This window comes from Tunturiibacter empetritectus, from assembly GCF_013410875.1.
GTDB lineage: Bacteria > Acidobacteriota > Terriglobia > Terriglobales > Acidobacteriaceae > Edaphobacter > Edaphobacter empetritectus.
Genome location: NZ_JACCCU010000001.1, coordinates 2418565 through 2533907, shown reverse-complemented (window position 1 = coordinate 2533907; position 115343 = coordinate 2418565). Strand labels below are relative to the sequence as shown.

At 57.6% G+C, this 115343-nt stretch carries 88 protein-coding genes (2 of these 88 only partly in view); 39 read left to right on the top strand and 49 right to left on the bottom strand.

Going from position 1 to position 115343, the window contains the following annotated elements:
• From HDF08_RS10700 to HDF08_RS10685, 4 genes are all read left to right on the top strand, one after another.
• Window positions 1-702, top strand: the 3' end of a protein-coding gene (locus HDF08_RS10700) for an OmpA family protein (RefSeq protein WP_179638421.1). Its footprint begins 930 nt before the window's first position; 702 of the gene's 1632 nt are visible here — the last part of the coding sequence; its start codon lies beyond the left edge, outside the window; the stop codon is at window positions 700-702.
• Window positions 703-815: 113 nt separating this feature from the next.
• Window positions 816-2825 carry a WD40/YVTN/BNR-like repeat-containing protein gene (locus tag HDF08_RS10695; protein ID WP_179638420.1) on the top strand — a complete coding sequence of 670 codons (2010 nt, stop codon included), beginning with the start codon at window positions 816-818 and terminating at the stop codon, window positions 2823-2825.
• A gap of 38 nt (window positions 2826-2863) precedes the next feature.
• Window positions 2864-4015, top strand: coding sequence for an aminofutalosine synthase MqnE (gene mqnE / locus HDF08_RS10690; RefSeq protein WP_179638419.1), 1152 nt, complete (start codon window positions 2864-2866; stop codon window positions 4013-4015).
• Window positions 4016-4444: 429 nt separating this feature from the next.
• Window positions 4445-5083, top strand: coding sequence for a PEP-CTERM sorting domain-containing protein (locus HDF08_RS10685; protein WP_257030959.1), 639 nt, complete (start codon window positions 4445-4447; stop codon window positions 5081-5083).
• A gap of 335 nt (window positions 5084-5418) precedes the next feature.
• Here HDF08_RS10685 and HDF08_RS10680 read toward each other — a convergent pair whose 3' ends face one another.
• Together HDF08_RS10680 and HDF08_RS10675 are read right to left on the bottom strand one after the other, a co-directional pair.
• The gene (locus HDF08_RS10680) at window positions 5419-6630 is read right to left on the bottom strand and encodes an MFS transporter (RefSeq protein WP_179638418.1); all 1212 of its coding nucleotides are present in this window, start codon (window positions 6628-6630) and stop codon (window positions 5419-5421) included.
• Window positions 6631-6637: 7 nt separating this feature from the next.
• A complete protein-coding gene (locus tag HDF08_RS10675; RefSeq protein WP_306459677.1) occupies window positions 6638-7717 on the bottom strand; it encodes a LacI family DNA-binding transcriptional regulator in 1080 nt (359 codons plus the stop codon).
• A gap of 233 nt (window positions 7718-7950) precedes the next feature.
• On the opposite strand from HDF08_RS10675, the gene HDF08_RS10670 reads away from it, so the two are divergent.
• Window positions 7951-8418 (top strand): GNAT family N-acetyltransferase, encoded by a 468-nt coding sequence (locus HDF08_RS10670; RefSeq protein WP_179638417.1) that lies wholly within the window; start codon window positions 7951-7953, stop codon window positions 8416-8418.
• 17 nt (window positions 8419-8435) lie between these two features.
• Here the strand turns inward: HDF08_RS10670 and murA are convergent, their stop codons facing one another.
• Window positions 8436-9716, bottom strand: a complete 1281-nt coding sequence (gene murA, locus HDF08_RS10665; RefSeq protein ID WP_179638416.1) for a UDP-N-acetylglucosamine 1-carboxyvinyltransferase — start codon at window positions 9714-9716, stop codon at window positions 8436-8438.
• A 453-nt stretch (window positions 9717-10169) separates the two neighbouring features.
• On the opposite strand from murA, the gene HDF08_RS10660 reads away from it, so the two are divergent.
• From HDF08_RS10660 to HDF08_RS10650, 3 genes are read left to right on the top strand one after another with little or no spacing between them, the layout of a single operon-like run.
• Window positions 10170-10916 carry a hypothetical protein gene (locus tag HDF08_RS10660; protein WP_179638415.1) on the top strand — a complete coding sequence of 249 codons (747 nt, stop codon included), beginning with the start codon at window positions 10170-10172 and terminating at the stop codon, window positions 10914-10916.
• 2 nt (window positions 10917-10918) lie between these two features.
• Window positions 10919-11503, top strand: a complete 585-nt coding sequence (locus HDF08_RS10655) for a class D sortase (protein ID WP_179638414.1) — start codon at window positions 10919-10921, stop codon at window positions 11501-11503.
• A gap of 18 nt (window positions 11504-11521) precedes the next feature.
• On the top strand, window positions 11522-13249 hold the full coding sequence (locus tag HDF08_RS10650; protein WP_179638413.1) for a hypothetical protein: 1728 nt from the start codon (window positions 11522-11524) through the stop codon (window positions 13247-13249).
• Between the two features lie 3 nt (window positions 13250-13252).
• Here the strand turns inward: HDF08_RS10650 and murQ are convergent, their stop codons facing one another.
• Entirely contained in the window at window positions 13253-14221 is a 969-nt protein-coding gene (murQ, locus tag HDF08_RS10645; RefSeq protein ID WP_179582760.1) for an N-acetylmuramic acid 6-phosphate etherase, read from the bottom strand.
• A 416-nt stretch (window positions 14222-14637) separates the two neighbouring features.
• On the opposite strand from murQ, the gene lepB reads away from it, so the two are divergent.
• Window positions 14638-15168: a signal peptidase I gene (gene lepB, locus HDF08_RS10640; protein ID WP_179638935.1), complete on the top strand. Its 531-nt coding sequence runs from the start codon at window positions 14638-14640 to the stop codon at window positions 15166-15168.
• A gap of 47 nt (window positions 15169-15215) precedes the next feature.
• On the opposite strand, the gene tpiA is transcribed toward lepB, so the two are convergent.
• From tpiA to HDF08_RS10605, 7 genes are all read right to left on the bottom strand, one after another.
• A complete protein-coding gene (gene tpiA, locus HDF08_RS10635; protein WP_179638412.1) occupies window positions 15216-15977 on the bottom strand; it encodes a triose-phosphate isomerase in 762 nt (253 codons plus the stop codon).
• 64 nt (window positions 15978-16041) lie between these two features.
• A complete protein-coding gene (locus HDF08_RS10630; RefSeq protein ID WP_179638411.1) occupies window positions 16042-17262 on the bottom strand; it encodes a phosphoglycerate kinase in 1221 nt (406 codons plus the stop codon).
• Between the two features lies 1 nt (window position 17263).
• A complete protein-coding gene (locus HDF08_RS10625) occupies window positions 17264-17758 on the bottom strand; it encodes a hypothetical protein (protein ID WP_179638410.1) in 495 nt (164 codons plus the stop codon).
• 26 nt (window positions 17759-17784) lie between these two features.
• Complete coding sequence (locus tag HDF08_RS10620; RefSeq protein ID WP_179638409.1) at window positions 17785-18159, bottom strand: RidA family protein; 375 nt, start codon at window positions 18157-18159, stop codon at window positions 17785-17787.
• Window positions 18160-18442: 283 nt separating this feature from the next.
• The gene (locus HDF08_RS10615; RefSeq protein WP_179638408.1) at window positions 18443-19084 is read right to left on the bottom strand and encodes a pyridoxamine 5'-phosphate oxidase family protein; all 642 of its coding nucleotides are present in this window, start codon (window positions 19082-19084) and stop codon (window positions 18443-18445) included.
• A gap of 140 nt (window positions 19085-19224) precedes the next feature.
• Window positions 19225-20235 carry a type I glyceraldehyde-3-phosphate dehydrogenase gene (gene gap, locus HDF08_RS10610; protein ID WP_179638407.1) on the bottom strand — a complete coding sequence of 337 codons (1011 nt, stop codon included), beginning with the start codon at window positions 20233-20235 and terminating at the stop codon, window positions 19225-19227.
• A 194-nt stretch (window positions 20236-20429) separates the two neighbouring features.
• Window positions 20430-20663 (bottom strand): hypothetical protein, encoded by a 234-nt coding sequence (locus HDF08_RS10605; protein WP_179638406.1) that lies wholly within the window; start codon window positions 20661-20663, stop codon window positions 20430-20432.
• Window positions 20664-20869: 206 nt separating this feature from the next.
• Between HDF08_RS10605 and HDF08_RS10600 the strand changes: the two genes are divergently transcribed.
• The 8 genes from HDF08_RS10600 (at window position 20870) to HDF08_RS10565 (ending at window position 26959) form a co-directional block, all read left to right on the top strand.
• The gene (locus HDF08_RS10600; RefSeq protein WP_179638405.1) at window positions 20870-21664 is read left to right on the top strand and encodes an ATP-binding protein; all 795 of its coding nucleotides are present in this window, start codon (window positions 20870-20872) and stop codon (window positions 21662-21664) included.
• Between the two features lie 33 nt (window positions 21665-21697).
• Window positions 21698-22447 (top strand): ATP-binding cassette domain-containing protein, encoded by a 750-nt coding sequence (locus HDF08_RS10595; protein ID WP_179638404.1) that lies wholly within the window; start codon window positions 21698-21700, stop codon window positions 22445-22447.
• Window positions 22444-23076: an ABC transporter permease gene (locus HDF08_RS10590; protein WP_179638403.1), complete on the top strand. Its 633-nt coding sequence runs from the start codon at window positions 22444-22446 to the stop codon at window positions 23074-23076. Before HDF08_RS10595 ends, HDF08_RS10590 begins: the two co-directional genes overlap by 4 nt.
• Before the next feature lies 1 nt (window position 23077).
• A complete protein-coding gene (locus tag HDF08_RS10585; protein ID WP_179638402.1) occupies window positions 23078-23623 on the top strand; it encodes a GNAT family N-acetyltransferase in 546 nt (181 codons plus the stop codon).
• Window positions 23623-24537, top strand: a complete 915-nt coding sequence (locus HDF08_RS10580) for a glycine betaine ABC transporter substrate-binding protein (RefSeq protein WP_179638401.1) — start codon at window positions 23623-23625, stop codon at window positions 24535-24537. The genes HDF08_RS10585 and HDF08_RS10580 overlap by 1 nt, the downstream gene beginning before the upstream one ends.
• A gap of 99 nt (window positions 24538-24636) precedes the next feature.
• Window positions 24637-25113, top strand: a complete 477-nt coding sequence (locus tag HDF08_RS10575; RefSeq protein ID WP_179638400.1) for a DUF1203 domain-containing protein — start codon at window positions 24637-24639, stop codon at window positions 25111-25113.
• Window positions 25113-25607 carry a DinB family protein gene (locus HDF08_RS10570; RefSeq protein WP_179638399.1) on the top strand — a complete coding sequence of 165 codons (495 nt, stop codon included), beginning with the start codon at window positions 25113-25115 and terminating at the stop codon, window positions 25605-25607. Before HDF08_RS10575 ends, HDF08_RS10570 begins: the two co-directional genes overlap by 1 nt.
• A 116-nt stretch (window positions 25608-25723) precedes the next feature.
• Complete coding sequence (locus tag HDF08_RS10565) at window positions 25724-26959, top strand: DUF3179 domain-containing (seleno)protein (protein ID WP_179638398.1); 1236 nt, start codon at window positions 25724-25726, stop codon at window positions 26957-26959.
• A gap of 1 nt (window position 26960) precedes the next feature.
• Here HDF08_RS10565 and ribA read toward each other — a convergent pair whose 3' ends face one another.
• Complete coding sequence (gene ribA, locus HDF08_RS10560; protein ID WP_179638397.1) at window positions 26961-27599, bottom strand: GTP cyclohydrolase II; 639 nt, start codon at window positions 27597-27599, stop codon at window positions 26961-26963.
• A 91-nt stretch (window positions 27600-27690) separates the two neighbouring features.
• Here ribA and HDF08_RS10555 point away from each other — a divergent pair, with 91 nt between their 5' ends.
• A complete protein-coding gene (locus tag HDF08_RS10555) occupies window positions 27691-29094 on the top strand; it encodes a histidine kinase (RefSeq protein ID WP_179638396.1) in 1404 nt (467 codons plus the stop codon).
• On the opposite strand, the gene bshA is transcribed toward HDF08_RS10555, so the two are convergent.
• The 7 genes from bshA to HDF08_RS10520 form a co-directional block, all read right to left on the bottom strand.
• Window positions 29052-30203, bottom strand: coding sequence for an N-acetyl-alpha-D-glucosaminyl L-malate synthase BshA (gene bshA, locus HDF08_RS10550; RefSeq protein ID WP_179638395.1), 1152 nt, complete (start codon window positions 30201-30203; stop codon window positions 29052-29054). The genes HDF08_RS10555 and bshA overlap by 43 nt on opposite strands.
• Before the next feature lie 113 nt (window positions 30204-30316).
• The gene (locus HDF08_RS10545; RefSeq protein WP_179638394.1) at window positions 30317-31186 is read right to left on the bottom strand and encodes a ChbG/HpnK family deacetylase; all 870 of its coding nucleotides are present in this window, start codon (window positions 31184-31186) and stop codon (window positions 30317-30319) included.
• Between the two features lie 70 nt (window positions 31187-31256).
• Window positions 31257-33359 carry a beta-glucosidase family protein gene (locus HDF08_RS10540; RefSeq protein WP_257030958.1) on the bottom strand — a complete coding sequence of 701 codons (2103 nt, stop codon included), beginning with the start codon at window positions 33357-33359 and terminating at the stop codon, window positions 31257-31259.
• Between the two features lie 298 nt (window positions 33360-33657).
• A complete protein-coding gene (locus HDF08_RS10535; RefSeq protein WP_179638393.1) occupies window positions 33658-34080 on the bottom strand; it encodes a VOC family protein in 423 nt (140 codons plus the stop codon).
• Between the two features lie 53 nt (window positions 34081-34133).
• On the bottom strand, window positions 34134-34478 hold the full coding sequence (locus tag HDF08_RS10530; RefSeq protein ID WP_179638392.1) for a hypothetical protein: 345 nt from the start codon (window positions 34476-34478) through the stop codon (window positions 34134-34136).
• 116 nt (window positions 34479-34594) lie between these two features.
• Window positions 34595-36061, bottom strand: a complete 1467-nt coding sequence (locus HDF08_RS10525) for a sensor histidine kinase (RefSeq protein WP_179638391.1) — start codon at window positions 36059-36061, stop codon at window positions 34595-34597.
• 23 nt (window positions 36062-36084) lie between these two features.
• Window positions 36085-37731, bottom strand: coding sequence for an NAD(P)/FAD-dependent oxidoreductase (locus tag HDF08_RS10520; protein WP_179638390.1), 1647 nt, complete (start codon window positions 37729-37731; stop codon window positions 36085-36087).
• A gap of 239 nt (window positions 37732-37970) precedes the next feature.
• Here HDF08_RS10520 and HDF08_RS10515 point away from each other — a divergent pair, with 239 nt between their 5' ends.
• Entirely contained in the window at window positions 37971-38627 is a 657-nt protein-coding gene (locus HDF08_RS10515; protein ID WP_179638389.1) for a response regulator transcription factor, read from the top strand.
• A gap of 58 nt (window positions 38628-38685) precedes the next feature.
• Here HDF08_RS10515 and HDF08_RS10510 read toward each other — a convergent pair whose 3' ends face one another.
• The 3 genes from HDF08_RS10510 to HDF08_RS10500 all read right to left on the bottom strand — a co-directional run bounded on the left by HDF08_RS10510 (window position 38686) and on the right by HDF08_RS10500 (window position 44678).
• The gene (locus tag HDF08_RS10510) at window positions 38686-39114 is read right to left on the bottom strand and encodes a hypothetical protein (RefSeq protein WP_179638388.1); all 429 of its coding nucleotides are present in this window, start codon (window positions 39112-39114) and stop codon (window positions 38686-38688) included.
• 211 nt (window positions 39115-39325) lie between these two features.
• Window positions 39326-40966, bottom strand: coding sequence for an L-glutamate gamma-semialdehyde dehydrogenase (pruA, locus tag HDF08_RS10505; protein WP_179638387.1), 1641 nt, complete (start codon window positions 40964-40966; stop codon window positions 39326-39328).
• 136 nt (window positions 40967-41102) lie between these two features.
• Complete coding sequence (locus HDF08_RS10500) at window positions 41103-44678, bottom strand: trifunctional glycoside hydrolase family 18/polysaccharide deacetylase/glycosyltransferase family 2 protein (RefSeq protein WP_179638386.1); 3576 nt, start codon at window positions 44676-44678, stop codon at window positions 41103-41105.
• A gap of 115 nt (window positions 44679-44793) precedes the next feature.
• Here HDF08_RS10500 and HDF08_RS10495 point away from each other — a divergent pair, with 115 nt between their 5' ends.
• The 5 genes from HDF08_RS10495 (at window position 44794) to HDF08_RS10475 (ending at window position 50163) form a co-directional block, all read left to right on the top strand.
• The gene (locus HDF08_RS10495; protein WP_179638385.1) at window positions 44794-46224 is read left to right on the top strand and encodes an ArnT family glycosyltransferase; all 1431 of its coding nucleotides are present in this window, start codon (window positions 44794-44796) and stop codon (window positions 46222-46224) included.
• A 157-nt stretch (window positions 46225-46381) separates the two neighbouring features.
• Window positions 46382-47596: an ATP-grasp domain-containing protein gene (locus HDF08_RS10490; RefSeq protein WP_179638384.1), complete on the top strand. Its 1215-nt coding sequence runs from the start codon at window positions 46382-46384 to the stop codon at window positions 47594-47596.
• A 118-nt stretch (window positions 47597-47714) separates the two neighbouring features.
• The gene (locus tag HDF08_RS10485) at window positions 47715-48041 is read left to right on the top strand and encodes a PilZ domain-containing protein (RefSeq protein ID WP_353069102.1); all 327 of its coding nucleotides are present in this window, start codon (window positions 47715-47717) and stop codon (window positions 48039-48041) included.
• Between the two features lie 3 nt (window positions 48042-48044).
• Window positions 48045-48830 (top strand): response regulator transcription factor, encoded by a 786-nt coding sequence (locus HDF08_RS10480; protein WP_179638383.1) that lies wholly within the window; start codon window positions 48045-48047, stop codon window positions 48828-48830.
• 310 nt (window positions 48831-49140) lie between these two features.
• A complete protein-coding gene (locus HDF08_RS10475; protein WP_179638382.1) occupies window positions 49141-50163 on the top strand; it encodes a hypothetical protein in 1023 nt (340 codons plus the stop codon).
• A gap of 173 nt (window positions 50164-50336) precedes the next feature.
• On the opposite strand, the gene HDF08_RS10470 is transcribed toward HDF08_RS10475, so the two are convergent.
• Window positions 50337-50738, bottom strand: a complete 402-nt coding sequence (locus HDF08_RS10470; RefSeq protein WP_179638381.1) for a putative quinol monooxygenase — start codon at window positions 50736-50738, stop codon at window positions 50337-50339.
• Window positions 50739-50784: 46 nt separating this feature from the next.
• On the bottom strand, window positions 50785-52611 hold the full coding sequence (locus HDF08_RS10465; protein ID WP_179638380.1) for a tetratricopeptide repeat protein: 1827 nt from the start codon (window positions 52609-52611) through the stop codon (window positions 50785-50787).
• 148 nt (window positions 52612-52759) lie between these two features.
• Here HDF08_RS10465 and HDF08_RS10460 point away from each other — a divergent pair, with 148 nt between their 5' ends.
• Window positions 52760-53365 carry a hypothetical protein gene (locus HDF08_RS10460; RefSeq protein WP_179638379.1) on the top strand — a complete coding sequence of 202 codons (606 nt, stop codon included), beginning with the start codon at window positions 52760-52762 and terminating at the stop codon, window positions 53363-53365.
• A 446-nt stretch (window positions 53366-53811) separates the two neighbouring features.
• Window positions 53812-54579 (top strand): phenylalanine 4-monooxygenase, encoded by a 768-nt coding sequence (locus HDF08_RS10455; protein ID WP_179638378.1) that lies wholly within the window; start codon window positions 53812-53814, stop codon window positions 54577-54579.
• Between the two features lie 132 nt (window positions 54580-54711).
• Here the strand turns inward: HDF08_RS10455 and HDF08_RS10450 are convergent, their stop codons facing one another.
• On the bottom strand, window positions 54712-55245 hold the full coding sequence (locus tag HDF08_RS10450; RefSeq protein ID WP_179638377.1) for a hypothetical protein: 534 nt from the start codon (window positions 55243-55245) through the stop codon (window positions 54712-54714).
• Window positions 55246-55743: 498 nt separating this feature from the next.
• Here HDF08_RS10450 and HDF08_RS10445 point away from each other — a divergent pair, with 498 nt between their 5' ends.
• Window positions 55744-56598, top strand: a complete 855-nt coding sequence (locus HDF08_RS10445) for a PEP-CTERM sorting domain-containing protein (RefSeq protein ID WP_179638376.1) — start codon at window positions 55744-55746, stop codon at window positions 56596-56598.
• A 21-nt stretch (window positions 56599-56619) separates the two neighbouring features.
• On the opposite strand, the gene cobA is transcribed toward HDF08_RS10445, so the two are convergent.
• The 7 genes from cobA to HDF08_RS10410 form a co-directional block, all read right to left on the bottom strand.
• Window positions 56620-57348 carry a uroporphyrinogen-III C-methyltransferase gene (cobA, locus tag HDF08_RS10440; protein ID WP_179638375.1) on the bottom strand — a complete coding sequence of 243 codons (729 nt, stop codon included), beginning with the start codon at window positions 57346-57348 and terminating at the stop codon, window positions 56620-56622.
• Window positions 57345-57986: a precorrin-2 dehydrogenase/sirohydrochlorin ferrochelatase family protein gene (locus tag HDF08_RS10435; protein WP_179638374.1), complete on the bottom strand. Its 642-nt coding sequence runs from the start codon at window positions 57984-57986 to the stop codon at window positions 57345-57347. Before HDF08_RS10435 ends, cobA begins: the two co-directional genes overlap by 4 nt.
• 9 nt (window positions 57987-57995) lie before the next feature.
• Window positions 57996-59720 (bottom strand): nitrite/sulfite reductase, encoded by a 1725-nt coding sequence (locus tag HDF08_RS10430; protein WP_179638373.1) that lies wholly within the window; start codon window positions 59718-59720, stop codon window positions 57996-57998.
• Window positions 59721-59970: 250 nt separating this feature from the next.
• A complete protein-coding gene (phoU, locus tag HDF08_RS10425) occupies window positions 59971-60645 on the bottom strand; it encodes a phosphate signaling complex protein PhoU (RefSeq protein WP_179638372.1) in 675 nt (224 codons plus the stop codon).
• Window positions 60646-60762: 117 nt separating this feature from the next.
• Window positions 60763-64872 (bottom strand): sodium:solute symporter family transporter, encoded by a 4110-nt coding sequence (locus HDF08_RS10420; protein WP_179638932.1) that lies wholly within the window; start codon window positions 64870-64872, stop codon window positions 60763-60765.
• 233 nt (window positions 64873-65105) lie between these two features.
• Window positions 65106-66449 carry an Hsp70 family protein gene (locus HDF08_RS10415; RefSeq protein WP_179638371.1) on the bottom strand — a complete coding sequence of 448 codons (1344 nt, stop codon included), beginning with the start codon at window positions 66447-66449 and terminating at the stop codon, window positions 65106-65108.
• A 58-nt stretch (window positions 66450-66507) separates the two neighbouring features.
• Window positions 66508-68667 (bottom strand): beta-N-acetylhexosaminidase, encoded by a 2160-nt coding sequence (locus HDF08_RS10410; protein WP_179638370.1) that lies wholly within the window; start codon window positions 68665-68667, stop codon window positions 66508-66510.
• Window positions 68668-69059: 392 nt separating this feature from the next.
• On the opposite strand from HDF08_RS10410, the gene HDF08_RS10405 reads away from it, so the two are divergent.
• A complete protein-coding gene (locus HDF08_RS10405; protein WP_257030957.1) occupies window positions 69060-70781 on the top strand; it encodes a hypothetical protein in 1722 nt (573 codons plus the stop codon).
• A gap of 320 nt (window positions 70782-71101) precedes the next feature.
• Here HDF08_RS10405 and msrB read toward each other — a convergent pair whose 3' ends face one another.
• Window positions 71102-71665 (bottom strand): peptide-methionine (R)-S-oxide reductase MsrB, encoded by a 564-nt coding sequence (gene msrB / locus HDF08_RS10400; protein WP_257030956.1) that lies wholly within the window; start codon window positions 71663-71665, stop codon window positions 71102-71104.
• A gap of 195 nt (window positions 71666-71860) precedes the next feature.
• Here msrB and uxaC point away from each other — a divergent pair, with 195 nt between their 5' ends.
• The 4 genes from uxaC to HDF08_RS10380 all read left to right on the top strand — a co-directional run bounded on the left by uxaC (window position 71861) and on the right by HDF08_RS10380 (window position 76228).
• Window positions 71861-73264 (top strand): glucuronate isomerase, encoded by a 1404-nt coding sequence (gene uxaC / locus HDF08_RS10395; protein ID WP_179638367.1) that lies wholly within the window; start codon window positions 71861-71863, stop codon window positions 73262-73264.
• 349 nt (window positions 73265-73613) lie between these two features.
• Window positions 73614-74888, top strand: a complete 1275-nt coding sequence (locus HDF08_RS10390; protein ID WP_179638366.1) for a nickel-dependent putative hexonate epimerase — start codon at window positions 73614-73616, stop codon at window positions 74886-74888.
• A gap of 20 nt (window positions 74889-74908) precedes the next feature.
• Window positions 74909-75415 (top strand): gluconokinase, encoded by a 507-nt coding sequence (locus HDF08_RS10385; RefSeq protein ID WP_179638365.1) that lies wholly within the window; start codon window positions 74909-74911, stop codon window positions 75413-75415.
• A 36-nt stretch (window positions 75416-75451) separates the two neighbouring features.
• On the top strand, window positions 75452-76228 hold the full coding sequence (locus HDF08_RS10380; RefSeq protein ID WP_179638364.1) for an SDR family NAD(P)-dependent oxidoreductase: 777 nt from the start codon (window positions 75452-75454) through the stop codon (window positions 76226-76228).
• 470 nt (window positions 76229-76698) lie between these two features.
• Here the strand turns inward: HDF08_RS10380 and HDF08_RS10375 are convergent, their stop codons facing one another.
• The 5 genes from HDF08_RS10375 to larE form a co-directional block, all read right to left on the bottom strand.
• Window positions 76699-76950, bottom strand: coding sequence for a hypothetical protein (locus tag HDF08_RS10375; protein ID WP_179638363.1), 252 nt, complete (start codon window positions 76948-76950; stop codon window positions 76699-76701).
• 58 nt (window positions 76951-77008) lie between these two features.
• Entirely contained in the window at window positions 77009-77770 is a 762-nt protein-coding gene (larB, locus tag HDF08_RS10370) for a nickel pincer cofactor biosynthesis protein LarB (RefSeq protein ID WP_179638362.1), read from the bottom strand.
• A 367-nt stretch (window positions 77771-78137) separates the two neighbouring features.
• Window positions 78138-79154, bottom strand: a complete 1017-nt coding sequence (locus HDF08_RS10365; RefSeq protein WP_179638361.1) for an aldo/keto reductase — start codon at window positions 79152-79154, stop codon at window positions 78138-78140.
• An 86-nt stretch (window positions 79155-79240) separates the two neighbouring features.
• Window positions 79241-80590 carry a nickel pincer cofactor biosynthesis protein LarC gene (gene larC / locus HDF08_RS10360; RefSeq protein WP_257030955.1) on the bottom strand — a complete coding sequence of 450 codons (1350 nt, stop codon included), beginning with the start codon at window positions 80588-80590 and terminating at the stop codon, window positions 79241-79243.
• A gap of 38 nt (window positions 80591-80628) precedes the next feature.
• On the bottom strand, window positions 80629-81462 hold the full coding sequence (larE, locus tag HDF08_RS10355) for an ATP-dependent sacrificial sulfur transferase LarE (protein WP_179638360.1): 834 nt from the start codon (window positions 81460-81462) through the stop codon (window positions 80629-80631).
• A gap of 279 nt (window positions 81463-81741) precedes the next feature.
• On the opposite strand from larE, the gene glgX reads away from it, so the two are divergent.
• Window positions 81742-83877, top strand: a complete 2136-nt coding sequence (gene glgX / locus HDF08_RS10350) for a glycogen debranching protein GlgX (RefSeq protein WP_179638359.1) — start codon at window positions 81742-81744, stop codon at window positions 83875-83877.
• Between the two features lie 60 nt (window positions 83878-83937).
• Here the strand turns inward: glgX and HDF08_RS10345 are convergent, their stop codons facing one another.
• The 4 genes from HDF08_RS10345 to HDF08_RS10330 all read right to left on the bottom strand — a co-directional run bounded on the left by HDF08_RS10345 (window position 83938) and on the right by HDF08_RS10330 (window position 90303).
• Window positions 83938-87873 carry an alpha-amylase family glycosyl hydrolase gene (locus HDF08_RS10345; protein WP_179638358.1) on the bottom strand — a complete coding sequence of 1312 codons (3936 nt, stop codon included), beginning with the start codon at window positions 87871-87873 and terminating at the stop codon, window positions 83938-83940.
• A gap of 301 nt (window positions 87874-88174) precedes the next feature.
• The gene (locus tag HDF08_RS10340) at window positions 88175-89056 is read right to left on the bottom strand and encodes an HvfC/BufC N-terminal domain-containing protein (RefSeq protein ID WP_179638357.1); all 882 of its coding nucleotides are present in this window, start codon (window positions 89054-89056) and stop codon (window positions 88175-88177) included.
• Complete coding sequence (gene bufB, locus HDF08_RS10335) at window positions 89053-89928, bottom strand: MNIO family bufferin maturase (RefSeq protein WP_179638356.1); 876 nt, start codon at window positions 89926-89928, stop codon at window positions 89053-89055. The genes HDF08_RS10340 and bufB overlap by 4 nt, the downstream gene beginning before the upstream one ends.
• A gap of 90 nt (window positions 89929-90018) precedes the next feature.
• The gene (locus tag HDF08_RS10330; protein WP_179638355.1) at window positions 90019-90303 is read right to left on the bottom strand and encodes a hypothetical protein; all 285 of its coding nucleotides are present in this window, start codon (window positions 90301-90303) and stop codon (window positions 90019-90021) included.
• 800 nt (window positions 90304-91103) lie between these two features.
• Here HDF08_RS10330 and HDF08_RS10325 point away from each other — a divergent pair.
• Genes HDF08_RS10325 through HDF08_RS10315 form a run of 3 tightly spaced genes read left to right on the top strand, consistent with a single transcriptional unit; the run spans window position 91104 to window position 92463 of the window.
• Complete coding sequence (locus HDF08_RS10325) at window positions 91104-91577, top strand: DoxX family protein (RefSeq protein ID WP_179638354.1); 474 nt, start codon at window positions 91104-91106, stop codon at window positions 91575-91577.
• A complete protein-coding gene (locus tag HDF08_RS10320) occupies window positions 91559-92194 on the top strand; it encodes a sigma-70 family RNA polymerase sigma factor (protein ID WP_257030954.1) in 636 nt (211 codons plus the stop codon). The genes HDF08_RS10325 and HDF08_RS10320 overlap by 19 nt, the downstream gene beginning before the upstream one ends.
• A complete protein-coding gene (locus HDF08_RS10315) occupies window positions 92185-92463 on the top strand; it encodes an anti-sigma factor family protein (protein ID WP_179638353.1) in 279 nt (92 codons plus the stop codon). The genes HDF08_RS10320 and HDF08_RS10315 overlap by 10 nt, the downstream gene beginning before the upstream one ends.
• A 25-nt stretch (window positions 92464-92488) precedes the next feature.
• Here HDF08_RS10315 and HDF08_RS10310 read toward each other — a convergent pair whose 3' ends face one another.
• Together HDF08_RS10310 and HDF08_RS10305 are read right to left on the bottom strand one after the other, a co-directional pair.
• Window positions 92489-92947, bottom strand: a complete 459-nt coding sequence (locus HDF08_RS10310) for a hypothetical protein (protein ID WP_257030953.1) — start codon at window positions 92945-92947, stop codon at window positions 92489-92491.
• Window positions 92948-93031: 84 nt separating this feature from the next.
• Window positions 93032-93799, bottom strand: coding sequence for a 4'-phosphopantetheinyl transferase family protein (locus HDF08_RS10305; RefSeq protein WP_179638352.1), 768 nt, complete (start codon window positions 93797-93799; stop codon window positions 93032-93034).
• 384 nt (window positions 93800-94183) lie between these two features.
• Between HDF08_RS10305 and HDF08_RS10300 the strand changes: the two genes are divergently transcribed.
• The 3 genes from HDF08_RS10300 to HDF08_RS10290 are packed head-to-tail and all read left to right on the top strand — an operon-like array spanning window position 94184 to window position 106859.
• Window positions 94184-96139, top strand: a complete 1956-nt coding sequence (locus HDF08_RS10300) for an amino acid adenylation domain-containing protein (protein ID WP_179638351.1) — start codon at window positions 94184-94186, stop codon at window positions 96137-96139.
• An 8-nt stretch (window positions 96140-96147) separates the two neighbouring features.
• On the top strand, window positions 96148-104247 hold the full coding sequence (locus HDF08_RS10295; protein ID WP_179638350.1) for a hybrid non-ribosomal peptide synthetase/type I polyketide synthase: 8100 nt from the start codon (window positions 96148-96150) through the stop codon (window positions 104245-104247).
• On the top strand, window positions 104244-106859 hold the full coding sequence (locus HDF08_RS10290; protein ID WP_179638349.1) for a condensation domain-containing protein: 2616 nt from the start codon (window positions 104244-104246) through the stop codon (window positions 106857-106859). The genes HDF08_RS10295 and HDF08_RS10290 overlap by 4 nt, the downstream gene beginning before the upstream one ends.
• A gap of 23 nt (window positions 106860-106882) precedes the next feature.
• On the opposite strand, the gene HDF08_RS10285 is transcribed toward HDF08_RS10290, so the two are convergent.
• The 5 genes from HDF08_RS10285 to HDF08_RS10265 all read right to left on the bottom strand — a co-directional run.
• Window positions 106883-108358 carry an alpha/beta hydrolase family protein gene (locus HDF08_RS10285; protein ID WP_179638348.1) on the bottom strand — a complete coding sequence of 492 codons (1476 nt, stop codon included), beginning with the start codon at window positions 108356-108358 and terminating at the stop codon, window positions 106883-106885.
• A 121-nt stretch (window positions 108359-108479) separates the two neighbouring features.
• Window positions 108480-109397 (bottom strand): transcriptional regulator, encoded by a 918-nt coding sequence (locus HDF08_RS10280; RefSeq protein ID WP_179638347.1) that lies wholly within the window; start codon window positions 109395-109397, stop codon window positions 108480-108482.
• A gap of 359 nt (window positions 109398-109756) precedes the next feature.
• Window positions 109757-111673, bottom strand: a complete 1917-nt coding sequence (locus HDF08_RS10275) for an ArnT family glycosyltransferase (protein WP_179638346.1) — start codon at window positions 111671-111673, stop codon at window positions 109757-109759.
• A gap of 323 nt (window positions 111674-111996) precedes the next feature.
• Complete coding sequence (locus HDF08_RS10270) at window positions 111997-115155, bottom strand: efflux RND transporter permease subunit (RefSeq protein ID WP_179638345.1); 3159 nt, start codon at window positions 115153-115155, stop codon at window positions 111997-111999.
• Window positions 115155-115343, bottom strand: the 3' portion of a protein-coding gene (locus HDF08_RS10265) for an efflux RND transporter periplasmic adaptor subunit (protein WP_179638344.1). Its footprint extends 1401 nt past the window's final position; only the last 189 of its 1590 coding nucleotides appear in the window; its start codon lies off the right edge, out of view; its stop codon occupies window positions 115155-115157. Before HDF08_RS10265 ends, HDF08_RS10270 begins: the two co-directional genes overlap by 1 nt.

Below are 115343 nucleotides of genomic sequence, written 5' to 3'. Positions count from 1 at the left end.
AAAGCGTTTGAGCCGCCAACCCTGAGCTGCTCGGCCAATCCTTCGACGGTTGCTCCTGGGGACTCCTCGACGATTACCGCGAGCGGTGTAAGCCCGCAGAATCGTCCTCTGACCTACAGCTACAGCTCTTCGGCTGGCTCGGTATCGGGAAGCAACTCGACGGCGACTCTGACCACAACCGGCGCGGCACCTGGCACGATCACGGTGACCTGCAACGTTGTGGACGACAAGGGTCAGACAGCCTCTGCGACGACTACGGTTACGGTCAACGCACCGCCGCCGCCGCCAGCGCCAACGACCAGCCAGCTTTGCTCGATCAACTTCGATCGCGACAAGAAGCGCCCGGCCCGTGTAGATAACGAAGCTAAGGCCTGCCTGGACGATATCGCTCTCAACCTGCAGCGCACCTCTGATGCGAAGCTGGCCGTAGTTGGCGATAAGGACAGCGCCGAGAAGAAGGGCGACAAGCTTGCTGCTGAGCGTGCCGTCAACACGAAGGCCTACCTGGTAACGGAGAAGGGTGTCGACGCCAGCCGTGTCTCGGTCTACACCGGTTCGGATAACGGTAAGACAGTGACGACGACGTTGATTCCTGCCGGAGCAACACTCAGCACCACCGGCCTTACCCCCGTGGACGAAAGCGCAGTAACCGCCAAGCCACGGACCGCACCAGTCACGCATCACCACAAGAAGAAGCAGTAACAATTTGCTGTAGTCATGCACATGGCTGACTGGGAATGTTCCCAGTCAGCTTTTGTGTTGATAGACCTTTCCGTAAGTTCGATAATTGTGTTTTACAAGACTGGACCCCTCCCTTGAACAGATTTCTTCGTCTTCCCCTCGCACTCGTAGCTCTCCTTCTCGTTGTATCTTGCCTTTCACTGCATGCAGCAAGCTGGCTGCCGTATGGTCCAGATGGAGGGGACGCGCGGGCATTTGCGATCGACCCTCATGACCACGCTCATATGTATCTGGGCACGGCAACGGGCTGGATGTACGAGTCGCGGAATGGCGGAGCTGACTGGAAGCGACTGGCATGGATCGGCAAACGGGATGATTTGGTGCTGGACTCGATTGTGGTCAACGGCGCTGATTCGAAGCAGATCGTTGTCGGTGCCTGGGTGCTTGGCAGTCCGGATGGCGGAATATTTCTCAGCAAAGATGGTGGCCAGAGCTGGCAAAGTCCAAGCGATATGCAAGGGCAGTCCATCCGCGCCTTGACGCCTGCTCCCTCGAACCCGAAGACTCTTGTGGCCGGTACCTTGAAGGGCGTCTATCAATCGGTAGACGGCGGAGAACACTGGAAGCTGATTAGCCCGGTAGGAAGCCAGGAGCTGCATGAGGTCGAATCGATTGCGATTGATCCAGTAGATCCTCAGATCATATACGCGGGAACCTGGCATCTGCCCTGGAAGACGGTCGACGGCGGACAGCATTGGACCAACATTAAACAGGGAGTCATCGACGACTCCGACGTGTTTTCGATCATTGTGGATCCTAAGGATCCGAAGACCGTCTATGCCAGCGCCTGCTCCGGAATCTACAAGAGCCAGACTGGTGGAGATCTCTTCAAGAAAGTTCAGGGAATTCCCTCTACTGCGCGTAGAACCAGGGTGCTGATGCAGGATCCGACGAACAGCAACATCGTCTTTGCGGGAACAACCGAGGGACTGTGGCGCACGGCGGATTCTGGCGCGACCTGGCAACGAACCACTGGCCCGGAAGTAATCATCAATGACGTCTTCGTCGACCCGACCAACGCCAACCGGGTGATGCTTGCGACGGATCGGGGCGGTGTGTTGGCCTCCAACGACGGAGGCAACTCGTTTGTTCAGTCGAACAACGGATTTTCCGCGCGGCAGATTACTTCCTATCTCGCCGATGCTTCCAGTCCCAGCTCAGTTTACGTTGGAGTGGTGAACGATAAGGCGCTAGGCGGGGTCTTTGCCAGCACCAATGGAGGCCTGACCTGGTCACAAACGAGTTCGGGACTAAATGGTCACGATGTATTCAGCCTGGCGCAGGGACCCGATAGTGCCTTGCTGGCGGGTACCCGGCATGGGATCTACAGGCTGCAAGGTGTCACCTGGAGCCGTGTAGACAATGTGACGCTCAATCCTCCACCTGCACCGCCCACCAGAACGGGAAAGAAGACTGCGCACGCAGGGGCTGCGCAGAAAGCGCCGGCGGTCGTGGTGCATAAGAGCATCCCGTTACGGTCCTTTGAACCCGCGATCAACGCATTCGCCCGTGGAGGAGACACGCTCTATGCAGCAACCTCGACTGGCCTCTTTGAGAGCACCACGTCTGGTCAGAGCTGGAGGGAAGTCCCGGGCTTCGAGCCAAGGGGCTGGAACTTTGTGGCTGCCCGAAAGTCTATCGTTCTGGCATCGAATTTGAACTCGGCGGTGCTTTCCTTCGACGGTGGTCAGCAATGGACGACGATCAAGCTCCCCGAGATGCTCGACCAAGTCTCTGCGATGGCTGTTGATGATGCCGGCGGACTTTGGGTCGGAGGGCGGCAGGGCATCTTCGTGTCCGATGACAAGGGAGCTACGTGGCAGACCGTTAAAGACCTGTTTCTGCGAGATGTGAACAGCATCTTCTATGACGATGTCTCGCAGCGCGTGCTTATCGCTGCCGGAAGCAAGAATACGATCGCGTTCGCAGTCCATCTGCCCGACCGGAAGATTCAATACTGGAACACCGGATGGAACCTCAGGCTGATACGTCCCATGGGGGACCATCTGGTTGGAACAACCTGGTTTGATGGGGTAGTCATCCAGCCGCGCATGGTTGATTCCAAGGAGATGGCAAGCCACTGAAACGTGCCGCAACGACAGATCGGGACTAGAATCAAAGTATGAGCTTTCAATCGTCCACTTTGCCTGCGCGACACTCTTTTCAAACAGACGATCCTGCCCTTTTGCCGATCGCAGCTAAGGTGCAGCAGGGCGAGCGTCTCAGCTTTGAAGATGGAGTTGCGTTGTACCGCAGCGGGGATATCTTGGCCGTGGGCTGGTTGGCAAACCTGGTGCGGGAGCGGATGCATGGTGATGTGGCCTACTTCAATGTGAACCGGCACATCAACCCAACTAACGTCTGCGTGGCCTCCTGCCGGTTGTGTGCGTTTGGACGGAAGAAGGGCGACGCGGGCACCTACACGATGGCGCTCGAGGAGGCCTGGGAGACGGCCGCCTCGGGGTACTCGGAGGCGGTGACCGAGTTTCACATCGTGGGGGGACTGCACCCCGATCTTCCCTTTGAATACTTCATGGATCTAGTGAAGGGGTTGAAGGTTCGGTTTCCGAAGGTACATATCAAGGCGTTCACTATGGTGGAGGTGGCGTTTCTGGCCAAGCGCGGAAAGATGACGATTCCCGAGACGCTGGAGCGTATGAAGGCGGCTGGGGTGGACTCGATGCCGGGTGGCGGCGCGGAGATCTTTGCTGACCGCGTGCGGCATATCATCTGTGATCACAAGATCGATGGCAGCGAGTGGCTGGACACGGCTCGGATGGCTCACCAGATCGGGCTGCGATCGAACGCGACCATGCTGTACGGGCACGTGGAGAACGAAGAAGACCGCGTGGACCATCTGCTGAAGCTGCGCGCGGTTCAGGACGAGACCGGTGGCTTTCAGACCTTCATTCCGCTGTCGTTCCATCCGGACAACACTGCGCTGGCGCATATCCCAAGGACGACGGGGATGCTTGATCTTCGTCAGATCGCTGTAGGCCGGCTGATGCTCGACAACTTTCCGCACATCAAGAGCTATTGGCAGATGGTCTCTCCGAAGATGGCGCAGATCTCGCTGCGATTCGGTGCAGACGATATCGATGGCACCGTAATTGAGGAGAAGATCTACCATGATGCCGGTGCGACGACTCCGCAAGGAATGCGACGGGCGGATCTGGTGCGGCTTATCGCTGAAGCCGGACGCGAGCCGTTCGAGCGCGACACCATGTATCGAGCTGTGACCCGGAGCGAAGACAGCTTTACGGTTGCTGTCTAGCTTCGTAGTCAGTCAAACATTTGACTCACGAAACTTCAGCCTCTTCCTGCGGGAAGAGGCTTTCTTGTTGGGTCCGCTCTAAGTTCTTCATCGAGTTCCGCACAATACGGCGAATCTTTGTAATAACTACACCTTTATTGCAAAGCATCAGCTTTGCGCTAAATATTGCAGATCCAAAGTGGAAAAGTTTTTCCTTTTTGGGCAATCTTTTAGCGCGGCGCGGTCAAGCGGTATGGGCAAACAGCCATCTATCCGTAGCAAAAAGCCAGTAGATCGTGCAATTTATGAGCTTTTTCGAAATTGGTTCGCGACTTGCAATGAGTCAGGGCGAAGTAAGTATTTCGTATATAGGGGCCGGTGTTCACGGACCAAAACGGGAACGCAAGCTCAACCAAGGGGTCGCTCTAATAACAGTTTCAGGAGTCTTAGATGAAATTTGCCTTACTTGTTCCAATCGTCTGTCTTGGTGTTGCTACGGCGGTAGTAAAAGCGGACACACTCACCCTCAACAGCGGGACGGTGAATCCTTCCGGCGGCAGCGCAGATATCTATCCCTATTCATTTCAACTTGGCTCCCCCTCCGGCACGTCGACGGTAAACCTGATGTGTCTCAACTACAACCGCGAGGTCACTCCTGGCGAGAGTTGGAGCATCACCGAAGAGAGCATCCCCACGGGAAACTCTGCCATGGATCAGGACTATCGCGCCGATGCGATTCTCTACTCCGAGATTCTCCATCCGCAAGCTGGCGTGACCGCAAGCGAGGTTCAGTACGCTGAATGGAGCATCTTCGATTCTGCTGACCTGATGGGAAATTCGCTCTTCGATTCTACGGCAGAAGTCCTTGCCAGCAATGCATTGCACGCGGCAAACGATCAGCAGTTGATCAGTTCCGGCTACTTCAATCAGTTCACCTTGTATATTCCCGCGAACGACACGTCCTCGGGGCCGCAGGAATTTATTGGAACGGCGACGACTCCAGAGCCCTCAAGCTTGATGTTGTTCGGTTCGGGATTGATTGGAATGGCGGGGGTGCTTCGCCGTAAATTAGTTCGTTCAAAAGTTTGAGCCGCGGTTTTGGTCTTCCAGTTGCTCCTATACAGGCGTCAGCTTCGCTGCTGAAAACAATTGTTCAGTCAGCCGATAAAGATCTGTTTCAGTTACATACCCACTCTTTGGGGAAGGAGGCATTATGTATCTTCTATTCTCGCCAGCAATTGCAGCAGTCGTAGTCATCGGCGTCATTCAGCTTCGTGATCATTTTGTAGCCGCTGCCAAATAATGGTCGCAGTTCTAACACTTACGGAGGTCAGGCTCAGCCTGGCCTCTCTCTTGGTCTCTTCGTGGCGGCGTCCTCCCTAGAGGATTCTGGGTCTGTCTGCTAACAGCGAGACTGGGCTAACCTACGAGGTTACTTTGAGCGGAGCGATTACTTTGGCCGTGACGATGTCGGAGAGAAGGAGAAGAAGAGCTACTCCAGCGGCTGGGACCAGCAATCCGGCGCGGAGGCCTTGAAAGTAAGTGGAACATATGCCGGTCATCCAAGGCAGCACTGCACCTCCTACGGAGGCGCTCGAGAACAGCACGCCGAGCCGCCTGTGATTGCCAGTACGGGCAAGCATGAAGGAGACCAGAAGCGGAAAGACCGGGGCGAGGGCGAACCCGCCGAGAACCGTAAGCGCGACGATGCTGAATGCCGAGGGATGCGAGATGGAACAGAGCAGAGCTTCGGTAACAAGAAGCATCGCCAGACAGAGTCGATAAAGAGTCGCCTCACTAAGGATGGTCATGAGGGCTGTCACCAGCAGGCGTCCGATTAGTTCTGCGATCCAGAAGTAGATAGCGATGGAAGATGCCTGCAGGGAGGAACTAGAGCGAATGGCGTAACTGGGTAGCCAGCCGCCTAACGAGTTTTCGACCCCTACATAAAGAAACAAAGCAGCGGAGAAGCAGATCAGCGGCAGTGGAGGCAAAGGGAACCGCCGCTCAGCCGTTGCGCTCTTTGATTCTGGAGGATCCGATGTTTCCGAAGCGTTGCCGGAGAGGAGTGTGCGTGGCAGCGCTATCGAAAACAACGAAGCTGCGACAAGAAGTGCCGCAATAACGAATAAGAAACGCCACATACCACCTGCTGAGGTCACGTATATCAGCAAGGGGCAGGCGATCGCACCGAGTCCCCATGCGACATTCAAGATGGCGAGTAGCCGCGCCCGAGCGGCTGGAACCGTGGTTCCTGCGATGATGTTGCCTGCGGTAAGACCCGCGCCAAGGCCGACCCCGATACAGAATAGTGCGATGTGCGCCGCCCCGAAGCCAAGCCAGGTAAGTGCGATGCATCCGCCTGCGGAGAGAATCGAGCCGTAGATGAGGCTCGCACGGAGACTGCGAGCGGCGATCCATGCCCCACAGAGTTGGCCGATAAAGTCAGCGGTGAAGAGGGTGCCGGCCTGGGCGTCCTGGATCTGCCAGTGCCGAATCAGCTGGGGCAGAAGAGGCCCCAACATGACTGTGACGGTACCAGCTATGAGAAAGTAGAAGTAAGCTGGGCCGAGTGTGCGAACGATCTTCGCGCGGTTCGGGCTCAGCAGGGGCACCTTCGGCTGAACGGATTGCAAAGCTCTCCTATCGGCCATTGCCTCGCCGGGACCGGGATGGGCTTGGAATGGCTGCGGTCGACTCTCTCACCACCAGCTCTGGCTCAAACCATACCTCCTGAGGATACGGTTCGTCGGGATACTGAATCCGTTTGACAAGCAGTTGCGCGGCGGCCCAGCCCATCTTGTGAAGCGGCTGGCGAACAGTAGTGAGGCGCGGATTGAAGTACTCCGCGACGATAATATCGTCGAAGCCGATGACTGAGATGTCGCGCGGACAGGAGAGGCCGGCGTCCTGAATAGCCCTAATAGCCCCGATGGCGGCAGTATCGTTGAAGCAGAACAGGGCAGTGAAGTCATGGGTGCGAGCAAGCAGCTCTCGCATGGGTGGGTAGCCAAGTTCGGGCGACCAGAGATTCTTCTCGAGATAGATGCAAAGCTCAGGCTGTAAGGTAAGCCCGAGATCATTCGCCGTACTGACGATGGACTTCCAGCGGGCTTCGGAGTCCAGGGAGTAACGCTGACCTTTCATGAAGGCAATCTTGCGATGACCGAGGTCATAGAGGTGGCGGAGAGCCTTTTTGGCGGCGAAGTCGTGGTCGAGCATGATGTTGGAGACGCCCGGCGATTTGCTGTGGGAAGACACTCCGACAACAGGCAGCGAGACGTTCACGGAAAGCTCCGTGTTGACAAGCAGGAAACCATCGACGCGGCGACTCATGAGGAGTTCCTGATACTCCTCTCGTAGATCGGCGCGGCCAAGGTGGCTGACTGTGAAGTAGAGAAATCCTTCCTGAAGGAGATATTGCTCGACGCCGAGCATAACCCCTGTGAAGTAGCCTTCGCTAAGCTCTGGAACGATCACCCCGATGGTGTTGGTAATGCGTGTACGGAGCATGCGGGCGTGCAGGTTGGGCCGGTACTCGAATTTTTTAGCAGCGTCCAGAACGCGCTCCCTGGTTGCGGGAGAGATCGACTTCGCGACGGGTGAGTTATTGAGAACGATCGAGATCGTTGCCGGGGATAGGTCGAGATACTCCGCCAGAGTCTTCAGCGTAACGGGTTTGCTGGCATCCGGCTTGCAGTCCTTCTTATGTACTTTCATCATGTTCCGGAAGTTCTTCCTTTTGAGTACGGCAACAGTTGTACACCCTTCGTTGGAAGACGGGGAACAGGAACCTTACCGGACGAGAGAGTAGTAACAAACCAATTTCAATTACAAAAAGACAACCCCTGGAGATTTTGGGATGACAAGGATTCAAGGATATCCTAGTCAATTCTTCCATAGCTCCCTGTCGGCTGCTTATCCCAGGAGGCTGCTGCTATTAGTCTGGGTGTCTGATGATCGAAGAGATTGAACTAAAGGAGTATCGGCCAGGTGATCTCGATGCGATGTATTCGCTGGATCAAGAGTGCTTTTCGCCAGTGTTTCGGTTCGATCGAGAGTCAATGCGCGCGTTCGCCGAGGAGCCGGATGCGATCGTTCGCATCGCACTCCTGGCAAGTGGGAAGATCGTCGGTTTTGTGATCGTTCACATAGAGCCTCTAGCTGGAAAACAGCGAGCGTATGTTGTGACGTTGGATGTTGCAGAAGAGTATAGAAGGCGTGGCGTGGCCCAGATGCTTTTGTCACAGGCGGAAGAATACGCTGCCGCTGCCGGGGCCAAGTGGATGGAGCTACATGTGTTCACAGGCAACCACGGCGCCATCCGGTTCTATGAGAGTTCGGGATACGGTCGAGTTGAGGTAAGGCGCAGGTTCTATGGCAGAGCCGGTCTCAACGCCTTTGTATACCGGAAGGATCTCTAGCTTTGTAACCTGAGCAATTACTTTTTCCCGAAGACATCTCCCATACGGCGGATCTGAGCGCCGACGCCGCGGAGCTTCTCTTCGAAGTGCTCGTAGCCGCGGTCGAGGTGATAGACGCGGTCGAGAATGGTTTCGCCATCGGCCACCAATGCAGCAAGTACAAGGGAGGCGGAGGCGCGAAGGTCCGAGCACATGACCGCAGCTGATTGCAGAGGCGTCTTGCCACGCACAGTCGCGGTGCGGCCGGAGATGGTGATGTTCGCGCCCATGCGAATAAGCTCCTGCACATGCATGTAGCGGTTTTCGAAGATGTTTTCGATCACGGTGCTGGTGCCTTCGGCCTGGGTGGCGAGCGCCATATATTGAGCCTGCATGTCGGTAGGGAAGCCGGGGTACTCTTCTGTAGTGATGTCGGCAGCTTTAAGTTCTCCACCGGAGCGCACGCGAACGTGGTCGGTGCCGACGTCGATCTTGACGCCGCACTGTTCCAGCTTGGTGATGAGCGCGCCGAGGTGTTTGGGTTCGCAGCAGTCGACGTTGAGGTCGCCGCCTGTGATGGCTCCCGCGATCAGGAAGGTGCCGGCCTCGATACGGTCTGGATTGATGCGATGGCGTGCGCCGTGGAGTTTGGAGACGCCCTGAATGCGGATGGTGCCGGTGCCTGCGCCTTCTATCTTTGCTCCCATGGAAATGAGCAGGGCTGCAAGATCGGTGACTTCGGGCTCGCGAGCGCAGTTCTCGAAGATGGACTCTCCTTCGGCGAGAGTCGCGGCCATCAGAAGGTCTTCGGTGCCGGTGACCGTGATCTTGTCGAAGACGATGTGCGCGCCTTTCAGCCGGTCGGCACGGGCTTCAAGGTAGCCGTGATCCTGGGTGATGGTCGCGCCCATGGCTTCGAGGCCGTTGATGTGTAGGTCGATGGGGCGGCCGCCGATAGCGCAGCCTCCGGGCATGGCAACGCGTGCGATGCCGGTGCGCGCGATGAGAGGACCAAGGACCAGGGAACTGGCGCGCATGGTCTTGACGATCTCGTACTTTGCGACGGGGTCGGACAGGATGGCGCACTTGATGCGGGTGCGATGCTGGGCGCGGCCATAGCCTAGTTCCACCTCAGCACCCATGCTGGTTAAGAGCTTGCGCTCAGTTTCGATGTCGTTGACCTGAGGAACGTTTTCGAGGATTACCTCGTCTTCGGTCAGAATGGCGGCGGCCATGCAGGGGAGAGCGGAGTTTTTTGCTCCGGAGACTTTGATGGTGCCGAGAAGGGGATTGCCGCCGCGTACTACGAACTTGTCCATTTTGACAGTTTACGAAGATTCCGCGTGGAAATGAGTAACGTCGCTGGTACGGCCACCCTTCTCAGCTATGAAGAGCGTCTTCGCTATCAAAAGCCGCTACTCAACCCGCTGGCGTCTATCCTATAAGTGTTTCATTTCAAGAATGTTAGTGCCGGTTTTCTAGATTGCTAAAAGGGCCCAAGCACCGCAAGTTAGCGATGTCCAAACTCAAAAGCGCGCGAAAGTCGCCAAACCTGGAGTACTTTTGAGCGCATGGTTATCTATGTGAAAAGTATTTCAGCTTCATTCGGCCTCGTAATCGGTCTTTCGATTACCAATCGAATCAAATTTGGATAAGCGGATTACCGGCGCTAAAAAAGTTGAGTTACTCGTATCTTTCCTCCAACCTAACGACTAACTTTTCGCGTACACCTTGCATATCACGGACGTAAGTCGATCCTGCAAGGAGAAACGATGCGACTCAAAGCTCTCATATTCTGCGCCTCTTTGTGCCTTTTCAGCCCGAAGGTATGGGCTGCCGGGCCGGCGACTCCCGCCGCTGATTTCACGATCTCCAACCCGTCGCACATTCCTGGGGTTACGCTTGAACCTGGCTCCTACACAATCCACGTTGTGAGTCGCCTGTCGGACCGGGTGATTCTGAAGGTTGATTCGGTGAAGGGTGATGTGCACTCAACCTTTCTCGGCATTCCAAACGGCAACATACAGAAACCATCGGCTAGCGGGGCTGTGAGATGGGCTAATCCCGCTGATGGCTCTCAGTACCTCAAGGGGTGGTACTTCCCCGGAGGCTCTTCGGTCATAGAGTTCGTCTATCCGAAGGCTGAGGCGGTTGCGATAGCCACCTCAAACCCCGCGAAGGTGCCTGCCGTCGATCCGGCGTCGGAGGGGAAGGTCACCGATAACACGCTGTCTCAGGACGACATGCAACTGCTGACGCTCTGGCTGCTTTCGCTCGAGCAGGTAGGGCCCAGCGGGGCTGGCGATGCTGCCAGTGCGAAGCCAGGCATCAAGGCGGAGCGATACATGCAAGTGGCCAGCGTTCAGAAGCCAGTGATCAAAGCGCTGCCCCATACCGCCAGCCCGGTGCCATTGGTATGGCTGCTGGGCTTCTGCTCCTTGCTCGCCGCAGCGCTTCTGCGACTGATCGCCTACAGCCGTGTGTCCACTTTGAATCAAGAGTCGTTGCTACGGGAATAGATATGCGAGTCCTCGCATACGCTGAGCGTCTTCTATGGGCGTGCGGTCTCCTTTGCGTTGGATACTGCCTGGTGCTGGGTGTTCAAGCAAAGGAGACCCAGAGGCTCGCGGAACGGATCGGAGAGCCTCTTCCAGCCAGAATCGCCCCGGACGTCGCGCCTGCGGCAGGGGATGTGATTGGCAGGATTGAGATTCCCGCACTCGCGTTGTCAGCACCGATTACAGCCGACTATGATAGAGACAGTTTGCATCGGGGAGTGGGCCATATTCCCGGGACCGCAGTGCCGGGTGGCCTTGGTACGGTGGGGCTGGCAGGTCATCGCGATTCGTTCTTCCGGCCGTTGCGCAGGATCGCCGCGAAGATGGAGGTGCGGCTGATCGATAAAAGCGGCACCTATCACTACGTTGTGGACTCGACTGAAATTGTGAGTCCCGACAAGGTAGGAGTGCTGAACATCGCCTCCAGGCCAGAGCTTACGCTCATTACTTGTTTTCCGTTCGACTATGTGGGCGCAGCGCCGGAACGTTTTATTGTTCATGCCCACCTTTTGTCGGCTTCCCCAGACGGGGTTTTTGCCATCCATTAGAAGTAGGGATGAGGCGCTATGAGATTTGAGATCCACGAAACAGTACAGACTCCGGATCCGGAGATGGTTTTGCGTGCGTTGGAGATGTGTTCGCGAGAGATCTCCAGCGAGGTAGTGCGATCTGGCGACCGAATTACGCTACGAGGCGTAGGACCGTCGCCACGATCAAAGAACCAGCACGACACTACGGTGTTCTGTGTGAATGCGGAGAACAACGAGACCGTGATCCAGGGGGAAGTAAACTTCCAGGCGTCTGCGCTCCTGGGAGAGACGTCGCAACAGGAGGTGGTTCGGTCCAAACTGGATGAACTGTTTGAACAGATGAAGGCGCAGATTCACCTCGATTCCATGCGCGTAGCGGCTTATACAGCAGCAAGAAAGTCGGCGTCGTCCACAACGGGCGTGGCTTCATCGACGACGGTAATCGACAGGCCCGAAGATCCGAACGCAATTGAACTGAGGGAGTTGGAGCCGTCTGAGGAGAAGGTGTGGCTGTCAGAAGAGACAGAGACGTTACAGCCCTCAGATGAGAAGGCAGCTTCGGCCGTGACTCCAGAGACTGTGATGGAGGCCATGACGGCTGCTGCTCCTGATTCGGGATGGGGCGCAGCCGCTCTCGTTGACCTTGACGAGCCGCAGGGCCTTGAACTGCCCGATCAAAGAAGCGAGTCTCCCCCTGCACCTATCGCGGAGCCATTTATCGCCCCACCAATGGAGTATCGTCCCGCAGGTATCAAAGATGGGCCAGAAAGAGCGACAAGAGCGATCGATTCGGCGCCGACCGCAACACAGACTACCGCTCAGACCAAAGCACGGACCGAGGGGCAGGCACGCCCGACAGCAGCGAACCAGGCTCCCCTCTGGGAAGCCGCGCGTAATCCCGTTAGATATCCAGAGTTCGATGCCGGATTGGGACGCGAAGATGAACTGACCTGGAACGCTCGAATACCACCGCATAGACTTCAAATGGAAGAGGAGCGAACCTCTGGGTGGAAAAAATTTGCGCGAGGGATAGCCGCCCTTGCCATACTGCTGGCGCTGGCAGGAGTGGGGTATCGTTTGTATTCCTTACATCCCGATCTCTTCGCCTATCCTGCCTCGATTGCCGCGAAGTATCTTTCGTCGCCAGAGATTCATGCTCCAGCGGTTTCGGCGCCACTACCGACAGCACCTCTACCGATCGATCCGAAAGCCTCTGAAGCCCCTTTGGCCATGACGCCGTCTCCCATGCCCTCTTTACCAAATCCCACTCCCCAGCCTGTCGCTAATAGTGTGGAAGTGAAGCGGTGGTTGCAAGGGTGGGCGGCTTCGATGCAGACAAGAGATGCAACTGCTCAAGCTTCTTTCTATGCGGACAAACTGGATCGCTATCTTGATCAGCGAAACGTCGGACGAGCCGCGGTTCTACGAGACCGCGAGGCTACCAACCGCATGCGAAAAGGCCTGTGGACCGTAAAGATGGAGGATATTGTCATCGAACGGCAGACAGAGTCGGAGGCTCAGGTTCGCCTTATGAAACACTTCATCAGCGAGCCCGAGCAGTCGGAGATTTTAGAGTCGTTCGTGCCGACTCGTCTGACACTCAAACGAATCGACGGGCGGTGGAAGATCACGTCAGAGCAGGATCAACCTACCATCTCGGTCAGTCCATGGAAGGCCCAGGGCGGAGTGTGGAGGGATCAGGACATGCCGGGACTGAAGCAAGCGCAACTCAGCACCGCATGCGTGGGTGGCTGCGCTTCCTGACAATCAGAGTTCGAGGCGAGAGTCGTCAATCGCAAGGCGAACGTTGCCATCCGACTTGGTGAGGCGCCGCACAGCCTCCATCTTGTCGACGTTAGCCTTTAGCATAACGACGGCGATCGGAATTGACTTGCCTGCGGACTTGATGGTGCGGATCGCAGTATCGCGATCGATATCGCACACCTTCATCAGCACGCGAATGCCGCGTTCTACCAGCTTCGCGTTCTTCATGTGCACATTGACCATGAGGTTGTCGTAGACGTACCCGAGCCGCGTCATAGCCCCAGTAGTGATCATGTTCAGCACCATCTTCTGGGCTGACGCAGACTTCATGCGCGTAGAGCCTGAGATAACCTCAGGGCCGACTTCAGTGATGACCGTGGTGTCTGCAACATCGGAGAGCGGGGTATTGAGGTTGCATGTGATCGCGGCGGTCTTAGCTCCCCGAGCCCGCGCATACTCAACCGCGCCGACCACGTAAGGCGTGCGGCCGCTCGCCGAGACTCCGATGACGATGTCTTTGCGGGTCGGGCGTCGTCGGGCGATGTCGCGCTGGCCAATCTCCGGTGAATCCTCGTTCACGTCGGAGGCAGATGCGAGAGCTTTGGGGCCGCCGGCCATTATGTACTGGACTTGCGAAGGAGCGGTGGAGTACGTTGGTGGGCACTCCGAGGCGTCGAGAGAGGCGATGCGGCCGCTGGAGCCGGCTCCTACGTAAATCAGTCGGCCACCATCGCGCAGGGAGCGAGCGACAGTATCGATGACGATAGCGATCTCAGGCAGCGCCTTTTTGACTGCGGTTGCGATCTTGGCGTCTTCGTGATTTATGATTCGGGCGATCTCGAGTGCGGACTTGGTGTCGAGTCCCTCTGAGGCGGCGTTGGCGGTCTCCGTGGTGAGATCGTTGTAGTCTGCTGCGCCACGGTTGACGGGTTTTGGTGTCGGGGCCTGCTCAAGCATGGTAAGGGTTGCCATAAGTTTTCCTACTGTTCTGCTGGGGCAATTCTAGTCCTAACCCTCTCAGATGCGTCAAGAAAGGTTTGCCCCATGCGAGTTATCATAAAGGGGCGGGGTTACGGCAGATGATGATTGGGGTGGCGAACTAAGTCGACCTGTGATATGCAGAAAGTTCTGATTCAAACGAAAAGTTCTCATAAAGTTATAAGGCTGAAGTTAAAGCCTCCGGGGCTTCAGTTGACCGAAGTCTCCACTGAGTACATAAGATGCATCTCGGCTCAATTGGTTTACCCAGGCTGAACGCTCAGGAGACCACACGCCGGCAAGCAGCCTGATGATTGCAACTCTTAGATTGGTGCGTCTAAATGTTAGAGGATTCGGAAGATCGCGTGGAGACCGGGAAGGTTCAGCCGGAACCAGAAAATCGACAGCAGATGGAGCCGTCAGGACAGCGGAAGGGAGTCATGCACTCCTGGCTGCGCGACCTGGTGATCTCGGTAGCGGTATCGGCGTTCATCATCATCTTTCTCTATCAGCCAGTACGAGTAGAGGGAACCAGCATGCTGCCTATGCTGGAGGATCAGGACAGGCTGTTCATCAATAAGATCGCATACCGGCTCGGCGAGATTCAACGCGGCGACGTGGTCGTCTTTCTCTATCCCCATGACCATGAGAAGAGTTACATCAAGCGGGTGATCGCCCTGCCGGGAGATACCCTGCGGATCGATCATGGGCAGGTCATTGTGAACGGAAAACGCATCTCGGAGAGCTATGTGCCAAGGCGGTTTGTCGATGACAGATCGCAACCGGAGATGACTGTGCCGGGAAATGAATACTTTGTGATGGGGGATCATAGGTCGATCTCAAGCGACAGCCGCGACTTCGGGCCAGTCGACCGGAATCTAATCTATGGCAAGGCGGCATTTGTCTACTGGCCGATGGATCAGGCAGGGGTTGTCCGTTAGGCAGGAACAATAGTCGCCGGACAGGGGACAGCACATTTGTTGCCGTATCAGGCCGCGGTGGCGTTACGGACGATCTCTGCAAAGGATTTAGCCTGCAGGCTTGCCCCACCAACCAAAGCCCCGTCGATCTCGGGCTGGGACATCAGGCTGGCGACGTTGTCTGGTTTGACTGAACCGCCGTACAAAATGCGCATGCCACTGGCGCAGGGAGAGCCCAGGTGGGCTGCCACCTCGCGGCGAATGATGGCGTGAGCTTCGTTGGCTTGCTCCGGGGTCGCAACGCTGCCGGTCCCAATCGCCCAGACAGGCTCGTAGGCGATGACGAGGTTCCCGCAAGATGCTCCCTTGATGCCGTTGAGTGCGCAGGCAATCTGCCAGCGCAGAACCGCTTCGGTCAGGCCGGACTGACGCTTGTCGAGCGTCTCGCCAACACAGACAACTGGGATCAGCTCGTGATCGAGGGCGGCCTTCAGTTTCAGATTGACCATGTCGTCAGTCTCGTGGGCGTAGATGCGCCGCTCGGAGTGGCCCAGCAGCACCCGGGTGCAGTCGATGCTTTCAAGCATTGTCGGGGATGTCTGGCCAGTGTAAGGCCCTTCGTTCAGCCAGTGCATCGTCTGGGCGCCGGCGGTGACGTTCGTCCCCTTGGTCGCCTCGATGACGTAGCCAAGCGAAGACATGGTGGGGAAGATCGCAATCTCGCTGGTCGTGTGATCCTTCACCAGAGGAAGAAACTCTCTGAGGAAGGCTAAGGACTCTTTGGGCGTCTTGTACATCTTCCAGTTGGCGGCGATCAATGGCTTTCGCATGTGCGAATCAGTATTCCATTTTCTTTGCGGACTTGGGAAGGACTCTGTCACAACACGTTGGCGACTAGCGAAATCTCTGGTTGTCTGTCAGTGCGGCTACGCCGGGCAACGTCTTGCCTTCGAGGAATTCGAGGCTCGCGCCACCGCCGGTAGAGATGTGGGTGATCCTGTTGGCAAATCCGGACTGCTGGATCGCAGCAACAGAATCTCCGCCACCGACGATGGTGGTGGCGTCGTGATTGCGCGCAACAGCAGCGGCAATCTCGTTTGTGCCGCGAGCGAAGGCAGGCATCTCGAAGACTCCCATGGGGCCGTTCCAGATGATGGTGCGCGCCTCGGCGATCTCCTCCTCAAAGAGCGCAATGGATTTCGAGCCGATGTCGAGCGCCATCATATCTTCCGGGAAGGGACCATCGCCAAAGAACACCTTGGTTTTCGCGTTCGGAGCGAACTTGTCGGCAAGTACGTGGTCAATCGGCAAAAGGAAGCGAACGCCTTTAGCCTTCGCCTTTTCAAGCGCGGCTTTGGCGACGTCGATCTTGTCGATTTCGACCAGCGATTTTCCCGTACTCTGCCCCTGCGCGTTGAGGAACGTATAGGCCATACCTCCGCCGATGATGATGGCGTCAGCCTTTTCCAATAGGTTGTCGATCACCTGGATCTTATCCGACACCTTGGCTCCGCCGATAATCGCGACAAACGGTTTGTCGGGCTCCGTAAGAGCCTTTCCGAGGTAGGTCAACTCCTTCTCCATCAGCAGCCCGGCCGCGGATTGTTTCACGTAGTGGGTGATCCCTTCCGTGGAGGCGTGGGCCCGGTGAGCACTGCCAAACGCATCATTGACGTAGATGTCGCAGAGCGAGGCGAGCTTTTGCGCGAAGACTGGATCGTTGGCCTCTTCCTCCGCGTGGAAGCGAAGGTTCTCAAGCAGCAATGGCTGGCCAGATTCGAGATTGAGCGCCATCTCGCTGGCGACGACACCAATACAGTCAGGCGAGAAAGCTACGTTTTCGTCATCGCCCAGAATGTGGTCGAGCCGGGTGCGGAGATGATCGACAAGCGGACGTAGGCTCATGGAGGCGACCGGCTTGCCTTTGGGGCGGCCCAGATGCGAACAGAGGATGACCTTGGCCTTGTGGCGCAGAGCGTACTCGATCGTCGGGAGAGTCTCGCGAATACGAGTGTCGTCGGTGATGATGCCGTCTTTGAGAGGGACGTTGAAGTCGACGCGAATGAGGACGCGCTTATCGGTGAGGTCGAGGTCGCGGATCGATAGCTTGGCCATGTCAGTTAGAGGATACCCGAGATGATGGTGAGAAGCGTCGATTGGCCAAAGATATGGGTAAGCCGACCAGAAAAACCATCGCGGCGATGCTATTAAGGAGAACCGCGGGAGCTGGATTCGGATTATTCCTCGGGTAAAGATTCGTGTGCGGAAGCACCAGGTGGTACATCACCGCATAGATGAACGCTCCATACAATAGGCCGGCCGTGATCGCGTGGTCGGCAAGAAACGGAACGGCACGCGCTACGAGGACGAAGAGCGTCGCCCAGACCAGTGCGATGAAGAGATGCGCAGCCAGACCGAGGAGGACGCTGGGGATGCCGTCAGAGTACGCGGCGCGGCCAAGGATGCCGCTCGCGATGGACTGCGGGATCTGCCTTGGAGGTATTCCGCGCAGACCATAGAAGATGATCGGATCGATCATGTCCAACAGCGCGGCTACCATCGCGCCGACCAGGATGGCCTTCGGGACGGAGCGGTTTGGATCGCTTGGCATGGGGAATTCTAAAACATCCCGAGCTGCTATTCGGAGATCAAGGCGTCGGCTTCGATCTCGATGCGCCACTTGGGGTTGAGCAGCGCGGCGACGACCACCATAGTGGCGGCGGGACGAATATGCCCGAAGAACTGGCCGTGAACGCGGCCGACGGCCTCCCAGTCTTCGGCGCGGGTGAGGTACATGCGAGTGCGGTACACCTGCTCGATAGAGCTGCCGGCGTTTTTGAGCGCTGTGGCGATCAAGGTCAGACACTGTTCAGTTTGTTCGGCGACTGCTGCATTGTCTGCACCCACCGGACCGGTTCCGGAGACGTGGACGTAATTGTCGATGCGGACGGCGCGCGAAAAGCCGATGATCGGCTCGAAGGGGGAGGTGCCGGGAATGTTTTTTCGTGTCATTTTTTATTTTGTGGTGAATGTGCGTTTTTGTGGGGGTTTTGGCGAAAAGGCGTGTTTTCGTGTGGTGTTTTTGTGGTCTAGATGTGGTGATTTGCGTGGCTGATGTGGTGTTTTAGCAGTCACTTTTTCGGGTGCTAACAATGCGCCATCTTTTTCAACTTTTTTGTCAGGAGTGTTCTTTTGAAGTTACGCTGCGCGTTTGCACCCCCAGTATTCCTGCGAACCAGCAGATTGTGTACGCTCGCAGATCGGCTCCTCATGCAGAGAAAGATCAGGCAGCGCTTCAGGCTCGTTCGATCTTCGATCGGGCGCGAAGCTCCTCGCGCAGCTTTGCGTTCTCGGCGTCCAGCTTTGCGAGTCTTTCAGAGAGAGGCGCGATGACCTCCTGAATCTGCTCAGCAGTGTAGCGAGGGGTGATGTGCTGCGGGCAGTTCCAGTCGAAGCCTTCGACGTGGATTAGGATGACTCGCTCGACGACCGAAGACTTCTCCGTGGGCCGGAAGGATTCGATCAGCGCTGGGGCTTCGGAGTCGTGCTCATGGATTTCGACGCGGCCAAGGATCTTGAGGCGTGTCTGGTTGGGGTAGTCCATGAAGAAAAGAGCGACACGCGCGTCGTGATCGAAGTTTCCCAGGCTGATGTACTGCTTGTTGCCGCGCAGGTCCGCGAAGCCGAGGAGGCCGGGCTCGATGACGCGGACGAAGCCCTTTGGGCCGCCGCGGTGCTGTACGTAAGGCCAGCCTGTCTCGCTGACCGAAGCCATGTAGAAGCTGTCCCGCAGCGCGATGAAGGCCTGCTCGTCTGGGCCAAGCGTGTTTCCCGACGGTGATTGTTCCGCCATCCGCTCATACTGGCGCCGGCTGCCGTACTCCTGCTGGTGTTGTTTGACGAGTGGGGTGAATGCCAATTCCTGAAAGCGACCCATGACGTGCTCGATCCGGGCAGGTGGACTCGCTGCCTGAACTATTGATTCACGACGGGGCCGGTTGGATGCAGAAGGAACCAGGATGCAGAAGGAACCCTGGCAGGGTTGAATACGGGACCCTGCCAGGGCGCAGAAGGCGCTTACAGCCCTTTTTTGACGAGGAAGAGAATGAGATCCTTCACCCGGCTGGAGTAGCCCCACTCGTTGTCGTACCAGCTGATCACCTTGCCGGTGTTCTGGCCGACAACCTTGGTCAGCTTGCTGTCGACGATGCTGCTGAGCGGGTTGCCCTTGAAGTCGGAGGAGACGAGCTCTTCCTCCGTGAATCCCAGAATCCCCTTCAGTTCGCCATCGGCAGCCTTCTTGAGGGCTTCGTTGATCGACTTTTCGGTGATGGGCTTCTCGGAGACGAAGGTGAGGTCGACCACCGAGACGTTCGGGGTCGGGACGCGCATCGAGAAGCCGTCGAGCTTTCCGTCCATTGCAGGAACGACGAGCCTCAGGGCTTTGGCGGCGCCGGTGCTCGACGGAATCATCGAGAGGGCGGCAGCGCGGGCGCGGCGCAGATCCTTGTGCGGCGTATCGAGAATCACCTGGTCGTTGGTGTAGCTGTGGATCGTGGTCATAATGCCGGAGGCGATGCCGAAGGTATCGTGCAGCACCTTGACCACGGGCGCGAGACAGTTGGTCGTGCAGCTCGCATTCGAGATGATGTTGTGCTTGGCCGCCTCGTACTTGCCGTCGTTTACGCCGAGCACGAGGGTGATGTCCTCGTTGGTGGCGGGCGCGGAGATGATGACCTTCTTTACGGTGCTGCCAAGATGAGCCTTGGCCTTTTCGGCGTCGGTAAAGAAGCCGGTGGACTCAACGACGATCTGCGCACCGACCGAGGCCCAGTCCAGCTTGGCCGGATCGCGCTCGGCGAAGACCTTGATCTTCTTCCCATCGACCGCGATGAAATCGGCTCCGTGGGTGATCTCGTTCTTCAGGTTGCCGAGGATGGAGTCGTACTTGAGGAGGTGGGCCAGGGTGGCGGGAGTGGTGAGGTCGTTTACGGCTACGAATTCAATGTCGGGGTTGCCTAAAGCGGAGCGGAAGACGTTGCGTCCAATGCGGCCGAAGCCGTTGATGCCTACCTTTACAGCTGCCATGATTTTCGGTTGCTCCTGTCGTGTTTACGGCGTTATAGGTGCGTGTGACCATTGTAGAACGCGACGAACGGCTCTGCACGCGATCAGAGCAGGATGATGTCGCCGACGCGAAGGCGGCGCAGACTGTGGTGCGCAACTTCTCTCACTACTCATCTGGGAGAGAAGTTGCGACGAATGGCCGCGAACCACATCTTTTAGAACTTGAAGAACTTCTCGCGAAGAGCATCTTCGTAGTTTTTCTTGGCCTCTTTTGCCTTTTCTCGGGCATCTTCCTCGCGAAAATCCGCAGCCTCCCAAGCGTCGATCTCTGCTTCGGAGTGATCAACTGAGGCGAGCGCCTCTTCTTCGCGGATAGCGGTGATCCATTGATCGACAGCTTCTTTATATGCAGCCTGCATCTGGTTCAGATCGGAGACTTCGACGGCCATGGTCCACCTCTTTTACTCGCGACACTACCGCAGATATGTGAAAAGACGATGTAACCCGCTGAGAAAAGGGGAGATGAGGGTAGACAATTCCGGGTTAGAGGAGTGGCCGAAGGAGTACCGCGCGAGGTGCGACGGATTTGCGGGAGCCTTCCGCGCTGTGTTACAAGCGTCGTATGCGCGAATTGCGCGAATGGATAAGCGAAAAGATGAGACGACGCCCTAGACGTGGACCGAACGATTCCGAGTCCACGGGGAAAAGTGGGCAGGAGTTGCCCTCGAACCAGCCAGCTCCCCTGAGACCAACCTACCCGGAGGCCGCGCCGGTACGCGGCGCGGAGCCCGAGCCAGTCAAAGCCGAACGGACAGTGGAACCGCCGACCGTGCCCGCAGCAGAGCATTCAGCGCCAACCGAATCCGCCGAACCAAAGATGGTGATGGAGACTCAGCCCGAGTCGCTGGCCACTCCGCCTGCAGAGCTGACGGCGACCAAGTCGCCCAAGGGCTATGTTGTACTTGCGATCGGTCTGCCCGGTTCCGGCAAGACGACCTGGTACAAGCGCCGCGGCGTAACTCCGTTGTCGAGCGATCTTCTGCGCACCCTCCTCTTCGACGACATCACCGAACAGCGCTATCAGGGCCTCGTCTTTTCGACGCTGCGAAGCCTGCTGCGCGCCCGGCTGATCGCCAAGATGCCGTGGAACTACGTGGACGCGACGAACCTCTCGCCACACGAGCGCAGGCAGTGGATCAAGATGGCCAAGAGCTTCGGCTACGAGGTGCAGGCTGTGTTCTTCGACGTGCCATTGGCCGTCTGCATGGAGCGCAACTCCAAGCGCGATCGCCAGGTGACCGACGAGGTGATGCAGAAGATGGCCGAGCGCCTGAAGCCGCCCACCTTCAAGGAAGGCTTCGAGAAGATCACGGTGGTGCGCGTGAAGGGCCAGCCCGGCGCGGCAGGAGAGCCGGCATCTGCAGAGGCTATCCCCGAGACCGCAGAATAAACTCGCAGTTCGCCACAGGTTAGAGTAGGAGACATGCCCACGGTTGGCGTTGAGTTCGCGAAGGTGAGCTATACGCTGGCGGGTGGGCGTGTTTTATTGCGCGACATCTTTCTGCAGCTAGAGGCGGGAACCACTACGGCTCTGCTGGGACGGAGCGGGTCCGGCAAGACCACGCTGCTGCGCATGGTGAACAATCTGGTGACGCCCAGCATAGGTGAGGTGCTCGTCGCAGGCCATCGAACACAAGATGCCGACACCATAGCGCTCAGGCGCAGTATCGGCTACGTCATTCAGGAGACCGGCTTGTTTCCTCACATGACCGTGGAGCGAAACGCCGGCATGGCGCTGGAGCTTGCAGGACGCTCGAAGGACGAGATTGCGGCTCGCGTCCGCGAGATGATGTCGCTGGTCGGACTCGAGTATGAAGAGTTTCGCGGACGATACCCGTGGCAGCTCTCAGGCGGTCAGCGACAGCGCGTAGGGCTTGCACGCGCACTCGCAACCGACCCAACCGTGCTGTTGATGGATGAGCCCCTTGGCGCCCTCGATCCTCTGACGCGCGCCGAGATGCAGACCATGTTGCGCGATCTGCTGAAGAAGGTTGGCAAGACTGTCCTGCTCGTAACTCATGACCTGGACGAGGCCTTGTACCTGGCCCGACGCGTCGTCTTTCTGTCTGAAGGCACTGTGGTGGCAGATCTCGCCGCAGAAGAAGTTTTGCGGTCAGAAAATCTTCATGTAAAAGATTATGTTCATGCTGTACATCGCGCGGTGCAAGCATGACCGACTTTCTTCGCCAAAACGGATACGACATTGGCCGTCTAACCTTCGAACACCTCTGGCTTACGTTGTCGGCGATGTTGCTGGCCGCTGCCATTGGTCTGCCATTGGGTATCCTGCTAACCCGAAGGCAGAGACTCGCCAAGCCCGTCATTGGGTTTGCGAACATACTGCAGACTGTCCCCAGCCTCGCGCTGTTTGGCCTGCTCCTGCCTGTGCCGTGGTTGGGAGAAAATGCAGCACGGCTGGCGATCCTGGCTTTAACCGGCTACGCCCTCTTGCCCATCCTGCGGAACACCTATGCCGGAATCGGAAGCCTGGATCCCGCGCTGATCGACGTGGCCAACGCAATGGGGATGACCTCGTGGCAACGGCTCATGAAGGTAGAGCTACCGCTGGCTGCGAGCGTGATTCTGGCCGGCCTCCGAACCGCAACTGTGACCTGTGTTGGCGTCGCTACCATCGCTGCGGCGATCGGCGCAGGCGGCCTGGGAGAGCTGATCTTTCGCGGTGTTGCCAGCGTCGACAACGGCCTTGTACTGGCCGGGGCCATTCCCGCCGCACTGCTCGCGCTTCTAGCCGACGCGGGTCTGGGACTTCTCGAGAGACGTCTGGCCGTGAGGCGCGTCTGAGATGATCGTCCTCGAATCCGAGAGAATGCTCTTCCGCCCGCATGAGGCCGCGGACCTCGAGGCTTTCTGCGCGATGGAGCAGGATCCGGATGTTCGCCGATACGTTGGGGGCGCTCCGCGAACCAGAGAGGTCGCCGAAGAAAGATTCTGGAACCGAATCATGCAGAGAGTGGATGACAGGCTGGCCATGTGGGCCTGTGTGTTGAAATCGAACGGTGACTATATCGGCCGTTGCGGCCTCTACGCAAACGTGCAGGGAGACGAAAGAATCCCAGGGGAGGCGGTTCTGGGCTACTATCTGCGCCGGGATTTTTGGGGGCAGGGTCTTGCAACTGAAGCTGCGCGTGCCTTCGTGACCTTCGGCTTTGAAGAATTGAAGCTGAACCGCATCGTCTCAACCGTACAGGAGGGCAACGAACCATCCCTGCACATCTTGAAGAAACTTGGATTCGTCGTTACCGACTACGAGCAGGGAACGAGATCGTTTTATAAATTCGAACTAAAGGCTCCGGTCACGCAGAAAATCTCTGCAGGAGAAGCGAGTTGATGAAATCGAGCCAACTCCATCCGGCGAGCCTCATCGCCGCTCTCTTCTGCCTGCTCGCCATCGCATGCGCGCCGCCGCGATCCTCTCGCATCACGATCGGCGCCAAGAACTTCACCGAGCAGGTTGTCCTCGGAGAGATGCTCGCCCAGGAGATCGAGGCCATTACCGGCGAGCAGGTAGACAGACGTTTCTACCTGGCAGGAAGTTACCTCTGTCAGCAGGCGCTGGTAAGCGGACGCATCGATGGATACGTGGAGTACACAGGCACGGCGCTGACCGCCATCCTCAAGCAGCCACTCCCGCCTGTAGGACAGCGCGATGAGGCCACGGTCTTTCGTGAGGTAAGCAGTCTGTACGCATCGAGGTATCACGTAAAGGTAGGCCCTGGGTTGGGCTTCGAGGACACGTTCGCGATGGTGGTGCGCGGCGACGATGCGAAGCGTCTGGGCGTGAAGACAATCTCAGACGCGGTGAAGACGCCGCCTGATCCCAACGGCTGGAGGCTTGGTGTCGGCTACGAGTTCCAATCCCGGCCGGATGGTCTACGCGGCCTCGAGGCGACCTACGGCCTGAGATTCGCAGGCGATCCCCGAACCATGGATCTCGGACTCCTCTATCGCGCCTTGTCCAGCAATCAGGTAGACATGGTCGCGGGCAACTCCACCGATGGCCCCATACGAGCTTTGGGCTTCGTCGTATTGGAAGACGACAAGCACTACTTCCCTCCGTACGAGGCGGTCCCGTTGATCAGAGAAGATTCGCTGCAACGACATCCGGGAATTCAGGGCGCCATGGACAGGCTTGCAGGCAAGGTGAGCGCAGACGAGGTGCGTGGGATGAACTACGCCGTAGACTCCGAGCACAGGGATGTGGCAGAGGTAGTGAGAGAGTTTCGCAAGTCGAAGGGTCTTTAAGAAGGGCTCTAAGTTTGAGCGAACAATTCGGAGTGTGTGCCCTGACGTTGGTCGTGCAAAATTCCTCCAGTGATTGAGCCCAATGACTGGAGAGACGAGATGAGCGAGTTGAGAATAGTTGCGGTTGCAAGCGATCTGGCACAAAAGGTAAGAGAGTCGAGGCTATCGCCGGGATACGGGCATCCTGTAACTGCAAAGGTTGCAACCGGACATGGCCCTTGCAGGCACTGCTTACGACCATTTGTCATCGGGCAGGAGGTGCGACTTTTGTTTACCTTGAATACCTTCGACGGAGTAGCACCCATACCCCAGCCAGGGCCGGTGTTTATTCACGAAGCGGAGTGCGAGCGATATGCGGAACAAGCTGGTTATCCCGAAGAACTCTTGCCCTTCGGTGCGGTGATCGACGGATATGATGCAGACCAGATTGTGCGGCGGCGTGAAACCGTAACCGACGGATCGCAGCCAGCTGTTATTGAACAACTCATGCGCGATCCGATGGTGCGCTACGTAATAGTTCGCGACGGTAAAGCCGGCTGTTATGACTTTCGCGTTGAGCGACGGGAGGGATCTTGATGGTCGAACCATGGCTGCGAGGGACGTTGACCGAAGTCGATGCAGTGCGGCGACAGGTCCTGCACGCGCTGGAACTGGCGGCGGAAGATGTCGAGCGATGGTGCGCAGGACTAAGCGATAACGAGATGAACGCAAGACCGTTTGGAATCGCACCGGTCGCCTTTCATCTGCGTCATATCGTGCGAAGTCTGGACCGTCTATTAACCTACGCGGAGGGGCGAGCTCTATCCGGTACGCAGATGGATGCGTTGGGCAGTGAGATGGCGAGCGCATCTGCCGAGTCTGTACTCGACGAGGTGCGAGCTGGTCTCGACGAAGCGCGACGGCGCGTGCTAATGATCTTGCAGGAAAACTATGAAGAACCGCGAGCAGTAGGCCGATCCCTGTTGCCGAGCACAGTAGGCGGACTTCTCGTCCACTGTGCAGAGCACACGCAGCGGCACGTCGGGCAGGCCATCACAACGGCGAAGGTCGTGATGGGAGCACGCCCGTAATGATCGTAACCCTCCCCGAACGTTCTCTGAAAAAACACAGTCATCCCAGAGGTGGAGAGAAAGATCCTCCATTTGCATGGTTGACTGTTCCGACCAGGCCGCGTTGAATCGCTGCGATGAAGAACATGCCACAGACGCAACAGATAGATGCGGTACGAAACAAATCTGGATATCTTCTTGCCTTGGCGTCGGTATCCGCCATCGTTTCGGCGGCCTGTGTCGCCATCCCGATGTTTGTCATTCGCCCGTTCCGCCCACAGGGTGCGCGTGAGCTGGAGATTGCTCTGGCCGTTCGTCACGCCGGTCCCTGGCTTGCGGGTGTGTGCGTTGCCGCCGTGCTGATCGTGGTCTTTCTTCTCTGGAAGAACGTACGGATCGGTGCTCGGATAGGACTGATCTGCCTGCTTCTGCTTGCGTTCGCGGGAGCAATTTTTACCCATATCAATATCTTCGAAAAGATGTTCCACCCCTACGATTCGCCCTCTTTCGAAAGCGCAGACGAGGCAAGAGTCGATCCTGACGATAAGGTGTTAGCGGTCACAGTGGGGCAGGAAGCCCGAGCTTATCCGATCCGCACTATGGGCTATCACCACATCGTCAACGACACGGTAGGCGGCGTCCCGATCGCCGTGACCTACTGCACGTTATGTCATACCGGGCTCGTGTGGAGTCGCATCGTCGATGGAAAGTTGTTGCACTTTCGTCTGGCCGGCATCAACAACGGCAACGCTCTTCTGCGCGATGAGCAGACCAGCAGCATCTGGCAGCAGAGCACCGGCGAGGCCATCTTCGGACCACTGAAGGGGCAGCAGCTGGAGGTTGTGCGCAGCGACGAACTGACGTTTGCCCTATGGAAGAGCGAGCAGCCGCACGGTCAGGTCTTGAAGCCGGACCCACTCTATGCGTCGGAGTACGATCCGAAAGACTGGGAGAAGCATGTCGCGAAGACGCCAACTGTGGTGGACACGAGCCGCTCCGGCATCGCCCCCCATCAACTGATGCTGGGAGTTACCGTAGCGGGGCAGAGCAAGGCCTATCCGATCGAGTCTATCCTCGGGGCAAAGCTGATTCAGGATCGGGTCGGAGACCAACCCCTCATCGTGGTGGTCGGGCGCGACGGCGCATCGATCAGAGTCTTCGACGGAATGCTCGAGAACAGGCACCTGACCTTTGCTCAAGGTACAGGGGACCAGAGACTCACCGATATCGATACGGGCAGCGTCTGGAACTTCCAGGGATGCGCAATAGAGGGAACACTGACAGGGCGCTGTCTTACGGAGATCGACGCACACAAGGACTACTGGTTCGACTGGATAAATCACCATCCTGAATCAGCGGTCTTCAAGAATTGAGCTAGCTGACCAGGTGGCCCATCTTCTCGCGCTTGGTCTGGAGGTAGCGTTCGTTGGTCGGCTCGCTCGGAACTTCGGCCGAGATGCGCTCAACCACCTTGATGCCTGCAAGCTCCAGCGCTTCCACCTTCTCCGGATTGTTCGTGATAAGCCGAACCTCAGAGATCCCCATCTGTTTGAGGATCTGCGCGGGCAGCTCGAAGTGGCGGCAGTCGGCCTCGTAGCCCAGTTCTAGATTCGCCTCGATGGTATCCAACCCCTTATCCTGCAACTCATACGCGCGCAGCTTCGCCATCAGGCCGATGCCGCGTCCCTCCTGCTGTTCGTAGAGCAAAATACCCGTGCCGGCTTCGGTAATAGTGGCCATGGCAAGCTCAAACTGCTGACGGCAGTCGCAACGCAATGAGTGAAAGACATCGCCGGTCAAGCACTGCGAGTGTATCCGCACAATCGGAGGCGCAGCGTTGACGTCACCCATCACCAGAGCCACGGCTCCCTCGACGCGCACAGCCGGTGGAGGAATGTTGTCGTTGCAGGCGGCCGGGTTTTCAATGACACCCTCATAGCCGAGGATTCGGAAGTGCCCCCAGCGGGTCGGGAAGTCGGCGTCGGCTACTTTGGTCACACTTACAAGCGGCATCGCTTGATTATACGTTTCCTGCTTCATGACCATTAGACTGTTCGGACCGGCCGTTGGATGCGAAGTTGCATCAGGAGCGTAAAGTAGACGTGTGACCCAGCCCGATCCCAAGCTGATCCTGATTACGCTGCTGATTGAACTGGGCGTAGCTGCGGCGTTTTCAAGCTCCCTGGCGCGATCGAACCGCTTCAAGAATCTGCTCCTTTTGTCGCGGCGAACTCCACGCCAGACAATGTGGCTCGTCATCATTATCTGCGTGCCGCTGACCCTCGGGGTATGGGTCCGCACCACCGTGCCCAACTTTCTGGCAGCCGATCTCTCTCTCGAGATCACGATCCTCCTGGGAATTCTCGTAGGGCCACTGGCAGCCATGGCTGGCGGAGCGACTTTGGCAATTCCCGCCGTTCTGCACCATGAGTACTGGGCGCTTCCAGTCAATCTCGCCATCGCCGCCATCGCTGGAGCCTTCGGCCGCTTTGCCGACCCCGAAGATGTATGGTCGTTCTCCCCGATGATCGACCTGAGCATCTATCGCTGGGTCACGCGGAACCTACGGCGGCCGCAGCTCGATCGTCAAATTCTGTTGCTGCTGCTGGTCGCGACGATGCAGCTCGGAACCAGCGCTCTATCGCATTACTTTCCTCACCGCTACTTCGAACTTAACTCCAGAGAGTGGTGGGTCCAGCTGTTGATCTGCGCCACCGCGCCCATCGTCGTCGGAATTCCGCTCAAGATCTGGAACGCAATCCGTGTCGAAAGAAAGCTGGAAGAGCAGGGAAGACTACTGCTCGAGGCCCGTCTGGACGCGTTACAACGGCAGATTAACCCGCACTTTCTATTCAACACACTGAACTCGATCACCTCTCTGGTTCGCTCGCAGCCCGAACTCGCGCGCGAAATGATCGTCAAACTCGCCAACATCCTCCGTGTGCTTCTGAAAGATCGCGAGGCCTTCCTGCCGCTCCGTGAGGAGCTGCGCTTCACCGATGACTATCTGGATATCGAGGTAGTGCGCTTCGGCGACAAGCTGAAGGTAGTCAAAGAGATTGCAGACGACACGCTCGACATCGTGGTCCCCGGAATGCTCCTCCAGCCGCTCATTGAAAACAGCATCAAGCATGGCCTCGAGCCGCGAATCAGCGGCGGCACGGTCACCATCCGAAGCCGGATTACGCAAGAAAAAAGGTTGATGGTCGAGGTCGAGGATGACGGAGTCGGGATGGCTCCTGATCGCATCGACGTCTCTCTGGTCAGCGGTCTGGTTCGTCCTGGAAACGGCATCGGGGTACGAAACGTCCGCGAGCGCATGCAGGTCTTGTACGGCGATCTTGCGGCCGTCGAAATCAACAGCCGTCCGGGCCGTGGCACAAAGGTTACGCTGCTGATGCCGATTCTCGACGCCGGAGCCGAGGCCTGGGGACCGATCGGAGGCGCGGCCGGTCAGGCCATCAGTCACTTGGTGGAAGACGCCGTGCGCGCTATGACGCGGTCGTAATAATCCTCGTAAAGCGGAATAACTCGAGAGGCGCAGAAGTGATCCTGCGCTGTCTTGCGGCCTGCTCGTGCCATCGCCTCGAGGCGTGGCTGATCGCTGAGAAGCGAGATAGCAGCGGTGGACATGGAGTCAACGTCGCCCACATTGAAGAGGAGGCCATTGTGTTCATCTTGAATAAGCTCGGGGACGCCTCCGACGCGTGTTCCTATAGTTGGCACACTGCACGCCATGGCCTCCAGCGCCGCCAGCCCGAACGACTCCATCTCGCTGGGCATCAGCATCAGGTCAGCCAGCGGCAGCAACTCATTGACGTTATCCTGCTTCCCGATGAAGTGCACGCGATCCTGCACGTTGTGTTCGCGGGCAAGATACTCGGCGACGCTGCGGTCAGGGCCATCACCGATCAGCATCAGCCGCGCCGGCATGGCCTTGGCGACGCGGGCAAAGACACTCACAACATCCTGAATGCGTTTGACTGGCCGAAAGTTGGAGAGGTGAACCAGAAGCCGCTCGTTCGGCTCCGCAAAGCGCGGACGCATCGCAGCCACCAGCTCCGGATTGCGAAGGTAAACATCGCAGTTCACGAAGTTGCGGACAACCTCGATCTCAGAGGTGATGGCGAAGGCCTCGCGGGTGCGGTCGCGCAGGTAGCTCGAGATGCTGGTAACCCCATCCGACTGCTCGATGCCGAACTTCGTAATGGGAAGATACGAGCGATCCAGCCCCACCAGCGTGATGTCGGTGCCATGAAGTGTCGTGATAAACGGCAGATGAATTCCCCGCGTAGCAAGCATCTGTCGCGCCAGCAACGCGCTCACAGAGTGAGGAATCGCATAGTGAACATGCAGCAGATCCAGCGAATAAAACTCGGCGACCTCGGCCATCCGAGTAGCCAGCGCGAGATCGTAGGGCGGATGTTCAAACAGCGGATAGTTTGAAACCGCAACCTCGTGGAAGTGAATATTCGACTCACGGCCACTGAGACGAAAAGGCTGCGAGTAGGTGATGAAGTGAATCTCGTGGCCGCGGGCAGCCAGTTCAATACCAAGCTCAGTGGCGACGACACCGCTGCCGCCGTAGGTGGGATAACAGGTGATGCCGATCTTCATAGTCTTCCCATATCTTTAGGCTGCATCCACTTCTCCTGCTATTGGACGAAGCAACGATCTCATAAGACTCTTTGGCGTCCGGCGGTTCATCAGCTATTCGCAAACGCGCGCCGTTAGGCTACAAGGTCCCCATAGTTGATGAGCTGCGGCGCATTTGGTCGCAAAGACCGCGCGGGAACCTCGGTGAGCAAAGCGTCTCGCTCCACGTCACGATGGGTGCGAAGCCGAGTGGTGACGAGATCGAGATCCCTATCGTTGTAACCGGGATGGCAGCAGAGTTCAAAGGTTCCATCAGCCGGCAGAGCAAGCAAAAGCTCATGCAGGGTAGGGGCGTCCAGATGGCCGGTCGCGGAGATCCCAATCGTTCCGTCGGTAGTTAGCACGCGAGAGTTACGAATCTGCGGCTGGCGTTCGAACCTGCTGTGAAGACTGCCAAGCAGCTTCACCTGGAGGCGTCGAATGCGGTTCCCGTGTCCAAGAGCAAGACTCCAGGGATCCTCGAACGGATTGCGAATCGCGCCAATGCCGCAGCGTTCTGCAACGCGCAGAAGAGGCCTCGTGACAGCTGGGAAAAGATGTGTGTGCTTATGCGTATCCAGATGAGTAACCTCGATGCCTGCGCCTCGTAGCTTCTCCACCTGCGCAAGCGCCTCCCGTTCCACCTCATCTTCGCTGATCTTGCCGCGTACCAGCGCCTGCACAAAATCGACAAGCGACGGACGAAACGTCGTGCCATCAGGACCCAGCAGCGTAGAGATGCTTTGCGCCGGCGAGACAGGGAGACCATCTGTGAGCGTGATGTGACAGCCGACACCAAGGATAGGATTGGTGCGGGCAAGCGCCACAGCATCGTCGAACGCCGCCCCGGTCGCCATCAACGTGGCAGAGGTCAACGACCCAGCCTGGTGAAGCTCCATGACGGCGCGGTTAACCCCACGAGTGAGGCCGAAGTCGTCCGCATTGATAATGAGTCGGGCAGGCATAAGTACTTATCATAGTGAACGCCCAAGGATCAGCGCCTGAGCCGCCATCAACAGGCTCAGGCGCTGATCCTTACTGAACGTGCAGCGTAGCCTTCAGCGGAGTGTCGCTGGAGGACGGCCCCGCCGTAACTTTGTACTCGCCCGGAAGCAGCTGCCATCCGTTCTGATCCGTGTTGAAGACCGTAAGCGAGAGCGGATGCAGCGGCAACGTAACCTCCTTCGACTCGCCGGGAGCCAGCTTCACCCGCTGCCATGCTGCAAGCCGCTTGTAGTCCTCCTTCGCAGCTGCTGGCAGAGCGACGTAGACCTCGGCGATCTCGGTGCCCTCGTGTACTCCGGTGTTGCGAACCGTGAAGTGAACCGTGCGCTTGGCATCATCGACAGCCAGGCCAGAGTAAGCATAGGTGGTGTAAGACAAGCCGAAGCCAAACGGGAAGAGTGGCTGCTTGTTGGTTGCCTCAAACCATTTGTAACCGACCTTGGCGCCTTCCGAGTTGTAGTTCACGTCGAATGGTTTAACCGGATGCTCCTGGTTGGGGCCAGGTGGCACTCCCTCAAGACCCGGCACCACAGGATGCGGCAACTGTGCCTCATCTTTTGCAAACGTGACTGGCAGCTTGCCCGAAGGATTCACCTCGCCGAAGAGGATGTTGGCCAGAGCCTGCGCGCCGCCGATGCCGGGATACCACATCTCGACCACGCCCTTCACACGTTGAACCCACGGCATACTCACCGGTCCGCCATTTTCGATCACGACGATAGTGTTCGGATTCGCCGCTGCAACCGCCTCGACCAGCGCATCTTGATTGTCAGGCAGTGACAGAGTCACCGCATCCATTCCTTCCTGCATCGGCTGATTCACAAAAACGATAGCCACAGAAGAAGACTTAGCCAGCTTCACGGCCGCGGCAGTATCCAACCCATCCACGTACCGTACCGAAGCCTGAGGCGAGTGCGCCTGAATGTTCTTGAGCGGAGAAGAAGGGAAGTAGACATGCTCGGTCCAGCCGGAACCGCCCGCCTTCGGGTCCGCAGCATTGCCGCCCGGCGCATCCACCTGAGCCGAGCCGCCTCCCGAAAGAACACCCACATCCGCATGCGAACCGATAATCGCAATCGAGCTCGAAGCCGCCGCCTTTAGCGGAAGAATATGATCCGCGTTCTTCAACAGAACGATGCTCTCTTCAGCAATGTGCTGCGCGTCATCTCGTCCACGGAACGGATCGACGACTGTACGGACCGGCGGATCATCCACCACACCCGCTGCAAACATGCTGCGCAGAATGCGATGGACCATGTCGTCCAGTCGAGCCGCGGGGACCTGCCCGCCTTCAACCGCCTTCTTCAGCGGCGCATTGAAGTAGTTCTCGTCGCCAGGCATCTCCTGATCCATCCCGTTCAGCGCGGCCTTGACCGTACTATGAGTCGCGCCCCAATCCGAGACCACCCAGCCCTTGAACTTGAAGTCCTTCTTCAAAACTTCGTTGAGCAGATAGTCGTTCTCGCAGGTATGGTCGCCCTCATACAGGTTGTAAGAGCACATCACCGCCGACGGCTCCGCAATCCCAATCGACACCTCGAAAGCAAGCATATCCGACTCGCGCAGAGCCTTTTTGTCGAGCAGCGCGTCAACCACAGTCCGCCCAGTCTCCTGATCATTCAATGCATAGTGTTTGATGTCGCTCATCACATGCTGCGAGAAGACGCCCTTCTCGAGATTGCCCGTCATCGTCCCGGCAAGAATCGGATCTTCCCCTGCGTACTCGAAGTTGCGGCCATTGCGTGGCTCTCGCGTGATGTTCACACCGCCGCCGATTGTCATATTCGAGCCCCACGCACGAAGCTCACGGCCTATCACGGAGCCATATAGAAACGCCGACTCCGGATCCCAGCTTGAGGCGGCGCCAAGCGTCGAAGGCAGCAGCGTCGCATAACGAGACTGATACGCGGCCATACGAGCCCCGACCGCGGAATCCGCAAGATCGATCCCCGGAATCCCAAGCCGCTCGACTCCCTCCATATAACCTGCAGCGAAGTTCGACTTCGCCGGCACCGGATCACCCGCGCGCAGCACCCCCCAGCCAGTCCCGTGAACCATCTGGATCTTTTCATCAAGAGTCATCTGGCCTGCCACCAGATTGGCGCGCTCATCCGGGGAGAGGCTCTTGTTCATCCAAGGCCTGTTCGTGGTGGCGGGCGTGGTCTGGGCATTTGCCGCCATTGAACCAAATAACACTACAGTCATCGCTGCAAAGACCGACAAAACGCTGAACCGCTGAAAAAATAACATTCATGCTCCTTCAAGCTAGGTAGGACCGGTCCCACGAAGCAGACAATCGTTTGCTCACGGACCGTAAGTGAGTCTATAGAACTAAAACGATATAGTAAAAGGGTTTTCGCGCTTTCCGGATTAGCGCTTCTTTACTCGAAACAAACAGGGAGCTTCGCCTCTTTGATCCAATCCTGCAAGATTACTTCGCAAAGAGTTGTCTGATGTCAGCGAATGCTTTGAACTCGAGCGCATTTCCCGCAGGGTCAAGAAAGAACATCGTCGCCTGCTCGCCCACCTCGCCCTTGAACCGGATATAAGGCTCGATGACAAACGCAACCCCGGCACGACGGAGCCGCTCAGCAAGCATCTCCCACGTCTCCATCGGGAGCACCACGCCGAAGTGAGGAACCGGAACGTCATGTCCGTCGACTGGATTATGGTGAACCTTGTTATTCGAGGACCCTGGCTTCAGATGTGCGACGATCTGATGTCCAAAGAGATCGAAATCGATCCACTGCGACGAGCTTCGACCCTCCGCACAACCAAGGGTCGTTCCGTAAAAAGTACGCGCAGCGTCCAGGTCGTCGACGGGAAAGGCGATGTGAAAAGGTGTCAGCGGCAAAGTGGTCTCCTGCATCGATCATACGACTCGAGGAGACCACCAGCCGAGCGTGACTAGCTTCGATGGAACCCCTGGTCGTAGCCGCGAAGATAGGCTCTCCGAAAAGCATCGCGGTAAGGCTCATACGGCCCCAGCGCGGAGTCGTAGCCAGGAGTGCTGTGAAACTTCCGATCATGCTGCGGATGGTAGCCGAATCCGTTGTAGGCATCGCGTCCGCCGTCTTCCGTGCCCGAGCGGAATCCCACCTGATCGGCCCGCGCGATCAGCGGAGGAACACTGTTGTAGCCGGCAGGCGGTGGGGGCGGAGGCGGAGCGTAGTAAGCCGTGTGTGACGCGCATCCGGCCGTCAAAAGACAAGCGGCGGTGACAACAGGCAGAGCAAGATAAGAGAGTTTCATAGCGTCCTCACGATTCGGTTCGCGCGTGACCATCATTGGCGCACGCGTTCGAAGGAGTAAACGCAAGTCAGAGAAAAATGTTGCCCTCCCGAAGAGGGCACGACGTTGGTACAATTTTATTCGTTATCGCTGGGAAGCCGCACAACAAACTCGGTATTGCCGGGCTCGGAGCTGAAGCGAATCACGCCGTGATACTGATCGACGATACGTTGCACGATCCCAAGACCGATGCCCGTTCCGACGCCGACAGGCTTGGTTGTATAAAAGGGATCGAAGATGTGTTCCTGGCTATCCAGTGGAATTCCCGCGCCGTTGTCGCTCACGCTGATGCACAGGTCGGTGTGAGGATTTTTAGGGTCTGCCTTCGAACTCTCTGCCCACGTATGCACGCTGATCCGTCCATGCTGCGGCACCGCGTCGATCGCATTGTCCAGCAGATTCGTCCAGATCTGATTCAGCCCCGTGCACTCGCTGTGCAGTGCGGGAAGGTCGGTGGCGAAGTTCTTCTCGAGCACAATCTCCTTCTCGCGCAGCTTGTGACCCAGGACGACCAGCGTCGCATGAATGCTGCCATTGATATCGATCGTCTGCTTCTGCCCTCTTCCTTCGTAGACATAAGACTTGACGGCATGTACCAGGTCGGTCACACGGCCAATACTCTCCTCGATGGTGCCCACCAGCTGCGTGCTCGAGACCAGCGCCTCCAGCCAACCCAGCGCTTCCGGCAGCATTGGCCCATTAAAATCGTTGCGGATGCGCTCCAACTCTGCTGGCGTCATTCCAATCGAAACCAGCGTCGGCGCCATCTTCCATGCGTTCTCGATGTTCGCAGACTCCATCCACTCGGCCAGAGCCTCCTCGGCGTCGCTCTGGTCCAGGGAGTTCATCATCAGAGGTTGCTTTGCTGTGAGAGCCTGCTTTTGCAAACCGAACATGCACCTCTTCTGCTCCGCCGATAGCTCACGCTCTGTGAACTTAAGCGAAAGCTCATGCATCCTCATCAGATTCTCACGCAGCTGCGACGCGGCGCGGCGGGCAGCAGAGCCCGGGTTGTTCAGCTCATGCATCAGGCCAGCAGCGAGCGTGCCCAGCGAGGCCAGGTTCTCCTGCCGGAGTGTAATGCTTTGTAGCTTTTGAAGCCGAAAGGCCATGTTGCCCAGTATGGCCTTGCGAACCTGTGGGCAGCTGGTCATCAGCTCCCAGAATTGCTCCTCATCGAGCTCCAGCAGATCGCTCGGCACTAAAGCTTCTAGGCTCCCTGCATTTGGAATGCTGGTCAAAAGCGCCATCTCCCCAAACGCATCTCCGGTCTCCAGCTTGGCCATCGTGCTCTGGTCGCCCTCAGGAGTCGTCTGGAAGACGCGGAACTCCCCTCGGAGCAAGATACAGAAGGCGTGGGAGACCTCTCCCTGACGCGCTATGATCTGGCCCTTCTCAACGTGGGTGCGCTTCACTCCCTGAAGACAGTGCAGTTCGTCGTCTTTCAACGAGGACAGAATTGGCACCTTGCGAAGCTGCGCCAGCAGCTCCGAATCGATCGTTTCGATGACGTTGGGTTGGACGGTTTGGGTTTGTTCGCTCATCGGGTTATTGGTTAGGTTGCCTTTCAAAGCGTTGCCAGATATTGGTGGACGAACTGAATCGCGATCGAGCCTTCGCCAACAGCGGAAGCGCATCGTTTGACCGAGTTGAATCGTACATCGCCAGCGACAAAGATACCGGGAACGCTTGTCTCCAGCAGATAAGGGTCACGTTCCAGCTTCCACGATTTGGGTGACTGCGCCTTCAGGTCGGGACCAGCGAGAATAAATCCCTTGCTGTCGCGGCAGAGCTCCGCTGGCATCCAGTCTGTCTTCGGCGCCGCGCCGATAAAGATAAACAGGGAGCTGGCCGGTCGAGCCTCTTCTCCGCGAGGCGTCTTCAGCGTCAGGCATTCCAGGTGACCCTCGCCCCCCATCGCAATCACCTCGGTGCCGGTCTCGACCGTGATGTTTGGAGTCGCCTCAATCTGGTCGATCAGATACTTCGACATGCTGCTCTCAAGCGACTTTCCGCGGACCAGCATGTGAACATGATCGGCGTAGCGGGAGAAATGCATAGCAGCCTGGCCAGCCGAGTTCGCCCCACCAACGATGTAGACAGCCTCTTCCTTGCACGACATCGCCTCGGTCAGCGCAGCGCCGTAGTAGACACCCGCTCCGCTCAACTTGTCTGCCCCCGGCACATCCAGCTTGCAGTAGTCGACCCCCGTCGCCAGCAGGCACACATGGCAGGTCACCTCCTGCCCGTCGGCCATCGTCAGGATGCGGTACTGATTCTCCGAGCGGATACAGTTGACCTTCTGCGTCAAAAACTCCGCCCCCAGCCGATTCGCCTGCAGGAAAGCCCGCTTGGCCAGCTCCTCGCCGCTGAGTCCTTCTGGAAAGCCCAGGTAGTTCTCGATCTTTGAGCTTGAACCCGCCTGCCCGCCGGGAGCCGCTGCCTCGATCACCAGCGTACGCAGCCCCTCAGAGGCCCCATACACGCCCGCCGCAAGCCCCGCAGGCCCCGCGCCCACCACCACAACGTCGTAGAACTCCTGCTGTGCCTGTGTCCGAAGGCCGACCTTATTGGCCATCTCGGTCGATGTCGGTTGCACGAGCGCCGTCCCGTCGCCAAACAGAATGACCGGCAGCTTGGTATCGTCGATACCCTTCTCCTTCAGCAGCGCCAGTGCATCCGGATTCGTCTCCGGGTTCAACCACTGATAGGGAATACGGTTGCGCGAGAGAAAGTCACGGACCGCATGGTCCATCGCCGACCACCGCACCCCCACGACTCGAATCCCCTCAAACGGAGGTCTGTACCCCTCCTTCCAGCTCCCCAACAGATCGTCCAGCACCGGATAAAGCTTCTCCTCCGGCGGATCCCAGGGCTTATTCAGGTAGTAGTGAATCTTGGCCGAGTTGATGGCCCGAATCGCCGCTTCCGTATCGGCATAGGCAGTCAGCAGAACACGTTTCGCATTCGGATAGATGCATAGGGCCTGCTGAAGAAAATCAACTCCGGTCATTCCCGGCATACGTTGATCGGAGAGGAACAACGCGACCGTGTCTTTTCTTTCTTTGAGCTGGCGGCAGATATCCAGGGCAGCAGCGCCGGAGGCAGCACGGACGATGCGGTAGTCCTGGCCGTAGTGCCGACGCAGATCCTGGACCACCGCTTCCAGAACGCTGGTGTCGTCATCGATAGCTAGCAAAATTGGCTTAGGCATATCCCTTTATACTGCCTTGATGAGGTTCGAGACACCCCACGTACAATTCGATTAGATCGAAGCCCACAAGTTTCAGAAAGTTAGGCCCCGGAACGACCCTGTTTCTGCCTCTAAAGTGTCATCGACAGCCCAAGTTGTCCGAATTGTAGACATTGCCTCCTCCTCGCTGCAATCCACCGATAAGGGAATAGCCAGAGGGATTGCGGGTCGTTTGCGCCCGGCAGGAGATCACCACACATATGAACCGAATTATTCTCGCTGACAACCAGGCCATCTTCCGCGCAGGCGCAGCCAGAATGCTGTCGCTTGAAGAAGACATGCGCATCGTCGCCCAGTGTGAGGACGCGCCGAAGCTTTTCGCCGCAATTGACGGGCTGCGCGGCTCGATCGTCCTTCTCTCCTCCAGCCTGCGTGTCGAAGTGAAAGATCTGCTCGCCCGCACCCAGATAGCAGGCAGCCGCACGGTTCTGGTAGCCGAGAACTCCGAGCTTGTTCCCGAAGAGATCGCCACGCTCTTCGATGGGATTCTCCATCGCAACGTCGCCGGCAGTGTGCTGGTCGACTGCATTCGCCGGGTCGCTCGCGGCCAGCGCTTTGTGCAGCGCGCCAACGTCACCACCATGCAAAGCTCCGACAGCGTCGGCGCCCGTGTCCGCGACCGGCTGACCCCGAAAGAGATGCAGATCGTCGCGCTGATCGTTCAGGGCTGCAAGAACAAAGACATCGCCCAGCAGCTAGGCACCAAAGAGCAGGTCATCAAGAACTACCTCCGCAGCATCTACGACAAGTCAGGCGTCTCCGACCGTCTCGAACTGGCTCTCTTCACCATCCACCACCGTGTCCTCGCCGAAGCCGCAGCCAAGGCCGGTCACCTCATCCAGATGAAGTCTGCCTGACAGTCGCAGGATAATCATCAGAACAGCGTCAAGTTGCAGCAGTAAAGCTTTGCAAAGCCTAATTGCCTTTTTCTTGTCCTTCAATTCGTTTCTTGAACTCATCAATATCTAGGCGCGTTTGACTATGAAACGGCGTGTCCTTAGATACAGACCAGAGTTCATTATTAGCTTGGTCGCGTACAGAGAAAACCACGGGGGTAGGTGATATGTCTATATCATTGCCTGGTGGGGTGGGTCTGCCATTGGTGTTTGCTGTGAACCGAAGGACCAAATCGGCGTCCTTTGCGTCTTTCAAGATTTTGAATCGCCCCCACTTACTTAATGCATCGTAGGCACGGTCTGTAATCTCTGAGTGGCCCGTTTGATTGTCAATGTACACGGTTTTTGCAGCTATCACGCTGGCCGGGAGCGGAGGACGTTTGTCCTTCGCATGAATCGGGGACACGACGAGAACGAGGGCAAGTGCTACTGTGCTTGCTGCTTTCATGCGATCACTCCTTAGAGAACTATGTTCCACAGATTTGTGCAGCACACTCACTGAAACCACATAGCAGGCGATATCCTTGGGGCCGTCATGACCAAGGCACAGATACCAAACTCGATTCCGTACACCGCGCTTCAGTGCGGTGTACGGGAGTAGTCGCGGTCTAACCGGCCGTGGCCTCGCCGGTCTTCTCACAGGTCCGAGGCCCCCGTCTTTACATCCCCATCTGATCTGCCTGCTTCTCCTCCGCCGCACTAGCATGCCCAATCTTCTCCGCAATGCTCTTAGCCTGCGTAAACAGCAGCAGATAGTCCGGCCCGCCAGCCTTCGAATCAGTCCCGCTCATATTGAACCCGCCAAACGGATGCGCCCCAACCATTGCGCCGGTGCACTTCCGGTTGAAGTACAGATTGCCAACGTGAAACTCCTCTCGCGCCCGGTCCAGCTTCTCTCGCGAAGCCGTGTAGATCGCACCCGTAAGCCCATACTCCGTGCTATTCGCAATCGCCAGCGCATCATCAAAGCTCTTCGACTTGATCACCGCCAGCACCGGCCCAAAGATCTCCTCGAGCGCAATCCGAGCCGTCGGAGCCACATCCGCAATCACCGTTGGCGCGATGTAGTACCCGCCCCCCGGCGTCTCGATAGCGTGGCCGCCATTCAGCACCGTGCCTTCCTTCTTGCCGATCTCAATGTAGTCCAGCGTCTTGCGGTACGACTTCTCGCTGATCACCGGCCCGGTATAGACGTTCTCCGCCGGATCACCCGTCTTGATCTTCGCCACCTTCTCCTGCAGCCGATCGCAGAACACGTCATAGATATCCGCCGCAACAATCGCCCGCGAACACGCCGAGCACTTCTGCCCATTGAACCCAAACGCACTCGCCACCACACCATCCACCGCAGCGTCCAGATCGCAGTCAGCTTCAACGATGATCGAGTCCTTCCCGCCCATCTCCAGAATCGTCCGCTTGATGAACACCTGCCCCGGCTGTGTCTTCGCCGCGCGTTCGTGAATCTCCAGCCCCACCGCCTTCGATCCCGTAAACGCAATAAACCGAGTCTGCGGATGCGCGACAACCTCGCTGCCAAACTCCGGCCCTTCGCCCGGACAAAGGTTCACAACCCCATCCGGCAGCCCAACCTCTTTCAGCAACTCAAAAAACTTCGCAGCAATCGTAGGAGCATCCACCGAAGGCTTCAAGATCACCGTATTTCCAGTCACAATCGAAGCTGCCGTCATCCCCGCCATGATCGCAAAGGGGAAGTTCCACGGCGGAATCACCGCACCCACACCCAGCGGAACATACCTCAGCTGATTGCGCTCACCAGGAAACTGAATCGGCGTCTTCGCCTCACTTAGCCGCAGCGCCTCGCGTCCATAGAACTCCAGAAAGTCGATCGTCTCGCCCACATCCGCGTCCGCCTCGCCCCAGTTCTTGCCCACCTCGAAGGTCAGCCACGCGCAGAACTCAAAGCTCCGCTCGCGAATCATCTCCGCCGCCCGAAACAGCAGCGCAGCCCGCTCGGCTACAGGCACCTTGCTCCAGCTCAAGAACGCCGTCTGCGCGGCCTTCATCGCGCCTTCCACATGCTCCGCAGCCGCTCGCTGATGAATCCCGATCACCTCCGCCGGCCGTGCCGGATTCTTCGAGACAATCTTCCCCTCAGTCTTCAAGCGCTTTCCGCCGATGACGATGTCATACTCGCGGCCAAGCTCGCTCTCGACGCGCGTCAGCGCCTCCTGCATCCTGCGCTTATTCTCAGCCGTCGAAAAGTCGACAAACGGTTCGTTGGAAAATGGTGTCTTCGGCAAAGTCGCCGGGGCGGAGTGGGTGAGATTCATAGTAGCCATAGCGCGTCAATTCTAGCGCGAGTCGTACTCCCTCGTCGCTCGTGAGATAGGGATAATCACAGTGCGTCTCCCATTGGATGCACTGCACAAAGAGTTCGATGGAACTGCCGACTTCGATGGAGCCGCTCAAACCCTCCTAAGCGCCCTCCGTAAGCTTCTCCGTCGCCTTTGACATCTGCGCCGTCCGCTCCAGCTTGTCCCAGTTGAACGGCTTGCCGTCGATCGCGCGCTTGACTGTCTTGAACAGCACAACCGAAAACAGCTGCCGATAGGTAAACCGCTGAATCCAGATATGGAACAGCAGCCAGCCATCGCCCTTGCTCGCCGGGTGCTTCCGCTCCAGCGCAAACGCCAGTGCCGAAGCCGCAAAATCGATCACCAGGAACGCCGCAAAGAAGGCCAGCAGCTTATAGAAGCTGTCCGTCGAGGCCGTCTCCGGATGGAAGTGTTTATCGATGATGTAGTGAAAGACTCCAACCAAAAACATCAAATCAATCAGCGGCGACACCAGCGGCAAAATGATCTGAAAGATCAGAATATTCGGTAGCGCAAACAACCCCATCGCCCGGTGCTTGCTGATCGCGCCCTTGTGTTTATAGATCGCCTGCAGGATCCCGAACGACCACCGGAACCGCTGCCGCGTCAACCCATCCGCATCCACCGGGGCTTCAGTAAACGCGAGCGCCTGGTCCTCATAAATAACGCAGTATCCCTGCTCCAGCAGGTTCATCGTCAGGTCGGCATCTTCGGCCACTGTGTTCGAGTGGTATCCTCCGCCAGCCTTCACTGGCGCCGTCCGCCACGCTCCAATCGCCCCCGGAACCACCATCACGACATCGAACAGATCGAGCGCGCGGCGCTCAAAGTTCTGGCTCGTGATGTACTCCAGCGCCTGCCACCGCGTCCAAAGGTTCACCCGGTTGCCGACCTTCGCATTGCCCGCCACCGCCCCGATCTTCGGATTCGCAAAGTGTGGCACCAGCCGTGTAATCGCATCGTGCGCAATCACGCCATCTGCATCAATGCCAACATAGATCTCTTCGTCGATCCGCTCAAGCGCATAGTTCAGCGCATCCGCCTTGCCCCCGTTCGGCTTGCTCATCACCGTCAGACGGCCCGAGGCGATATCCGCCGGATAAGCCTCACGCGCCACATCGAAAGTGTTGTCCTTCGACCCGTCGTCGATCACGATGATGCGAATGTTCTTGTAGGTCGACATCATCACCGAGCGAATCGTCCGAACGATCACCTTCTCTTCGTTGTACGCCGGAATCAACACCGCAACCCTCGGCTGATACTCCGGAGTCGCAAAGTTCTTCCTCTTGCGGAAGCGGTCGATAATCGCGAACACACCGATGATGATCAACCTCGCACTCATCAGAATGTCTCCGACGAAGAACACCCCCACAACAAAATAATGGAAGAAACTGTAGAAGAAAAACGTAAGCGAATCAGCGCGAGCCTGCCAGCGCTGGCGAGGCGTCAGCTCCGGCATCACCTCGGCGCGCGTCTTGCCCACCAGCTTTGACACCGGAACAATCTCATACCCCTTGGCCTTCAACGCTTCGATCAGCACCGGCAGCGCCGCAATCGTTGCCGACCGGTCGCCCCCTCCGTCGTGCAGCAGAATCACCGAGCCGCGATTCCAAGGCTTCGCCTTCATATCCTCGATCTGCTCGAAGACGCTGTCGGTAATCTCCTGCGGAGACTTGCGCGGATGTTCATCCCAGTCATTCGTGTCGATCTTGTTGCCGACGATCACATAACCCAGCCCCTGAATCTTCTCCACCGGCGCAGCCTGATCGTTCGTATCCGGCTCCTGGTCGATCGAGTAAGGCGGCCTGAAGTAAAGCGGCTGCACTCCAAGCTTCGACGCGAACAACCGCTCCGTCAGGTTCAACTCCAGGTCCACCTGCCGGTTCGAGATTTCGCTGATATCCGGGTGCGACCACGTGTGATTGCCGATCTCGTGGCCCTCGCGAAACACCCGCTGCATCACGCCAACGTAGTCTTCGGCCACCTCGCCAATCATGAAAAACGTGCCCTTCACGTTGTACTTCTTCAGTATGTCCAGAATCTTCGGCGTCCACTCCGGATCGGGACCGTCGTCAAAACTCAGCGCAACTTTTTTGTCGTTGTAGCCGTACTGCTCCACTGTGTAAGAGAGCGGATAAGACGACATCGACTCCTGCGTCACCATCCGGTACTCCAGCGGCACCGAGTCGTCGTCGTCCAGCGTCACCACGCGGCTGCCGGTCTGCGGCTTGCGCGTCACGCGCAGAATATCGCCCTGGCCCTCGGTGTCGACGTCGTACCCAGGCTCAACTTGCGCCAGATCCTTCACCGGGTCCGCATGCTGCGGATGATCCCAGATCTTCCACATCGAGTTATCTTCCGAGCCCAGCCGCCACAGCGCATAGGTCTGGATGCCCAGCTCGCGCGCCGCCCGCATCTGGTTCAAGATCGTGACCGAGTCGAGAAACCAGACCTGATGACGTACCTGCGCATCCTCGTCGTCGTACGCAAAGTGCACGTTCATCGAGTCATCGTCGAGGTCAATCTGCGAATCGGAGTCCGACGCCGCCTGCCACGCGTCCTGCGTCGAAAGATCATGCGCCGCGAGGATCTTCTCAGGAGTCACAGGAGCCGCCGGCTTCTTCACGCGCGGCCTCCTGACTCCCGGCTTCAATTCAGGCTCAGTCGCAGGCAGCGCCGTCGTCCAGTCATACCCATAGCTACCCAGCGCACAGATGATCTTTTCTTTGGGAACAGTCTTAAGTACGTTCTTCAGGTTGTCGACGAACCAATCCTGCGAAGCGATCGGCCCCGGCCCGCTGTCGGTCTGGTGCTCGTCGTAGTTCATCAACAACAAACCATCCGAGTGGTCCGCCATGAACTTCAGATCCCAGTCATCATCGCCCACTGGCGTATTCACATACAGCCGCAGATTACGCGGATGAAAGTCGTCGTACAACGCCGCAATCAAAGCCCTGAAGCCCGGCTGCGCAGTTGTAGGAATCTCTTCGAAGTCCAGCGAAAGCCCGCGGTAGCTGGGGTTTCCCGCCAGAAAGTTGTGAATCTGTTGAACAAAGGCCGCCCGCGCCGTGTCGCTGGAAAGAAATCCTCCAACCTCCGGCGCCCAAATCTGTCGCCTTGGATCGTAGTTATTCACCAGCGGAAAGATGTCGAGGTTTACGTGGTTGGCAGCAACCGTTCGCGCCACCTTGCCCTCGCGATCCACCTGGTGCACTCCAGCCCGGTCCACAATGTCGTACGCGCGATTATCCTGCGTGTAGGACACCACCTCACCGTTCGTGCCCACCACATGCAGCCACTCCGGAAACAGCAGGTCCACCTGTGCAATGTGCTGCTTCAGCGAAGAGTAGCTCGCTGGATCATCCTCCACGTAGTACGCCGCTCGCAAACCTTCACCCGAGTTCAACGGAACGTCTCCCGGCTTCACGTCCGTCTTTCGGTGAGCCGACCGATGCAGCTTCTGTCCCGGCTTCAACTGCGGAGTCGTCTGGTTCGCCAGCGCCCTGTAGTTCCGCTTCTGTGCCCGCAAAAACAGCTCCGGCAACGGCTTCATTCGCAACAGCCCAATGACGAAGATGGTCCCCAGCAAGAGTCCCAGCAGGGCGAGTACGTCAAAGATTCGGCGCAGCCGCTTCCAGCGCTTGCGTTGTGGATCGTAGAAGACTTGTCTATTCATTGAGGAGTACTGGCGACTCTGCGCATGCGGCTATGTCCCATCGTATGCAGGCGAAACCCCCGAGTCAACGCAGCCGGCGAGAACCGTGGCCCCGCAGCAGTATGATGCAAAAGACATGACCAAAGAAAGGCTGAAGACGTTTCTCTGGGCGGTGCTCCCGCTCGCAGCAGGGCTCGCCTTGCGCCTTTGGTATGTGCTGCATGCAGGCCGCATCGAAGGCGACACGCTCATCTACGGAAGCATCGCAAAAAACTGGCTGAGATACGGCATCTATGGATTCACCTTCGGCTCAGACATGCCGAGGCCCACGCTGATCCGCCTCCCCGGCTACCCACTCTTTCTCGCGGCGTGCTTTCGTCTCTTCGGCTTTGACCGCTACGTCCCCATCATGTATCTGCAGTGCGCCATCGACCTCGGCACCTGTCTCCTGATCGCCGCACTCTCAGGCCGGCTCTTCGGCCGCCGCTCCGCCACAGCCGCTCTATGGCTCGCCGCCCTCTGCCCCTTCACCGCCATCTACTGCGCCGCTCCGCTCACCGAGACTCTCACCCTCTTCACCATCGCCCTCACCTTTTACAGCCTCGAGCGTTGGCAATGCGCCAGCGCACCGTTCAACCGCTGGCTCCTCGCGATCACCACCGCCATGGCCTACTCCGTTCTGTTGCGTCCCGAGCAGGGCCTCCTCCCCGCCACAGTCGTCCCCGCGATGTCTTGGATGGTCTGGCAAAAGTCCGTCTGGCAAAAATCCGCACGCCGGCGCTCTCTCCGCTGCTTCAGACCTGTCGCAATCGCAGCTCTCTGCGTCGTCCTGCCCCTCGCACCCTGGGCCATCAGAAACTGGCGTACCTTCCACGTCATCCAGCCGCTCGCCCCCCGCAGCGCAACTGACCCCGGCGAGACTGTCCCCACAGGCTTTCAGCGCTGGTATCGCACCTGGGCCATCGACTTCTCCTCCACCGAACAGGTCTACTGGAACTACGACAGCACCGACCTCAACATCAAAGACCTCCCCACCCGAGCCTTCGACTCCGACGACTCCAAGGACTCCATAGACTCAGAAGACCAGTACGAGCTCACCGCCGCCATCCTCTCAGACTACAACCAGAACACCAACGCCACGCCCGAACTCGATCGGCGCTTCGAGGCTCTCGCCCAACAGCGCATTCACGCCCACCCTCTGCGCTACTACGTCGCTCTCCCCCTGGCTCGCCTTACCAACATGCTCTTCCGCCCCCGCCCCGAGATGATGCAGATCGGCCTCGACTGGTGGAACTTCCACGAGTACCGCGGCAAGACCCTCCTCGCCTACGCCTCCGCAGCCCTGAACCTCGCGTACTTCCTCCTTGCAGCCATCGGCCTCTGGCTCTGGCGAAGTCGAGGCACCAGACCGCACACCGCACTGTTCTCGGCCATGCTCGGCTTCGTCGTTCTCCGTTGCGCCCTGCTCCTCACCCTCGACAACTCCGAGCCCCGCTACACCCTCGAGCTCTTCCCCCTGCTCATCGTCTGGGCAAGCTGCGTCTTTGCTCCGTCTTCTGGTGAATAGAAATGCACCCTTGCGCGGGCGGCGGCCGCTTCGTGACGTGTGTACCCCTTCGGTTGGCGCTCCCGTTGGTCGCGATCGAAAATCTTCCGCCGACCATCGGGAGGCCCAGGGCGAAGCCGGTATACGCCCCACGAAGTGGGCAGCTACACTAGCTCCCATGCTGCAGCCCTATCGCGACCGCTTCAACGCGCAGTTCACCACAGCCAAATACGAAGACCTCCTCGCCCGCCTCAATCGCCGCACCCGAACCACCGTCGACTTCCGCGTCGCCGAAACCCCCTGCTTCTTCCCCAACTCCCTCATGCAGGAGCTCGCTCAGACCGGCGCTCAGCTCACCCATCAGCTCCTCGACAACCCCGCCTACCTGCAGGCCTCCGAGCAGTGCGTTCCCGCGCAGTACCGCATGCCCAACGAAAATCACCATCCCAACTTCATGACCGTAGACTTCGGCCTGACGCGCAACCTCGACGGCACCCTCAGCCCAAAGCTCGTCGAACTCCAGGCCTTCCCCTCCATCTTTGGCTATCAGGACATCCTCGCCCCTCAGTACATCAAAACTTACAACCTCGACCCTGCGCTCACCTGGCACCTCGGCGGCCTTAACGAGCAAACCTACTGGCAGCTCCTCTCGAAGGTCATCCTCAACAATCACGCACCCGAGAACGTCATCCTCCTCGAGATCGACCCCGCCCACCAGAAGACCCTCCCCGACTTCAACATCTACGAGGACAAGCTCGGCATCGCCACCGTCGACATCACTACCCTCATCAAACGTGGCAACCGCCTCTTCTACCATCGCAACGGCCGCGAGATCCCCATCCACCGCATCTATAACCGAGCCATCGTCGACGAGCTGGAGCGCAAACAAATCCATCTCCCCTTCGACTACCGCGACGACCTACAGGTCGAGTGGGCCGGCCATCCCAACTGGTACTTCCGCATCAGCAAGTTCTCGCTCCCCTATCTCCACCATCCCTCCGTCCCCAAAGCCGCTTTTCTAAATAACTGGTACGCCGAGCGCAACCGCGAAGGCCTTCCAGAAGACCGCAACCAGCTCCTCCTCAAGCCCCTCTACTCCTTTGCAGGGAAGGGAATTCAGTTCGCCCCCACCGACGACGACCTCAACGCAATCCCCCCGGACCAACGCCACCTTTACCTCCTCCAGCAGCGCGTAGCCTTCGAGCCCGTCATCGACACCCCGCACGGCCCCACCCAGGCCGAGATCCGCATCATGTACCTCTGGCCCGACGGCGAAACCCTCCAACCCGCCATCGCCCTGGTCCGTCTCGGACGTGGTCTTATGATGGGCGTCGACCACAATCGCGACCGGTTATGGGTCGGTGGCTCTGCCGCTCTGTGCCCGCCAGAATAACCTTCTATTCATAAAAAAGCTGGCGCTTAAGAAAAGGTGGGGTAAACTCCACAGTGTCAGTCATTGGCGGGGTTCTGAAACTATGTCCTATCTGCAATCCAGGTCCGGAGGAGGTCGAGTGGCTCAATGGCAGATGCCAAATGGGGAAAATCCAGTTCGTACCGCAGTACGTTTCCCTATGAGACTCCCCATAAGGGTGCTGACGGAGAACGGTGAACTGGAAGCCATGACCGAAAACATCTCGGCCAACGGTCTGCTCTTTGTCAGTGATCAGTTGCCGCGGGTGGATAGCAGAATCGAGTTCACGATCGCAATGCCGGCAGAGGTCATGGGCGCCGCAAACGATGTCACCATACACTGCATTGGCCGCGTCGTTCGCCACTATCTGCAAAGTGGAACAAAAAAAGCCGCTGCTGTGATCGACGAATATTCTCTAAAGGCTTGATCTATGACCGTAGTTAATTTTGACCCAATCCGAAACAACGAAGACCTGCCGGAAGAGGACTCCACTCCCACTGCAGGCATTCGTGTCATCCTCGCAGACTCCCAGGCCATCTATCGCGTAGGAATGAAGAAGGTCTTTGCTCTCGAAGACGACATCCGCGTCGTCGCCCAGGTGGAAACGCTCCAGAACCTCTACGCCGCTCTCCAGCGCTACCCGACCGACGTTGTCCTCCTCGAAGGCCAACTCATCTCCGGCACCATCGACGCCATCCCCGAACTCGTTCGTCAGGCCCCCGAAGCTAAGCTCATCGTCCAGGTCACCGAGGCCGACGAGTCCAACACCGTAGAGCTCTATCGCCGCGGCGTTCGCGGTGTCGTGCCCCGCTCCATCTCTCCCGACCTCCTGGTCAAATGCGTCCGCAAGATCGCCGAAGGCGAGACCTGGATCGATAACCAATCCATCAGCTGGGTCATCGAGGCCTACCGCTCCCAGGCCACCAACCTCACCGACCCAAAGGTTCAGCCCAAGCTCTCCAAAAAAGAGCTCGCCATCATCAGCTGCATCACCCGCGGCATGCGCAACAAAGAGATCGCCTACCAGATCGGCACCACCGAGCAGGTCATCAAGAACTACCTGCGCAAGGTCTACGACAAGCTGGGCGTCTCCGACCGCCTCGAGCTGGCTCTCTACTGCCTCCACCACGAGCTGCTGAAAAAGTATCTCGTCGACACCGAAGGTCAAATGGCGCCCCACACCGAGCCCTCCCAGCCCCTCCGCGCCAAAATGTAATCGATGCCGATGACGGCAGTTTCACCCGTCGTTCAAAAGCTAAGTCAGCCGAAACTCCCCCGCAAGGTAGGCGGCAAAGCTGCCGACGCCTCTGCGCACCTTCCAGACACAGGTTGATTCTTCCTTGACGGGAGTCGCCTGTATGATCGCTTTCGCCTTGGCATGTCTTCAAAAAAAACTTTTCATTTTTTAAACCTTGGAATAGAATTTTGGCTTCCCGTACCCGGTCGGCGAGTACGGGCTGGCGGCCGCCACTCCCCCTAAAAATTCATTCCCCGCGCTGAGCTTAGGTGCGCCTTAAGGAGACCCCGTGAGCTTCCCTTCAGGTAGGTTCGTCAAACACATCCAGATCTTCCTGGCATTGCCGATAATCATCGCAGTGCTTAGCGTCCCGTCTGCCGGTCAGGCCGACGAGACTGCCACTCCGCAGCTTCCCCTGGCAGGGACCGCCCGACCCGCGAACGTACCGGCCGGCTTTGTCATTACTCCGTTCGGTTACTTCCACTCCTCGTGCGTTGAAGTCCTCAAGCCCGGCGAACGCCTGTTACCCGACCACCGCATGCAACACGCCGATGGTTCCATCCAGGCCAGCGCCGCCTCCTGCGCTTACCCTCACTTCACGGCGACGGGGAATCCAATGAATTCGGGTGCTCCCCAGACAAGCCAGACCAGTAAGACCCGCACCGGACAATCTCCCGAAGTGAACGGCTGGGTAGAGAACAGCAACGTAACAACTGGCTCCCCATCCAGCTCCTACGGGGCACTTATCGCGAGGTGGACCGTCCCGCCTCATCCGCTTGCCGAGGATGGTCAGGTTCTATTCTTCTTCCCTGGACTGGAAGATATCAACGACCAGCAGACGAGCATTCTTCAGCCCGTCCTCGGTTTGTATGGCGGCCAGTGGACGATCGCCAGTTGGAACTGCTGCCTGAGCGGCATCGTGGTCGCCAGTCCAGCAGTGAACGTCCAGACGGGTGACAGGATCTACGGGTCCATGACCAACACCTGCGGGACCGGCACGTTGAGTTGTGCCACCTGGAACGTGCTCTCCGTCGACCTTTCGACCGGCCAGAGCACGACTCTCGCCGACACTCCCAGCGACCGGCAAGTCTTCAATTGGGCCTTCGGTGGCGTGCTCGAAGCTTATTATGTGGTCCGCTGCGACGACTATCCTCCGGATCGGACCTTCACCTTCGAAGACGTGACGCTCTTCGACCAGAAGCTTCGTCGCGTTCACGATCCGGTGTGGAGCAGTGGAGCCGGCTCCGGAATTTCGCCGCGATGCGGATACGGAGTATCGGCAGAATCTCGTCGGGTCACTCTCCACTTTTGAGCCCAGGGATGCGTTGACCGCATGCGAACGAGGACACGTGTGCGGCTCTTTTCCATATCCATGGAGGCACCACGTTGGCGCTCCACGCCGGGCCCTCGCAGCCCTCCGCGCCAATGTAATCCCAGGTCTGTAAGCACTCTTCGCCCGTGCTTAGAAACGGTTGGCCGTAGAGTTCATCTGGACTTGGAGCCCAGCAGCACCGGTTCGGTCTCGATCAGCTTGAGCGCCTTCACCATCTGCTGCGTCACCGACTTGTACTTCCTGAAGTGTGGGCTCTCCAGGTGCGCCCGGTACGACTCCTCATCGCGATAAATCTCAAAGAGCCTGATCTGGTTGGGATCATCCTTCACCGACACGGCATATAGCGTCAACACTCCCAGTTCAACCCGAATCGAAGTCTCGATCTCCTCTTTGAGCGCAGCCTTATAACTCTCAAGCTGCGCCGGATCGATCTCCAACTCCGCCAACCGCACCACGCGGGCGTGTTTCGGTTCCGCAGACGCACGCAACTCCGCCAACAACATGCAGGAGACAATCACCGACGAACCGAAGAGGAGAAGCTGTTTCGTAGTCATACCTCTCTCCTATCAGGTTTTGGCTTTCGCTGTCTCCTTCGAATCTTCACCCAAGGCCCACCCGGCGGACCAGATCCATGAATCGGGGATCTTCACGGACAGGGTCGAAGTAGGGATGGGTTATCAGGAACTGAAGGATATTTGATCTCTCCTTGTAGGCCTGTTCCAGCCAGCCGAATGCCTGTTCGTTCTCACCAAGCCCCAGATAAGCGTTCACAAACGCAGCCGCCGGAACATAACCGGTCTCTTTGCGTCTCTTCAGCTCCGCAAGCAGCCGCAGTGCGTCATCGCGTCGACCGGCGTGGGCATACGCTCTGATCAGTACACCGGTTGCTGCAGGACTACCCTTCGAAAGAGCGATTGCTTTCTCTAACGCCGGGATTGCTTCTGCTGGCTGATTGTTCGCAATCAGTGCAAATCCCAGACCCGAAAGCGTATTCGCATCGTCCGGATTTACCGCCAGTGCGCTGCGCGACTCGCGAATGGCTTCGTCGTAGCGGTGTGCCTGAAACAGAATCCACGAGACATTACCGCCGGAGACCTCGATCGGATCCAGCTCCTGGCCGCGCTGGACCTCTTCGATAGCCTCCTCGCGTCGTCCCTCGCAGACCAGCCATAACGCAAGTCCGGCATGGGCATTTGCTCCATTTGGGTTCAGTTGCAGAGCGCGCCTGTATTCCGTCTCAGCTTCGGCCCATTGCCACTCCCGCTGAAGGACATTTGCCAGAAGCACATGGGCTCCCACAAGACCCGGGTCAATTGCCAGCGCCTTGCGCGCGAAAAGCATAGCCCTCGGTCGCGTCTCTGCAGGAGAAACCCCGACGAAGACCGTTCCCAGATTGCTGTACGCCTGTGCCAGGCCTAGGTACGCCGGTGCAAAGGTCGGGTCTTTATTGATCGCATCCTCAAAATCGCCAATGCTTTGCTCAAGTTCAGCTCTGCTGTTTCCCCGGCTCAGCACAAACCTGCCCCTCAGGTAGCTTTCGTAGACTTCAGGCGCTACAGGGCGTGCGGCTCTAAGCCGCTGGCGCTCCTCCCCGGTAACCGTTGCTTTAACTTTTTCTGCGATGGCCTGGGCCAGTTCACTCTCCAAGGTGAGCGCGTCCCGCATCTCGCGGTCATAGGTCTCAGACCAGAAATGCGTGTCGGTGGTGCCGCGAATCAGCTGTGCCGTAACCCGGATGCGATTGCCTTCCTGGGTCACCGACCCTTCAACGACAGCATCCACGCCTAGTATCTTTGCAATCTCAGGTACGGAGAGCTGGGGATTACCGAAGCGCATCACCGAGGTGTGAGAGATCACACGAAGGTCGTGAATCTCCGTGAGGCGTCCAATAAGCGCCTCGGTCATCCCATCGGCGAGATACTCCTGAGACGGATCCCCCGACAGATTCCTGAAAGGCAGCACCGCCAGCGACCGCACTGCAGGCTGAATCGCACCCTTGGAGCGACCCCTCAGTAAGAACCAGACGGCTGAAAGCAGAGCGAGCAAAACAATCGCTGCGAAAGCAAACCACAAGCGGGATCTCGGTATGTTACTGATTCGATCGCCACTGTCAGCCTGGGGTATGGGCAGCGGTTCAGTGTCGGGCGTAAGCTCCGCTTCCTCAAGGGGGAGTCTGCGGCTCTGAACCCAGGAATCGATCTCTTCGGGAAGGGCGTAGACTGACCCGCGCTTTTCATGCACATGCCGGTGAACCGGCATTCCCTCCCGCTTCTCCCACCTCTGCACAGTGGTTACGTCGCGGTTGAGATAGACGGCGATCTCCTTCCACGAATCCAGCCGCTTTTCGGGTAGCCTCTCCGCCAGCGGTATTTCAAACGACGGCCCACCCATGGCGATCTCCGGAGAAATCCAGCTTGTCGCAGGCATTCTATCGCAGTCGAATTGGCACGGTAAAAGGCGGTATTTGACCGCAAGCTGTTGTTCTGTCTCTTGCGGGTTGACCCGCCGTCTCTGCATGGCCGAAGGTGTAGCCAGTTCAGGCGCAAGTTGCCAATCTCAAAGACTGGAGTCTTTCATGAAACGCAAATTCCTTCCTTCATCGGCCTGCGTTCTCTCTCTTCTTCTCCTGGTGGCAGGCACCTGTGCTCTCGCTCAGGAGCGCGGGCCGCTCCACTTCAAAGGTCTGCTCAACGACTACACGCCGGCGAATCCGCTAATCGCCGGCAGCCCGTATGAGATGCACGGGCAATGGTCGCTTGATCTGCACGAATGGGGCGAGCTCGCTGATTTCGCCGCAGACATGACCATGTCCGACTACGGCACCACCAACAACGTTCTGGATGCCACCAAAGGAGGCCAGAATGCCCACACGCACCACATCCGGTTGACGCACGCCAAAGTTACCTGGGACATGACCGGCTGCCCTGCATACCCGAAACCTTTCACGACAAGGGGTTTTCAGGTAACCGGCACAGTCAGCATGATCACCGGCAACGGAAGCGGTGCCCTCTTCGAGACGACTCCGCCTAGCTCGATGCTTCAAGTCTGCATCACCGGAGGAACCGAGGTCCCGTATTCCAATATGACAATGGTCTTCACAGGACCTGCGACGAACCACTTCGGAAACCAGGCGATCCATGGCGTCGTTCGTAAACTGGAACCAGCCAGCGAGAGATGGTGAAGAGAGATCACCTCTTACTGCAGGATGATCCTCTTCAGGATGATCTCTCCTTAGGACTTGGCACCATTTGGGGTAAACATCAGCAAATTGGCTTGTCAAGCGACAAAGACGCATAACTAACACAAAAGGAAAGAGATCCGAGTGGCGTATTAGTTTCCCTCCCCAGGCTATACTTATTAAAGCTGTCAAAAGCCCCGGCATCGACCGGGGCTTTTTCATCGAATGCAATGGAGGACGCGCTAACTAACTCAAAAAAAGTATTTTAGCCGCAACCTGTTTAGAATGAATATTTTGCAGAGGGGCACTCACTGTAAACCACTGAAAGCAAGTATTTTACGCGCAAAATACCCCCACCCCCTGGGGGGTACCCCAGCAGCGGGAACTGACACAATCGTAGTCATAAAGATGTATCCTTCTGCTGGCACAAGGAGCCGATAGAGAACCCCATGGGAATCGCAACCTCAACCCTCAATCTGGCACAGGGCAAGCTGAATGTGGCCGCGCCGTACCTCATCGAACAGACCTGGGCGGACTACACTCCCGAGCAGCACGCCATCTGGAGCGAACTCGTAACCCGCCGCATGCCTCAGCTTCGTGAGCACGCCTGCAAAGAGTATCTCGATGGCTTCCAGCAGATCGGCCTCCGCGAGGACCAGTTGCCCAACCTCACCGAGGTCAGTGCGCTCCTCCAGCCCCGCACCGGCTGGCAGTCCACTCCAGTTAGCGGCTTCCTCCCCGCCGATGCCTTCTTCGAGATGCTCGCCGCCCGCATGTTCCCCACCACCACCTGGCTCCGCTCGCGCGACTCCATGGAGTACACGCCCGAGCCCGACATCTTCCACGATGTCTTCGGCCACGTCCCCATGCACGCCCACCCTGTCTTCGCCGACTTCCTCGAAAGCTACGGAAAGATCTGCGCCCGCCTCACCGACCCCCAGGCCCTCGAGCGCATGGGCCGCCTCTTCTGGTTCACCGTCGAATTCGGCCTCATCCGCCAGAACGGGGAGATCAAGGTCTACGGCAGCGGCCTCATCTCCTCCCACGGCGAGTGCACCCGGGTCCTCGCTGGAGGATGCGAGGTCAAAGACTTCAACCTCGACGCCGTACTCGACCAGGAGTTCCAGACCAGCGAGATGCAGCCTGTACTCTACGCCGTCGAATCCTTCGATCAGATCTACGAAGCCACCAAACAGGCCGAAGGCCGCCTGGGCTGAAACCGTAAGGAAAGCTCGAAATAGCCGAGAAGTAATCCGAGAGCATCGCACTTATAACAGCAACTGATTAAAAGAAGAACGGCTGCGGGACTATATAGCCCGCAGCCGTTCTTTTACGATGTCAATTGCCTGTTATCGGTGTCCACCACCACCGTGACCGCCACCACCGCCGTGGAAACCTCCACCGCCACCACCGCCGTGGAAACCTCCACCGCCGCCGCCATGGAATCCACCGCCACCGGACGCTCCACGATAGCCGCCGCCATATCCGCCACGGTATCCACCGCCATAACCACCACGGTATCCACCGCCATAACCACCACGGTATCCGCCGCCATAGCCTCCACGGTATCCAACACCGCCACGGTAGCCGTAGCCGCCGCGATAGCCCCAACCACCGCGGTAGCCATAGTAGCCGCCGCGATACCAAGGCCCTGCACCGATAAAGAGTCCGCCGCTAAACCATGACGGGCCGTAGTAGCCGTAAGGAGCGCAGGCGTAAGGAGCGTAGCCGTAGTACCCGTAGGAGCAGACCGGAGCCCCGTAGCCGTAGCCACCGTAAACGGGGCCACCGATACCGACACCGACCGAAACCTGGGCATGGGAGTAAGCCGCTGCGGGAACGATCAACAAAGCGAGCAGAGCGAGGTAGCGTAGATAGCGCATTTCAATCTCCTAAGCAAAGCCCAGTACGCCGTCAGGCGTCAGTGACTGTGCGGGATTCAGATCTCTTTGAGGGACCTGACATCCTGATCTATAAGAACGCAAAACGGGAGAAAATGTTGTGCTGCGCGTCAAATTGTTGTGCCGTACGTCAATTTTGGTCGTCGGCTTGCAATGATTTGCGTAGCGCTGGCCCGGCCTGTTCCTCTTCGTCGCGCCAAAGCCAACTGGTAGCCTAGGGCAACTACGCCAGCTTTGTAGGCAGGGAAAGAGTGCTAATTTCAACAGAGTTTCCCATTGCGCAAACAAAAAAGAGAGAAAAAGAGAAAACAATTCGCTACTACAGGGTAATATATTCCCAACTGTGCAAAGATTTGGCTCGAATACTGCAACTTCCAGCATGGTTGAACGTGCCTTTCATTTGGTCCACTGATTGCATTAGCAATAACGTTCGTTCAGCAAGCTGTTATTTGGAAGAACGAGAACTTTCTAGGGTGATTTATGCGTCGCTTTGCCTACCTTTTGCTTCTGGTGATCTTTGTTGGTGTCTCTGCCTCGTGCGTTAGCGCATCGACCGACTGTGAGCGTTGGTTTGTCGCCTATCGTCAAGAGTTGGCGCACTCCCGCCAGATCCAGCGCATCGCTGCCGCAAAGCGCCGCGCCAAGCTCTATGCTCAAGGCAAGCTAAAGCCTCGACCAAAGCTGATTCCCGCTGTCGCACCGGCCCCGCATATGACGCGTCCGCAGACGCTCCACCGAATCAACCTGGCTTGTGGTGTACTGCCCGAGGGGGGCAGCGATGGGCCGCTGGTAGGGGAAGAGACACCCGCCACTCTCCACGCCGGCCGCTCCCTCAATGACGGTATCGATCTACTGCCCACCGATCTCGGTGAGATGGTTGCCTCCAACAACGTCCCACCACCTCCTTCCTATGGAGGGATCTCGCCTGAGACTCCGTTGGGTGGCCCACCCGTCTACACGCCAGGCTTCGGCGGAGGCGGCTGGCTGCCTCCCAGCACTCCAGGAAAGGGAGCTACAGCACCTCCCAGCGGTCCTGGCGCACCGACCGGCCCCGGTCTACCGACTGGCCCCGGTACACCGGTTGGTCCCGGTACACCGACTGGACCCGGCACTCCCACTGGCCCCGGCACACCGACCGGCCCCGGTACACCGACTGGACCCGGCACTCCCACTGGTCCTGGTACTCCGACCGGCCCCGGCACACCTACTGGTCCTGGCACCCCCACTGGCCCCGGCACACCGATCCCGGTTGTTCCAGAGCCTTCCAGCTACGTCCTCGTCCTTACCGGAGTAATCGGTGCAGCTGGCGCAATTCGTCGCAGATTCAAAGCCTAGACTTTAGCTCCCTCGTACCTGCTACAGCACCTGAATAGCGTCGCCGATCAGCAGGACCACGGGTGCAGGACCAACAGCGTCGTCATCCAGCTGGGCGAGCGTCGTACTGTAAACATGTTCATCCGCCGCGGTTACCTTGCTGATCGCAACACACGGCGTCTCGCCCGCGATCCCAGAGGAGATAAGGTCTTCTGCCAGGGCGCGAAATCTGCGTCCCGGCATATAGATCACCAGCGTAGCGTTCTCCGGCAGAGCTCCCGTCCATTTTGGGGTCAGCTCTAGCTTCTCCGCCGCATGGTGCGCCGTAGCAAGAATCAGCTTTGAAGCTGCGCTGCGATCGGTCAGCGGCGTTCTCAATCTTGCGGCCGCCGCAAACGCAGTCGTAATGCCGGGGACGATCTCGAACGGAATCTTCGCCCCACGCAGTGCGCCGATCTCTTCGCCCGCCCGCCCGAAGATCAACGGATCGCCGGACTTCAGCCGCAGCACGGATCGGCCCGCCTGCGCCGCCTCCAGCATAAGAACGTGAATCTCCGCCTGCGTAATACGCGGCTGCCCACACCGCTTCCCAACCGGGATAATCTCCGCCCCCCCATGGGCCAGCGATAGTATCTCAGCAGAAACCAGATCATCAGGCAGAATCAGATCTGCTGTTTCAAGTAGCCGAAGGACCCGAAGGGTAAGCAGGTTCGGGTCACCCGGTCCTGCACCTGCTAAGTAGACGGTTCCAGGCTGAGCAGCAGAGTTCACGATTTCTTCTCGGGTAATGGATTCGTCAAAGCATGCTCGCGGGCAAGCAGGCGAGACGGGCACGCCTCGTAGCCGCATACCTCACGCTGAGCGAGTTGGTGAAGCAGCCACTTTCGCTCTTCATTCAGCGGTTCTATCTGAGTTACCTCACGTCGCAGATTACCCAGGTTAGTCAGCCAGTCGCCGACGTCCAGCGGCAGTTGCGAATTGATCTCTTTGCGCAGCCTCTGGGCCAACGCCGGGCTAGCCCCTGCGGTTGAAATAGCAATCTGCAGATCTCCACGCCGCACCACAGAAGGAAAGTAAAAATCGCAGAACGGTGGGTCGTCCACCGCATTGCAGAGGAGATTCTTCTCGGTCGCCTCCCGGAAGACAGCTCGATTTACCACAGGATTGTCGGTTGCCGCGACCACAAGGAACTGCCCCAGCAAATCGCCTTCGACGTACTTCCGGCGCAGCCATTCGAGCTCGCCCGCCGCCGCCATCTCGACCACGCGAGGGCGGGCTTCCGGAGCAATCACCGTCACCTTTGCGTGAGCCGCCAGCAGTGAGTCGATCTTCGCTTCAGCTAGATTTCCGGCCCCAACTACGATGCATGGCCGGCCGGCAATCTTTAGAAAGATAGGGAAAAGGTCCATGAAACTAGGTTACTCTCCCGGCACGTAGCGGCCGGCACCAACCGGCGGAGCATCGCGCTCCACAGGATCGATCACCGTACCCGCAAGCTGGGCTCGCAGGCTATCGTCATCAGTCCGGGCAAAGTAAGCTCGCAGATCTTCGTCCGGCTCACGAGCGTCAAGATACCCGCGCAACAACCGCTCAATCGCATCCGGAACATCGTCCGCCGCAGCGCGATAGCCCAATGGTCGAGCCGTCCGAGCAAACTTACCCACCGCTCCTCCCACGCAAAAATAGAAGGCGTCCACCGACTTCCCATCCTTCTTGATCTTCTTGCCCTCAAGCCCAATGTCAGCGATCCAGTGCTGTCCACAACTGTTGGTGCAGCCTGTGACGTGAAGCTTGATCTGCTGGTCGAAGCCCGGCAGGCGTTCTTCCATCTCACTGACCAGCCACTTCGAAAAGCCCTTCGTCTCCGCAATCGCCAGCTTGCAAAACTCCGTGCCGGTACACGCGATCGCTCCCCGCCAGAAGGCAGAAACATCCACGTGCAGCTCCATTCCATTCAGCGCCAATACCAGATCGGCCGTCTTCTCGTTCGGCACATTGACGATGAGAATATTCTGCATAATCGTCGTGCGAAGTTCTCCGCTTCCATACCGCTCAGCCAGGTCAGCCAGTTGATGGAGTTGCTCGCCCGAGATGCGGCCACGCAGCACGCTGGCTCCCACTGACGACAAACCTGCCTGACGCTGCGGCGCTACGCCGATATGATCACGATAAACATCATCGGGAATCACATCTTCGGTGACCGGGCTAGGATCCAGTTTGTAACCCAGTCTGCCTTCTAATGCCTCCAGAAAAGACTCTGCGGTCCAGCCATGCCTCATAAAAAGATACTTGATGCGAGCGCGAGTGCGGTTCTCGCGTAACTCCTGTTGTTCACGAAAGATCTCCGCCGTGGCATGCACAGCAGCATACGCCTGATCCTGCCGGATGAACGCAGGAATACGCACCGCGAGATGAGGCTCGGTCGACAGGCCGCCGCCCACCCGCAACGTATAGCCAACCTCTTCCTTGCCGTCAATCGTGCGCTTGATCGCGGTCAACGCAACATCGTTGATCTCCGGGTACGAGCACCACAGCGGGCAGCCAGTGACAGAGATCTTGAACTTGCGCGGCAGATTATAGAACTCGGGATTGGCCGTGAGTTTGTGCGCAATCTCTACAGCTAGAGGCGAAGCATCGATAAGCTCGTGTCCATCGATTCCAGCCAGCGGGCAGCCCGTCACGTTGCGAACAACATCACCGCACGCACCCTTTGGGCTGAGCCCTACCGCAGTGAGCGCATCTACCACCTCAGGCAACGCCTCGATGGTCAGCCAGTGGAGCTGTATATTTTGCCGCGTCGTAATATCAGCAAGATCGCGAGCATACTTCTTTGTAACGTCCGCAATGACGCGCAACTGTGCGCTGGTAAGAATCCCGTTCGGCAGGCCAATACGCATCATGAAGTACTCGGTTGCTTTCCCCTCGCCACCAACACCTCCGGTGGCTCCCACTCCATCGCCCTGGGTATAGATCCCCCACCACTTGAAGTAGAGGCCAGCCCACTCCGGAAGAACCGATTCGCGGCCCTCCTTGGCAAACTGACGAACCTCCTCCCATGCCTCCCACGGATTCTTCGCCAGCTTCAAACGTTCGGACTTTTGTGCTTTGGTCTCTTTAATAACAGGAGAGGCTGAGTTGCTCATGAGGAGTGTCCTTTTGTGTGCGGCAGAAACAAGAAGGCCCACCGTATTCAGTGGGCGCTGGTGGCTTTGCTAAGAAAAAGGAGACTTATCGGGTAAGTCTACAACTCAGGCAAAGGCGACGGCGCACGCAGTTGTGACAACACGTGCGACAAGCCATTGATGTAAGCTGAGTCGAACTCACCATACCCCTAAGATTAGTTGTCGCAGGACCACACGTCAAGGCTGCTCACTTTGCCGGCGCACTCATGACTCAATCCGCTTCTGCAAGTGAGAGCTTATGCCGAACATCCGAGCCGCGAACCCAGAAGATTACATCTTCGGCGATGTTGGTAGCGTGGTCGGCCGCCCGCTCCAGGTTCCGCGAGATGATGATCGCATTCAACGCCTGTCCGCTTACCACCGGATGCTGTTGCATCACCTCGATCAACTCATTCTGCACATCGCGGTTCATATCGTCGATCTCATCGTCCATAGCAAGTACGGACTCCGCCAGCTTCGCATCCGCCTCCAGCAAAGACTGAATCGCCCTGCGGATCATCACCCCAACCTTCTCGCCCATATCCGGGATATCGATCGGCAGCGAGATCTTCGGAGAATCCTGTAGATACTGCGTCCGCGAAGCGATGTTCGTCGCTTGGTCCCCAATGCGCTCCAGATCGCCATTGATCTTGATCACGGACAGAATGAAACGAAGATCGATAGCCATAGGCTGCTCTTTGGCCAGCAGGTCGTACGCCATCTCATCTACGTCACGTTCCGCCGCGTTGATCGCAGCTTCAATCTCCTTTACGTGGTCGCAGAGGCTCATATCTCCGGTAAGATAAGCTTCCAGCGACAACGAAAGAGCCTGTTGCGAGAGCGCAGCCATGGCGAGAAGTTTGTCTTTGAGAGCGACCAATTGCTGTTGAAAGTTGATACGGGGCATGCGGGAGACCTTCGATCTGGAAGCGTTTCACTATTGTGACGTAAATAAGGCGAAGAAACCAAGGGATATTATGACTTCCGGCTCTGCGAATGGTACACAATTCGTGTCACAAGCGGATTACTTGTAAAGCAGGTAGTTTTCGCGTTGGCGCTCGAAAGCAGCCAGGTCCCTCGCCCATCCAGCTGCAATCTTACGGGGGTCGTCCAGGTTGGTCAGCGCCTGCATCGTATCCACGTTCGTCACCAGGTACGCGGCCTTTGCCAGCTGAAACTCTGGATAGAGATGGTGCAACGCGCTGAGCAGTTCGATCCCCATCTCAGGGGAGTTGAAAACAGCTCGATCCGTCACAGTAAAAGCAATCCCAGGGATCGTCTTCCCATGAGAGGGGTAGTGATTGGAGTCCTCTGCAACCGCGAAGTTAGTCGGTGCAAAGCTCACTCCAGGAATCTTTCGCGCGGTCAGGTAAGCTGCCAGCTCCGGCGCATTGATGTAGGGTGCGCCAATATGCTCATAAGGTTTGTCTGTTCCGCGGCCAACAGAGATGTTTGTCATCTCAGCCAGGCCCACAGCAGGATAGAGCGTAGCCGCCGCCGGAGTCCGCAGGTTCGGGCTTGGATTGATCCACTTCAGTCCCGTCTCATCAAAGTACTGTGTGCGAGACCAGTTCTGCATCGGCACCACAACTAGCTGCGCATGAATAGGAACCAGAATGTTAGGCGAGGTAGGACCGGGAACCCTCCGTTCACTGTTGAAGTAGAGTGCAAGCTCCCCGAGAGTCATGCCGTTGCGCACAGGCATCGGCATGTAGTTGTTATAGGACTCGGCCCCTGCATCAGACACCGGCCCCTGGACTGCCACATCGCCGTTTGGGTTGGGACGATCCAGCACAATAATCTCGATGTGAGCCTGCGCCGCTGCCTCGAGAAAGTATCCAACCAGAGTCTCATACGTGAAGAACCGAACCCCCACATCCTGCAGATCAATTACCACAGCATCAAGATCTTTCAGAGACTCGAGGCTCGGATGGCGCTGCTCAGGCCTCGCGCCATAGAGGCTCAATATTGGAAGTCTGGTCGCAGCATCTACATCATTGCCGATCTTCACAATATCTTTTGTCCCTAGAAATCCATGCTCGGGTGAGAACAACTTCTTCAGTTCAACCTCCGGCAAGCTGTGCTGCAATATGTCGATCGTCCGCCTGCCCTCGCGGTCAACTCCGGTCTGATTCGTTAGCAACCCCAGTTTCAGGTGACTACCGTGACGTTTCGCAGCATCCGCCAGAGCCTCGAAATGAGTAGCCTCCAACACATCAACTCCCGCGAGCGTCTGACTGCTGGCAAAAGTCGTTGCATGCTCCGCGCCAATTCGCATCGCACGGGCCGCAGCAGAGGCCACTTGCCCCCGCAACATCGAGATAGGTGGTGCACCGCGGGGATGAATCGCATTCGACAAAATAACAACGAAGCTGTCGCTCTCTGGATCCATCCACAACGACGTCCCGGTAAATCCTGTATGCCCAAAGCTCCCAATTGGAAACACCTCGCCCCGCGGCCGCGAATACGCCGAATTTATATCCCAACCAAATCCCCGCACATCAACGCCTGTAGTCGTCTTTCCACCTGGAGTAAAGATCGTTGCGCCGCTCACCGCAGTAGACGGCTGCTCCGGCTCCGTCATCAACTTCAGCGTCGCCTGACTCAACGGAAAGTTACTCGGTCTACCCGCAAGCCGATCCAACAATCCCTGGGCGAACAGCGAGACATCCGGAGCCGTAGAAAACACTCCAGCATGTCCCGCAACACCGCCCATCCGCCGAGTCGTCGGATCATGCACGGTTCCACGCAGCATCCGGCCAAAGTCAGGATTCGTAGCCGCCGTCCCTTGATCGTCATAAGCAGTGGGAGCAATGTTCGGAATCCATCTCTCCCGAAGCCATCCATCCGCTTTGCAGCGATCGAATCCATGACCACCCGGGTTCGTCAGCAAACCAGTACTGTCCGGCAGCATCCCACACGCTTTACCCATAGGGAGATATCTCGTATGCATCATCCCCAGCGGCCCAAAGATATGCTCCTGCGCATATTCCTCCAGCGGCTGCCCACTAATCTTCTCCACCAGCGCCCCTAACGTGATGAAGTTAATATCCGAATACTTGAAGTGCGTTCCCGGCACAGTCTCGAGCGTCGCATTCATCGCCCGCCGAATCCCCTCCGCCTTGTCCGGAGCAGCCAATCCCCACGCATCTTTCAGGTCGATATCCTCTGGCAAGCCCGAGTAGTGCGTCAGCAACTCACGAATCATAACCGCCTGCTTCCCATTCACCGCGAACTCCGGCAGATACTTTGCCACCGGCTCGTCGAACTGCAGCTTATGCGCCTCATAGAGCTGCATCACGGCCGTAGCCGTAACCAGACACTTCGTCAGTGAAGCCATATCGAAGACCGTATCTTCCGTCATCGGCTCCACAGCAGGCTCAAGTGCACGATTCCCAAATGCCTTTTCAAACACAGTTCTGCCATGGTGGTTGATGAGCACCACTGCACCCGGTATCTTCTTCGCGCTTATCGCCTCATCCACAAGCGTCGAGACTGCGCTGAAGTCGTAGCCCTTATTCGCTTCCACTTGCGTTACATCCGCAGCCCCTCGCGATGGAAGCAGAAAGGGAAGAGACAGCGCGATCACAAGTCCAGCCATCTTAGCCGCAGAGCGCTGCGACTTCTGCTTCGTGCCATCCCCTCGAAACAGCAAGCTTCCAACCGACCCAACTACGAACGTAACAATCGACCCAATCAGCACATACCAGGTGAACGCGATGTGCGGAATCGTGACTGGTCCCACCTTGATCACACCCGGAGAGAGCCAGAGCAAAAGATTCAGCCCAAACCCGCAGATCATTCCTAAAATCGCTCCCGTCTGCGTGGCATATCGAGTCAGCGTCCCCAGCAGAAACACACCCAGCAAAGCACCATAGGCCACCGAAGCGATCGACAGCCCCACCTCCACCACGTGGCCCTTCCCGCCAGCAAACACGCTATACATCGCGACCCCAAACAGCACCAGCGCCCAAACAACCGTGCTCGAGCGCGAGATCATCATCCGTTCGCGGTCATCCGCCTCCGGCCGCCAATGCATATAGAAGTCCACCACCGTCGTCGAAGAAAGCGAGTTCAACGCCGCGCTCAAATTCGACATCGCTGCCGCAAGAATCGCCGCCACCAACAGCCCGGCAATCCCAATCGGCATCTCCCGCACAATAAACGTTGGGAAGATTCGATCCGCAGACGCGAACACCGCCGGGTGCAGCCCATAGAAGACATACAGCCCCACACCAATCAATAGAAACAACGTGAACTGCAAAAAAATCACCGCACCGCTAGCCAGCAATGCCAGCCGCGACTCGCGCAAATTCCGAGCCGCCAGCATCCTTTGCACCATCAACTGATCCGTGCCATGCGACGCCATCGTCAGGAACGTCCCCCCCAGTACGCCTGCCCAGAACGTATAGCTCTGCGTCAGGTTCAGCGCAAAGTGAAAGAGCCGAAACTTACCCGCCGCCGCCGCGACTTCATGTATCTGCGACCATCCCCCTGGTACATGCGTCCCCAGCGTAAAGATCGCAACCATCGTTCCGCCGATGTAGATCCCCATTTGCACCACATCGGTCCAGATCACCGCCGCCATCCCGCCCTCAAACGTATACAGCAGCGTAAGCGCCGAGATAATTCCAATCGACAGCACATCCCGCGTCCCAATCGCGATCCCCACCACGATGCTCACCGCGAACACCCGCACTCCTTCAGCCGCCGCCCGAGTCAGCAGAAACAATCCCGCAGTCACCTTGTGCAGCGTATGTCCGAAGCGCTGATCGATCAGCTGATACGCGGTTAACATCCGCCCCTCAAAGTATTTGGGCAGAAAGATCAACGCCACCACCACGCGACCCAGCATGTACCCGATCACAATCTGCAGAAACCCGAAGTCCCCTGCAAACGCGACACCCGGAATGCTGATGATTGTCAGCGTACTCGTCTCCGCAGAGACGATCGACAGCGCAATCGCCCACCACGGAATCGTCTGGTCAGCCAGAAAATAGCTGCGCAGCGATCTCGCATTCGGATCCTTTCCACTCCGAAATCGCAGGCCGAAGAGAGTGATTGCGATCAGATAAACGACGATCAAACCGAGATCGAAGGGATGAAGGCGTGTTGGAGTTACGGCAACATACATTCGTGCCAGTGTATAGCGATAGCCTGCCACAAGTAGCGCTTGTTCTCCCCAGAGGTGCCGAACCTGAAACCACTAGACCAGGACGCATGACCTATCAGACCGAAACGCCGCAGGTTCGGAAAGAAAGACAGCTCGCGACCAACGGGAGCGCCAACCGAAGGGGTATACAAGTCACGAAGTGACCGCCGCCCGCGAAGGGCGCCCGTCCGGCAGGACGCCCTAAGCCTCTTGCCCTAGCTTCCCGTTAGTCGAACCTCTTCGGCACGCAGTGCAAGCCCCAACGCCACCGACGTAAATTCATTGCCGGTACGCACCCGCTGTGCGCCGAACCGGGATTCGAAGATGCGACGCACCGCAGGAACAAAGCTGGTTCCTCCAGTCAAAAACACCCGGTCAACCTCTCTGGCAGGAACATTGCTTGTAGCCAGCAGAGTATCGACGCACCGCTCGATTGATTGCAACTCCTCCACGATCCAGCCTTCAAACTCCTTGCGCTCAACCGTCGCAACAAGGTCCATACTGCCATCGCGAAAATGAAACTCGGCAGACTCGTGATGTGACAAGTCAACCTTCAAACGCTGGACAGCCTGATGTAGCTGGTATCCAAGGTCCTCTTCGATCAAGTTGATGAGCGCTTCGATCTTCTCCGGCTCCTGCGCCCGCGCCCGCGCACTCTTCAGAATCTCCGCGACATTTCGTGTCTTCAGAAACGAGAGATAGTGCCAGCGCTCCAGATTGGCATAGATCCATGCCGGAGCCGCCGGGATGATGCTAGCCGGACGATCCCGAGCCTGAGCATAAGACCGCTCCAAGCTGTCAGACCCCAGTGCCGGAGACACCAGCTTCCGAACGATCCGAGCGTCGAAGCTGTCACCCGCCAGCCCCAGCCCGCTGTTGCCCAGAAGATCCTTCGCCGTTCGACCCCGCGCGCGAACGCCGGGACCAACATGCAGCAACGAGAAGTCGCTCGTGCCGCCGCCAAAGTCCCCAATCAAAATCAGTTCATCATGATCGAGTGTGGACTCGTAAGCGTAAGCCGCCGCAATCGGCTCCATCTCAAACTCGACCGACTCAAAACCGGCATGGACGAATGCCTGGCGCAGCCGCTGCATAGCAAAGTCATCATCTTCTACGCTCTCTGCGCCAACAAAGCGCACCGGTCGCCCTACCGTGGCCTGACGCACTGGGCGTCCCAACTGCCGCTCAGCAGACAATCTCAGATCGGTGAGGATACGAGCGATCAGGTCTTCAATGGTGTAACGCCGCCCAAAAACTTCAGTTCCGGTCAACGTCCGGCTAGAGAGATAAGACTTGAGAGACTGAATCAGCCGGCCCTTATGCTCGGCACGAAGATAGTGCTCAATCGCCTGCGGCCCGGTGAATCCTTTAATCTGCGTACGGCTCGCATGCCTGTGCTGCTCCAGGTAAAGCACAGAGCGGAATGACTCCGTAGTCGCCGCTCCCGCAGGAAAAGAGACCAACTCCACCTCGCCATTCCCGCGGGTAAACGCGATGGAGCTGTTCGTTGTGCCGAAATCAATTCCGAGTGAGGGGCCGATGGAGTCCGTCGAAAGCATGATCTTTTAGATTGCCAGATTTCGCGACCTAAGCGCTACTCAACGCACAAAAACAGACTCATTTCGCCGCCGGAGCCGGAGGTGGTATCCCCAGGTCCGCAGCCGGCGGCAGCGTGTGTGTATCCGACCACTGACGCTGCGCACTTCGAAGCCTGTCGCTCCGACCCTCCCAGATTCCAACCGTGTAGTCGTAGTGCTCCAGCGTCGGCCGCAGCGCATACGCGCGATTCGACCGGTACCACGCCTGCTCGTACAGATCACGCAGCAGGGAATAGGCGTCAATGAAGTCCTGAATCCGACCATTCACCCCGTTAATGTCAGAGAGCTCTCGCGCCACACTCATGCGCTGCTTCTTATCCGTCGTGTTCTGCATCGCGTAGGCGCGTTGATAACCCTCTGCAATCTCCTCCGACAGCTGAAACTTTAGCCCGATCAGATCCATACGTCGAGCGCCTAGTTCAAGTGCGTCGATAGCCGCAGTCTCCCGAAGCGTCGTAGGCGCACTAGGATAGGAGTCCGCAGGATCATAAGCCTTAGGCCCTGCAGAAACCGTAGGTGACGCAGGCGCAGCAGCCCTTGCCTGTGCAATCAGAGTCAGCGCTCGCTCCGCATGAAGCCGCAACTCATGTGCATACGGAAGCACCTGCGCCCCGATCCTGATCCCATCCTTCGACATCGGGTCCAGCCAGAAGATGCTGTTGGTCCCATCCCCTTCCTTGGCCTGGTCCTTCAACACTGAGTGCGCCAGCATCATCTCCTTCTGCGCCTCATTCAGATAGCCAGTCGCGTCGCCGTGAAACACCTGCGCGTAAGAGTTCTGGAACTCTGGAATGGAAGACTCGCCCTTCTGCCAAGCCGCCGCTGCACCAAACAGAATCCCATACCAATCCTGATTGAAGAGCCCCTCCCCGTCATCATTCCAGATCGTGTTCAGCTGTCCGGTAGACCCCAGCCGTTGCCCGTCGGCCGTAAACCGCTGAATATTTTCGAGCGCATAGTTGTTGTTCGGATAAACCTTCCTGAAGTTGTTCACGCTCGGAGCCACCCAAGTCTCCATCCCCGCATTCGTAAACGGCGTCAAGAACCGGTCATACCCACGAGCCTCCGGGGTATAAACCCAAGCAACCGCGATCGTCGAATCCTTGAACGACTGCGGTAGATCCTTCAGCAAGTCCGGCGAATCCTGCGCGATATCCCCCCAAAACAGGAACCTTCTATTAAGCGGCTTCAACTCCGTCACAATCCGCTGCAGAAAATCCAGATAAACCGGCCCCAGACCCCGCGCATCCACATCAGCTTTAGTCTGCCCCAGCCCCAGGTCCACCGTCTCATCCGCGCCAATATGCAAAAACGGCCCCGGATACAGCGCCGCTAGCTCGGTAAACATCTGCTTGATCAGCGCAATCGACCCCGGCTGCCCCGGCGCCAGCACCGCGCCATGCGGAGTCTCCGCCAGCGGTTGATACTGCTCCCACGCCAGATTATGGTGCAGGTGCCCAAACGCCTCCTGCTCCGGCACCACATCAATGTGGTACAGCCGCGCATACTCCACCAGTTCCCGGGTCTCCTCCGCCGAAACACTCCCGCCCGGCGGAGCCATCAGCGGATTCGAAGCATACTGCTGCGTATGTTCAAAGTACGGAGAATACAAATTCACCTTATAAGCCGCCAGCGTCCGAATCAGGTGCTTCTGAAACTCCAGTGTCGTCACCGGCCCCCGCGACAGATCGTCATCCAGCCCGCGATACTTCATCGTCGGCCAATCCCTCACATTCGCCGCATGCAGAACCGCCTTCGCCCCATCCCCTTCAATCAGCTGCTTAACCGTCTGCACCCCATAAAACAGACCCGCCGCCGAATCCCCAATCACCTGCAGCCCACCCCCACCTGCGGCGATCACGTAGCCTTCAGCCTTCATCTCCTCGGTAAACTTCACCTCCGGATGAGCACTCGTTCGTGCCAACTCAATCGAAACCGCGCCCGTCGACCCCACAATGTCGCGTTCCTTCAGCGACGCGGCCAAATCGTCCGCCGCAAAACGGTCCTCCACAGCACAGGGAGCCACGCAGAAAATACCCACCCCATGCGTCAGCACCTCATCCCCCGTTGCATGGATCTCACGCGGCCTCGGGATCAATTTAATAGAAGACTGAGCAGATGCGACAGAAGCAAACAGGCCAAAGCCCACAATGAGAGCGCCAAGTCGGTAAGAGTGCATGAAGATAACGGTAAATCAGTTCCGCGACGCGAGGGGTTACTCAATTCATTCCGGCAAATCAGAAAAAATTACCGGAGTTCGAAAAAATATCCACAGTGAAACGTATTTTCTCGGTGAATACCGCACAAATTATTCCTCTGTTCACACGACTTTGTGAGCATAAGTCAAAGAGCAAAGGAAGAGAGTTGGAGTGGGCCTAAGCCCCGCACCCTTTCTTGTTGTCCTTGTGCCTTTTCATACTTTTGCGAGGTTCCATGACGAAGCAACTACGAGCGACTATGGCGGCGATATTGGTTATCAGTTCAATATCTCTCCAGGCGCAAACCAGCACGGCAACGAAAAAGACGACCAGCAAGGCGCCAGTTCACAAAAAGGCGCCCGTCGAGAGCCCGTTGGCACGCCAGATCCGCGAGCTGCGTGAGCAGATGCTGAGCCAACAGGCCCAGATCGATGCTCTCAAACAGCAGAATGCCGATAAGGACGCGAAGCTTGCGGCCGCTCAGCAGTCCGCTCAGGACGCCCAGACCGCAGCTGCCAGTGCATCGGCCAAGGCGGACAGCCTCAGCTCGAACCTCTCGGCCAACACCGAGGCGGTCTCGAACTTGAACAGCACCGTAACCGACCTCAAGACCACCAACGTCGGCCTCGCCCAGACCATCAGCGACACCAAGAAGACCATTTCGGACGAACTCGAGTCGCCTCTGGCAATCCACTACAAGGGAGTAGCGATTACCCCCGTTGCCTTCTTCGCGGCTGAATCCGTCTACCGTCAGCGTTCGCTCAACTCCGACGTCAACACGCCATTCAACTCCACCCCGTACCCTGGCGCAGCTCAGTCCAACACCAGCGAATTCAACTTCTCTGGCCGTCAGAGCCGCATCGGCGCACTCTTTGTCGCCAACCCCGGTCCGTTCAAGCTGTCGGGCTACGTCGAAGCTGACTTCCTCTCCGCAGGCGCCACCAGCAACGACAACCAGAGCAACAGCTACACTCTCCGTCAGCGTCAGATCTGGGGTCAGGCCGCCACCAACAGCGGCTTCACGGTAACCGGCGGTCAGATGTGGTCGCTCGTCACCGAAACCAAGAAGAGCACCGACAACCGCACCGAAAATCTCCCAATGACCATCGACGCGCAGTACCAAGTCGGTTTTAGCTGGGAGCGTCAGCCAGGCGTCAGGTTCCAGCAGAAACTCGGTGGCCTCACCGGTGCCATCTCCGTCGAACAGGCCGAGTACGTCTACTCCGCCTCCAACGCCAACAATAACTTCTTCATCGGAAACGCTGGTACTGGCGGTGGTCTCTATAACCTCACTGCGAACTACTCCAATAACATCGCCCCTGACGTCATCGTCAAATTCACCTACGATGCCAAGGTTGGTCACTTCGAGGCTGGCGGCTTGGGTCGCTGGTTCCGTGACCGCTACTACCCCAACCAGACCCTCACCGTTCCGTCGGCTGCTGGTGCGGCCAACAACACCAAGGTCGGCGGCGGCTTCTTCGCCAACGCCCGCGTCCCCGTTACGCACTTTGCTGACTTCGGCGTTCACTTCCTCGGTGGCACCGGCGTAGGCCGTTACGGCACCTCCACCCTGCCCGATATCACCGTCCATCCTGACGGGACACTCGCGCCCATTAAGAACTACCAAGCTCTTGGCTCGCTTGAGCTTCACCCCGCCAAGAAGCTCGATGTATTCGGTTACTTCGGTGGCGAGTACGCCCAGCGCACCGTCTACCTCAGCACGCTCGGCGCCTCAGCCGGCAAACAGATCGGATACGCGCCGCGAAACGCAGTCGACTCCGGCTGCTCCACCGAAGGCCTGCCCACAGCCACCACCACCAACCCCTTCGCAGGCTCTGCTCCCTATAACCCCGCAGGCGCAGGAAGCTGCGCTGGCGCAACCCGTGCCATCTTCGAAGGAACGGCAGGATTCACCTACCGCATCTACACCAACCCCAAGTACGGACGCCTCCAGTACCAGATGCAGTACAGCTATCTCACGCGTGATGCGTGGTCTGGTATCACAAGCGCCACCGGTGCAACCACCACCACCTACGGCAGCCCCAAGGCCACCAACAACATGGTCTTCACCAGCATGCGTTACTACCTCCCGTAGTAGCCTCTGCACTTACATAAAAAGGCACCCCTCGGGGTGCCTTTTTTATCTCTGAAGCGGTTTCCGTTGCAGGGACGGGAATTTGTAACACCGAGAGTCCTTGTGGCTCGTCTCAGTCCTCGCACACACCGATAGTTCTTTGTGGCTCGTCTTAGTCCTCGTGACTTCGTCAATCCCTTACGGCTCGTCATCTCGACCGAAGTCGCGCAGTCTTATCGCGCGACGTAGTGGAGAGACCCCCGTATTTTGCTTTTGCTCTTCGATTGCTGCAGCCTGCATCAACCTTATGAACACTTCAAGGTGGATAAGATCGGCGCCAGCTAAGCCTTCTCAAACTTCATTGAAGCCGAGTTCATGCAATATCTCAGTCCCGTCGGCGCAGGGCCATCGTCAAAGACATGCCCCAAATGCCCCTCGCACCGCATACACTTCACCTCGATGCGCTCTATCCCCATGGAACGGTCCGTTACCTCGGCAACATTCTCCTTCGCAATCGGCGCCCAGAAGCTTGGCCAACCTGTACCCGATTCGAACTTCGTCTGCGAATCGAACAACGCCGTGTCGCAGCCGATGCAGCGAAAGACACCTTTGCCATGCTCGTTCAGGCTTACGCCCGAATAGGGCATCTCGGTATCCGCCTCTCTCGAGATCTCGAACGAGTTTTTGCCCAGCTGTCGAAGCCACTCGCCATCGGTCTTCACGATCTTTGCAACCGTCTGCTTACCCAGGTTCTTTCCGTCATTGCTGAAGTTGACGATCGTGACCTCGGCCGGTGTGCCATGGATCGCCACGCTGGCCTCGACGCCGGGGGCTCTCCGCATCACCAGCACAGCATAAGAAGCTGCAACCGCAGCCCCGCCTGCCACAAACACCCGTCTGGTCATCTTTCGTGACCGGTCGTCCCGGCTCACATCCGAATCAAACATTAGGAAACCCAGCCTTCTACTATGCGACGGCAGCCATCCAAAAAGGTTACAGTAGGCCAATTCCTACCTTTTGTTCGAGGTACGGCTAAATCTTTGGTACGCTTCATGGTGCAGGCATTCCCAAGCCCGCAGCCATTGAAGAGGTGATGAAGGATGATTCTCGACCCAAACAGACTCTTTCCCGCTGAGAGCGACGCGCGGTCAGTCTCAGCAAGACTCTATGAGACAGTGCGGGATCTGCCCATCCTCTCGCCCCATGGGCACACCGACCCGCGCTGGTTCGCCGAGAACGAAGCCTTCGCCAATCCCACAGCTCTCTTCATCCAGCCTGACCACTACATCTTTCGCATGCTCTACTCGCAGGGAATCTCGCTGGAGTCAATCGGCATCCCTCCACTCGACGGCACCGCCGCATCCGTCGACCCAAAAGAGGTCTGGCGCCTCTTCGCAAAAAACTACTATCTCTTTCGCGGCACCCCAACTCGCCTGTGGCTCGACTACTCCTTAGAAAATCAATTCGGTCTGACCAAACGTCTCAGCCCGGAGAACGCAGACGAGTACTACGAGATCATCTCGCAGAAACTGCAAACCCCCCAGTTCCGGCCACGCGCGCTCTACGAGCAGTTCAACATCGAAGTCCTCTCCACCACCGACACCCCCCTCGATAGTCTCGAGTATCACAAAGCCATCCGGGAGTCGGGCTGGAAGGGCCGCATCCTGCCCACCTTTCGTCCGGATTCCGTAATCGACGCCGACCATACCGGATTTCTCGCGAACATCCTGAAGCTCGGTGAGATCACAGGAGAAAACACCACAACCTGGGACGGCTATCTCGACGCACTCCGCAACCGCCGCGCCTTCTTCAAGTCCATGGGCGCCACCGCAACTGATCACGGCCACCCCACAGCTTTCTCAGCCGACCTGGACCATGACACCGCAGCCTCCCTCTTTGGTCGAATCATCTCCGGCCGCTCCGTACCCCAGGAGCAGGAGTACTTCCGTGCCCAGATGCTTACCGAGATGGCCGGCATGAGCGTCGAAGACGGACTCACCATGCAGCTCCACCCCGGTTCGGTCCGCAACCACAACCGCCAGCTCTACGAGAGATTCGGTCGCGACAAGGGCGCAGACATCCCTTCCCAGACCGAGTACGTCCGTGCCCTTCAGCCTCTGCTGAACCGCTATGGAAACGACCAGCGACTCACCTTCATCCTCTTCACCCTCGACGAGTCCACCTTCTCCCGCGAACTGGCTCCTCTGGCCGGTCACTATCCGGCGCTCAAGCTCGGTCCTCCATGGTGGTTCCACGACTCCGCCGAGGGCATGATGCGCTTCCGCGAACTGGCCACCGAAACCGCCGGGTTCTACAACACCGTCGGCTTCAACGACGACACCCGCGCCCTCCTCTCCATTCCCTCGCGCCACGACGTAGCCCGCCGCATCGACTGCGCCTTCCTAGGCCGTCTCGTAGTCGAACATCGCCTCGACGAAGACGAAGCCTTCGAAGTCATTCAGGACCTCACCGTAAACCTGGTCCGGAAAGCCTACAAGCTCTAAAAACTCACGAGAAGAAGAGGGAGGAAGAAATCCAGCTGCAAATCCGAGTAGACCAGCCGATGAAAAATATAGTTCAAAATTGTGGCGTATTTTTCGAGCCTCGAAAAGTGACTGCTTAAACACCACATTAGCCACGCAATTCACCACGTTCTCACCAGCAAAATACCACCATAAACTCACCCATTTTCCGTCAACCCCCCCGAAAAACCCAGCAAAAAACCACAAAAGCACCGCTCAAACCGTCCAGATTTTTTTCGCGCAAAATAGTATTTTTGAATCTGCTTTCCAATCTGGTCCCATTGTCCAGTCCAACGCGTTCGCATCTTTACCCGGAGTAAGATCAAAGTTCATGAGCCTCTTTTTCGCCGCTGGCAGCGAGACAACGGAGATGTCGCCCACAGAAGTGCAGGCAAACCTCTTCCAGGCCCTGGACAAACTCGGCCAGCGTAAGAAAGTCCTCGCAATTCCGCCCGATTTCACGCGCATGCACTCCCAAAGCGGCGTCCTCACTGAACTTGCGTGGCATTACTACAAAGATAAACTCACCGACATCCTCCCCGCTCTGGGCACGCACAAACCAATGACGGACGAAGAGATTGCAGCCATGTACGGCGCAACTCCGCGAAGCCTCTTCCGCGTCCACAACTGGCGCAACGACGTCGTCACACTCGGAGAAGTACCCAGCGAATTCATGTACGAAGTCAGCGAAGGAAAGCTCGACTACACCTGGCCCGCACAAGTGAACAAACTACTGCGTGACGGTGGACACGATCTCATCCTCTCCATAGGCCAGGTCGTTCCTCATGAAGTGGTCGGTATGGCGAACTACAACAAGAACGTATTTATAGGCACGGGCGGAGCCATTGGAATCCACCGTAGCCACTTCCTGGGTGCGGTGTACGGAATGGAACGCATGATGGGCCGCGCCGATACTCCTGTCCGACGTGTGCTGAACTACGCGAGCGAACATTTCGCCAGCCACATGCCGATTGTCTATGTGCAGACGGTGGTAGCCAAAAACGCTGACGGAAAGCTGGTCATTCGCGGCCTCTACATAGGTGATGATGCAGAGTGCTTCGAACTCGCCGCAGCTCTCAGTCTCAAGGTCAACTTCAAGATGATGGATCGAGAGATTAAGAAGGCAGTTGTCTTCCTCGATCCACACGAGTTCAAAAGCACATGGCTGGGAAACAAGAGCATCTATCGCACCCGCATGGCGCTTGCGGACAACGCAGAACTGATCGTCCTCGCTCCAGGTGTCCATGAATTCGGCGAAGACGCAGCCATCGATACCTTGATCAGAAAGTACGGCTACTGCGGCACTCCTAAAACACTAGAAGCTGTCAAAGAAGATCCGCAGCTTGCTGGAAATTTAAGTGCTGCCGCCCACCTTATCCATGGGTCTAGTGAGGGGCGCTTTACCATTCGTTATTGCCCGGGCCACCTGACCCGGGAGGAGATCGAAGGCGTGAACTTCGAGTATGGCGATCTGGCGGAGATGACCTCGAAGTACAATCCTGCTTTGCTGGCAGACGGTTGGAACGTAGTGGATGGGGAAGAGATCTTCTATATCTCCAATCCTGGTCTTGGGCTTTGGGCTTATCAGGGTCGCTTCGAGAGCTAGTTGGTGAGAGGGTTTGCTGGATGATTGTGGTGTTGATGGGCGTGAGCGGATCGGGCAAGACGACTATTGGGACGCTGCTGGCGGAGCGCGCGGGCGCGGTATTTGCCGATGGCGATGATTACCATCCGCTGGCGAACAAGCAGAAGATGGCTGCTGGGCATCCGCTCGACGATGAGGATCGTCAGCCGTGGCTTGAGGTGCTGAACGGGCTGTTGCGGGACTGGTTTGCGGAAGGGAAGAACGGCGTTCTGGCGTGCTCGGCGCTGAAGGCTAGCTATCGAGCTACGCTGCAGGCAGGGATGCCGAAGAGCGCAGTAAGCTTCGTGTTGCTGGAGGCATCGAAGGAGATGCTTGAGGCTCGTCTAGCGGCGCGGAAGCACGAGTTCATGAATGCTGGGTTGCTGGATAGTCAGCTTGCGACGCTCGAGATGCCGAACGATGCTATTCGAGTCGTGAATGATCGATCGCCAGATGAGGTCGTGAGCCAGATTCTGGCACAGATTTCGCTGAGTGGAACTCGAGTTTGACGACAAATTTTTGAGACAGAAGAGAGGACGTTTTCCATGGGGCATCCGTTGTTTGATTTGAGTGGCAAGTCGGCTGTGGTGGTGGGGGGTACGTCGGGGATTGGGTTGGCGATGGCGGTGGGGCTGGCGGAGGCTGGCGCGGATGTGGTGGCGAGTTCGCGGCGGCTAGAGCAGGTGGATGAGGCGGCGAAGGAGATCGAGGCTACGGGGCGGAGGTCGCTGCGGCTGACCTCGGACGTTGCGGATCGGGCGAGCCTGCAGGCGCTGCTGGATGGGACAGTGAAGGCGTTCGGCAAGGTCGATATCCTCGTCAACTGCGCGGGGAAGATCAAGCGAGAGCCTACGCTGAGTGTCACGGAGGAGACCTGGGATGGCATCATGGATACAAACGTGACTGGAACGCTGCGAGCCTGCCAGATCTTCGGCAAGCATATGCTCGAGCGCGGCTACGGGCGCATTTTGAACATCGCCTCTTTGAACACTTTTGTGAGCCTGAAGGAGGTCACGGCTTATGCGGCCAGCAAGGCTGCGGTTGGAGCGTTGACCAAGTCTCTGGCGGTGGAGTGGAGCGCACAGGGTGTGACGGTGAATGCAATTGCTCCCGGCGTCTTTCGCACGGCGTTGAACCAGAAGCTGCTGGACGAGAGCGATCGGGGCAAAGAGTTGTTGATGCGAACTCCCATGGGGCGCTTCGGTAAGACCTCTGAGCTGGTGGGTGCGGCGATCTTTCTGGCGAGCGATGCTTCAGCGTTTATCACGGGCGAGATCCTTGTGGTGGATGGCGGCTTTCTTGCCAGCGGGGTGAATCAGTAGGTTGGCCGGAAGGGGGGTGCCCCCCTTATTGCCTGCGCGTAAATTCCCTGGATGCATAGAGGTACGCTGAGTGTTGGCTGCTAAATATGTGCAGGCAAAGGAGTTGCGTGCAGATACGTGACAGCAAAGGACTTAGCACCTAGTTGCCGATTAAAAGCAAGGTCCCGGCGGATGGCCGGGACCTTTTTCACCTCTGCTTTTATTTTACCTGATCGAGTGAAACTCATACGCCATGTGTAAGTTGTTGTTGGGGAATGGGTTGAGGGTTTTTGGGGGTTGACAAGCTTTAAGTGGCGGCTGGCGGCGAAAGCAGAAGCAGATTCCCCAGTGAAGATGACGACAAAAAAGACAACGACAAGAGTAACTGCGAAGACAGAAGCAGATTCCCTTCGGGAATGACAACCAAAACGGCGAATGCAACGGCAACGGCGAGATTACCTGCTCGCGGTCAGGAGGGCAGGATTGGCTGTTTAGCGGGCGGTGGATTTGGTGGTGCGGCTGTTGTTGGGATCGTGGTGGGTGGGAAGTATCCAGGGGTAAAGCACGGCGAGGTTGGGCGGGACGATGGTGAGAAATAGCAGGAAGACGCCGACCATCTCCGGGATGTGAAACATGTTGCGGCTCTCGAGAAAGAGCGACAGGCAGACCAGTCCAACAATCGTCACACAGATGACGGTGCGTGCAAGGGTCTTTGCCCAGGGTTTGTCGTCATGGGGAAGCATTTCAGGACCGCCTTTCGTCACGCTTTGATAGCGAATTTTGCTAACAATGCCCGTTCCTTCAGCTACGACGGACGGAGGCACGTGCGATTAATACGGCAGTGTAGGCTGCGCCGAAGCCGTTGTCTATATTTACTACGGTAACGTTTGGGGAACAGGAGTTAAGCACTCCCAAGAGAGCGGCGGCTCCATCGAAGCTGGCTCCGTAGCCGACCGAGGTGGGGACGGCGATGACGGGAACTCCGACTAATCCGCCGACAACGGAGGGGAGTGCGCCCTCCATGCCGGCGCAGACGATCACGACGTCGGCTTGAGTGAGTTGGTCGCGGACGGAGAGGAGACGGTGAAGGCCGGCTACGCCTACGTCGTAGAGGCGGGTGACTTTGGCGTTGAAGAGCTCGGCGGTGACGGCAGCCTCTTCGGCGATGGGCTGGTCGCTGGTTCCAGCGCTGAGGATGGCGATGCGGCCCTTTGGGTCTTCGTGGGGAGATTGCCTGAGGGTGATGGCGCGGGCAGAGGGGTGGTGGATGGCTTTGGGGTGGGCGGCGAGAACCATGGTGGCGGTGGCGTCGTCGGCGCGGGTGGCGAGGACGTCCGTTCCGGCGGCGGCCATGCGGGTGAAGATTTCGATTGTTTGCTGGGGGGATTTTCCCTGGGCGTAGATGACTTCGGGAAGGCCGGTGCGGAGGGTGCGGTGGTGGTCGATGCGGGCGTGGCCGATGTCCTCGTAGGGCATGTCGGCGAGGCGCTGGGAGGCAGCGGCTGGGGTGATGGCTCCGGTTTGGACGGCGGCGAGGAGTTCTAGGAGGGTGGCTTTGTTCATAGGGGGTAGCGAGTCAGCGAAAGGCAGCGAGTCAGCCAAGAGGTTTTGACAGGAGATCCATTTGCTGACGAGATTTTACTTGATGTGCTGAGCGGCTTATAGCGAGCCGCAGATGCTGTTGTTTTCCAAGAAACCTTTGATCAAGTCTCCCCGGATATTCGGAGAAGCATTTGGCGAAGCGGATGCTACGAAAGCAAACCCCAGGGGCTAAAGCCCACGCTTCGGGAGGGTTTGTTTGCCAAGGCTAAAGCCTTGGCCTACCTAGAAGCAAAAGAGATCCTCACAGATCGTCCAAATGGGAACTTAGTTAAAGCTCCCTCATTCGCTAACGTGATGACTCGCTGCCTCTCGCTAGCTTGCTGACTTGCTATCCCAGCCACTTTGGGTTTGCCGCAGTGCCGTCGTAGTGGTTGGTGGTTTTGAAGAGTTCGAATTTGCCTTCGCTGGCTGCGGTGGCGGTGCGGGCCAGTAGAGAACTGATCTGGGTTTGATCGAGGGGCTTGAAGGTGCGGGTGGCTTCGAAGGCCTGGTCCAGGGTTTGGGTGTTGTCGATGCCGGTGATGACGACCGAGACGGGCTGGGTGAGGCCGTAGTGGAGGGCTTCGATGGGTTGGACGGTGTTGCTCTTGAGGATGAAGGGATCGCCGAAGGTCTTCATGGCGAGGATGCCGATGCCTTGTTTGAGGGCGACGGGCATGACCTCTTTTTCGAAGGAGCGGAAGTGCGCGTCCATGACGTTGATGGGCATCTGGACGGTGTCGAAGTGGAAGCTGTGCTTTTGCGCGGTCTCGAGCATGCGGAGATGGACGGCGGGATCTTTGTGGCCGGTGAAGCCGATGTAACGAATCTTGCCGGCTTTTTGCGCGGCGACGGCGGCTTCGATGGCTCCTCCAGAGGCGAAGATGCGGTCGGGGTCTTCCATGCGGATGACTTCGTGGAACTGGACGAGATCGATCATGTCGGTCTGGAGGCGACCGAGGGATTGCTCGAGTTGCTTGTTGTACTCGTCGGCGGTACGGCCGTCGATCTTGGTCATGAGGAAGACTTTTTGACGGTAGCCGTTGCGGAGGGCCTGGCCTACGCGTACCTCGGAGATGCCGTCGTTGTAGTCCCAGCAGTTGTCGAGGAAGGTGATGCCGCGGTTGACGCCCGCATGGACGAGCTGAATGCTTTCGGCGGGGTCCTTTTGTTTACCGAGGTGGTAGCCGCCCATGCCGATGGCGGAGACGCGCTCGCCAGTGGTGCCAAGTTCGCGATAGATCATGTCAGGGGATTCGGGGCGCTTGATGGGCTGGCTGGTTGTTTGAGGGGGTTGTGCGTTTAGCGGGATCGCTGCGCTTACGCTTGCGGCGGTTGCGGATTTGAGAAAGTCTCTGCGCTCCATGGTGTGCTCCTCGGGTAAGAGTGTGACTTGTCGTCGATTGGATGCAAGTTTGTGGGCGAGCGCTGGGCTTGGATTCGGGGCGCGGGTTATTTGAGGTAGGCTGCGATGGCGGTTTGTTGAACCAGCTTCAAAGGGACGTTGTGTTTTGTGGCGGCGGCACGGCAGTCCTCGAACTCGGGAGCGATGTTGCACTGCTCGCCGTTGAGGGTGCCGATCTTTACGCGGATGTCGCCGTAGGGTGTGGTGACGATGGTGTGGTGGCGGTCGGCGCAGACGCGGGTGTCCTGACGGATGCGGAGGCCGAGGGTGCTGGTTTCACGAAGGATGAGTTGCTGGAGGGCGGGGCTGTCAGAGGGGTTGCAGAGGATGGTGAGGAGGGTGCCGGGGCGACCCTTTTTCATGATGACGGGAGTGAGCATGACATCCAGTGCACCTTGCGCTAAGGCTGTTTCGGAGACGTAGGCGAGGATCTGCGGGGAGAGATCGTCGAGTGCGGTTTCGAGGACGGTTACGGTTTCTGAGTCGTGTGGGTGATGTTTGTTGAGAAAGTGCTCTGGGGATGGGGCGGCGTGGGTGGAGTTGTCGGCTTCGCCGATGCTGAGGCGGAGGACGTTGGGGAAGTCCTTCGGGTTGCGGGTGCCGGCGCCATAGCCGATGTGCTCGACGCGCATGGCTGGTTGCGGGCCGAAGGTGGGGGCGAGGGCACGGAGGAGTGCAGCTCCGGTAGGGGTGACGAGCTCTTTTTCGATGTGGGCGGAGTAGGTGGGGAGGCCGCGGAGGAGATCGGCTGTGGCGGGGGCGGGGACGGGGAAGCGGCCGTGTGCGCAGTCCACTGTGCCGCCGCCAACGTTGATTGGGGAGGAAAACCACTTGTCGATTGCGAGAGCGTGGATGCCTGCGGCGGAGGCGACGATGTCGACGATGGCGTCGACGGCACCTACTTCGTGGAAGTGAATTTTTTCGATGGGGACGTTGTGGATCTTTGCTTCGGAGGCGCCGAGGAGTTCGAAGGTGTGGATGGCGGTTTGTTTGACGGCAGGGGGGAGGGATGCGGCGGTGATGAGGTCGCGGATGACGGCGAGGGAGCGGCCGTGGGTGTGTTCGCGCTCGTGCGTGTGAGGATGGCCGGTCTTGTGCTGGTGCTGGGTCTTCGGGTGATGCTGATGAGAATGATCTGCTTCTTCGTTTTCGTGACGATGGGCTGGGTCGGCGGTATTGCTCTCGGCGAGGCTTAAGCCCTCGTAGACGTGGACCTTGGTGGAGGAGATTCCGCTGCGGTCTACTCTTTCGATCTTGAGGGTTGCGTTGAGGTTCAGGGCGGTTACGGCTTCGTGGAGGATGGCGGGATCGAGGCCGGCGTCGAGAAGGGCTCCGAGGAACATGTCGCCACTGATGCCGGCGAAGCAGTCTAGGTAGGCGATACGCATGGGCGTCATTGTTTCATGTTTGGGGTATTAGGTTCGGGGTTCGGCTTTTATCGGGCGGGGAGGATGGCGGAGGCGGCGAGGAGGATGTCGTTCATGGAGCCGGAGCGGTAGCCTTCGGTGTCGAGGGTGACGTAGAGGAAGCCGAGGGGTTTGATGGCGGCGGTGATGGCTTCGAGGGTGGGGAGGGAGAGGGCGCGGGGGAGATCGATGCGGGCGATTTCGATGCGGGCGAGATCGCCGTGGTGGCGGACGCGGACCTGGGGGAAGCCGAGGGCGTGGAGTGCCTCTTCGGCCTGCTCGACCTGGGAGAGATTTTCGCGGGTGACGGGGCGGCCGTACTCGATGCGGGAGGAGAGGCAGGCGCTGGCGGGCTTGTCCCAGAGCTTGAGGCCGGCTTGCTGGGCGAGGGTGCGAATCTCTTGCTTGGTGAGACCGGCGGTGACGAGGGGAGCGACGGCGTGGTGTTGCGCAGCGGCCTGCTGGCCGGGGCGGAAGTCGGCGCGGTCGTCGAGGTTCATGCCGTAGGCGATGTGGGCGAAGTTGCGGTGGGCTCGGGCTTGCTCCATCTGCTGGAAGAGCTCGTCTTTGCAGTGGAAGCAGCGGTGAGCGTCGTTGCGCTGGTAGTCGGGGTTTTCGAGCTCGTTGGTGCGGAGGATCTGGATGGGGATGTTGTGATCGGCGGCGAAGGCGAGGGCGGCGGCGAGTTCGGCGCGGGGAAGGGAGGGGGAGTCGGCGATGACGGCTTGCATGTCGTCGCCGAGGGCCTGGTGGGCGGCGTAGGCGAGGTAGGCAGAGTCGGTGCCGCCGGAGTAGGCGACCAGGACACTGCCGAGCTGCTGGAGTGTTTCGTGGAGCTTCGCGGACTTTGCGGTCAGATCCATTGGGTTCATTGTAGGTCAGGCTGGCGGCTTTGGCATCGAGACAGGGTGGAGGGAGTTCGGTCTCAGCTTTGAGTGAGGGAGGTTTCCGAGTATGGCTCTGTTCGAGGTTCGCCTGTTCTATGCTCTGATGCTGAGACGGGTGGCGGAGTCTTTTTTGTCGCGACAGATGTTGACTTCAAGTGGTGGCTGATCGGTTGATCTTTTGGAAGCAAGCTGAAAGTGAGTTCTATTTTGAGCGTATTCTCCGGAACTACAGATCGTTGGCTGCATCGAAAGTCTATGAAACGCACCCTTCTTCCTGGCCGACCCTATCCGCTTGGCGCGACTGTAACGAGGAAAGGCACGAACTTCGCCCTCTTTTCTGAGGGCGCAACCAAGGTTGAGCTCTGCTTTTTTGACGCAGAGGGCAGACAGACTGATTGCATCGCTTTGCAGGAGCGAACCGCGTATGTATGGCATGGGCTGGTTCGCGATATCAAAGCGGGGCAGTTATATGGGTACCGGATCGATGGTCCGTGGGAGCCGGAGCGCGGGCGCCGCTTCAATAAATACAAGCTGCTGGTCGATCCTTATGCTGAAGCGCTTTCAGGGCAGGTTGACTGGAAGAAGCCGATCTTCGCGTATGACGTGGCGTCGGGAGACGATCTGAAGATGGATACGCAGGACAGCGCGGATGGTGTTCCGAAGAGCGTTGTGATCGACAGCAAATTCGACTGGGGAGACGACTGTCCGCCTGAGACGCCGCTGGCTGATTCGGTGATCTATGAGATGCATGTGAAGGGCTTCAGCATACGGAATCCCATGGTTCCAGAGAAGCTTCGCGGGACTTACGCGGGGCTTGCGTGTGAGCCGAGTATTAACTATTTGAAGAAGCTTGGCGTGACGGCGGTGGAGCTGTTGCCGATTCACCACTTCATCGACGAAGGACCGCTGGTGGCCAGGGGTCTTGTGGATTATTGGGGGTACAACACGCTGGGGTACTTTGCGCCGATGTCCCGCTACAGCTCGTGCGGGGATACCGGCGGACAGGTGAATGAGTTCAAACGGATGGTGAAGGCGCTGCACGCTGCGGGGATCGAGGTGATCCTCGACGTGGTCTACAACCATACCTGCGAAGGCAACCAGCTGGGCCCGACTTTGTGCTGGAAGGGAGTTTGTAACACGACCTATTACAGAGTGAATGAGGAGAGTCCCAGATACTACGTGGACTACACGGGGACGGGGAATACGTTGAACGTGCGGAATCCGCAGGTGCTGAAGATGCTGATGGATTCGCTGCGCTATTGGGTTACGGAGATGCATGTCGATGGGTTTCGCTTTGACCTTGCAGCGACGCTGGCGCGGGAGCTGCATGACGTGAGCCGTCTGTCTTCTTTCTTCGACACGATTCACCAAGACCCTACGCTGGCCGATGTGAAGCTTATCGCAGAGCCGTGGGATGTCGGCGAAGGAGGGTACCAGGTGGGGCAGTTTCCTGTTCTGTGGGCGGAGTGGAATGGGAAGTACCGCGATACGGTTCGCCGCTTCTGGAAGGGTGATGCGGGGCAGCTCTCCGATCTCGGCAATCGCCTTACCGGATCGAGCGATCTGTATCAGTACGACGGGCGCAAGCCGTATGCGAGCATCAACTTTATTACGGCGCATGACGGATATACCCTGTGCGACCTGATCAGCTACGACCGGAAACACAATGAAGCAAATGGAGAAGACAACAAGGATGGCTCGGACAGCAACGACTCGTGGAATATGGGCGCGGAAGGTCCGACGGACGATGAGGGGATCAACCGTTTGCGTGAGAGGCAGATGCGAAACTTCCTGGCTACGTTGATGCTCTCTCAAGGCGTGCCGATGCTGAATGGGGGCGATGAGATAGCGCGGTCGCAGATGGGGAACAATAACTGCTACTGCCAGGACAATGAGCTGACGTGGCATGACTGGGATCTGGATGAACCGCGCAAACGGGTGCGCGACTTTACGAGTCAGCTGATCCACTTCCGGTTGAATCACCCGAATTTGCATCGGCGAAAGTTTTTTCAGGATCGCGAGATTCGCAGGCGAGGCGAGGACCTGATTATCAAGGATGTCGCGTGGTTTAGCACGGATGGCAAACAGGTGCCTGACGAGGTTTGGAATACCCAGTGGAACCGGTCGGTGGCAGTTCTGCTGAATGGGCAGACGCTGCAGGTGACCGATGAGGACGGTTTGCCGGTGATCGACGATAGTTTTTTTCTGGTTGTGAACGCGTCGCAGGATGGCGTCGAGTATGTGCTGCCCGCGTCGCCCTCAGGTAAACCCTGGTGCCAGGTGATTGATACTGAGGATATCGAGCAGCCCTTTACCCATGCTGAGGTTGAGAAAAAGATCATCGTCGGCGGGCGAGCTCTGAAGCTGTTTAGTGATGGGAAGATCAGCTAGTTAGCGAGTTAGCGAGTTAACAGGTCGGCGAGTTAACAGGTCAGTCAGTTAGCGAGTCAGCTAGTCAGCGTGTGGAGTCTTCGGTTTCTTTTCTTCTTTTGTGGGTGGCTTCGATTTTGGAGTTGACTCGGTCTCTTGGGCTGGCTTTGCTTTTAGAGTTGACTCGGCCTCGGGGGCTGGTTTTGGGGTTGGCTTTGTCTTTGAGTCTGGCTTTGTTCTCTGGGCTGACTTCGCAGCGGGTCTGGAGGTTGGCGGTTTCTTGAGATCGCTGGTTAGCTTTTCTTCGGACTGCTTAGGCGGTTCAGGGCTGAGGTAGAGATCGAGGTTATAACCAGCCTTCTGTGCCGATCGGCAAGACTCTAGAACAGTAGCTTCAATCTTTTTGATCGAATCGAGATCAACGAGAGGCTGCTGGGCAGATTTTATTAACGAGGGGAGTTGGAGCCAGCCGAGGAGCTCTTCAAAGCCCTCTTTGTTGAAGTAGGTGGCGCCGGAAGATTCGTTGACACTGGTGAGCCAGCGAACGTCGGGGTCGGCCCAGAATTTTTGTGTGCTGGTTGTTGCCGGCGAGGTGCCGGTTTGTGCCAGCAGGATCCGTACGCGGGCAGCGGCGCGCCAGGTGTTTTCTCCTTCCATGCCGATGGCGGAGAAGATCTCTGACAGAGCCGAGCGCAACTGGAGCTTGTCGAAGAGCGATGTCTGGTCTTTGTGAGGGAGATTGCAGAGAGTGATCCAGGCCAGGATTGGCGCCCAGATCTGTCCGTTCGTCTTATTGCCGGGTAGAAAGCTGCTCACTGCCGGGGGCAGGATAGTTGAGAGGTTTTGAGAGACCGAGATTAGATGGATGGCCTCTTTCGCCATCATCTCGCAGAGGTCCTTATAGGTTTGGGGCGTGATCGAAGCTGTGGAGAGGCTTGCGTCCGATTGAGGGGAGGATTCTTCGGTCTCAGCGGGTAAAGTTTGGAGCACCCTTTCGAAGAAGCTCTGACTGCACTTCACGAAGGCCTGAAGGCGAGGGTCAAGGAGGGTCTGTGCGGACAGGGCGGGAGAGGCGGCATTGTTTTTTTCTTCGATTGATTTTGGGTTTGTCTTTGGGTTTGTCTTGGGATTTGTCTTGGCGATGCCTGTTGCCGATTTTTGGCTTGCGCTCGACGCAGCGAGATCTTTAGAGAGAGAAGCGGGTTCTTTGGCTGCGAGCTCCGAGGCGACGGTTGCGAAGGCTCGAATGTTGTTTTCGCTGAGAGCCTGGCGGAAGGCCTCATGCACAGGGCGCAGGCGGAGTTTGGAGAGCGCCTCTTCGACGCTGTAGACGCCGGCTCCGTTGAGTGCGTCGAAGAGCTGGTCCCAGGGTTGTTCGGCGGTGGCGTGGAGCTCGCGCCAGTTGATCAGGACGGCGTACTGGTAGCCGCGCAGATCGATGGAGAGGCCGGTGTGGTGGAGGTCGGTGCTGCGGCAGAGATATTCCAGGCCGTGGGCGGTGTCGCGATAGGCGAAGAAGGTGAAGTAGTTGTACGGAAGATCGAGCCCTTCGGCGAGGCTTCGCTGGCGGAGGTGGCCGGTTGCTTTGTCGACCGAGGCCGCGGAGAAGTGGATGGTGCCGCGGGTGCTGCCGTAGCTGTTGTTGTAGAGGATGATGGCGCGCTGGCCGTGGGAGCGGTTGGAGTAGGCGAAGACGTTTTCGTCGACGGTGCCGTGGTCGGCCCAGAAGTCGTAGAGGACGAAGTTGGTGCTCTCGGCGAAGAGACGGCGGTTTTTGAGGAGAGGCGCTATTTCGTGCTGGTGGCGGGCTACAAGACTGTCGTTGGGCCACTCTTCCATCTTGGCCTGCTTGAACTCCATGCCGTAACGCTCGGTGTAGCCTTCGATCTGACCGTGGCCGAACATGGGAAGGCCGGGGAGGGTGGCGAGGAGGGTGCAGACGCCGAAGTACTTGTCGCCGGAGCCGAACTGATCGATCGCGGTGCGCTCGTCGGGATTGCTCATGAAGCTGACGTAGCGCTTGAGGATATCGGGGTCGAACTCGATGGTTTTTTTGAGGTAGGAGCGGTACTTGGCGTTCTCTTCGTCGCGCAGCATGTTCATGAAGGCGCTGTTGTAGACGCGATGCATTCCGAGGGTGCGGACGAAGTAGCCTTCGAGGAGCCAGAAGGCTTCGGCGAGGAGGAGTGTGCCGGGGACCTCGGCGGCTACGCGGTCGACAACCTCGCGCCAGAACTCATGGGGCATGAGAGCGTCGAACTCTTCCTGAGTCATCGCGTTCTCTGCGCGTGAGGGGATGGAGCCGCCGGTGCCGGGGAGGGGGAACCAGAGGCGCTGGACGTGGCGTTTGGCGAGGACCATGGCGGCGTCGAAGCGGATGATGGGGAAGAGGCGGGCGACGTGGAGGATGACCTGGATGACGTGCTCGCGGACGGCTGCTTTGGAGTAGTCGAGCTGTGCGGTGTCGTTCCAAGCGAAGGTGGTGCCGTCGTTGCCGTGGTACATGTAGCGGGTGGCTCCGTCGCGGTGGTGGCGGAGGCGGAAGACTACTGCGGCGTCGGACTGGTCGTAGTAGTGGTCTTCGATCTTGATCTCGACGCGGCTGTCGGTGGAGAGGTCGGGGCCTTCGAAGCGGTAGACGGGGAAGGGGCTCTCCCAGCGGTAGAGGAACCAGTCGGGATTTTCGATGACCCAGTTTGAGTCGATGCCCATGTGGTTGGGGACCATGTCGCTGGCGAGGCGGATGCCTGCCCGGGCGGCGCGGTCGCGGAGGTTTTCGTAGGCGTGGTTGCCGCCGAGGTCGTCGGCGATCTGGTACTCCTTGAGGGAGTAGGCGGAGGCGACGGCGTCGGTGTGTCCGCGGAGGCGTTTGATAGTGCGGGAGGCGACGCTGCGCTCCCAGAGGCCGATGAGCCATAGGCCGGTGATGCCGCGGTCGGCGAGGAGGCGGAGTTCTTCGTCGGGGATCTGGTCGAGGCGGTGGATGTGGCAGAGGTATTTTTTGGAGAGCTGCTCGAGCCAGACGTAGGTGCTCTTGGCCATGAGAACGACGGTGGGCATCCAGGCCTGGTCGGCACTGAAGGCTTCGTACTCGTTGAGGGGAGCCTGGTAGTCGTGGCCGTAGCGGCGACGGCGGACGCCATCGGGGCCGGTGAAGTACTCCTCTTCGAAGCCGATGAACTCGTCGCCGACGAAGCCTTCACCTCCGCGGCCGGGCGCGCCGTGACGGTACTGGTCGGGGCCGGGGGGATGGAAGCGCATCCAGATGGCGAGGTCTTCTTCGCGGAGGACGTCGATGGCGAGGAGGACGCGGCGGAGATCTTCGCCGAGGTACTTGGGCCAGTGCTCGCGGATGTAGTCGAGCTGGCCGGTGAGGGAGTCGGGCGAGGCGAGCAGGGGAGCGCGGAGGGCGTCGAGGAGGCTTCCAATCTCGGGGGAGATCGGAGGGCGGGTGAGGAAGTAGTCGGGGAAGGCGGCGGTGATTTGTTGATAGATGGTCTGCTGCTTGAGGGACGTGTCCTCGAAGAGCTCGCGAAAGGGGGTGAAGGCTGGGTTGATGTTTGCGAGCCAGAGGAGGAGGAGCTCTTCGAGGGCTGCTTCGCGATTTGGCAGGCCGTCGGTGGTGCCGTTGAGCCACTGGGCGGCGGTGAGTTCGCCGCGATAGACGGCTACGTTGGGAAACTGGGTGGTGAAGGTGAGGAGGAGGCGTTCGATCTCTTCAGGTTTGGCGTGGCCGGTGAACCAGCGTACGGCTTCGGCGAAGACTGCGGGGTCGATGTCTTTGCGATAGCGGGCGATCATCGCGTGGTTGAGCTCGTCGATGAGTCCCATGGCGAAGAGCGCGCCGGCGTTGACGACTTTTGGGGATTCAGCGTTTTGTGCGCGGTATTCCTGAAGCTGCGTGGCCAGGTTCCGGCTTGCGGTGACGTTGGCAAAGACGATGTTGCCGGTATAGCTGAAGAGAAGATCGTCTACGTTCAGTTTTTCTCGGAGAGCGCGGGAGATATGAAATTCCATGCAGAGGTCCCCTTACAAGTGCCTTAGTCGCGCTCCAACCCTAACGGGCCGGTTCTGTGTTGCTTAGAAGGAACGATGGCTACGAAGACAGGCCTGTATCGTCGGAAGCCAGCTGAGGTGAAATGGATGCCTTGCCAATTCTTTGTATAGGATGACAGCCCCTGGGCAGGCGTCGCAACTGGCGCACCTGGACGATGCAGGAATCAACTTCTGTATGATACCCGCTCGTCGCCAACGAGCGATGAACGCTGGGGAATGCCGCTGAGTGCGGAAGAGTTTTCTGGTGAGGAAGAGGAGATGGTCAGACTTGGTGTCGCTTGCAGAACCAGCCCAGCTCGGCGGCGTGGGCGAAGTATTCCTGAATTTTGGCGGCTTGCTGTTCAGGGGAGAGGGTGCTTTTGCTAAAGGCGATCTCGAGCGCCTGACCGAGGAGGGTGCCGCTTTGCAGCGCGGAGAGGAGGCCGAACGCCTCGGGATCGATCCGCCGGTAGTAGACGGAGTTGTCGTAGCGGTGCACGGCGAGGTGGGTCTGCGAGCGGCGCATGGCGGGAAGGCGGGTTCGCTTGGCTTGCTTGCGCTCGGTGACGGCGTTGCTCATGATGTCGCTGGGTGCGGTCTGGCGGTGGACGGCCAGGACTAGTTCGTCGACGGGATAGCGGAGGTCGAGCAGTTGGAGATGAGGTTGAAGGAAGAGCGAGGAAGCAGCGCCGAGGTCGCCGAAGTCGGCTGCGGTTAGCGGAGGGAGATCGGCTCCGTCGAAGGCTTCAACGTAGGCCCATTCGAGCCGGGCGACGTCGAGGAGGAGGGCATGACGGCGGGGAGAGAAGTCGGGGCGCGATTCGAGCCACTTGGGCAGCCTGGAGCCGAGGTTGCGAAGGGTGAAGGAGGTGGATGGATTCTCGCGGAGGTAGGCGAGGACCATGCTGTCGAACTTCTTCGCTCCGAGGACGGCTGCGAGGGCGGGGAAGTCTTCGGAGACGGCTCCGATGACGCGGAACCAGTACTGCCGGTTGTAGATCTCGAGGCGGTCGAAGGAGGAGAGGCGGTCGTTTGGTTTGATGTAGGTGCTGGCCAGGTCCTGCGTCGGTCTGCCGTCGGCGGTCGATGGCTGCATTTGAAAGTCGGGTGTCAGAGGACGCGTTACGTCTTCAGCCATGCGGCGTTGCAGTTCGAGGAGGTTCAAGAGTGCACGACCTCTCTGGCTTCTTCTTTCACTGTGATCTCTGCCGGTTCCAGATACTGCGTTGCCTTGAGGGCTTCGGAGTGAACCTCGTCGAAGGATGGGATGTTGTCGTCCCACTCGAGCAGGGTTGCGGTGGGGCCGACACGCTCGATGGCTCGGGCGTAGAGATGCCAGACGGGGTCGAGCACGGGATGATCGTGGGTGTCGAGGATGTACTTCTCGAACTTTGAATGTCCTGCGATGTGGATCTGCGCGACGCGTTCGGCGGGGACGCTGTTGACGTAGTCGAAGGGGTTGAAGCCGTGATTCTGCGAGGAGACGTAGATATTGTTCACGTCGAGCAGGATGCCACAGTCGGCGGCTTCGACGACTTCATTGAGGAACTCCCACTCCGTCATCTGGGACTCGTGAAACTCGGCGTAGCTGCTGACGTTTTCGACGGCGATCGGGATCTCGAGGAAGTCCTGGACCTCGCGAATGCGGGCGGCGGTGGCCTTGACCGCTTCAAAGGTGTAGGGCATGGGGAGGAGGTCGTGGGTGTAACGCCCGTCAACGCTTCCCCAGCAGAGGTGATCGGAGAGCCAGGGAGTTTTGGTGCGGCGGGTGAGGGTCTTGAGGCGCTTGAGATGTTCGCGGTCGGCTGGCTGGACGGAGCCGAAGTACATGGAGACGCCGTGCTGGACGACGCGATAGCGTTCGAGGATTTGATCGAGGACCTTGAGCGCGCGGCCACCGTCGACCATGTAATTTTCGGAGATGATTTCGAACCAGTCGACGACGGGTTTTTCGGCGAAGATGTGGTCGTAGTGCGGGACGCGAAGGCCGATCCCTACGCCGTAGTCGCTGAATCCGTTGAAGCGATTGGCTGGCATGTCTCCCCTTTTTTTAAAGAATGGTGAAGATGTCTGGAGGCTTGAAGAGACGATCAAGCCTCCAGACAGGATCGGTTACAGGGGAGGTGCTTAGGCGAGCGAGGGCTTGGAGCCGTCGGTGGCGCATCCGCCCTTGCCCTTGCAGTCGTTCTTGCCGGGGTGCTTGCCGCCGCCCTGGCCCTTACAGTCGTTCTTGCCCTTGCAGGAGTGCTTCGGAAGATCAGGCTTGTCCTGGGCAATGAGAACGCCGGCGTGAACGGTGGTGGTGGGGGTGTTGTTGGCCGGGGCAGTCTGGGCGTTCATGCGGACAGCGGTGCCGCCCAGCAGACCTGCAAACGCAGCGGCCAGAGCGAGAGATTGTGCTGAATTCTTCATAGGGATGAGCCTTTCCTGGTTGAGCCGCACGCGAGAACGCGCCGGACGTGGATGGTGGCTACACGGATCGTAGCAAGGAGTTAACGGCAGAACTTCCTGCTTCGGATTGCATCTGCGGCAAGATTCATTTGCCGATTTTCCTTGCCGCTGAGTTCGACTACATCAAGGCACAAAGGTTACAGGTTCAGCAGAACACCGGAAGGCTATCACTTCTGTAACCTTTTGGCTCAGAGCTACTCCAAGTGGGACACGTTGGATGAATTCAGGCGACGGGGCCGGAGTTACGGCGCTTGCCGGAGTTGAAGAATGGTAGCGAAGAAATTCCTGGCATTGGCTTCACGGGGGCTTTTTTAGAGAATTCGAATTGGGTGCTCAGGGGAAGAGAGACATATCTCAGGGGCTGAAGCCCCGAATGGTTCCGATCTTCGATGTTCGGGCTAAAGCCCGGACCTATCTCAAATGCAGAGACGGCAGCAAAATATCGCAAGGTAGCGGTTTTTAGACAGGTTCTAAGAATCCGGAAGTCAGGGTAAAAAGGTTTTGAGGGTATTGGGTGTGTGAAGCGCATCGGGATCCTTCGCTCCCGCTCAGGATGACAGCAAAGACTGGGGAGCAGTTTAACCGAGGGTGCTTTAGGGTTTTTTGATTGCGATCACTCTTTGAGTGGAGGCTGTAACCAATTCCTTCGTGATGGTTCTAAGTACGTGCAGGTCCCGACAGGTTCCTGGCCGAGCCTGCCGCATTTCGGGGCCTGCGTAAGATTTATTCCGCTCGACGAAGGTGGAGAAAAAAGGGTTGTGATGAAAAAACTGCTTGAGCTGTATGCGAAGTTTGCAACACTGGCTTCTTATCTCCAATCCCCATTTCTTCTGGTGGTGCGGCTCTACTGGGGATGGCAGCTGGTTCAGAGCGGATGGGGGAAGCTGCATCATCTGGATAAGATCACCGACTACTTTACGAGCTTGAATATTCCCTTTCCTGCTTTGAACGCTCACTTCGTCTCAGGGCTGGAGTTCTTTGGCGGACTTCTTCTGATTCTGGGGCTCGGCTCGCGGCTCATTGGGTTGATGCTTACGGTGAATATGCTGGTGGCATACTGGACTGCAGATCGGGACGCCCTCCTTGCGGTGTTCTCCGATCCGGGCAAGTTCTACAACGCCGATCCATACACGTTTTTGTTCGCGGCTGCGATGGTTCTGGTGTTCGGGGCCGGGCTGTTCTCTGTTGATGCGGTGTTGAAGAGGCGTTATCGAGGATGGATCGAGAAGCAATGACGGTAATCTCCGAGAACAGGAATGAAGCTCAGATGATCGCCTCTATCCTTGCGGGCAATACGCATGAGTTTCATGATCTGATCCAGCCGTATGAGCGCAGCGTCTACAGCATGGCGTTGTCGATGTTGCAGAACGAGGCGGACGCGGAGGATGCGGCGCAGGAGGCGTTTCTCAAGGCGTTCCGCAACCTGGAGAGGTTTCGCGGCGAAGCGAAGTTCAGCACATGGCTGATCAGCATTACGCTGAACGAGGCTCGGAGCCGGCTGCGGCAGAAGAAGACTGCGAAGACGGAGTCGCTTGATGAGTTGAATGAGGGCGGGCATGTGTCGCCGGCGCTGCTGCGGGACTGGCGGGAGATTCCCTCCGAGGCGCTGGAGCGGCAAGAGGTTCGGTTGTTGTTGCAGGATGCGATTGGCGATCTGCCGTTGATCTATCGCCAGGTTTTTGTGCTGCGCGACATGGAAGACTTGAGTGTCAACCAGTCGGCGGAGGCACTTGGTATCAGCGTTGCGGCGGCAAAGGTGCGACTGCACCGCGCGCGGCTGATGCTGCAGAAGCGGTTGTCTCCTCAGTTGAAACAGGTGATGCCGAAGCGGAGGTGGTTCCCATGGTTTTAGAGTGCAAGCATGTGTGGGAGCATATCTCGGGTTATCTGGATGGGACTCTGGATGCGGCGGTGCTGGAGGATGTGCAGAAGCATCTGGAGCACTGCGAGATCTGTTCGGCGATTCTGGATTCGACGCGCAATATTCTGATCCTGACTGCCGATGAACGTGTCTTCGAACTGCCGCTGGGATTTAGCGAGCGGCTCCACGCGAGGCTGGCGGCCGAGATGCGGGGATTTACGTATACGCCTCGCGGAAGTGTGGAAGAGGGCGATGGCTAAAGGGTGCGGCGATAGCTGGAGGATTCTAAGCGGCGTGGTGGAATAGGGAATGGAGGATACTCTCGGCGGCTACCAGGAGGAGGGTGACGACTGCGAGCGAGATCTGAAAGGTCTCTGAGCGGCGCTGGCTGGGGGTGGCGGGCTGGGTGCGCCACTGTGAAGAAGGGCGGGCGCGTAGAGAGCGGATGCGCCAAAGAACATAGAGGTTGATGAGGGAGCCGATGGTGGCGGCGATCATCATGGGGATGCGGATGGCGTCGCGGTGGAAGCCGGTGGGAGGCGGGTGGATGCCGAAGGTTGCCGAGGCCAGCGCACTGAGACCGATGGCGACGCGGACTCCGCTGAGGGCGATGACGGCGGTGCAGGCGCTCTGCAGAACGATGAAGACGAGGCTGGTGGCGGTGACGAGCCAGGTCTTTTTGCTTTCTGGAGCGGGTGGTTGTGCCGGGGGTATTGCAATAGGGGATCGTGTTGGAAGGGCCATCTGTTCCTCAAGTTATAGACGTATCAGACGGGTTGTCGGGTGAATGGGAGATTCTGGCGGTTTTTGGGGGGAGCTCGGGATGGCTCACCACGGCTGGCCCAAGGGAAAGATGAACTGTCGCAGCGGCGACTCGGGCGACTCGAATGCTATTGCTCCGGCGGCTTCGGTGTTCAGAGTCAGATCGCTGACGAAGAACAGCTTCCCTTGATCGTCTGTGGAGCCACCGATGCGAATGGGGTGCAGGTGTACTGATTCGAACGGTATATCGAAGGACGCGAGGGAGGCGATGAGTCCGCGTCCATCTGCTTTGAGAACCGCTTCCTTCCGGGTCCAGTAGCGGTAGAAGGTCCTGATGCGAGAGTGGGGATCGGTGATTGCTGCCAGAGAGCGGTGTTCGCTTGCCGTGAAGTTGTAGTGGGCGACCTCCATAATATCGGTCGCGCGGTCGTAGTACTCGACGTCCACTCCCACGGAGCCGCTGCGGGTAAGAGCAATGAGAATGGTGTCTGCGGAGTGAGCTACGTTGAAGGCGATGCTGTCTCCGTGGATGGGAGGGAGTTCCGGTTTTCCATGAACACCGGTAGAGATAGGCAGAGAACGGAGGTCGAGGCCGGAGGCGTTGCCGAGAAGGATTCTCAGACAGGCCCGTCCAACGGAGAAATGATCCTGCACGCGCCCGGGCCGGCAGCGGTTTGCGTGGAGCTGTTCGGATGGAGCGAGAAGCGGGGCGAAGCGGTCATTGAGGCCTGTGGTGCCGAGCCCTGTGGCGTCGGCCAGGTCGATTCGCCAGAGTTGCACTTCGGTGGTCTCGAGTGGCGGGAGGATATCGACCTGTTTCCAATCACTCGACATAAGAGACAACCCGGAGTGTGATGCCACCGTACTGCAATGATAACCAGTCTCCTGGTACTTAAGTTTCAGGCATCTCTGGAACGGTGTCGAAATATTGAAAAACCTACAACTTTCAGGTATTTTCCCCCACTATTGTCTTAATCCGCCTTTCGAATTGTGCGTACAATTAGGCAACAGAGACGGGTTGACTTCGAGAGCTTCGAGCGGTACCTTTCGCTCAAGTTGCATCTTCTACTCAGGGAGTGAAGTCAGGGGTTGTGATCGATCAGCCCATGCCGGCAGCTACTCTGAGTCAATTCGTTTTTCTGCGTTTTTGATCTGCTGTGGGGCTCGATGGAGAACGATGAGCATGTTAAGAATTCGGCCATTGAGGGCGAGCGATTGATGGATCTTCGTCCCCAGGCTTCCGAGGTTCCGGGGGAGAGCGGATTCGACGGAATGGCTCTCGACACGATCGTCAGTGTCTTTGAGAGAATGGCTGCGGAAAAATCGGACCAAGTCGCGATTGTATGCGGAGAGGCTCGCTGGACCTACGGTCTGCTGAATGCGAGGGCGAACGAACTTGCCCGGCGGTTGCAGGAGCTTGGGGTTCGAACGAACTCGTTTGTTGCGATCTACCTGGACCGCTCGCCCGAGATGATAGTGACCATACTCGGCATCCTGAAGGCGGGCGGCGCGTATCTGCCCATCGACTTTGGATATCCCAGGGCCAGGGTTCTGGAGATGCTGGACGATGCGAGGCCGGTAGCGATCGTAACGACCGCAGTTCTTGCATCGGGGGTATCGGGAGAGTTAACTGCTTTGTCCGTATCGGTTGTGGAGATGGATCGTGAGTTTGTGGCGCTGAACTCTCCGGAGCCGGACAATCCACCGTTTGCCGCAAGGGCGGAGGACTTAGCCTATCTGATGTATACCTCGGGTTCGACCGGCAAGCCGAAGGGCGTGATGGTGACGCACAGAAATGTGCTTCGTCTGCTGGAGCAGACTGACGCTTGGTTTCACTTTGGAGCGAACGATGTCTGGACGATGTTCCACTCCATCGCTTTCGATTTTTCGGTGTGGGAGATCTGGGGACCATTGTTGACGGGCGGGAGGCTGGTGATCGTGCCATTTGCTGTGAGCCGTTCGCCGCGGGAGTTCTACGAGCTTCTCTCGATGGAGCGAGTGACGGTGCTCAATCAAACACCATCGGCTTTCTTTATGTTGATCCAGGTAGAGCAGGACAGTGCGGTTCTGCCGCTGTCGCTGCGCGTAGTGATCTTTGGCGGGGAGGCACTGCAGTATCGCAAGCTGGCTCCGTGGTTCCAGCGTCATGGGGACACGGCTCCACGGCTGGTGAATATGTACGGGATTACGGAGACGACGGTTCATGTGACGTACCGGCCAATCACGGCGGCAGAGGCGGAGTCGGTGCAGGAGAGCCTGATCGGGACGCCGATACCCGATATGCAGCTTTATCTGCTTGATGAAGCGAAGCGACCGGTGCAAGCGGGGGAAGTGGGCGAGCTCTATGTAGGGGGCGGCGGGGTAACGCGCGGCTATCTGAATCGTCCGCAGTTGAATGCGGAACGCTTTATCGAAGATTCCTTCAGGCCGGTGCCTGGTGCCACGCTCTATCGTACCGGCGATCTTGCGCGGATTCGTCCTGATGGCGAGATGGTGTATCTCGGACGGAACGATAGCCAGGTGAAGATCAACGGCTTTCGTATCGAACTGGGGGAGGTCGAGGCTGCGCTGGCTGAAGCGCCTGGGGTTAAGCAGTCGTGTGTGGTGGCGCATACGGATAAGACAGGGACTCAGCGGTTGGCGGCGTATTTTGTTGCGACTACGGGCGTTGAATTGACAGCCAAAATGCTTGGCGAGTTTTTTGTCTCGAAGATGCCTGCGCAGATGAGGCCCTCTTCGTACACCGCATTGAAGGAACTTCCTTTGACCGTGAACGGCAAGCTGGATGTCGCTGCATTGCCTGCTCCTTCGGTGGGATCTGCCGGCGAGGCTCTGGACGGTTCGGCGGCGCAGTCGCTGTCTGAGACCGAGGAGCGGGTGTCGCGAGTGTTTACCGATGTACTCGATCTGCGAGGGATTGGGTTGGACGATAATTTTTTCGATTCGGGAGGGACGTCTCTGTTGCTGATCAGCGCTCATCTGAGGTTGCAGGCGCAGTTTGAGCGGCTGATTCCGATTACGTTGATGTTCGAGTGTCCGACGGTGCGTTCGTTGGCGAAGCGTCTTGCGGCCAATGGGTCTTCGGCTTCGGAGAAAGATGCAATTCAACAGCAGGCTCAGAGGGCGAGAGGTGCGTTCGCGCGGGCTCGGGCGACGAAGGGCGTGGCGTCATGAGTGAGCGATTGAATCAAGAATCTAACCGGGAGACGCGCAGGACTGACGAGGTTGCTGGCGAGGAGCAGTTGCTGGACTGTGTCGCAATCATCGGCCTGTCAGGACGATTTCCTGGAGCGCCGGATGTGGAGGCGTTCTGGGAGAACATCGCCGCCGGGAAGGTCACGATCTCCCACTTTTCTCCTTCCGAGCTGGAGGCGAGAAACAGCGCAGGGCTAGAGCATGGCTCGGACTATGTCGGTGCGCGCGGTGTGCTCGAGGATCCCGGCATGTTCGACGCGGAGTTCTTTGGCATATCGCCGCGCGACGCTGAGAGCATGGATCCTCAGCATCGGATCTTTCTGGAGACATGCTGGAATGCGCTCGAAGATGCGGGCTATGACCAATCGACCTATGCGGGACAGATTGGACTCTTCGGTGGGTGCAGCCTCAACACTTACTTGCTGGCGAATCTTTGCCGCGATCGAGCGTTTATCGATGAGGTGACAGGGAACTATCAGGTTGGCGAGTTCCGGTCGTTTATGGGGAACGACAAAGACTTCCTGACGACTCGCGTTGCTTACAAGTTGAACTTGCGCGGGCCGTGCATCAGCGTGGCTTCTGCATGTGCTACTTCGCTGGTTGCAATTGCGCAGGCGAGCCAGAGCCTGCTGAACTACCAGTGCGATATGGCGCTGGCGGGTGGTGTGTCGGTTACGTTTCCGCAGAGGCGCGGGCATCTGTACTCGGAAGGAAGCATTGGATCGAAGGATGGCTTCTGCAGGCCCTTCGACGCCGCCGCAACAGGTACGGTGTTCAGCCATGGCGCGGGTGCGGTTCTGTTGAAGCGGTTGGAGGATGCCATAGCAGACCGCGATCATATTACCGCTGTGATTCGTGGGTTTGGCGTGAATAACGACGGCTCCATGAAGGCTGGATACATGGCTCCCGGGGTGGATGGGCAGTCGGGCGTGATTGCTGCTGCACAGGCGATGGCTGGCGTGGATGCTCGCACGATTACTTACATTGAGGCTCATGGAACGGCGACGCCGCTGGGCGATCCGATTGAGGTCGCAGCGCTGACGAAGGCGTTTCGGTTGAGCACGGAGGCGACGGGTTTCTGCGCGATTGGTACGGCGAAGGCCAACGTTGGGCATCTGGATGCAGCCGCAGGAGTGGCGGGAGTGATTAAGACGGCGCTCTCTTTGAATAAGGCGACGCTGCCGCCTTTGGCCAACTTTGAGAGTGCTAATCCGAACATCGACTTTGAGAGTTCGCCGTTCTATGTCAATCGCGAGTTGAATCCATGGAAGTCTGATGGACCGCGCCGCGCCGGGGTGAGTGCTTTCGGAGTTGGCGGTGTGAATGCGCATGTGGTGCTGGAAGAGGCTCCTGTGTTGCAGCCTTTGACAGCTTCGTTGCGTTCGGCGCAGTTGCTCTGTGTTTCGGCGAGATCACAGTCTGCGCTGCAGGTTGCGATCGGCAATCTTGCTCCATATATCAAGGAGCACTCTGAAGTTCCGCTTGAGGACGTTGGCTACACGCTTGCGGTTGGCAGAAAAGCGTTTGATCACCGCGCTGCGTTTGTGTGTGCAGGCGCTGAAGATGCTATTGCAAAACTTTCGTCAGCCAAAGCGGAGGCGAATCGAGTTGTGCCGGCAAAGCGGCCTGAGGTTGTGTTCCTGTTTCCTGGGCAGGGATCGCAGTTCGCGGGCATGGGTAGCTCATTGTATAAAAGCGAACCGTTGTACCGTCGCGAGGTAGACGAGTGTTGCGAGATTCTGCAGCCTTTGCTTGGCCTCGACCTCCGCGAGATTCTCTTTCCGGTGGATGTGGCGGCGCCGGAGGCTGCGGAGAGGATTCAACAGACGCAGTTCGCGCAGACGGGAATCTTCGTAACGGAGTTCGCGATGGCGAAGCTCTGGCAGGCGTGGGGGATTGAACCGCGTGCCTGTGCGGGCCACAGCATAGGGGAGTATGTAGCGGCTGTTCTTGCAGGGGTTATGAGCCGCGAAGATGCTTTGCGGCTGGTAAGCATTCGCGGACGGATGATGCAGGAGATGCCGCGCGGGGCTATGGTGGGCGTGCGGCTCAGCGAGTCTGAGCTTCAGCCGTATCTTGCCGATGATATTTCGATTGCTGCGTTGAATGCTCCGAAGCTGAGCGTGCTGGCCGGGCCGCTTGAAGCCGTTGAGAGGCTGGAGAAGAGGCTGACTGCGAATGGAGCGCTCTTCCGCAGGCTGCGTACTTCGCATGCGTTTCATTCGTCGATGATGGATCCGATGCTGGCTGGGTTTGAGGCGGAGGTTGCCAAGGTTACGCTGCACCGTCCCGCTCGCCCTTATGTTTCGAGCTTCACCGGGACATGGATCGAGCCGGAACAGGCGACGAGCCCGCGCTTCTGGGCTGACCAGGTTCGCAATCCTGTTCGCTTCGCAGATGCGCTGAAGACGCTGATGGCGACTCCGCAGATATTGCTGGAGGTTGGCCCGGGAAATACGCTGGCTACGCTTGCGCGTCAGCAGCCGAATAGTAGTGCGGCCGTAATCGTCTCTTCGCTGGCGCAACGGGATGAACAGTCTCCCGTGGAGGCAGGTTCGCTCCAGGAGGCGCTTGGGCAACTCTGGGTGGCGGGGGCGATGCCGGACTGGACGAAGGTTTACGCACAGGAGATGCGGCGACGAGTCTCTCTGCCAACTTATCCGTTTGAACGCAAACTGTATTGGGTGGAGCCGCCGCCATTTACGGGGGGCTTGCAACTCCCCGAACCGCCAATCATTTCTAGAGTAGAGATTTTCGATACAGAAAGTGGCGGCGAAGTTGTTCCCGCCGCGACCGAACCGTTGAAAGAGGCACCAATGCAAGAACGCAAGCTGCGTCTGCAGCCGATTGTTTCAGAGGTTTTTACTCAGTTGAGCGGGATCGAAGTGACCCCGGATCAGGTCGATCATCAGTTTCTGGAGTTGGGGCTTGACTCGTTGTTTCTGACCCAGGCTACACAGGGCATTCAGAAGAAGTTCGGCGTGAAGCTGACCTTTCGCCAGATTATGGAGCAGTATTCCACGATTGCGAGTCTTTCCGGCTATCTGGACAGTGTGCTTCCGCCGGATGCGTTTCCAGCAGAGGCGCAGGTTCAAGCTGCTCCGGTGCAGACGGTCGCCGCTCACTCCAGCGTCGCAGCTCCACTTGCGAGCTTCTCGAGTTCAGGCTCGTCGACTTCTGCCGGCTCTGCGGTTGAGCGGCTGTTTAGTGAGCAGATGGCGATGATGTCGAAGGTCTTTGAGCAGCAGATGGCAGCGTTGCGCGCCACGACCGGATTGCCGGCGGCGGTTGCCACATCGGCGGCATCAACAGTGGTATCAGCGGCTATGCCTGTTGTGGCCTCTGCTGCGTCATCATCAGCTACACCGACGTCGACAGGGGAGACAGCTGAGGTCAAGCACGGATCTTACAGGCCCTTGCAGCCGCGGGTTCAACAGGATCTTGATGGCGATCAGCAACAGTATCTCAACACGCTCCTTGCGAAGTATCAGAAGAAGACGCCAGGGTCCAAGCGTCTGACAGACAAGGCACGGGTTCATCTTGCCGACCCTCGTGCGGTTGCCGGTTTTCGGCCGCAGTGGAAGGAGATGGTCTACCCACTCGTGACTGAGCGCGCCAAAGGTTCGAGGATCTGGGACGTCGATGGCAATGAGTACATCGACATCGTGAATGGTTACGGGGCGATCATGTTCGGGCACTCTCCGCAGTTTGTGCTGGATGCTGTTCACAAGCAGATTGAAGAAGGTGTTGCCATTGGGCCGCAGTCTCCGCTGGCGGGTGAAGTTGCGGCGCAGATATGCGAGCTAACGGGAAACGATCGGGTAACCTTCTGCAATACCGGATCGGAAGCGGTGATGGCGGCTATTCGCGTGGCTCGCACGGTTACGGGACGCGATCGCATCATCTACTTTGCGGGCGACTATCACGGTACGTTTGACGAGGTTCTTGTTCGCAATACACCACGGGGAACGGTGCCGCTTGCGCCGGGCATTCCGATTGCGAATACAGGAAATGTGGTTGTGCTGGAGTACGGCGCCGATGCTTCGCTTGAGTACATTCGCAAGAATGCGAGTGAGATCGCTGCTGTCTTAATAGAGCCAGTGCAGACGCGCAACCCTGGTCTGCAACCGATTGCTTTCATCAAGACCGTGAGACAGATCACGGAGCAGGCTGAGATTGCACTGATTATTGACGAGGTGGTCACAGGCTTCAGACTTGCTCCCGGCGGTGTGCAGGAGAGTTTCGGGGTGCGAGCCGATCTTGCGACGTATGGCAAGGTCATCGGCGGCGGGTATCCCATCGGCGTGCTCTCGGGTAAGGCACAGTTTATGGATGCGCTCGATGGCGGCACCTGGCAGTATGGCGATGCTTCGATCCCTGAGGTTGGCGTGACCTTCTTCGCTGGGACCTTCGTTCGTCATCCACAGGCTCTCGCTGCAGCACGTGCGGTTCTCAATCATTTGAAGGCTGCTGGGCCGCAGCTTCAACTTGATTTGAATCGAAAGACCGCAGAGATGGCGGCGCGGCTGGATAACTTTTTTGTTGAGCGCGGTGTTCCGAGCCGGATCCATCACTTCGCGTCGTGGTTTTACTTCACCTTCCACGGGGACGCTCGACTTGGCAGTCTGCTGTACTACGCGATGCGGGAGAAGGGCATTCATATTCAGGAAGGCTATCCCTGCTTCCTTACGACGGCACACACAGACGCGGATCTGCAAACTGTCGAGGAGGTATTCCGCGAGACGGTCGAAGAGATGCAGGCTAGCAACGCGCTTCCCAGCCACGGGGAGCATCAGAGTGGTCCGGCTGTAGCGCCAGTGTCTGCGATGCATCCTGCGGCTCTTAAGGACTCTCCGGCAAAGGTTCCGATCACTGAGGCGCAACGTGAGATCTACTTTGCTGCTGCGCTAGGCGATGAGGTGAACTGTGCGTTCAATGAGTCAGTGACGCTTCGTTTGCGCGGCGATGTTGATGAAAGGGCACTGAAACAGGCGCTTGAATCAGTGTTTGCTCGACACGATGCGTTGCGCAGCACCATCAGTGAGGATGGTGAATCGATATTGATCGCTCCAGCCTTTCAAGGCACTGTCGAACAGGTGGATCTCTCTTCCGCTGCAGATGCCTCTCGAGAGCAGACGTTGCATGAGGCGATTGAGAGGGAGGGGAGGATACCGTTCTCGCTTACGCAGGGGCCGCTTGCGCGCGCAACGATCTTCAAGATGTCCGCCGATGAGACGGTATTGCTCTTTACCGGGCATCATATCGTTCTCGATGGATGGTCCGTAAACCAACTTTTCGAAGAGATCAGCAAGTTCTACAGTGCAAAGGGGAACGCGAGCGAAAAGTTGCTACCTCTGCTTCCGTTCAGTAGCTATGCCGTTCAGGAGCAGACCCGTCAGAAGTCCGGTGAGTTTGCGGACAATGAAGCCTACTGGGTCAATAAGTTTTCTGGCTTGGCACCGGTGCTCGATCTGCCGACCGACAGACCTCGCCCGGTGAATAAGACCTACCATGGAGCGACATTGAAAGGCAGTCTCGGGTCCGCTCTGTATATGGATTTGAAGGGTGCAAGCGCACGGTTGGGTTGCACGCTTTATGTCACTCTGCTCTCGGGCTTTCAACTTTTGCTGCATCGTTTGACCCGTCAGCCGGAGGTAGTGGTTGGCATCTCGACGGCGGGGCAGGCTCTTTTTCAAAATGCGAGCCTCGTCGGACATTGTGTTCACTTTCTGCCGATGCTGAGCCAATTGACAGAGGCGGAGACGGCGAAGAGTCATCTCGCCGCTACTCGCAATGTGCTCTTCGATGCGTTCGACCATCAGGAGTTTACCTACGGCAGCCTGCTCCACAAGCTTTCGATTCCGCGAGATGCAGGGCGACTACCGCTGATCGAAGTTCAGTTCAATCTTGAAAAGATCGGAGCGCGTATTGGCTTTGACGGTCTGTCGGCGGACATAAAGGCAAACCCGAAGCAGTTTGTAAATACGGATATGTTTCTGAATGTGATCGAAACCGAAGACGATCTCAAATTCGATTGCGATTTCAACACCGACCTCTTTGACGAAGAGACAGTTCGCCGCTGGATGCACCAGTACGCCAACCTGCTGAGCAGCGTTGTGCGGGATGCGACGTTGCGCGTTGACGAGCTTGAACTGCTGGATGAGAAAGACCGGCAGGAGATTGTAGACGGTTGGAATCGAACCGAGGTGGCGTTCGGCCGCGAGTTTGTTCCGATCCATCGAGTTGCTGAGCTGCGAGCGCGGGAACAGGCCGATCAGGTAGTGGTCGAGTGCGGTTCGAAGAGATGGACGAGAAGGGAACTGGATCAATATTCGAATCGCGTTGCGCATAGACTACAGCGGGAGGGGCTGAAGCCGGGGGATCTGGTTGGACTCTGTGTCGAGCGATCGGTCGAGATGCTGGGGGCGCTGCTTGGAGTGTTGAAGGCCGGTGGGGCGTATGTGCCGCTGGATCCGCGGCACCCAAAGGATCGACTAGAGATGGTGCTCGAGGATTCGGGCGCTGCGTTACTGGTAGTGGGAGGTTCGTTCTCTACTGCGCAGCCCGGATTCAGAACCGCTGCGAAGGTAGTGGTACTGGATACGAAGATAGCCGAGGAGAGCGATGCGCCGCTTGAAGCATCAGCTGCGGCGGATTCGCTGGCATACGTCATCTATACCTCTGGCACAACTGGAAGACCGAAGGGCGTAGCGGTTGAGCACGGCGCTCTGATGAACTTGTTGCAATCGATGGAGCGGGAGCCGGGCTTGAGTCGAGCAGATGTGCTGGTCGCGGTGACTACGCTTGCCTTCGATATCGCGGGACTTGAATTGTTATTGCCTTTGTTGGTGGGAGCGCGGTTAGTGATCGCGAACGAAGACGAGGTTGCGGACGGCTACTTGTTGCTTCAGCTGCTGCAGCGCAGTAAAGCGACCGTGCTGCAGGCCACTCCCGGCACGTGGAGAATGTTGATCGATGCGGGATGGGGCCGCGAGTTGCCTCTGAAGGTACTGTGCGGTGGCGAAGCGCTGCCGAGAGATTTGGCGGATCAGCTGATTGAGAGAAGTGAGCAGGTGTGGAACGTCTATGGGCCTACCGAGACGACGATCTGGTCGTCTGCTACACGTGTTGCCGCCGGGACCGGACCGTTACTCATCGGGCCTCCGATTGCGAATACGCAGTTTTATGTACTCGATCATCGGCTGCAGCCGGTGCCAGTGGGCGTTGTGGGGGAGCTCTACATAGGAGGCACGGGGCTGGCGCGTGGATATTGGAAGCGTCCCGACCTGACGGCCGAACGGTTTCTGCCTAATCCATTTGCCAAGGGGCGCATTTATAAAACGGGGGATCTTGGACGCTGGCACGTGGATGCGAAGGAGCAAGGACAAGTAGAGTTGCTTGGCCGCACCGATTTCCAGGTAAAGATTCGCGGCTATCGAATTGAGTTGGGAGAGATTGAGGTCGCCCTGAACAGGCACCCCGCGGTGCGCGAGGCTGTGGTGGTTGCGCATACTAGCAAGAGTGCCGGAGCGGTGATTACGCGACTGGTGGCTTATGTCGACGCAGGCAACTCTGCAGAACACGCTACAGCGCTAACTGCGGATCTGCTCACGATGCTTGCAGGTACTTTGCCGGAGTACATGATTCCAGCGGTGATCCTGCCGTTGCCACAGCTTCCACGATCACCGAACGGAAAGATAGACCGTAAGAGTCTGCCGGATGCGGAGAGTTTTCTGAAGGCAGGTCTTCACTCTGCACAGCGGCCGTTCACTGCTCCTTCGACGGCAGAACAAAAAAAGCTCGCAGAGATTTGGTCTGAGGTGCTCATGCTGGACCGCGTTAGCATTACAGATAGTATCTTTGAGCTTGGTGCGGACTCATTGCTCATCTTCCGAATAGCCGCACGCTCACAGAAGGAAGGTTTGAACGTAACGGCAGCGCAGATATTCAAGCATCGGACGATTCTGGCATTATCCGATGGGTTGGGGGAGCACGCGGAGACAAGATCCAACACGATCAAAGCAGCGCCGCGAATTACGGTCGCTCCACGAAAGGCTTATCGCGGTGAAAGCGGGACACGCGGATGAAGCAATATCTCCAATCTGCGACGGGGGTCACTACGAATACACCTGAAGAAACGCCGGTCGTAAACTCGTCGGCCTCGTCGGTGGACGAAGTCTACGCCATGCCTGCTACGCAAGGACAGGTCCGTTTCTGGTCGCTGGATCAGATGCACCCGGGCAACCCCGCGTTGAACATGCCGCTGATGTGGCAGTGCCTCGGCAAACTAAATGTGGATCTTCTGGCCATGGCCTTTACCCTGGCGGTGCGACGACATGAGATGTTGCGAACGACCTTTGCGGTGGTGGATGGAAGACTATCGCAGATCATCGGATTACCCTACATCGTTGCACTGCCGGTCAAGGATCTGCAGGAAGTGCCTGATGCGGCGAACTCATCAGAGGCCGGCAGACTGATCCGCGAACATGCGGCTTACCGCATGGACTTGTTCAACGGACCGCTTCTCGCTCTCAAGTTGCTGAAGTTCGCTCCGGAACATCATCTTCTGCTCGTCACAATGCACCACATTATCTGTGATGGCATCTCTCTTGGCATTCTGCTGCGCGACATTGCGGTCTTTTACGAAGCGCTGATGAAAGACAAGGAACCTGTTCTGCCCGAGCTGCCAATTCAGTTTGCCGACTTCGCGGTTTGGCAGGAGGAGTGGCGAAAGAGTGAAGCTGCGGGAACGTCACTGAACTTCTGGCGTAAGGCTCTAGGAACAAACTTTGGGCGGCTTGAACTCCCTCACGATGCAACCCCTGAAGGCCGGAGAGACGTTCGTACGGACTCCGAATCAGGCGATATCGAGACGCTTCTTATTTCGCCGGAGCTCACCGCACGGGCTCACGAGTTCTGCAAGGACCAAAACGTAACGCTGAATATCCTGTTGTTCAGTATCTTCTGTGCTCTGCTGTACCGGGTAACGGGGCAGCGGGATATAGTCGTTGGATCTCCGTGCGCGAACCGGAACGATGATACGGAAGAGTTGATTGGGCTCTTTATGAATATTCAGGTGCTCCGCGTGGGGATCGAACCACAGGAGACCTTTCGATCGCTGCTTACGAAGGTGCAGGACTGGACGCTAGGCGCATACGAAAATCAGGAGCTCCCGTTTGAAGAACTGATCTACGACTCGCACTTCTCGCACAACAATACTTCGTTTGAAATCCCGATCTTCTTTCTGTATCAGAAGTCTTTTATGGTGATTCAGCGGGTTGCCGGACTTGAGATCACACCACTGCGGTCGATGAGTCCAGGTGCCGTCTTCGAGTGGATGTTCGCCATCGTTGATCGGCCGGAAGAGGGGCCGCGGCTGCAGCTTGAATACAACCCGAACTATTTTCGCCCAGCGACGATTCAACGATATCTAACGAGCTTCATCGCGGTGCTGGAGTCTGCCGTTCAGGAATCGTCGATCCAGTTGGAGATGATGGCTCCGACAGACGATTTCCTTCCAGCGAAACTTCCTGATGCCCAGAGTCAAAGTGCGCCTCTTAGAAACATGCGTGCAGTCCCTGAGAAGCAATTAGATGGTGGCGCGGCGATCATGGAGAAGTTGGAAGAACAGGTTGCGACGATCAGCGACCCGATCGAGATTCAACTCCTCGAACTTTGGCGATCGATGCTGGGGGTCGAGGAGATCACGACTGATACCAACGTGTTTTCGCTTGGAGTCAGTTCGCTCTCCATTCTTCGCCTGGTTACACGCATGAACAGCCTGTATTCCATGGGATTCGGGCTGGCCAGTTTAATCTCCGCTCCCACGATCAAGATGGTTGCTGACCTGGTCCGCAGACGCTACGCGCCAAACACGGTGACGTCGCTCGTACCGATTCAACCTGTAGGCACGAAGCGCCCCCTTTTTATTGTTCATGGGGCGGGAGGGAACGTAGTCAACTTCTATGGCCTTACGACGAGGATTGGCGCGGACCAACCAGTTTATGGAGTGCAGGCCCAGGCGCTTGAGCTAAATCGACCGGCGCTGCTCCACCTCGAGGATATGGCTGCTCATTATCTGAAGGAGATTCGACAGGTCCAGCCCATGGGCCCATATCACCTGCTCGGTTACTCCTTCGGTGGAGTCATGGTACTTGAGATGGCCCATCAACTTTTGGCTGCGGGCGAAACCGTCGGCCTGTTGGGGATGCTGGATTCAAGAGCGAGAGATTACATCCAAGTATCTTCCGCCGAACCATCCTCCAACAACGGGGTTAGCGAACCGGCCGGTCTTGTTGGTTTTTTTCACAGCCAAAGAGGGCACGGGAGTGTCAAAGGATGGTGGGATTTTTTTCTCAAGGACTTTACGGAACGTCGAGTGCGCTACACCGTTACGATTGCCGCACGAATGTTCTCAAGATTGCCAGCTTTCCTCAAGAACACCCATGAGATTAACGCTGTAGCTGCACGAAACTATAAGGTGAAACCAGTCTCGCAGAAGTTGACTCTTTTTCGGGCCGCGAAGCAGGCAGATCGCAGTATTCCTTCTGACAATGGCTGGTCGCCGATCTTTCAGGGTGGAGTTGAAATTCACGAGGTTCCTGGAGATCACTGGCAGGTTCTATCCGTGCCGGGAATTGATGTGTTAGCGAAATCGATCCATGGGTGCCTTAGTCGATTTGATGAGCGGGTGCAGTAATAGTGGTCGTCTGGAGAATGTTGCTATTTAGGCAGGGGCGGCTTTAGAGCTGTCTCGACTGATGCCGCTTTAGACTCTGAACTCCAGTGCTCTATCTTGACTCCACGAAACGGACTCGACGTCCCTGATTCGAGCAAAGCCGGCTTTGTCTCTCGAATGGTCTGATCGAAGAAAGCCAGTACGTAGGCGCGAACGATAGTTTCTATACGCGACGGCGAAATATGATCGGGTTGTGTCCATCTGCGCCACGGACTGACGAGAGGATGATCTGTAAAGTCCATATGTGCGGTGTTGTTGATGGACACCTTGTACCCGCCAAATTGCCTGAGGCTTGTATCGACCTCATTGCGATCGGTTGCGTCTAGTTCTGCTTCGGCGCGTTCTGCACGCCCCATCGTTGCTGAATTTGGTGGGGGCGAGGGCGAGTTTCCTGCTATTCCGTATAGGAACATCGTTGGCTGGTTAGCCGCACGCTGTCGAAGATCTCCGAATGTCCAGCCGTCCATATTGATTGCGGATTGGATTCGTGCGTCTACGGAACACATCTGCACGGCTGCCGCACCGCCGAAGGAATGGCCTAATGCACCAGCTCGATGAGTATCAAGTCGACCATACCAAGGGCTCGCTTGATCCAGATTGTCGCTCTGCAGCGTGTTGAGAACAAAAACCTCGTCGGCCACCCATTTGCTGAGCTCTTTATTCCACGTCTCAGTAATTTCACTAACGGAATGAAGATTGGTATCAAGTAGGCTGCTTCCATCGGTATCATCGACGATGCGATCTCCGGGCAACTCAACCCGGCTGGCGTTGTAGGTGTGGTCAATCGAAGCGACTACATAGCCATGGCTGGCAAGGTCTTCGGTCAGAAACGTATTCAGAGTACGTCTTCCAGCCCAGCCATGATTGAACAGCAACACGTGAAACGGACCACCTTGAGTTGCCACGGGGGCATCTTCCCTGGAGTTAGTCCAAAGGACGCTTCGATAAGAGGTGAGTGGAATTGTCTCAGACCTTCTCTCGTAGGCAGCCAGATGGTTGTTCGACGGATCGGCTGGGTACCACAGCTGCACCACTAGTTCTCTGGCGGTTCCGGGTTTCTCTGCTTTATCTTCTGTGCGGCTCGAATCTTTTAGATAGAGGATCCGTGTTCCTACTGGATAGGGCCCCGTTGGCTTCGGGAGCGTAAACATAGGCACGATCAGGAGCAGTCCAAACGTGGTGACGGAGAGCAGCGCACAAGCAATGGCCACCAGGTTTTTCATTGCTGGATAACGTACAGCTCGACGAGTTGCAGGTAGCAGTTGCCAGGCTACCAGCAGGACAAGGCCTGCCAGGACGGGGAACATCTGCCAGTGTGTTCCTTCATGGAGGACATGCCAGATTGCGACGAGTACTCCGAGCACCGTAAAGACTCTCGACCAGTTTGCGCCGGATTTTGCCATCTGCGCCGCCGCGGCAGCAATCAAGGTGACAATTAAAATGACTTCAAATAGTCGCATAACCTGTTGAGAAACTCATCGTCTACACGATGAAGCAGCTCGGATAGCTCTTGAATCTATCCGGCCCAAAGCACGTTTGTAGAGATGTCCTGCAAATGAAAACAATGCTGCTCGGCTGCAACTAAGAGGGTTTTTTCAAGGAAGACAGCTTATGCAAGGCGCCCTTCGCTGCAGCTGCGGCGGCCACGGAGTGAGATTTGAGGTAGTCAATCGCAGGAGATTGGCCAGGAGGACGCGGAGTCAGTCCAAGCGTTCGAAGAGCGTGGTTTGCGCGGTACGTATTTGCTCGAAGAGTATCCTTAAACTGAACGTTGACATTGAGCGAAACGGAGACGTTGTCGTCGTTTTCGACCCAGTGTGGACAATTCACAGGAATATGCACACCGTTTCCAGGGCGCAATTTATACGAAGTAGCACGGGCCTGAAATTGTGGTTTGTAGACAGGCGCATTGTTATCCACCGTCCAGAACCGCTCAATCTCCTCTTCAGGAAGAACCTCTCGATCCGCGCGATCGAAGACATGAATTGTCTTCGTTCCTTTGATCTGGAGCAGGAAGCTGCACTCTCGATCGATGTGGTACGTTGCGACGCGCTTAGGGGAAGTGACAAAGATGAGAGCATCTTCGCGCAGAACTCGAGACTTCAAGTCCCGATCAATCTTCGATTTAATTTTTTCCCATCCGCTGCCCAAGAAGATCTTGTATTTCGGGTCTTTCTGAACGTCCTTGAATAAGAGCCAAGCCCCACAGGTCTCGATACGTTGCATCGTTTCGATGACTGAGAACTGCTTTGCAGGCATCTGATCCCATCTTTGGTCGACCCGGATATCGGTGCCCGCATCATAGTAGATGCCTGCTGGTCTGTCCCTTTTCGTGCGATCCGCCAACTCCATAAGTTCGGGAATCTGCAATAACGGATGTTCCGTAAGCGAATGGATGATCTCGAAGTGTTCACGATCAAATCCTCCGCTCAGTTGAGCCGCGTCGGTTGTAATCCAGCACTCTTCAAGAAGGTCGTTCGAGATGGTTTGAGTTGACATAGCTCTCAGGTACTCCCAGGCCAGAATTCACACAAAGTCTATCTTCTAAATTCGCGTCCGCACAATAAAAAATGTCAGTACAGCCTCAGTAACTTACCAAAGTAATTTTTTAATTACTCAACCTTTAACCTGGCTGTATGCCGAGATTGTCTCCGGGGTACAGGTTATAGCTTTTTCTCAAGAGAATCACTCAAAATCTTTAATTCCTATGAGGTTTGTGAGGGCTGGCACTGGACCTCTTTGAGTTAATTCCAGCTAGGAACTTCAGGTAGGCGGCGAATCTCTCTGGAACTACCCGGTAATAGACATTCAGACCATCCTTGCGGAATGTGATCAGTCCTAGATCTGCGAGGACCTTACTACGGCTCGTGGAGATGGCTTCGGGCTGCTTCTATTCCCGCTGTACTCCTTGGAATTAGGTCTTCATCCTCAAGCTCCGGCCGAATGGTTCTCGCCAACTCATTTGCCCGCTGATAGTGATCCAATGCCTCGCTCCATCTCTGCTTCAGCGCCAGTGTGCCCGCCAGATTGAGTTGCGTGATCGCCGAGTTTGGCGCAAGGGCAACTGCTTCCTGCGCCATGTTTAGTGCCTCATCTATCTGACCTGTCTTCGCAAGGTCCCCTGTCTTCCGCACGTCCACCAGAGCCGCCATTAGTGGTACGTCAAATCGGCCGCGGTACACGTACACGCCTTGCTGAATCGTTGCAACGGGCTTCGCTTCACGAAACGGCTCGAACCAGTTCAGCGGGCCATCCCCCGACTCAATTCCCTCTAAATCGCTGTCGCTGATAAGAATCGTTCCGTCAATTACAGCTGGCACATCCATCGGCAGTTTGAACCACCAAAGCGAACTTCCTGTCGGCAATCGCTTGCACGATATGTCATAGTCGGAAGGCTCGACTGCACCATCCGGAAAGTAAGCGAACCAGCAGTCGGTGACGTGATTTTGGTCTAGATACTGCTTGACCGACTTTAGTTGCTGCCCCCAGTCGACGTTCGCGTCGCTCAGGTATCGATGCACATTGGAAGGACCGCCCCAAGCCTCATTTCCGTAGGCCATGTACGCCGGAGCAACTCGCACCGATGTGACCACCTGCCACAACAGCAGCATCACCGCGGCAACAACCCAAATACGACTACGAAGAAGCGCATGGGCGATCGACACCCCCGCAAGAGAATAAAGAAAAGGGTAGATCGGCATGAGGTGCCTTGCGCCGATGTCCATATGTGACGTTGTGACTAGAGTGAAATAAAAGACCACCGGGACAAGCATGAAATACAGCTCTCGTGTGTGTCTATCCCCTCGCCGGAACCAGAGAAAGGGAAGCAGAGTCAGTAGAATCAGCAGGGGGAGCGTGGACTTGATCAGAAAGGCAGCCGGAAAGTAGGGCCATGGCCCATGGCGGTACATCTTGCCGAAGAAGTAGCTTGTGTACTCCCACTCGGTCTTCTTCGTGTTGGCAAGGCCCCAAATATAGGACTCAGGTAGCAGGTGAAACTTTGCGACGAGGGAAAGTTCTTCAGCGTTAGCCTTGTTAGGCATCGAAGCAACGTACGGCGTCAGCGTCGGCGAAAGCTCGAGTCCATTCGGCGCTGGAGCGTAGCGGAAACCGTAGAACGCCCAGATTACAGCCCAGGTGCACACGAGGACGACCGCACACGCCACCAGTCGTCGCCAGAGTATGACGGAGTTACGAGCGTGCAGCGCTTCGGCTCCCGCGAGTAATACCAGCATGGGCAGCACGAAGATGCCTGTAAACTTGGCGCACATGGCCAACCCAGCCGCCAGACCGACGATTGCCAACCGTGCGGGACTCGGCGCTTTTGTATAGAGGTAGAATGCGTAAATCGTTCCAAAGATGAAGCAGGCGCTGCCAATATCAGTTGAGATCAGGGTGCCATGCGCCAGAACGTTGGGGTCGAAGACAAACAGCGCCAACGCGGCCAGTGCGGCAGTGTCACCGAACATCTCCCGTGTAGCGATGTAGAGCAATGCTGCCAGCAAAAACGTAAAGATCATGCAGAACATGCGCGCCGGGAACAGGACACGGTCGCCTCCGTTGCGGAAGACAAACAACCTCCCATCCAAGAAGGCTTCCAAACTCTGAGACTTCCCTTGATTGGCCGGTGTGTACAGATGCATTCGGAGTAGGGGGAGCGCGGCGGTGAGCTTCACAAGTGGCGGGACTTCGGCGTTCAATCTGTAGTCGTGCTTTGTCCAGACGTTATAGCCGTCGTACAAGTGATGCGCCTCGTCCCAGTTAGCGGAGGACATCTTTGCAACATGAACAAGTTGTAAGGCGAAAACGAGAATAAATAACGTCACGGCCAAGATCCGATAGATCCGACTGAGGGGACGCAAGCTCACTTACTAGTTTTCTCCGTGCATGAAGTCGACGAACGGGATACCCGGATCAATGGCATAAAGGACGCTGTAGCAGCATTCTAGACGCTGACTGGGCCGAGAGGTATGGAAGTCAGGCAATAAAGATCACGCACTCTTAGCAGAGGCAGTGGCCCAAAGAAAATTCGGACGGATGCTGATACAATTTAGTGTCTTCGGCTAGACGCATATAAAAGGGGAATCTTCTCGCCCTTCTAGCTGCTCCCTGAAGTCCGTAGCTGCAGATGTCCCTTTCGCAATGCGCGTTCCTTCATCATGACGAAGAAGACAGGGACCAGAATCAGGACGTGGATGGTGGAAGTGATCATGCCACCCACAATGGGCGCGGCAATCGGCTTCATCACATCGGAGCCGATACCAGATTCCCAAAGGATCGGAACCAGGCTGGCGAGTACAGCGCAGACTGTCATGAGCTTTGGCCTCAGACGATGGACGGCACCTTCAATCGCTGCGTTTTCAATGTCAGCATTCGTCAACGCCTTGCCAGATTGCAGCTTATTTTCGAGTGCCTCATGGAGATAAACCACCATGACTACGCCGGTTTCCACCGCAATCCCAAAGAGCGCGATATAACCGACCGCCACGGCGACGCTAAAGTTGTAGTGAAGAAGCCATTGCAGGAGCAAGCCTCCACTCATCGCATAGATGGTCGGGAAGATGAGAACAAGCGCTTCGGCAACCGAGTGAAAGACCAGGTACAACAATAGGAAGATCACGAAGAAGACGATCGGAAGGATCAGTTGCAATCGCTGCTTCGCACGTAGTTCGAGTTCATACTCCCCCGACCACTGAAAGGTGTAGTTTGCAGGCAAAGCGAGTTTGCTGTGAATGAGTTTGTTTGCCTCTGCGACGAAGCCGCCATAGTCGGAGTTTTTGAGGTCGATATAGATGTATCCCGTCAACGCACCGTCTTCGTCCCGAATCATGACAGGGCCACGCGTGAACGAAATCTTCGCTACCTGGCCGAGCGGAATCTGCGCACCGGATGGCGTACCGATTAGCACGCCACGCATCTTGTCGACATTGTCGCGGAAGTCGCGCTGATAGCGGACGTTGATGGGATAGCGTTCTCGACCCTCAATGTTCTCTGCGATATTCTGGCCTCCAATACCAGATGAAACAGCAGTCTGCACATCCGCGATCGTCAGACCGTAACGAGCTGCCTCTTCTCGTTTGATTTCGACATTGACGTAGAAACCCTGCGCGACCTTCTCAGCAAAGACAGATCGAACCTGCGGAAGCCCAGAGATAACAGTCTGAAGTTGCGAGGCAAGTTGCTGAATGCCATCTACATTCGGCCCCTGCACCTTCATGCCGAGTGGCGTCTTGATGCCGGTCAATTCCATATCGAGGCGGTTTTCGACTGGACTTGTCCAGGTGTTTGAGAGTCCAGGAAACTGGAGCTTCTCATCCATCTGCTGAATGAGCTTTTCGTAGGTCATCCCAGCGGGCCATTGCTCTCGCGGTTTGAACATGAGCGTGGTGTCATACATATCGAGCGGCGCATTGTCAGTTGCACTGTCCGAACGACCGACAGCGCCGAATACGCTGGCTACTTCCGGGAAACTGCGAAGAATGCGGTCCTGCTGCTGCAAGAGCACCTTAGCTTGTTCGATGGAGATGCCGGGAAGAGCAGTCGGCATGTAGAGAGTGGAGCCTTCAAAGAGAGCTGGCATGAACTGGCTGCCCAGACGTGAGGCGAGTGGAAATGTGATCAGCAGAAAGATGAGGTTGACCACGATAGTGAGCCAGCGGTGTCGCAGGCAGAATTTCAGGATAGGCAGGTAGATCGCCTGCGTAACACGTGAGATCGGATTCGCCTTTTCCGGCTTGAGCCGCCCTCGAATCAGCATCACCATCAGAACCGGCACAAGGGTGATGGCAAGGATGGAGGAAGAACCCACTGCAAGAGTCTTCGTCCATGCCAGCGGACGAAACATGCGTCCTTCTTGCGCTTCGAGCAGGAAGACTGGCATGAAGGAAACGACGATGATAATCAGTGAAAAGAAGAGTGCCGGACCAATCTGCTTGGCCGAATTGATAAGAATGCTCTGCCGCTCTGGCTCCGATACCGGGTTGGCATCGTTTTTCTGCCGTTCCGACAGATGGCGATAGCCATTTTCGACCATCACAATGGACGCATCGACCAGCACTCCAACTGCCAACGCGATGCCGCCCAGCGACATGATGTTTGAACTCACTCCCAGCCAATACATCGGGATAAAAGACATTAGCACCGCGATAGGCAGGGCGACGATGGCGATAAGCGCCGAACGGAAATGAAACAGGAAGATGATGATGACCAGGCTAACAATGGCTGCTTCTTCGAGCAGATCGCGTTGCAACGTTTTAATCGACGCATTGATCAAATCGGAACGATCGTATCCCGTCATGATCTGGACGCCGGGCGGCAGAGAGGGCGCTATCTCACGCAGCTTCTGCTTCACTCCGTTGATGATGTTGAGCGCGTTCATGCCCTGGCGCATGACGATGATCCCGCCGACGGTTTCTCCATCTCCATGCCACTCCGCAACCCCTTCGCGGATATCCGGGCCGAAAGTTACCGTTCCCAGATCGCGTATCAGGATAGGGGTCCCATTTTTGCTGCCGACGGCAACCGTGGCGAGATCGTCCAGTGAGCGCAGATAGCCGAGACCACGGATCATGTAGTCGGCACCGCTCAAGTTAAGAACGCGACCGCCGACTTCATTCGTGCTCATCTTTACTTTGTCGATGACTGTAGAAAGCGGAATGCCATAAGCAAGTAGCTTGTTCGGGTCGAGCTGTACCTGATATTGCTTGACGAAGCCACCGATGCTGGCTACCTCGGCAACTCCGGGCACAGTCTCCAGCGCATACCGCAGATGCCAGTCCTGCAAACTACGCAGGTCTGCCAGACTGTGTTTGCCGCTCTTATCGACGATGGCATACTCATAGATCCAGCCTGCGCCCGTCGCATCAGGGCCGATCGAAGGATGCACGTTCTCTGGCAAGCGCCCGCTGATCTGCTGCAGGTATTCGATGACACGCGAGCGCGCCCAGTAGAGGTCCGTGCCGTCCTCAAAAACGACATAGACGTAGGAGTCGCCAAGCATGGTCTGGGCGCGAACAGCTTTGACATGCGGGGCCGCCAGGAGGCTTGTAACGATGGGATAGGTTACCTGATCTTCAATGACATCGGGCGGCTCGCCTGCCCAACCCGTATGAACGATCACCTGCACATCGGAGATGTCCGGCAGTGCGTCCAGCGGGACATGCTGGAAAGACCAGATTCCAGCAAGTGTAAGCAGCAGCACGACCGTGAAGACAATAAAGCGATTGCGGGCACAGGCATCAATGATTTTTGAAAGCATCACATGCCTCCCGTCGCGTTTACGCGCAGTTGCTTGGTTGCGATTGTCTGACCATTTTTCTTAGCGGAGATGGTCGCCTGCCATGTCCCCCCGGAATCGAGAGAACCGCTTCCTTGATACATGCCATTGCCTTTTTCGATGAGCTTGGTGGTTGTGTTCATGGCCGCCATTCCCATCGCCGGCATACC

Coding starts and splice junctions, on each gene's coding strand:
- bshA (WP_179638395.1), bottom strand. CDS start 30,203: ATGAAGATCGGCATCACCTGTTATCCCACCTACGGCGGCAGCGGTGTC.
- HDF08_RS10445 (WP_179638376.1), top strand. CDS start 55,744: ATGCGTCGCTTTGCCTACCTTTTGCTTCTGGTGATCTTTGTTGGTGTC.
- HDF08_RS10460 (WP_179638379.1), top strand. CDS start 52,760: ATGAAACGCAAATTCCTTCCTTCATCGGCCTGCGTTCTCTCTCTTCTT.
- HDF08_RS10270 (WP_179638345.1), bottom strand. CDS start 115,155: ATGCTTTCAAAAATCATTGATGCCTGTGCCCGCAATCGCTTTATTGTC.
- HDF08_RS10420 (WP_179638932.1), bottom strand. CDS start 64,872: ATGTATGTTGCCGTAACTCCAACACGCCTTCATCCCTTCGATCTCGGT.
- HDF08_RS10565 (WP_179638398.1), top strand. CDS start 25,724: ATGAAGAACATGCCACAGACGCAACAGATAGATGCGGTACGAAACAAA.
- HDF08_RS10430 (WP_179638373.1), bottom strand. CDS start 59,720: ATGAGCAACTCAGCCTCTCCTGTTATTAAAGAGACCAAAGCACAAAAG.
- HDF08_RS10280 (WP_179638347.1), bottom strand. CDS start 109,397: ATGTCAACTCAAACCATCTCGAACGACCTTCTTGAAGAGTGCTGGATT.
- HDF08_RS10330 (WP_179638355.1), bottom strand. CDS start 90,303: ATGAAGAATTCAGCACAATCTCTCGCTCTGGCCGCTGCGTTTGCAGGT.
- msrB (WP_257030956.1), bottom strand. CDS start 71,665: ATGACCAGACGGGTGTTTGTGGCAGGCGGGGCTGCGGTTGCAGCTTCT.
- larC (WP_257030955.1), bottom strand. CDS start 80,590: ATGACGCCCATGCGTATCGCCTACCTAGACTGCTTCGCCGGCATCAGT.
- HDF08_RS10470 (WP_179638381.1), bottom strand. CDS start 50,738: ATGACTACGAAACAGCTTCTCCTCTTCGGTTCGTCGGTGATTGTCTCC.
- HDF08_RS10465 (WP_179638380.1), bottom strand. CDS start 52,611: ATGCCTGCGACAAGCTGGATTTCTCCGGAGATCGCCATGGGTGGGCCG.
- lepB (WP_179638935.1), top strand. CDS start 14,638: ATGGAGCCGTCAGGACAGCGGAAGGGAGTCATGCACTCCTGGCTGCGC.
- HDF08_RS10375 (WP_179638363.1), bottom strand. CDS start 76,950: ATGCTTCCCCATGACGACAAACCCTGGGCAAAGACCCTTGCACGCACC.
- pruA (WP_179638387.1), bottom strand. CDS start 40,966: ATGGCTACTATGAATCTCACCCACTCCGCCCCGGCGACTTTGCCGAAG.
- HDF08_RS10540 (WP_257030958.1), bottom strand. CDS start 33,359: ATGAACAAGAGCCTCTCCCCGGATGAGCGCGCCAATCTGGTGGCAGGC.
- HDF08_RS10320 (WP_257030954.1), top strand. CDS start 91,559: ATGGATCGAGAAGCAATGACGGTAATCTCCGAGAACAGGAATGAAGCT.
- HDF08_RS10310 (WP_257030953.1), bottom strand. CDS start 92,947: ATGGCCCTTCCAACACGATCCCCTATTGCAATACCCCCGGCACAACCA.
- HDF08_RS10615 (WP_179638408.1), bottom strand. CDS start 19,084: ATGGGTCGCTTTCAGGAATTGGCATTCACCCCACTCGTCAAACAACAC.
- HDF08_RS10655 (WP_179638414.1), top strand. CDS start 10,919: ATGCGAGTCCTCGCATACGCTGAGCGTCTTCTATGGGCGTGCGGTCTC.
- HDF08_RS10620 (WP_179638409.1), bottom strand. CDS start 18,159: ATGACACGAAAAAACATTCCCGGCACCTCCCCCTTCGAGCCGATCATC.
- bufB (WP_179638356.1), bottom strand. CDS start 89,928: ATGCCAGCCAATCGCTTCAACGGATTCAGCGACTACGGCGTAGGGATC.
- mqnE (WP_179638419.1), top strand. CDS start 2,864: ATGAGCTTTCAATCGTCCACTTTGCCTGCGCGACACTCTTTTCAAACA.
- tpiA (WP_179638412.1), bottom strand. CDS start 15,977: ATGCGAAAGCCATTGATCGCCGCCAACTGGAAGATGTACAAGACGCCC.
- HDF08_RS10390 (WP_179638366.1), top strand. CDS start 73,614: ATGAGCCTCTTTTTCGCCGCTGGCAGCGAGACAACGGAGATGTCGCCC.
- HDF08_RS10520 (WP_179638390.1), bottom strand. CDS start 37,731: ATGCCTAAGCCAATTTTGCTAGCTATCGATGACGACACCAGCGTTCTG.
- HDF08_RS10630 (WP_179638411.1), bottom strand. CDS start 17,262: ATGGCCAAGCTATCGATCCGCGACCTCGACCTCACCGATAAGCGCGTC.
- HDF08_RS10455 (WP_179638378.1), top strand. CDS start 53,812: ATGGGAATCGCAACCTCAACCCTCAATCTGGCACAGGGCAAGCTGAAT.
- HDF08_RS10545 (WP_179638394.1), bottom strand. CDS start 31,186: ATGCCTGCCCGACTCATTATCAATGCGGACGACTTCGGCCTCACTCGT.
- HDF08_RS10530 (WP_179638392.1), bottom strand. CDS start 34,478: ATGAAACTCTCTTATCTTGCTCTGCCTGTTGTCACCGCCGCTTGTCTT.
- gap (WP_179638407.1), bottom strand. CDS start 20,235: ATGGCAGCTGTAAAGGTAGGCATCAACGGCTTCGGCCGCATTGGACGC.
- HDF08_RS10325 (WP_179638354.1), top strand. CDS start 91,104: ATGAAAAAACTGCTTGAGCTGTATGCGAAGTTTGCAACACTGGCTTCT.
- HDF08_RS10480 (WP_179638383.1), top strand. CDS start 48,045: ATGACCGTAGTTAATTTTGACCCAATCCGAAACAACGAAGACCTGCCG.
- HDF08_RS10275 (WP_179638346.1), bottom strand. CDS start 111,673: ATGTCCTCCGCTAACTGGGACGAGGCGCATCACTTGTACGACGGCTAT.
- HDF08_RS10300 (WP_179638351.1), top strand. CDS start 94,184: ATGGATCTTCGTCCCCAGGCTTCCGAGGTTCCGGGGGAGAGCGGATTC.
- HDF08_RS10575 (WP_179638400.1), top strand. CDS start 24,637: ATGAGCGAGTTGAGAATAGTTGCGGTTGCAAGCGATCTGGCACAAAAG.
- HDF08_RS10410 (WP_179638370.1), bottom strand. CDS start 68,667: ATGCACTCTTACCGACTTGGCGCTCTCATTGTGGGCTTTGGCCTGTTT.
- HDF08_RS10435 (WP_179638374.1), bottom strand. CDS start 57,986: ATGGACCTTTTCCCTATCTTTCTAAAGATTGCCGGCCGGCCATGCATC.
- HDF08_RS10285 (WP_179638348.1), bottom strand. CDS start 108,358: ATGCGACTATTTGAAGTCATTTTAATTGTCACCTTGATTGCTGCCGCG.
- HDF08_RS10525 (WP_179638391.1), bottom strand. CDS start 36,061: ATGAGCGAACAAACCCAAACCGTCCAACCCAACGTCATCGAAACGATC.
- ribA (WP_179638397.1), bottom strand. CDS start 27,599: ATGCCGCTTGTAAGTGTGACCAAAGTAGCCGACGCCGACTTCCCGACC.
- HDF08_RS10660 (WP_179638415.1), top strand. CDS start 10,170: ATGCGACTCAAAGCTCTCATATTCTGCGCCTCTTTGTGCCTTTTCAGC.
- HDF08_RS10675 (WP_306459677.1), bottom strand. CDS start 7,717: ATGATGAAAGTACATAAGAAGGACTGCAAGCCGGATGCCAGCAAACCC.
- murA (WP_179638416.1), bottom strand. CDS start 9,716: ATGGACAAGTTCGTAGTACGCGGCGGCAATCCCCTTCTCGGCACCATC.
- HDF08_RS10315 (WP_179638353.1), top strand. CDS start 92,185: ATGGTTTTAGAGTGCAAGCATGTGTGGGAGCATATCTCGGGTTATCTG.
- HDF08_RS10625 (WP_179638410.1), bottom strand. CDS start 17,758: ATGCCAAGCGATCCAAACCGCTCCGTCCCGAAGGCCATCCTGGTCGGC.
- HDF08_RS10515 (WP_179638389.1), top strand. CDS start 37,971: ATGAACCGAATTATTCTCGCTGACAACCAGGCCATCTTCCGCGCAGGC.
- HDF08_RS10590 (WP_179638403.1), top strand. CDS start 22,444: ATGACCGACTTTCTTCGCCAAAACGGATACGACATTGGCCGTCTAACC.
- HDF08_RS10585 (WP_179638402.1), top strand. CDS start 23,078: ATGATCGTCCTCGAATCCGAGAGAATGCTCTTCCGCCCGCATGAGGCC.
- HDF08_RS10580 (WP_179638401.1), top strand. CDS start 23,623: ATGAAATCGAGCCAACTCCATCCGGCGAGCCTCATCGCCGCTCTCTTC.
- glgX (WP_179638359.1), top strand. CDS start 81,742: ATGAAACGCACCCTTCTTCCTGGCCGACCCTATCCGCTTGGCGCGACT.
- murQ (WP_179582760.1), bottom strand. CDS start 14,221: ATGGCAACCCTTACCATGCTTGAGCAGGCCCCGACACCAAAACCCGTC.
- HDF08_RS10685 (WP_257030959.1), top strand. CDS start 4,445: ATGAAATTTGCCTTACTTGTTCCAATCGTCTGTCTTGGTGTTGCTACG.
- HDF08_RS10380 (WP_179638364.1), top strand. CDS start 75,452: ATGGGGCATCCGTTGTTTGATTTGAGTGGCAAGTCGGCTGTGGTGGTG.
- HDF08_RS10495 (WP_179638385.1), top strand. CDS start 44,794: ATGACCAAAGAAAGGCTGAAGACGTTTCTCTGGGCGGTGCTCCCGCTC.
- HDF08_RS10365 (WP_179638361.1), bottom strand. CDS start 79,154: ATGGAGCGCAGAGACTTTCTCAAATCCGCAACCGCCGCAAGCGTAAGC.
- HDF08_RS10510 (WP_179638388.1), bottom strand. CDS start 39,114: ATGAAAGCAGCAAGCACAGTAGCACTTGCCCTCGTTCTCGTCGTGTCC.
- uxaC (WP_179638367.1), top strand. CDS start 71,861: ATGATTCTCGACCCAAACAGACTCTTTCCCGCTGAGAGCGACGCGCGG.
- HDF08_RS10605 (WP_179638406.1), bottom strand. CDS start 20,663: ATGGCCGTCGAAGTCTCCGATCTGAACCAGATGCAGGCTGCATATAAA.
- HDF08_RS10650 (WP_179638413.1), top strand. CDS start 11,522: ATGAGATTTGAGATCCACGAAACAGTACAGACTCCGGATCCGGAGATG.
- HDF08_RS10290 (WP_179638349.1), top strand. CDS start 104,244: ATGAAGCAATATCTCCAATCTGCGACGGGGGTCACTACGAATACACCT.
- HDF08_RS10595 (WP_179638404.1), top strand. CDS start 21,698: ATGCCCACGGTTGGCGTTGAGTTCGCGAAGGTGAGCTATACGCTGGCG.
- HDF08_RS10490 (WP_179638384.1), top strand. CDS start 46,382: ATGCTGCAGCCCTATCGCGACCGCTTCAACGCGCAGTTCACCACAGCC.
- HDF08_RS10570 (WP_179638399.1), top strand. CDS start 25,113: ATGGTCGAACCATGGCTGCGAGGGACGTTGACCGAAGTCGATGCAGTG.
- phoU (WP_179638372.1), bottom strand. CDS start 60,645: ATGCCCCGTATCAACTTTCAACAGCAATTGGTCGCTCTCAAAGACAAA.
- HDF08_RS10415 (WP_179638371.1), bottom strand. CDS start 66,449: ATGCTTTCGACGGACTCCATCGGCCCCTCACTCGGAATTGATTTCGGC.
- HDF08_RS10450 (WP_179638377.1), bottom strand. CDS start 55,245: ATGCGCTATCTACGCTACCTCGCTCTGCTCGCTTTGTTGATCGTTCCC.
- HDF08_RS10385 (WP_179638365.1), top strand. CDS start 74,909: ATGATTGTGGTGTTGATGGGCGTGAGCGGATCGGGCAAGACGACTATT.
- HDF08_RS10600 (WP_179638405.1), top strand. CDS start 20,870: ATGAGACGACGCCCTAGACGTGGACCGAACGATTCCGAGTCCACGGGG.
- larE (WP_179638360.1), bottom strand. CDS start 81,462: ATGGATCTGACCGCAAAGTCCGCGAAGCTCCACGAAACACTCCAGCAG.
- HDF08_RS10305 (WP_179638352.1), bottom strand. CDS start 93,799: ATGTCGAGTGATTGGAAACAGGTCGATATCCTCCCGCCACTCGAGACC.
- HDF08_RS10345 (WP_179638358.1), bottom strand. CDS start 87,873: ATGGAATTTCATATCTCCCGCGCTCTCCGAGAAAAACTGAACGTAGAC.
- HDF08_RS10500 (WP_179638386.1), bottom strand. CDS start 44,678: ATGAATAGACAAGTCTTCTACGATCCACAACGCAAGCGCTGGAAGCGG.
- HDF08_RS10670 (WP_179638417.1), top strand. CDS start 7,951: ATGATCGAAGAGATTGAACTAAAGGAGTATCGGCCAGGTGATCTCGAT.
- larB (WP_179638362.1), bottom strand. CDS start 77,770: ATGAACAAAGCCACCCTCCTAGAACTCCTCGCCGCCGTCCAAACCGGA.